The 115343-nt window shown below is 71.4% G+C and carries 106 protein-coding genes and 1 tRNA gene (2 of these 107 cut by a window edge); 34 read left to right on the top strand and 73 right to left on the bottom strand.

What is annotated here, in order from left to right:
* Positions 1-575, bottom strand: the 5' portion of a protein-coding gene (locus tag DEI85_RS04085; RefSeq protein WP_258376333.1) for a hypothetical protein. 694 nt of this gene lie to the left of the window's left edge; 575 of the gene's 1269 nt are visible here — the first part of the coding sequence; the start codon lies at positions 573-575; the stop codon falls past the left edge of the window.
* Between the two features lie 161 nt (positions 576-736).
* On the opposite strand from DEI85_RS04085, the gene DEI85_RS04080 reads away from it, so the two are divergent.
* Positions 737-1513, top strand: coding sequence for an isocitrate lyase/PEP mutase family protein (locus tag DEI85_RS04080; RefSeq protein WP_111123384.1), 777 nt, complete (start codon positions 737-739; stop codon positions 1511-1513).
* A gap of 83 nt (positions 1514-1596) precedes the next feature.
* On the opposite strand, the gene DEI85_RS04075 is transcribed toward DEI85_RS04080, so the two are convergent.
* Both DEI85_RS04075 and DEI85_RS04070 read right to left on the bottom strand, forming a co-directional pair.
* Positions 1597-3483: an amidase family protein gene (locus DEI85_RS04075; RefSeq protein ID WP_258376334.1), complete on the bottom strand. Its 1887-nt coding sequence runs from the start codon at positions 3481-3483 to the stop codon at positions 1597-1599.
* The gene (locus DEI85_RS04070; protein ID WP_111123385.1) at positions 3480-4286 is read right to left on the bottom strand and encodes a hypothetical protein; all 807 of its coding nucleotides are present in this window, start codon (positions 4284-4286) and stop codon (positions 3480-3482) included. Before DEI85_RS04070 ends, DEI85_RS04075 begins: the two co-directional genes overlap by 4 nt.
* A gap of 139 nt (positions 4287-4425) precedes the next feature.
* Between DEI85_RS04070 and DEI85_RS04065 the strand changes: the two genes are divergently transcribed.
* Both DEI85_RS04065 and DEI85_RS04060 read left to right on the top strand, forming a co-directional pair.
* A complete protein-coding gene (locus DEI85_RS04065; protein WP_110860605.1) occupies positions 4426-5037 on the top strand; it encodes an HD domain-containing protein in 612 nt (203 codons plus the stop codon).
* Between the two features lie 272 nt (positions 5038-5309).
* Positions 5310-5597 carry a hypothetical protein gene (locus DEI85_RS04060; protein ID WP_017887091.1) on the top strand — a complete coding sequence of 96 codons (288 nt, stop codon included), beginning with the start codon at positions 5310-5312 and terminating at the stop codon, positions 5595-5597.
* Between the two features lie 82 nt (positions 5598-5679).
* Here DEI85_RS04060 and DEI85_RS04055 read toward each other — a convergent pair whose 3' ends face one another.
* The gene (locus DEI85_RS04055) at positions 5680-6144 is read right to left on the bottom strand and encodes a DUF8821 family protein (RefSeq protein ID WP_111123386.1); all 465 of its coding nucleotides are present in this window, start codon (positions 6142-6144) and stop codon (positions 5680-5682) included.
* Between the two features lie 100 nt (positions 6145-6244).
* Between DEI85_RS04055 and DEI85_RS04050 the strand changes: the two genes are divergently transcribed.
* The gene (locus DEI85_RS04050; protein WP_111123387.1) at positions 6245-6709 is read left to right on the top strand and encodes a helix-turn-helix domain-containing protein; all 465 of its coding nucleotides are present in this window, start codon (positions 6245-6247) and stop codon (positions 6707-6709) included.
* A complete protein-coding gene (locus DEI85_RS04045; protein WP_111123388.1) occupies positions 6709-7089 on the top strand; it encodes a ribonuclease HepT family protein in 381 nt (126 codons plus the stop codon). The genes DEI85_RS04050 and DEI85_RS04045 overlap by 1 nt, the downstream gene beginning before the upstream one ends.
* 36 nt (positions 7090-7125) lie before the next feature.
* Here DEI85_RS04045 and DEI85_RS04040 read toward each other — a convergent pair whose 3' ends face one another.
* The 3 genes from DEI85_RS04040 to DEI85_RS04030 are packed head-to-tail and all read right to left on the bottom strand — an operon-like array spanning position 7126 to position 9254.
* On the bottom strand, positions 7126-7515 hold the full coding sequence (locus DEI85_RS04040) for a DUF2510 domain-containing protein (protein WP_111123389.1): 390 nt from the start codon (positions 7513-7515) through the stop codon (positions 7126-7128).
* 37 nt (positions 7516-7552) lie between these two features.
* Entirely contained in the window at positions 7553-8626 is a 1074-nt protein-coding gene (ychF, locus tag DEI85_RS04035) for a redox-regulated ATPase YchF (protein ID WP_111123390.1), read from the bottom strand.
* A 58-nt stretch (positions 8627-8684) separates the two neighbouring features.
* Positions 8685-9254 (bottom strand): hypothetical protein, encoded by a 570-nt coding sequence (locus DEI85_RS04030; protein ID WP_111123391.1) that lies wholly within the window; start codon positions 9252-9254, stop codon positions 8685-8687.
* A 44-nt stretch (positions 9255-9298) separates the two neighbouring features.
* Between DEI85_RS04030 and DEI85_RS04025 the strand changes: the two genes are divergently transcribed.
* On the top strand, positions 9299-9964 hold the full coding sequence (locus DEI85_RS04025) for an exonuclease domain-containing protein (RefSeq protein ID WP_027464531.1): 666 nt from the start codon (positions 9299-9301) through the stop codon (positions 9962-9964).
* A 139-nt stretch (positions 9965-10103) separates the two neighbouring features.
* The gene (locus tag DEI85_RS04020; RefSeq protein WP_027464530.1) at positions 10104-10862 is read left to right on the top strand and encodes a GntR family transcriptional regulator; all 759 of its coding nucleotides are present in this window, start codon (positions 10104-10106) and stop codon (positions 10860-10862) included.
* A gap of 214 nt (positions 10863-11076) precedes the next feature.
* Here the strand turns inward: DEI85_RS04020 and DEI85_RS04015 are convergent, their stop codons facing one another.
* From DEI85_RS04015 to iolC, 11 genes are all read right to left on the bottom strand, one after another.
* Entirely contained in the window at positions 11077-11484 is a 408-nt protein-coding gene (locus DEI85_RS04015) for a tautomerase family protein (RefSeq protein WP_111090656.1), read from the bottom strand.
* A gap of 61 nt (positions 11485-11545) precedes the next feature.
* Positions 11546-12739: a Gfo/Idh/MocA family protein gene (locus DEI85_RS04010; protein ID WP_111123392.1), complete on the bottom strand. Its 1194-nt coding sequence runs from the start codon at positions 12737-12739 to the stop codon at positions 11546-11548.
* Positions 12740-12945: 206 nt separating this feature from the next.
* Positions 12946-14058, bottom strand: coding sequence for a transaldolase family protein (locus DEI85_RS04005; protein WP_110860667.1), 1113 nt, complete (start codon positions 14056-14058; stop codon positions 12946-12948).
* Complete coding sequence (locus DEI85_RS04000; RefSeq protein WP_110860669.1) at positions 14055-14924, bottom strand: sugar phosphate isomerase/epimerase family protein; 870 nt, start codon at positions 14922-14924, stop codon at positions 14055-14057. Before DEI85_RS04000 ends, DEI85_RS04005 begins: the two co-directional genes overlap by 4 nt.
* Before the next feature lie 3 nt (positions 14925-14927).
* The gene (locus DEI85_RS03995) at positions 14928-15995 is read right to left on the bottom strand and encodes a Gfo/Idh/MocA family protein (protein ID WP_110860671.1); all 1068 of its coding nucleotides are present in this window, start codon (positions 15993-15995) and stop codon (positions 14928-14930) included.
* Positions 15996-16039: 44 nt separating this feature from the next.
* Positions 16040-16993 (bottom strand): sugar phosphate isomerase/epimerase family protein, encoded by a 954-nt coding sequence (locus DEI85_RS03990; protein WP_110860673.1) that lies wholly within the window; start codon positions 16991-16993, stop codon positions 16040-16042.
* A 33-nt stretch (positions 16994-17026) separates the two neighbouring features.
* Positions 17027-18916, bottom strand: coding sequence for a 3D-(3,5/4)-trihydroxycyclohexane-1,2-dione acylhydrolase (decyclizing) (iolD, locus tag DEI85_RS03985; RefSeq protein WP_111123424.1), 1890 nt, complete (start codon positions 18914-18916; stop codon positions 17027-17029).
* A gap of 17 nt (positions 18917-18933) precedes the next feature.
* Positions 18934-19857: a 5-deoxy-glucuronate isomerase gene (iolB, locus tag DEI85_RS03980; protein ID WP_110860675.1), complete on the bottom strand. Its 924-nt coding sequence runs from the start codon at positions 19855-19857 to the stop codon at positions 18934-18936.
* An 8-nt stretch (positions 19858-19865) separates the two neighbouring features.
* A complete protein-coding gene (locus DEI85_RS03975) occupies positions 19866-21377 on the bottom strand; it encodes a CoA-acylating methylmalonate-semialdehyde dehydrogenase (protein WP_111123393.1) in 1512 nt (503 codons plus the stop codon).
* Positions 21374-22363, bottom strand: a complete 990-nt coding sequence (locus tag DEI85_RS03970) for a class I fructose-bisphosphate aldolase (protein WP_035807563.1) — start codon at positions 22361-22363, stop codon at positions 21374-21376. The genes DEI85_RS03975 and DEI85_RS03970 overlap by 4 nt, the downstream gene beginning before the upstream one ends.
* Positions 22356-23381, bottom strand: a complete 1026-nt coding sequence (iolC, locus tag DEI85_RS03965) for a 5-dehydro-2-deoxygluconokinase (RefSeq protein ID WP_111123394.1) — start codon at positions 23379-23381, stop codon at positions 22356-22358. The genes DEI85_RS03970 and iolC overlap by 8 nt, the downstream gene beginning before the upstream one ends.
* Positions 23382-23548: 167 nt before the next feature.
* Here iolC and DEI85_RS03960 point away from each other — a divergent pair, with 167 nt between their 5' ends.
* The gene (locus tag DEI85_RS03960) at positions 23549-24811 is read left to right on the top strand and encodes a DNA recombination protein RmuC (RefSeq protein WP_111056968.1); all 1263 of its coding nucleotides are present in this window, start codon (positions 23549-23551) and stop codon (positions 24809-24811) included.
* Between the two features lie 147 nt (positions 24812-24958).
* Here the strand turns inward: DEI85_RS03960 and glpX are convergent, their stop codons facing one another.
* Complete coding sequence (glpX, locus tag DEI85_RS03955; protein ID WP_017886722.1) at positions 24959-25948, bottom strand: class II fructose-bisphosphatase; 990 nt, start codon at positions 25946-25948, stop codon at positions 24959-24961.
* 159 nt (positions 25949-26107) lie between these two features.
* Here glpX and fbaA point away from each other — a divergent pair, with 159 nt between their 5' ends.
* A complete protein-coding gene (fbaA, locus tag DEI85_RS03950; protein WP_110860683.1) occupies positions 26108-27136 on the top strand; it encodes a class II fructose-bisphosphate aldolase in 1029 nt (342 codons plus the stop codon).
* A 105-nt stretch (positions 27137-27241) separates the two neighbouring features.
* On the top strand, positions 27242-28501 hold the full coding sequence (locus DEI85_RS03945; RefSeq protein WP_111123395.1) for a M18 family aminopeptidase: 1260 nt from the start codon (positions 27242-27244) through the stop codon (positions 28499-28501).
* A 422-nt stretch (positions 28502-28923) separates the two neighbouring features.
* Here DEI85_RS03945 and DEI85_RS03940 read toward each other — a convergent pair whose 3' ends face one another.
* Together DEI85_RS03940 and DEI85_RS03935 are read right to left on the bottom strand one after the other, a co-directional pair.
* A complete protein-coding gene (locus DEI85_RS03940; protein ID WP_111123396.1) occupies positions 28924-29670 on the bottom strand; it encodes a DUF6264 family protein in 747 nt (248 codons plus the stop codon).
* Positions 29667-30731: a 4-hydroxy-3-methylbut-2-enyl diphosphate reductase gene (locus DEI85_RS03935; protein ID WP_081827167.1), complete on the bottom strand. Its 1065-nt coding sequence runs from the start codon at positions 30729-30731 to the stop codon at positions 29667-29669. Before DEI85_RS03935 ends, DEI85_RS03940 begins: the two co-directional genes overlap by 4 nt.
* Positions 30732-30856: 125 nt before the next feature.
* On the opposite strand from DEI85_RS03935, the gene xseA reads away from it, so the two are divergent.
* From xseA to DEI85_RS03910, 5 genes are all read left to right on the top strand, one after another.
* Positions 30857-32092: an exodeoxyribonuclease VII large subunit gene (gene xseA, locus DEI85_RS03930; protein WP_110860689.1), complete on the top strand. Its 1236-nt coding sequence runs from the start codon at positions 30857-30859 to the stop codon at positions 32090-32092.
* A gap of 71 nt (positions 32093-32163) precedes the next feature.
* Positions 32164-32409, top strand: coding sequence for an exodeoxyribonuclease VII small subunit (locus DEI85_RS03925; protein WP_017886728.1), 246 nt, complete (start codon positions 32164-32166; stop codon positions 32407-32409).
* Positions 32406-33041, top strand: coding sequence for a DUF4245 domain-containing protein (locus tag DEI85_RS03920; RefSeq protein ID WP_110895430.1), 636 nt, complete (start codon positions 32406-32408; stop codon positions 33039-33041). The genes DEI85_RS03925 and DEI85_RS03920 overlap by 4 nt, the downstream gene beginning before the upstream one ends.
* Before the next feature lie 97 nt (positions 33042-33138).
* The gene (locus DEI85_RS03915) at positions 33139-33753 is read left to right on the top strand and encodes a carbonic anhydrase (protein WP_027464510.1); all 615 of its coding nucleotides are present in this window, start codon (positions 33139-33141) and stop codon (positions 33751-33753) included.
* Between the two features lie 200 nt (positions 33754-33953).
* Complete coding sequence (locus DEI85_RS03910; RefSeq protein WP_110860695.1) at positions 33954-35357, top strand: class II fumarate hydratase; 1404 nt, start codon at positions 33954-33956, stop codon at positions 35355-35357.
* A gap of 92 nt (positions 35358-35449) precedes the next feature.
* Here the strand turns inward: DEI85_RS03910 and phoH2 are convergent, their stop codons facing one another.
* From phoH2 to DEI85_RS03895, 3 genes are all read right to left on the bottom strand, one after another.
* On the bottom strand, positions 35450-36811 hold the full coding sequence (gene phoH2, locus DEI85_RS03905) for an RNA 5'-3' helicase PhoH2 (RefSeq protein ID WP_181436342.1): 1362 nt from the start codon (positions 36809-36811) through the stop codon (positions 35450-35452).
* Positions 36812-37331: 520 nt separating this feature from the next.
* On the bottom strand, positions 37332-38441 hold the full coding sequence (locus tag DEI85_RS03900; protein ID WP_111123397.1) for an aminotransferase class V-fold PLP-dependent enzyme: 1110 nt from the start codon (positions 38439-38441) through the stop codon (positions 37332-37334).
* An 84-nt stretch (positions 38442-38525) separates the two neighbouring features.
* Positions 38526-39311 (bottom strand): isoprenyl transferase, encoded by a 786-nt coding sequence (locus DEI85_RS03895; RefSeq protein ID WP_027464506.1) that lies wholly within the window; start codon positions 39309-39311, stop codon positions 38526-38528.
* 96 nt (positions 39312-39407) lie between these two features.
* Between DEI85_RS03895 and trhA the strand changes: the two genes are divergently transcribed.
* Positions 39408-40127: a PAQR family membrane homeostasis protein TrhA gene (gene trhA, locus DEI85_RS03890; protein WP_258369886.1), complete on the top strand. Its 720-nt coding sequence runs from the start codon at positions 39408-39410 to the stop codon at positions 40125-40127.
* Between the two features lie 201 nt (positions 40128-40328).
* On the opposite strand, the gene DEI85_RS03885 is transcribed toward trhA, so the two are convergent.
* Positions 40329-40634 (bottom strand): hypothetical protein, encoded by a 306-nt coding sequence (locus DEI85_RS03885; protein ID WP_110860701.1) that lies wholly within the window; start codon positions 40632-40634, stop codon positions 40329-40331.
* Positions 40631-41521: a mycothiol conjugate amidase Mca gene (gene mca, locus DEI85_RS03880; RefSeq protein ID WP_110895435.1), complete on the bottom strand. Its 891-nt coding sequence runs from the start codon at positions 41519-41521 to the stop codon at positions 40631-40633. The genes DEI85_RS03885 and mca overlap by 4 nt, the downstream gene beginning before the upstream one ends.
* Before the next feature lie 19 nt (positions 41522-41540).
* Between mca and DEI85_RS03875 the strand changes: the two genes are divergently transcribed.
* Together DEI85_RS03875 and greA are read left to right on the top strand one after the other, a co-directional pair.
* Positions 41541-42032 (top strand): DUF4307 domain-containing protein, encoded by a 492-nt coding sequence (locus DEI85_RS03875; protein WP_017886738.1) that lies wholly within the window; start codon positions 41541-41543, stop codon positions 42030-42032.
* A gap of 71 nt (positions 42033-42103) precedes the next feature.
* On the top strand, positions 42104-42592 hold the full coding sequence (gene greA / locus DEI85_RS03870; RefSeq protein WP_017886739.1) for a transcription elongation factor GreA: 489 nt from the start codon (positions 42104-42106) through the stop codon (positions 42590-42592).
* Between the two features lie 132 nt (positions 42593-42724).
* Here the strand turns inward: greA and ilvA are convergent, their stop codons facing one another.
* Positions 42725-43984 carry a threonine ammonia-lyase gene (gene ilvA, locus DEI85_RS03865; protein WP_027464502.1) on the bottom strand — a complete coding sequence of 420 codons (1260 nt, stop codon included), beginning with the start codon at positions 43982-43984 and terminating at the stop codon, positions 42725-42727.
* 46 nt (positions 43985-44030) lie between these two features.
* Positions 44031-45290 carry an AI-2E family transporter gene (locus DEI85_RS03860; RefSeq protein WP_258369887.1) on the bottom strand — a complete coding sequence of 420 codons (1260 nt, stop codon included), beginning with the start codon at positions 45288-45290 and terminating at the stop codon, positions 44031-44033.
* A 92-nt stretch (positions 45291-45382) separates the two neighbouring features.
* Here DEI85_RS03860 and DEI85_RS03855 point away from each other — a divergent pair, with 92 nt between their 5' ends.
* Positions 45383-46666 carry a winged helix-turn-helix domain-containing protein gene (locus tag DEI85_RS03855; protein WP_111123398.1) on the top strand — a complete coding sequence of 428 codons (1284 nt, stop codon included), beginning with the start codon at positions 45383-45385 and terminating at the stop codon, positions 46664-46666.
* Between the two features lie 4 nt (positions 46667-46670).
* Here the strand turns inward: DEI85_RS03855 and DEI85_RS03850 are convergent, their stop codons facing one another.
* Complete coding sequence (locus DEI85_RS03850; protein WP_110860711.1) at positions 46671-47573, bottom strand: M48 family metalloprotease; 903 nt, start codon at positions 47571-47573, stop codon at positions 46671-46673.
* A gap of 19 nt (positions 47574-47592) precedes the next feature.
* A complete protein-coding gene (locus DEI85_RS03845) occupies positions 47593-48174 on the bottom strand; it encodes a LemA family protein (RefSeq protein WP_027464499.1) in 582 nt (193 codons plus the stop codon).
* A gap of 218 nt (positions 48175-48392) precedes the next feature.
* Between DEI85_RS03845 and DEI85_RS03840 the strand changes: the two genes are divergently transcribed.
* A complete protein-coding gene (locus DEI85_RS03840) occupies positions 48393-50756 on the top strand; it encodes an Ig-like domain-containing protein (protein WP_146248988.1) in 2364 nt (787 codons plus the stop codon).
* A gap of 223 nt (positions 50757-50979) precedes the next feature.
* Positions 50980-52641: a class I adenylate-forming enzyme family protein gene (locus tag DEI85_RS03835; protein WP_111123426.1), complete on the top strand. Its 1662-nt coding sequence runs from the start codon at positions 50980-50982 to the stop codon at positions 52639-52641.
* Between the two features lie 67 nt (positions 52642-52708).
* Here DEI85_RS03835 and DEI85_RS03830 read toward each other — a convergent pair whose 3' ends face one another.
* From DEI85_RS03830 to DEI85_RS03795, 8 genes are all read right to left on the bottom strand, one after another.
* Positions 52709-54049: a threonine/serine exporter family protein gene (locus DEI85_RS03830; RefSeq protein WP_111123400.1), complete on the bottom strand. Its 1341-nt coding sequence runs from the start codon at positions 54047-54049 to the stop codon at positions 52709-52711.
* Between the two features lie 99 nt (positions 54050-54148).
* Positions 54149-54222, bottom strand: a tRNA-Leu gene (locus DEI85_RS03825).
* 71 nt (positions 54223-54293) lie between these two features.
* Positions 54294-55769 (bottom strand): NAD(P)/FAD-dependent oxidoreductase, encoded by a 1476-nt coding sequence (locus DEI85_RS03820; protein WP_110860717.1) that lies wholly within the window; start codon positions 55767-55769, stop codon positions 54294-54296.
* A 40-nt stretch (positions 55770-55809) separates the two neighbouring features.
* Positions 55810-56358, bottom strand: a complete 549-nt coding sequence (locus DEI85_RS03815; RefSeq protein WP_110860719.1) for a DUF501 domain-containing protein — start codon at positions 56356-56358, stop codon at positions 55810-55812.
* A gap of 76 nt (positions 56359-56434) precedes the next feature.
* Positions 56435-56968: an FtsB family cell division protein gene (locus DEI85_RS03810; protein ID WP_110860721.1), complete on the bottom strand. Its 534-nt coding sequence runs from the start codon at positions 56966-56968 to the stop codon at positions 56435-56437.
* Positions 56969-57436: 468 nt separating this feature from the next.
* A complete protein-coding gene (eno, locus tag DEI85_RS03805; RefSeq protein ID WP_111090670.1) occupies positions 57437-58720 on the bottom strand; it encodes a phosphopyruvate hydratase in 1284 nt (427 codons plus the stop codon).
* 123 nt (positions 58721-58843) lie between these two features.
* Positions 58844-60088 carry a histidine--tRNA ligase gene (hisS, locus tag DEI85_RS03800; protein ID WP_111090671.1) on the bottom strand — a complete coding sequence of 415 codons (1245 nt, stop codon included), beginning with the start codon at positions 60086-60088 and terminating at the stop codon, positions 58844-58846.
* A 285-nt stretch (positions 60089-60373) separates the two neighbouring features.
* Positions 60374-61105, bottom strand: a complete 732-nt coding sequence (locus DEI85_RS03795; RefSeq protein WP_111123401.1) for a MazG family protein — start codon at positions 61103-61105, stop codon at positions 60374-60376.
* A gap of 90 nt (positions 61106-61195) precedes the next feature.
* On the opposite strand from DEI85_RS03795, the gene nhaA reads away from it, so the two are divergent.
* A complete protein-coding gene (gene nhaA, locus DEI85_RS03790; RefSeq protein WP_111123402.1) occupies positions 61196-62374 on the top strand; it encodes a Na+/H+ antiporter NhaA in 1179 nt (392 codons plus the stop codon).
* A 93-nt stretch (positions 62375-62467) separates the two neighbouring features.
* Here nhaA and mfd read toward each other — a convergent pair whose 3' ends face one another.
* From mfd to DEI85_RS03715, 15 genes are all read right to left on the bottom strand, one after another.
* A complete protein-coding gene (mfd, locus tag DEI85_RS03785; RefSeq protein WP_111123403.1) occupies positions 62468-66076 on the bottom strand; it encodes a transcription-repair coupling factor in 3609 nt (1202 codons plus the stop codon).
* Positions 66077-66145: 69 nt separating this feature from the next.
* The gene (gene pth, locus DEI85_RS03780) at positions 66146-66730 is read right to left on the bottom strand and encodes an aminoacyl-tRNA hydrolase (protein ID WP_110860731.1); all 585 of its coding nucleotides are present in this window, start codon (positions 66728-66730) and stop codon (positions 66146-66148) included.
* 29 nt (positions 66731-66759) lie between these two features.
* Complete coding sequence (locus tag DEI85_RS03775; RefSeq protein WP_110860733.1) at positions 66760-67383, bottom strand: 50S ribosomal protein L25/general stress protein Ctc; 624 nt, start codon at positions 67381-67383, stop codon at positions 66760-66762.
* Between the two features lie 328 nt (positions 67384-67711).
* Positions 67712-68686, bottom strand: a complete 975-nt coding sequence (locus tag DEI85_RS03770; protein ID WP_111123404.1) for a hypothetical protein — start codon at positions 68684-68686, stop codon at positions 67712-67714.
* Positions 68687-68694: 8 nt separating this feature from the next.
* On the bottom strand, positions 68695-69351 hold the full coding sequence (locus DEI85_RS03765; RefSeq protein ID WP_110860737.1) for a response regulator transcription factor: 657 nt from the start codon (positions 69349-69351) through the stop codon (positions 68695-68697).
* A complete protein-coding gene (locus DEI85_RS03760) occupies positions 69348-70601 on the bottom strand; it encodes a sensor histidine kinase (protein WP_111123405.1) in 1254 nt (417 codons plus the stop codon). Before DEI85_RS03760 ends, DEI85_RS03765 begins: the two co-directional genes overlap by 4 nt.
* Before the next feature lie 84 nt (positions 70602-70685).
* Complete coding sequence (locus DEI85_RS03755; protein WP_111123406.1) at positions 70686-71588, bottom strand: hypothetical protein; 903 nt, start codon at positions 71586-71588, stop codon at positions 70686-70688.
* An 83-nt stretch (positions 71589-71671) separates the two neighbouring features.
* Entirely contained in the window at positions 71672-73024 is a 1353-nt protein-coding gene (manD, locus tag DEI85_RS03750; RefSeq protein WP_258376335.1) for a D-mannonate dehydratase ManD, read from the bottom strand.
* Positions 73021-74304 carry a mannitol dehydrogenase family protein gene (locus DEI85_RS03745; RefSeq protein ID WP_111123407.1) on the bottom strand — a complete coding sequence of 428 codons (1284 nt, stop codon included), beginning with the start codon at positions 74302-74304 and terminating at the stop codon, positions 73021-73023. The genes manD and DEI85_RS03745 overlap by 4 nt, the downstream gene beginning before the upstream one ends.
* Positions 74301-75188: a sugar phosphate isomerase/epimerase family protein gene (locus tag DEI85_RS03740; protein ID WP_111123408.1), complete on the bottom strand. Its 888-nt coding sequence runs from the start codon at positions 75186-75188 to the stop codon at positions 74301-74303. Before DEI85_RS03740 ends, DEI85_RS03745 begins: the two co-directional genes overlap by 4 nt.
* Entirely contained in the window at positions 75185-76396 is a 1212-nt protein-coding gene (locus tag DEI85_RS03735) for a Gfo/Idh/MocA family oxidoreductase (protein ID WP_110860747.1), read from the bottom strand. Before DEI85_RS03735 ends, DEI85_RS03740 begins: the two co-directional genes overlap by 4 nt.
* A complete protein-coding gene (locus DEI85_RS03730) occupies positions 76393-77232 on the bottom strand; it encodes a sugar phosphate isomerase/epimerase family protein (RefSeq protein ID WP_111090679.1) in 840 nt (279 codons plus the stop codon). Before DEI85_RS03730 ends, DEI85_RS03735 begins: the two co-directional genes overlap by 4 nt.
* A 73-nt stretch (positions 77233-77305) precedes the next feature.
* Entirely contained in the window at positions 77306-78265 is a 960-nt protein-coding gene (locus DEI85_RS03725; RefSeq protein WP_220032947.1) for a carbohydrate ABC transporter permease, read from the bottom strand.
* On the bottom strand, positions 78262-79284 hold the full coding sequence (locus DEI85_RS03720) for a carbohydrate ABC transporter permease (protein WP_111123409.1): 1023 nt from the start codon (positions 79282-79284) through the stop codon (positions 78262-78264). Before DEI85_RS03720 ends, DEI85_RS03725 begins: the two co-directional genes overlap by 4 nt.
* On the bottom strand, positions 79284-80639 hold the full coding sequence (locus DEI85_RS03715) for an ABC transporter substrate-binding protein (RefSeq protein WP_181436343.1): 1356 nt from the start codon (positions 80637-80639) through the stop codon (positions 79284-79286). Before DEI85_RS03715 ends, DEI85_RS03720 begins: the two co-directional genes overlap by 1 nt.
* 120 nt (positions 80640-80759) lie before the next feature.
* On the opposite strand from DEI85_RS03715, the gene DEI85_RS03710 reads away from it, so the two are divergent.
* The 3 genes from DEI85_RS03710 to DEI85_RS03700 all read left to right on the top strand — a co-directional run bounded on the left by DEI85_RS03710 (position 80760) and on the right by DEI85_RS03700 (position 84058).
* Positions 80760-81851, top strand: coding sequence for a LacI family DNA-binding transcriptional regulator (locus DEI85_RS03710; RefSeq protein WP_181430116.1), 1092 nt, complete (start codon positions 80760-80762; stop codon positions 81849-81851).
* Between the two features lie 11 nt (positions 81852-81862).
* Positions 81863-83302, top strand: coding sequence for a glucuronate isomerase (uxaC, locus tag DEI85_RS03705; RefSeq protein WP_111090680.1), 1440 nt, complete (start codon positions 81863-81865; stop codon positions 83300-83302).
* A gap of 156 nt (positions 83303-83458) precedes the next feature.
* Positions 83459-84058, top strand: a complete 600-nt coding sequence (locus tag DEI85_RS03700) for a class I SAM-dependent methyltransferase (RefSeq protein WP_111123410.1) — start codon at positions 83459-83461, stop codon at positions 84056-84058.
* A 12-nt stretch (positions 84059-84070) separates the two neighbouring features.
* Here the strand turns inward: DEI85_RS03700 and DEI85_RS03695 are convergent, their stop codons facing one another.
* On the bottom strand, positions 84071-84742 hold the full coding sequence (locus tag DEI85_RS03695) for a response regulator (protein ID WP_110860757.1): 672 nt from the start codon (positions 84740-84742) through the stop codon (positions 84071-84073).
* Positions 84739-86052, bottom strand: coding sequence for a sensor histidine kinase (locus DEI85_RS03690; RefSeq protein ID WP_110860759.1), 1314 nt, complete (start codon positions 86050-86052; stop codon positions 84739-84741). The genes DEI85_RS03695 and DEI85_RS03690 overlap by 4 nt, the downstream gene beginning before the upstream one ends.
* 214 nt (positions 86053-86266) lie before the next feature.
* On the opposite strand from DEI85_RS03690, the gene DEI85_RS03685 reads away from it, so the two are divergent.
* Complete coding sequence (locus tag DEI85_RS03685) at positions 86267-86530, top strand: SHOCT domain-containing protein (RefSeq protein WP_051596490.1); 264 nt, start codon at positions 86267-86269, stop codon at positions 86528-86530.
* Here DEI85_RS03685 and DEI85_RS03680 read toward each other — a convergent pair.
* Positions 86517-87056, bottom strand: coding sequence for a gluconokinase (locus DEI85_RS03680; protein WP_111123411.1), 540 nt, complete (start codon positions 87054-87056; stop codon positions 86517-86519). The genes DEI85_RS03685 and DEI85_RS03680 overlap by 14 nt on opposite strands.
* Positions 87057-87168: 112 nt before the next feature.
* Between DEI85_RS03680 and gnd the strand changes: the two genes are divergently transcribed.
* Positions 87169-88626 (top strand): NADP-dependent phosphogluconate dehydrogenase, encoded by a 1458-nt coding sequence (gene gnd, locus DEI85_RS03675; protein WP_110860763.1) that lies wholly within the window; start codon positions 87169-87171, stop codon positions 88624-88626.
* An 82-nt stretch (positions 88627-88708) separates the two neighbouring features.
* Here the strand turns inward: gnd and DEI85_RS03670 are convergent, their stop codons facing one another.
* A complete protein-coding gene (locus DEI85_RS03670) occupies positions 88709-89491 on the bottom strand; it encodes a hypothetical protein (RefSeq protein WP_146248989.1) in 783 nt (260 codons plus the stop codon).
* Between the two features lie 109 nt (positions 89492-89600).
* On the opposite strand from DEI85_RS03670, the gene DEI85_RS03665 reads away from it, so the two are divergent.
* Entirely contained in the window at positions 89601-91235 is a 1635-nt protein-coding gene (locus DEI85_RS03665; RefSeq protein ID WP_111123413.1) for a molybdopterin-dependent oxidoreductase, read from the top strand.
* Between the two features lie 539 nt (positions 91236-91774).
* On the opposite strand, the gene DEI85_RS03660 is transcribed toward DEI85_RS03665, so the two are convergent.
* From DEI85_RS03660 to DEI85_RS03615, 10 genes are all read right to left on the bottom strand, one after another.
* Positions 91775-92554, bottom strand: a complete 780-nt coding sequence (locus tag DEI85_RS03660; protein ID WP_110860769.1) for a putative protein N(5)-glutamine methyltransferase — start codon at positions 92552-92554, stop codon at positions 91775-91777.
* On the bottom strand, positions 92551-93528 hold the full coding sequence (locus tag DEI85_RS03655; protein WP_111090688.1) for a ribose-phosphate diphosphokinase: 978 nt from the start codon (positions 93526-93528) through the stop codon (positions 92551-92553). Before DEI85_RS03655 ends, DEI85_RS03660 begins: the two co-directional genes overlap by 4 nt.
* 61 nt (positions 93529-93589) lie before the next feature.
* Positions 93590-95017 (bottom strand): bifunctional UDP-N-acetylglucosamine diphosphorylase/glucosamine-1-phosphate N-acetyltransferase GlmU, encoded by a 1428-nt coding sequence (gene glmU / locus DEI85_RS03650; protein WP_110860774.1) that lies wholly within the window; start codon positions 95015-95017, stop codon positions 93590-93592.
* A 132-nt stretch (positions 95018-95149) separates the two neighbouring features.
* Complete coding sequence (locus DEI85_RS03645) at positions 95150-96532, bottom strand: MFS transporter (RefSeq protein WP_111123414.1); 1383 nt, start codon at positions 96530-96532, stop codon at positions 95150-95152.
* A gap of 234 nt (positions 96533-96766) precedes the next feature.
* Positions 96767-97798, bottom strand: coding sequence for an NAD(P)-dependent alcohol dehydrogenase (locus DEI85_RS03640; protein WP_110860778.1), 1032 nt, complete (start codon positions 97796-97798; stop codon positions 96767-96769).
* On the bottom strand, positions 97795-99063 hold the full coding sequence (locus tag DEI85_RS03635) for an ROK family transcriptional regulator (protein WP_284183469.1): 1269 nt from the start codon (positions 99061-99063) through the stop codon (positions 97795-97797). The genes DEI85_RS03640 and DEI85_RS03635 overlap by 4 nt, the downstream gene beginning before the upstream one ends.
* A gap of 134 nt (positions 99064-99197) precedes the next feature.
* Complete coding sequence (locus tag DEI85_RS03630) at positions 99198-100247, bottom strand: sugar phosphate isomerase/epimerase family protein (RefSeq protein ID WP_110862655.1); 1050 nt, start codon at positions 100245-100247, stop codon at positions 99198-99200.
* A 34-nt stretch (positions 100248-100281) separates the two neighbouring features.
* Positions 100282-101394, bottom strand: a complete 1113-nt coding sequence (locus tag DEI85_RS03625) for a Gfo/Idh/MocA family protein (protein WP_111123867.1) — start codon at positions 101392-101394, stop codon at positions 100282-100284.
* On the bottom strand, positions 101379-102086 hold the full coding sequence (locus tag DEI85_RS03620) for a ThuA domain-containing protein (protein ID WP_111123866.1): 708 nt from the start codon (positions 102084-102086) through the stop codon (positions 101379-101381). The genes DEI85_RS03625 and DEI85_RS03620 overlap by 16 nt, the downstream gene beginning before the upstream one ends.
* Positions 102083-103279, bottom strand: a complete 1197-nt coding sequence (locus DEI85_RS03615; RefSeq protein ID WP_258376368.1) for a Gfo/Idh/MocA family protein — start codon at positions 103277-103279, stop codon at positions 102083-102085. The genes DEI85_RS03620 and DEI85_RS03615 overlap by 4 nt, the downstream gene beginning before the upstream one ends.
* Positions 103280-103376: 97 nt before the next feature.
* On the opposite strand from DEI85_RS03615, the gene xylA reads away from it, so the two are divergent.
* The 3 genes from xylA (at position 103377) to DEI85_RS03600 (ending at position 107130) form a co-directional block, all read left to right on the top strand.
* Positions 103377-104570 carry a xylose isomerase gene (gene xylA, locus DEI85_RS03610; protein WP_111123865.1) on the top strand — a complete coding sequence of 398 codons (1194 nt, stop codon included), beginning with the start codon at positions 103377-103379 and terminating at the stop codon, positions 104568-104570.
* On the top strand, positions 104563-106047 hold the full coding sequence (gene xylB, locus DEI85_RS03605) for a xylulokinase (protein ID WP_111123875.1): 1485 nt from the start codon (positions 104563-104565) through the stop codon (positions 106045-106047). Before xylA ends, xylB begins: the two co-directional genes overlap by 8 nt.
* 81 nt (positions 106048-106128) lie before the next feature.
* Positions 106129-107130: an acetylxylan esterase gene (locus DEI85_RS03600; protein WP_111091414.1), complete on the top strand. Its 1002-nt coding sequence runs from the start codon at positions 106129-106131 to the stop codon at positions 107128-107130.
* Here the strand turns inward: DEI85_RS03600 and DEI85_RS03595 are convergent.
* The 3 genes from DEI85_RS03595 to DEI85_RS03585 are packed head-to-tail and all read right to left on the bottom strand — an operon-like array spanning position 107123 to position 108451.
* Entirely contained in the window at positions 107123-107317 is a 195-nt protein-coding gene (locus DEI85_RS03595) for a hypothetical protein (RefSeq protein ID WP_110862651.1), read from the bottom strand. The two genes, DEI85_RS03600 and DEI85_RS03595, sit on opposite strands and share 8 nt — an antisense overlap.
* Positions 107318-107324: 7 nt before the next feature.
* Positions 107325-108287, bottom strand: coding sequence for a helix-turn-helix transcriptional regulator (locus DEI85_RS03590; RefSeq protein WP_220032972.1), 963 nt, complete (start codon positions 108285-108287; stop codon positions 107325-107327).
* Entirely contained in the window at positions 108284-108451 is a 168-nt protein-coding gene (locus DEI85_RS03585) for a hypothetical protein (protein WP_181420178.1), read from the bottom strand. Before DEI85_RS03585 ends, DEI85_RS03590 begins: the two co-directional genes overlap by 4 nt.
* Positions 108452-108647: 196 nt before the next feature.
* Here DEI85_RS03585 and DEI85_RS03580 point away from each other — a divergent pair, with 196 nt between their 5' ends.
* The 3 genes from DEI85_RS03580 to DEI85_RS03570 all read left to right on the top strand — a co-directional run bounded on the left by DEI85_RS03580 (position 108648) and on the right by DEI85_RS03570 (position 110971).
* The gene (locus tag DEI85_RS03580) at positions 108648-109406 is read left to right on the top strand and encodes a helix-turn-helix domain-containing protein (RefSeq protein WP_181436400.1); all 759 of its coding nucleotides are present in this window, start codon (positions 108648-108650) and stop codon (positions 109404-109406) included.
* 106 nt (positions 109407-109512) lie between these two features.
* Positions 109513-109890 (top strand): DUF7882 family protein, encoded by a 378-nt coding sequence (locus tag DEI85_RS03575; RefSeq protein WP_111123863.1) that lies wholly within the window; start codon positions 109513-109515, stop codon positions 109888-109890.
* A gap of 55 nt (positions 109891-109945) precedes the next feature.
* A complete protein-coding gene (locus tag DEI85_RS03570) occupies positions 109946-110971 on the top strand; it encodes a glycosyl hydrolase family 18 protein (protein ID WP_111123862.1) in 1026 nt (341 codons plus the stop codon).
* A gap of 66 nt (positions 110972-111037) precedes the next feature.
* Here DEI85_RS03570 and DEI85_RS03565 read toward each other — a convergent pair whose 3' ends face one another.
* The 3 genes from DEI85_RS03565 to DEI85_RS03555 all read right to left on the bottom strand — a co-directional run.
* Entirely contained in the window at positions 111038-113434 is a 2397-nt protein-coding gene (locus DEI85_RS03565) for a glycoside hydrolase family 3 N-terminal domain-containing protein (RefSeq protein ID WP_502868688.1), read from the bottom strand.
* 140 nt (positions 113435-113574) lie between these two features.
* Positions 113575-114456, bottom strand: a complete 882-nt coding sequence (locus DEI85_RS03560; protein WP_017886791.1) for a carbohydrate ABC transporter permease — start codon at positions 114454-114456, stop codon at positions 113575-113577.
* Positions 114456-115343 carry the 3' portion of a carbohydrate ABC transporter permease gene (locus DEI85_RS03555; protein WP_027464452.1) on the bottom strand. Its footprint extends 135 nt past the window's final position, so 888 of the gene's 1023 nt are visible here — the last part of the coding sequence; its start codon lies off the right edge, out of view — the gene reads right to left on this strand; it ends in the stop codon at positions 114456-114458. The genes DEI85_RS03560 and DEI85_RS03555 overlap by 1 nt, the downstream gene beginning before the upstream one ends.

The following is a 115343-nucleotide window of genomic DNA, read 5'->3' as shown; positions in this document are numbered from 1 at the left end:
TCAGGCAAGGAGGCACGGAGTGCCTCCCACTCAGCAGACGCGGCCTGGAAACCGGCCCACCACTCTTGCTTCAGCTGATCGTGCTTCTTCTTCTTTCCGAACATCCCCTTCGGGGCCGGCGGTTCCTGCCACACCGGCTGCGGCGGCAGAACAAGGGGAAGCGGACGGGGGCGCGGAATCTCGAGATCTGGGTGCGGGAACGGCGGGTGGTTTGCCGTGCGCTTGAGCTCTTCGAGATCGACGTGGTCGTCAACGTCGAGCGTTGCAGCGAGAAGGTTCGCAATGGCTTCGTTGATCGCTTGGACCTCTGCGTTCAGCTCATCGGCCTCTGCCTTGCGCGCCTCACCGTAGGCAGCCTGCGCCTCGCGTTCGAGGCGCTTTCTTTCCGCGTCAGTGGCGCGAGCGGCAGCAGCATTCGCACGCTCCGCCTGCGCACGAGCGCGCTCCACCGCAGCGACGGCCGCCGCTTGCTGGCGCACTACCGCCGCTTGCTGGCGCTGCGCTCGAGCAGCGTTTGCTTCCGCGACCCGCTGTTGGTGTTGGATCTCCGCGAAGAATCCGCGCTTCCGTGCCACTGGTGGACCTCCCAAGTTGCTGACAACGGAAGCCTATCCATGACTGAAACTTCATCTACGGCATGACGCGAGCTCCTTTCGGCCTCCGCGTTGTCCGGCTGATCGGTCCAGCTTCGCTGACCGCTCGGCACTGCCCGCCCCGTCGGCCTACTGTCGGCAGCATGAGCACGAGCACCGCAGACAAGGCCGTCACCCTCAAGCAGCTGCACGAAGCCCCCGAGATCCTGCGCGTCGTGAACGTGTGGGACGCGATCACCGCCAAGGTCGTCAGCGACCTGCCCGGCACGAAGGCGATCGCCACCGCCGGGCACTCGATCGCCGCGTCGTACGGGTACGAGGACGGCGGCATGCCCCTCGACCTCGCCCTGTCCGGGGCGGCGATCGTCGCGGCCGCCACGGACCTGCCGGTCACCGCGGACCTGGACGACGGCTACGAGGATCCCGCCGAGACGATCCGCCGCGCCATCGGCTCGGGCATCGTGGGCGCCAACGTCGAGGACCGGCTGCGGCCCTTCGACGAGGCGGTCGCCCGCGTCGCCGCGATCACCGCTGCGGCACAGGCCGAGGGCGTCGACTTCCAGCTGAACGCCCGCACCGACGCGATCGTGCGCGGCGGCGAGCGCCCGATCGACGAGAGCATCGAGGACGCGATCGCCCGCGGCAAGGCGTTCCTGGACAACGGCGCCGCCCTGGTCTTCGTGCCCGGGGCGATCGAGCGTTCCGTGGTCGAGCGACTCGTCGCCGGTCTGGGCCGCGGCAAGCTCTCGGTCATCGGCCTGCCCGGCGCACTGGCCGCCGCGGAGTACGAGGCACTCGGCGTCGCCCGCATCTCGTACGGCCCGCTCACGCAGCGGGTCGCGCTGCGCGCGCTCCGTGACCTGGCGACCGACCTGTACGCCGACGGCGTCGTGCCGGAGGACATCCCGGTCCTGAACTGACGGAGCGGACGGACGGGAGGCCCGGTGCCAGCTGGCACCGGGCCTCCCGCGCGTCACGTGGTCGCGATCGCGACCCGCTCAGCTCAACCGAGCGCCGGGTACAGCGCGGGCGCGGTGCGCGCGTGCGTCTCCTGCTCGAAGGCGTAGCCGAGGCCGATGACCGTGCTCTCGTCGAACGAGCGGCCGAGGAACTCCAGGTTCACGCCGGCACCGGTGATCGTGTTGTCGGCAGCGGTCGCCTGACCCATCGGGACGGTGATCGCCGGCATGCCGGTGTTCGGGCTGAGGCGCATGTTCGTCGACTGCGTGCTGTACGGCGTTCCCGACGGGTAGACGAGTGCGTCGAGGTCCTGGTCGTCGAGCATCTGCGTCACGAGCTGCTTGCCGGTGGCGAGCTGCGTCGTGTGCGACCCCGTCGGGCCGGCCCACGCCTGGTACTGCGCGTCGGTGATCAGGTCACGCGACTGGTAGGTGCTCTTGCGGCTCGGCACGTACTCGCCCGAGGCCAGGATGCCCTGCAGCGAGCGTGCGGCGACGTCGGGGTCGAGGTGCTTCGCGACGTACTCGTCCAGGTCGTGCTTGAACTCGTTCGTGCTGCCGCTGCCCTCGGACAGGACCCGGTTGAAGGCCGTCGTCGCGGTGATCGGGACGACGGTGGCACCGGCGGCCTGGAGCTTCGCGACGGAGGCGTCGAACAGGCGCTTCGTCGTGGTGTTCGTGCCGACCATGCTCGTCACGTAGCCGATGCGGGCGCCCTGAAGGGAGTCGGCGTCGAGCGACGATGTGTACGACGTCGGCACCTTGCCGGCCTGCGCACTCGTCGCCGGGTCCGCCGCGTCCACGCCGGTCACGGCGTCGAGCGCGACCGCCGCGTCCGTCACCGAGCGGGTGATGGGGCCACCGGTGTCCTGGGACAGGGCGAGCGGGATGATCCCGTCGCGGCTGGTCAGGCCGACCGTGGGCCGGATGCCGACGAGCTGGTTGTACGTCGACGGCACGCGGATCGAGCCGCCCGTGTCCGTGCCGAAGCCGATCCCGGCGAGGTTCGCGGAGATCGCCGCCCCGGTGCCGCCACTCGAGCCACCGGCCGTCTGCGCCGTGTTGTACGGGCTGGCGACCAGGAGCGACGAGCCGGCGGGCTGGTTCGACGAGAACTCGGAGACGAAGCCGAAGGCGAACTCGTCGAGGCTCGCCTTCGCCAGGATCACGGCGCCGGCGTCGCGCAGGCCGGAGACCATGGCGGCGTCGGTGTCGGTCTGGTTGTCGTCCCAGCAGCCGCAGCCACCGGTGGTCGGCATGTCCTTCGTGTCGTAGTTGTCCTTCACCGCGATCGGCACGCCGAGCAGCATGCTCGTCATCCCGCGCTCGGCGCGCTCGGCGTCCGCGGTCTTCGCGGCGGCCAGGGCGTCGGCGTTCGTGGTGACGATCGAGTTGAGCGCACGCCCGGTCGACGCGGTGTCGACCTTCGTGCGGTCGTACGCGGCGATGCGCTCGAGGTAGTCCTGCGTGATCGCCACCGACGTGGTGACGCCGGCGTTCATCGCGGCCTGCATGTCGATGGTCGACGCCTCGACGAGCTCGAACGGGCCGTCGTCGTAGATCATCCGCTGGGACAACCCGGCCAGGTCGGCGACGGTGATGGTGCCGTCGGCGTCGGTGTCCGCGGCGCTGACCGTCGCCCAGTCGGTGCTCGCGGTCGTCGCACCGAGGTGGTCGGTGAGCACGGCGAGGTCGGCCCGGGTGACCTGGTCGTCGCCGGTCAGGTCGAGGTCCGTGTAGTACGGCGCGAGCATGGCGGCGGGGCTGGCGTCGACGGCCGCGGGTGCTGCAGTGGCCGTGATCGCGGGGGTCGCGGCGAGGACGGTGCCGACGAGGGCGATGAGCGATGCGCCGGCGACGGCGGTGCGCTTCTTACTGGGGGCCTGCATGCGGGAGGCCTGCTTCGTGGCGGCCTGCTTCGTGGCGGTCATGCGGAGGCTCCGGTGCGGTCGCGGCGGGCACGACGGGCCCGCAGGGTGATCAGGGTGCCGCCGGCTGCGAGCAGGGCGATGGACGCGGCGATCCACGGCGCGACGTCGGCGCCGGTCCAGGCGAGGTCGCCTCCGGTCGGACGGTCCCCGCCGGCTCCTGCCACGGCGGTGGCGCCGTCGGTCGGGTCGGCGCCCGGTGCAGTCGGGTCGCCGGGGCCGCCGCCCGTGCCGGTGCCGGGCTGCGTGGTCGCTCCCGGGGTCGGCGTGGCGCTCGGGGCGGGCGTCGGAGTGGCCGTTGCGGCCGCCGCGACCACGACGGTGGTGCTCGCCGGGTCGACAAGGGTCGTCGACGTGCCGTCGGAGCCGACGAGGGTGATGCTCGTGACGTCGAGGTCGACGCTGCCGACGGCCGTCGGGGTCAGCGAGATCGAGGTGGCCAGGTCGCCTTCGAGTGCCGGCGAGGTGCCGAGGCGGGTGTGCACGATCGTCAGGGCGCCGCCGTCCTGCTCGACGCTGTCGAAGCCGCCGTCCGGGCCGGTGACGCTGTCGTCCCGGTACTGCACGGAGTCGGCCTCGAGGGTGATCTCGTACGCGTAGACGTCGGCGGTGTCCGGGATCGTCAGGTCGACGTCGAACACCGTGCCGACGGTCACGGTGGCCGGGGCGTCGATGGTGGCGGTGGTCGCGGTGGGTGCTGCCTGGGCCGGAGCGGCCGTCAGGACGGCGAGGCCGAACGCCCCGGCGGCGACGAGCGTCGAGGAGACGATCGTCGCGCGGGGGCGCAGCCGTGGTCCGTGCTGCATGGGCGCAGTTCCTTCGGGTGGGGTGGAGGGGTGCTGAGCGGGTACTCAGTGAACCGAAAGCTAACGTGGCGCTGTTTCCGGTTCTGGCCCGGCACGTTTCCGCCCCGTTACGGCTCGTTCCTGCCGCTACTGTCGTGCCATGTCGCTCGACGTCGAAGCCCTGCTCACCCCGCCCTCCCCCGTCGCTGCGCGCGCACTGGACGTCGTGCGGGCATGGTCTGAACCCGCCCTCGTGCACCACTGCCTGCGCTCGTGGGCCTGGGCCGTCCTGCTCGCCCCGACGGTCGACCTCGAACCGGACCCCGAGCTGCTCTTCGTCGCGACGATGCTGCACGACCTCGGCGTCACCCCGTCGTTCGACGCCCACCGGGTGCCCTTCGAGGACGCCGGCGGCGCCGTGGGTTCGGTCTTCGCGCTCGGTGCCGGGTGGGACGCCGTGCGAGCCCGCCGTGTCGGGGAGATCATCGAGCGGCACATGTGGCGATCCGTCGACCCCGAGGTCGACGCCGAAGGGCACCTGCTCGAGGTGGCGACCTCGCTCGACGTCTCCGGTGTCGGCTTCGACAAGTGGTCGTCGGACGACCTGCGGGACGTCACGGCCGCGCTGCCCCGCTTGGACTTCTCGGCGTCGTTCGACGGGCTGATCCACGAACAGGCCTCGCGCAAGCCTTCCTCGGCCGCGGCCCGCCTCGACGGCTCCGGGAACGTCGCCGCAGGCGGGGACCGCTGGGCAGCTTTCCTGGCGTCCTGACGCTCGTTCCGGTCGCTTGCTGGACTTCTCGGCGGGGTGGGCGTATAGTCTCTGGTTGGTGCACTGCAGCGAACCCATCTGACTCGCGCACACCAATCTCTCGACACCGACTCACCCGAGTCGCATTCCACTCGAGACACCGCTCGATCCGAACGGACGAGCTGCACGTTGAAACTCGACGTGCGCGCCCCGCACTCGATGCGTCGCGCTGGACTGAGACGTCCGCCGACACCGAGTCGCCCTGGCGCCGAATGACCAGGAAGTACAGCACCATGACCAGCAACGAACGAATCACCGTGTTCGGGACCGCACTCGCGGCCCCGACGATCACCCCCGACCGCATCGCCGAGTTCCCGGTGCGCGACGACCGTTCGCAGCGCGAGTACCTCGTCCGCATCGCGGCCGACGACCTGGGGACCTTCGTCACCCGGGGCACCCGGCTCGACGCCGTGGGCGAGGCCGGTTGGACCGTCCCGGGCCGCTCCTGGGCGGGCGAGGCCAGCCGCACCCTGCTGCAGGCACAGTCCGTGCAGGCGGGCGAGATGGCCCTCGCGGCCTAGGTCCCACCAGCACCACCACGAAGCGCCGCCGAGTCCGCTCGGCGGCGCTTCGTCGTTCCCGGGGCAGCCCGGGTGCGACGCGTCAGTACTCGCCCTTGATCACGAAGAACGAGCCGCGGATCGTGCCCGCGAGCTTCGACCGCTGCCGGGCGAACCTGAACTTGTCGGCGAGCTCCTCCGGCACGTCCATGCCGTCGGAGAGCTTGAACCCGACCGCTCGCTTGCCGCCCGGTTCGAGTGTGTAGAGCACGTTGATCGCCAGGCCGGACTCGTGGAAGACGTAGGTCCAGCGGACGCCGTCGACCACTGCTTCGGTGGCCTCGAGTGGCGGGGACGCGATCACGAGCCCCCGCTCCTCCACGAGTACGCGGGCGACGTACTCGACCAGCTCGGGAGCCTCGGCGGCAGGACGTGTGGTGAGGTCGTGGTCGTACTTGTTCTTGAAGTAACGGGCCTCGTTCGCACGGAGGCCGGCGAGCGCATCCACCACCGGCGATGTCTCGAGCCCCACCGTGGACACGTTCACGAAATCGACGACGTACGGCATGGGGGCCTCCTCGGGCACTGGACGAGCCGAATCTAGTCCCCCATGCCACTTCAGCAGCAAGGGCGCGTCCTCTATAGTCGAGAGCTATAGGGGGGTCGCCATGCGGGTCGAACGTGCTGCGGAGCTGATCCGCGCTGCCCGCGAGGACCTCGGTCTCTCGCAGACCGGTCTCGCTGCCGCCGCCGGCATGCAGCAGCCCACCATCTCGGCGTACGAGAGCGGACGGAAGCGGCCGCGCCCGGAGTCGCTCCGGCGGATCCTCGAAGCGGCCCACACCCGCCCGAGCATCCCGCTCGCCATCTACGCCGACGTGATCCTCGACGAGGCGAAGCGCTTCCACCTCGACGACGTCCGCGTCTTCGGCTCCGCGGTCCGCGGGCAGGACACCGAACGCAGTGACATCGACCTGCTGGTCCACCTGACCCCCGCGGCATCGCTGTTCGATCTCGGTGGATTCGCGCACGAGGTCGAGCGCATCACCGGTTTCGAGGTCGACGTCCTCACCGACGACCTCGAGGACGACGAGCACTTCGCCCACGTCCTCGACGAAGCCGTGCCGCTGTGATGCCGGCTCCCCGGTTCACGCCTCGGCCCCGCAACGACCGTGACCCTGCTGCCTTCGAGGAGCGGTGGCCGTCGCTGCAGGCCAGCTTCCTCGACCTGCTCGCCGAGTGCTCCATGATCGTCGAGCACGGGCGGAGCGAGTTCGACGCGGCCCGCAGCCTCACTTACCGAGCAGCCGAAGCGGTCATCATCCGCTTCGACGACCTGCTCGGTCGCATCCCCCAGGACCGGGAGGCACGACTTCCGTCCGACCTGTCACTCGCGGCGGTCCGGAAGACCCGCAACATCCTGTCCCACGACTGCCGGAAGGCACGGAAGGAGATCGTCTGGGACGCGATCGAGCACCGCATCCCCGCGGTGATCCTGGCGCTCGTCGACTGACCCCACCGGGCGTCCCGCCGACTCGGACCGCTCGCCTCAGTTCAGGCGCTCGAAGACCATCGTGGCCTGCACCCGGTCCCCGCCACCGAAGCCAGTGCTCCCCGAGGAAGCCGTCGTGATCGTGTGCAGCCGGTACCCGAACGCAGCCTGCGCGTTGATCGCCTTCTCGAGCTCGGTGAGGTTGCCCGAACCCGTGCCGAAGAACTTCTCCTTGAGCACCACCTGCAGCACGACGTAGCTCATGCCGTTCTGCGCCGGACGCGGCTGACCACCCGAAGCGGCTTCGGCCTGGATCCGGCCGATCACTCCACCGACACCCGACGCCACGGGCGCCTGCTGCTGCACCTGCTCCGTCCACGCGGAACCGTCCCACCACCGCATGGTGCCGGAGCCGTCGTCGTACCACCCTGCCTGTGCATTCGTCATGCGCTCATCCTGGCGCACGACGAACCACGCCGGCAGATCAGTTGTTGAAGCGGAACTCCACCACGTCGCCGTCCTGCATGACGTAGTCCTTGCCCTCGATGCGGGCCTTGCCGGCGGCGCGGGCCTCGGCGATCGAGCCGGCTTCCATCAGGTCGTCGAACGAGATGACCTCGGCCTTGATGAAGCCCTTCTCGAAGTCGGTGTGGATGACGCCGGCAGCCTGGGGAGCCTTCCACCCCTTGCCGATCGTCCACGCACGGGCTTCCTTCGGACCGGCCGTCAGGTAGGTCTGCAGCCCGAGGGTGTCGAACCCGATTCGGGCGAGCTGGTCGAGGCCCGACTCGGTCTGACCGGTCGACTCGAGCAGTTCGGCGGCGTCGGCCGGGTCGAGGTCGATGAGCTCCGACTCGACCTGGGCGTCGAGGAACACGGCCTGCGCCGGGGCGACGAGCGCGGCCAGTTCGGCCTTGCGCGACTCGTCGGTCAGGATTGCCTCGTCGACGTTGAACACGAAGATGAAGGGCTTGGCGCTGAGCAGGCCGAGCTCGGCGATCGGCGACAGGTCGATCTCGGTGGCGGACAGCAGCGTGCCCTGCTCGAGCGCGGCACGGGCCTCGCGAGCGGTCTCGAGCACGATCGGCTCGGCCTGCTTGAGCTTGAGCATCTTCTCGTACCGCGGGAGCGCCTTGTCGATGGTCTCCATGTCGGCGAGGATCAGCTCGGTGTTGATGACCTCGAGGTCGTCCTTCGGGGAGACCTTGTTCGCGACGTGCACGACGTCGTCGTCGGTGAAGCCGCGGACGACCTGCGCGATGGCGTCGGCCTCGCGGATGTTGGCGAGGAACTTGTTGCCCAGGCCTTCGCCCTCGCTCGCGCCCTTGACGATGCCCGCGATGTCGACGAACGACACCGGCGCCGGCACGGTCTTCTCCGAGTGGAAGAGCTCAGCGAGCTGGTCGAGCCGCGAGTCGGGCAGGTTCACCACCCCGACGTTCGGCTCGATCGTCGCGAACGGGTAGTTCGCGGCGAGGACCTGGTTCTTGGTCAGGGCGTTGAACAGGGTCGACTTGCCGACGTTCGGGAGACCGACGATTCCGATGGTGAGAGCCACGGAAGAAGAGCCTACCGGCGGCGGCCTGTCGGAGCCGACCCGGGCCTCCAGTCCGTCGTCAGTACAGGGGACGCGACCCGCCCGTCCGGGGCCGCAGGGTCGTGACGCGCCGCTCGACGACGTCGAAGACGTCGGCCTGCAGCCGCTGCGAGCGCCGCCAGTCGCCGGCCACCTGGAGCGAGTGGTCGGCACGGTCGACGGTCTGGAGGCACGCAGCAGTCCCCGAGACCCGCTCGGGGCGCCACATCGTGTCGTCGCCACCCCCGATCGCGACGTGCACGTCGGTCGCGGCGGCGAGTGCTGCCGCGACGTCATCGTGGGTGAGGACCGGCGTCAGCCAGACGCCGGGCACCTCGTGGCGGATCGCCCACGGCAGGTCGAAGCAGCCGAACGACTTCGCGACGACGAGGTCGGGCAGCCGGTCCGCCAGCGCCGCGGCGACAGCGGTCTCGACGAACCCGACCGGATCGGCACCGGCAGCGTCGTCGACGTGCCAGCGTGGCGCGACGACCTCGCACCCGGCCGCGGCGGCGATCTCGCTCGTCCACCAGAGCAGCGGCGCCTGCTGCCCGTAGCCGGCACCGGCGAGCACCAGGACGAGCGGACGGCGGTCGGCCTCGTTCCCCATGTGGCGAGGGTAGCCACACGCAACGCCGACGGGAACGGAGGGCGATGTCGGCACCCCGTGCGACGATCGGGACCGTGCCGTTGAACTTCACCGCGATCGACTTCGAGACCGCCAACAGCTCGCCCGCCAGCGCCTGCTCCGTCGGGCTCGTGAAGGTCCGCGCCGGCCGGGTCGTCGATCGGGCGTCGTGGTTCATCCGCCCGCCGTTCGGGCACGACGCGTTCCTGGAGTGGAACACGCGGATCCACGGCATCGTCGCCGAGGACGTCACGCACGCCAAGACGTGGGAGCAGCAGTACCCCGACCTGGTGGCCTTCGCCGAGGGCGACGTCCTGGTGGCGCACAACGCCCGCTTCGACATGGGCGTCATCGCCGGTGGGTGCTCCGCGACGGGGATCGACCTGGCCGAGCACCACTCGCTGTGCTCCCTGGCGGTCGCCCGCAAGACCTACACGCTCGACTCGTACCGCCTGCCGGTCGCCGCGATGGCCGCCGGGTTCGAGGGGTTCCAGCACCACGACGCCGCCGCCGACGCCGAGGCCTGCGCCGCGATCGTCGTGCACGCGGCCGGGCACCACGGGGTCGAGACGGTCGAGGCGCTCGGCGCGGTGACCCGGGTGACGATCGCCCCGGTTCGCGCGCGCGCCGAGAAGCCGAAGGCCGCGAACCAGCCGCGACTGTCGAACCGGCCGATGGTGTTCGCCGACTGACGGTCTGCGCTGACTGACGGTGTTCGCCGACTGACGCAACGCCCGCTGCGCGCGGCCGGGGCGCCACATCCCCGGTGGTATTGTCACGACAATGCCGTCGGCACCGACGCCGGCATCTCCGCACGTGTGAAGGACCGCGATGACCAACGAAGGCCAGCTGCCGTCCGACCTGTTCATGGACCTGGACCGGTCGGGTCCCATGCCCCTCTACTTCCAGGTCGCCTCGCGCATCGAGGAGTCGATCCGCTCCGGCGCGATGCCACCAGGGGCCCGGCTCGAGAACGAGATCGCCCTCGGTGAGCGTCTCGGTCTGTCGCGGCCGACGATCCGTCGCGCGATCCAGGACCTCGTCGACAAGGGTCTGCTGGTGCGCCGCCGCGGCATCGGGACCCAGGTCGTGCACGGGCCGGTGACCCGCAAGGTCGAGTTGACGAGCCTGTACGACGACCTGGCGCAGGGTTCGCAGGCTCCGGCGACGAAGCTCCTGCAGCGCAACGACGTCCCCGCGTCCGACGAGGTCGCCGCGGCACTGAGCATCGAGCCCGGCACGACCGTCGCGCACATCCGGCGGGTGCGGTTCGCCGAGGACGTCCCGATGGCGATCCTCGAGAACTACCTGCCGCCGGAGTTCCTCGACCTGACCGACGAGGACCTGCAGGCGTACGGGCTGTACCAGCTGCTGCGCGGCCGAGGTGTCACGATGCGGGTGGCGAAGCAACGGATCGGGGCCCGTGCGGTCACCGACGAAGAGGCCGGCCTGCTCGAGATCGAGGACGGCGACCCGGTGCTCACGATGAGCCGCACCGCGTACGACGCCTCGGGCCGTGCGGTCGAGTACGGCGTGCACTGCTACCGCCCGGACCGGTACTCGTTCGAGGTCACGCTCGTCGACAAGTAGGCCGACCGGTCACTCGGCCGAGCGGTCACGTTCTGTCGCCCGGGGCTGCTCGGCGAGGGGTCACGACACACTGTCGGCGGTGTGCCGAGTGGTCACGACCTGTCGCCCGGAGGCCCGGCAACCGACAGTTCGTGACCACTCGGCGGAACTGAGCGGGGTGTCGTGACCAACCCCGCACCACCCCGCACCGCACCGCGCCCGCCCCCGCACCACCTCAACCGAGCGCGGGCACCCCGAGCTCACCCGTGACGTATTGGGCACGCCCGAAGCCGAAGGACCAGTCCTGCGGCCCGTTCTCGACGTAGCCGATGAAGACGTCCTCGGACGCGACACCGATCGCCGCGAGGGCGTCGTGGATCGCCCGGTACAGCGCCGCCTTCGCCTCGTCGCTCCGCCCGCGCTGCGTGAACACCTGGATGACGATGACGCCCTCGGTGCGCTCGAACCCCAGCCCGGCGTCCTCGGCGATGATCTGCTGCGCGGGGTGCTCGGTGATCACCTGGAACCGGTCCCGCACCGGGATCCCGTACACGTCGACGATGGCCTGGTGGATGGCGTCGGCGATGCCACGGACGGCCTCCGGCGTGCGGCCGGTGGCGAGGTCGATACGGACGAGCGGCATGGTGCCTCCTGGTTGCTCGGACTTTGTCCTTACATACTAACAAGCAAGGACGGCCAGGTGTCTAGAACCTCGGCGTCGGCGCCCCGTACGTCAGCGGCCCGTCGACACGAGCGACGTCGTGCCACGAGCCGTCGACCAGCGAGGCCTCCGCGGCCTCGACGATCGACGCGGCAGCCAGCCCGTCGGCGACCGAGGGCGCGAGCTGTTCCCCGCGCTGCACGCTCGCGATGAACTGCGCCGCCTCGATCGTCTTCAGGTCGTCGTAGCCCATCGCGGTGCCGGCGCCCGGCTGGAACCGGGCGAACTCGCCGTCCCCGGGAGCGACGTAGTGCGTCGCGTACCCGTCGGCCTCTTGGCCGTCCAGGTACACCTCGAGCTCGTTGAGGCGCTGGAAGTCCCACCGGACCGAACCGCGGGTGCCGTAGATCTCGAGCGTGTACTCGGCGTGCGGCCCACGCATGACGCGACTCGAGTCCATCGTGCCGACCGCACCGTCCTCGAACCGGAACAGCAGCGCGGCGTAGTCCTCGTTCTCGACGGCACCGAGCTCACCGGTCGCAGCGGCACTGCGGTCGACGATGCCGGCAGCCGGGCGGGGCCGCGACTCGATGAACGTCTCGGCGAGCGCACTGACCGAGGCGATCCGCCCGACCACGTACTGCGCCAGGTCGAGTCCGTGCGACAGCAGGTCGCCGAGGACACCCGATCCGGCGCGCTCACGCTCGAAGCGCCAGGTCAGCGGGGCCGCCGGGTCGGACGAGTAGTCGGCGAGCAACGATCCGCGCACGTTCGTGATCCGGCCGAGCCGCCCGTTGCGGACGAGTTCCCGGGCGCGCTCGATGGCCGGGGCGTGCCGGTAGTTGAAGCCGACGCTCGTGATGACGCCGGCGCGCTGCACCGCCTGGTGGATGGAGCGCGAGTCGCTGGCGTACCGCCCCATCGGCTTCTCGATCCAGAACGGCTTGCCCGCCTCAGCCGCGGCGACGGCCATCTCGCGGTGCAGGAAGTTCGGCGAACAGATCGACACGACCTCGACCGCCGGGTCGGCGAGGACCTCGTGGTAGTCGGCGACGGCCCGCTCGTACCCGAGCCGCGTCACCGCCTGGTCGCGTGCCGCCTCGATCGGGTCAGCCGCGACGACGAGCCGCGGCTGGACGCCGAGCTCCGGGAAGTGGTCCGGCAACGCTCGGTAGGCACGCGAGTGCAACCGCCCCATCCAACCGACCGAGATCAGCCCGACGCCGATGCTGTCCATGGAGAACTCCTTCGTTCAGGTGACGCGCGTTGGAGCGCGACAACGAGCGTAGCCGATGCGACGGACTTTGTCAGCACATGAACCAACCACCTGGAGGCCCGGTGCCGGTCTCGGGGACCGGCACCGGGCCTCCAGGCTGGTGCGTCAGCGCGCGGGGCGCGACCCGTCATTCCGACCGCGGATCGCGCCGCGCATCAGATCCCGTCTCAGACAGCGGGGACGATGATGTCGCGGACCAGGGCGTCGAGCTTCGCGTCGGCGTCCAGGAACTGCCGGAGCGTCGTCACGGTCGCACCGAAGCGGTCGAACTCGTCGATCGTCATGCCGTCCACGTCGTAGCCGCGGGCGAACTCCGGCGTCGCGGCCCGGAGCGCCTCGATGACGTGCACGGGGACCTCGTCGTCGATGGCGTGCGGACGGAACGGGAACGCGTTGTCGTTGATGTCCTTCGTCCACTGGAACGGCGGCGACACGACCAGGTCGCCGCCCTGGAACTCCGACCACTGCAGTGCGTTGCGGAACGCGGCGACCAGCACCCGCGAGCGGAACCCACGCTCCTGGAAGACGCGGTAGGCGTTCTTCACCGCGGCGACACCGGCCCACTCGAGGATGCCCGGGTCCACCATCACGTGGTCGCGCTTGACGACGGTCTTCAGCCAGTCGTCGAAGCGGCCGGCCATCAGGGTGACGACGTGGCCGAACTCCTGCTCCGGCAGGCCCTCGGCAGCACGGCGGTCGAGTGCCCGCTCGATGGCCTCGCCCACGGCGACGACCTGCGGCACGGTGAAGGACACCGTGGCGTTGATCGAGACCCCGCGGTAGGCGGCTTCCTCGATCGCGGCGATGCCGACCTTGGTGGCGGGGATCTTCACGATGATGTTCGGCGCGAGCTGCGAGAACCGGACGGCCTGCTCGACGAGCGCGTCGGCGTCGCGGTGGAACCGGGGGTCGGTCTGCATGGAAAGTCGACCGTTCCGTCCGCCGGACGCCTCGAACGCGGGCAGCAGCTGCGCCGCGGCGGCGATGGAGAGCGCCTCGACGGCCTTCCAGCCGATCCAGGACTCCCCCGCCGTCGGGTGCTCCTCGGCGATCTCGCGGATGCGCGGGACCCAGGTCTCCGGGTCCTGCTGGATGCAGGTGTACGCGATCACCGGGTTGCAGGTCGCACCGACGGCACCGTACTCGTGGATGGCGGTCGACAGTTCGCGCGGGTCGGCGGAGTCGTTCCACAGGGCGGTCGGGGTCTGCTCCGCGGCCTGCAGGGTGACGGGACGGGAGTCGGCGTCGGTGGACGCCTGCGTTTCGAGGGTGGTGGTCATCGGTAGAGCCCCTTCGTGATCGTGTCGAGCTGGAACCGCGACACCGCGTCGGCGTTCTCGTCCTCGGCGAAGACGCTCGAGACCGCGACGGTGTCCTCGCGCGCCGAGAAACCGACCCGGTCGAGCGCCGCCCAGAAGGCGTCGAAGTCGACGTCCGCCTGGCCGACCGGCAGGTGCTGGTGCACGCGGACCGGATTGCCGGGCGGGTTCGTGATGTAGCGCAGGCCGTGTGAGCGACGGTGGTCGTACGCGTCGGCGACGTGGACCAGCTGCAGCGAGTCCCCGGCAGCGTCGATGATCTCGTCCATGTTGCCGCCGTAGTGGAACGTGTGGCACGCGACGTAGACGAAGCCCACGTGCTTCGAGTTCAGGCCGCGGATCACCCGGAGCGCCTCGAGCCCGTCCTCGACGAAGTCGTCGGGGTGCGGGTCGATGAGCACGCGGATGCCGGCGTCCTCGATGATCGGCAGCAGTTCCTCCATCGACCGGTAGAACTGGTCCTCGGACTCCTCAGCGCGCTCGGGGCGGCCGGAGAACTCCGTGTTGATGGTGTCCACGCCGAGGCGCTTCGTGATCTCGATGACCCGCTTCCACTTCCGCACCGCAGCCTGTCGGGCGTCCTCGTCCGGGCCCGACCAGCGCAGCACCGGCAGCACGCTCGCCACCTGGACCCCGGCGTCACGGCAGGCCGCGGCGAACGCGTCGACCAGGTCGTCGTCGGCCTTGGGGTGCCGGTAGAAGGGGATGAAGTCCTTGTGCGGCGTGAGCTGCAGGTACTCGTAGCCGAGCTCCGCGACCTTGCGCGGGAACTCGAGCAGCGACAGGTCGTGGTGGAACGGGGTGGGGTCGAGCGCGATCTTCGGCATCGATCAGGCCCCGGCGAGCGCGGCCGGCGCAGTCGCGTCGCTCGTCTCGTCGTAGAACGCCGGCTTCGTGACCGCGTACTCGACCACTTCGTGCGCGCCGGACTGCTGGGCCCGGACGGCGACCTCGGCGACGACCGAGGCCGTGTAGCCGTCCCAGGCACTCGGCCCGTCGATGCCGCCGGTCCGGGCCGCGTCGACCCAGCGCTGCACCTCTTCGTCGTAGGCGGCGGCGAACCGCTCCTTGAACGAGGGCGTGACGCCCTGCGAGGTCGCCCCGGCTGCGGCGAGCGAGAGCGAGGTGTCGCGGCCGATGTAGGCGACACCGGACTCGAACACGGCGTCGGTGGTGACCTGGTAGCCGAACTGGGCGTTCACGTTGATCTCGACGATCGCCATGGTGCCGGACTCGGTGGTGAACAGGACGAACTGCGGCTCGGGCAGGTCGGCCGGCGCGAGGGAGTTCTTGCGCGGCTTCTTCACCTCGACGCTCGTGATCGCTTCGCCGGTCAGGAACGGGATGATGTCGATCTCGTGGATCACCGAGTCGTGGATGAGCATCGACTCGCTGAAGTTCGGCGGCGTCGTCGGGTTGCGGTGCGCGTGGTGCAGGGCGAGCAAAGCGCCGTTCGCCCCCGACTCGCGCAGGGCCTTGAGCTCCTGGTAGCCCGTGTCGAACCGGCGCATGAAGCCGACCTGGATGACGGGTCGGGCGGCGTGCTGCTGTTCGAGCTCCACGATGCGCAGCGAGTCCTCGGCGCTGGTCGTCAGCGGCTTCTCGCACAGGACGGTGAGCCCGCGCTCGAGCGCCGTCACCAGGATCGGCTCGTGCAGGAAGCCCGGCGTCGCGATGATGACGGCGTCGATCTCGGTCTGCTCGAGTGCCTCGTCGAAGGACGCGGCGGTGATCGCGCCGGGTGCCAGGGCCGCTGCCGCGGCGGCACGGGCCTGGTCGGGCTCGACGACGGCGACGACGTCGGCGTTCGAGATCTTGGCGGTGATGCGGCGGACGTGGTCCGCGCCCATCATGCCGGCGCCGACGACGGCGACGCGGAGGTTCTGCGTGGTGGTCATGGTGGTGTTCTCCTGGGGTTTGTTGACGCTGCGTGGACGGCGCGTCAGGAGGCGCGGGCGGCCGAGGTCGAGCCGAAGATGTGCTGGAAGGTGCGCTCGGCGATCGGGCCGGGGGCGTCGACGGAGCAGCCGTACATGTCCTGCTCGACGATGCCGAAGACGTCCGGGTTGATCGCGGCGACGGCCTCGATGATCGGGGCGAGTTCCGGGGTGCCGTGCGGCGGCTCGGTCATGATGCCCTGCGACACGGCGGTCGCGAACGGCACGTCGTTCTTGAGCACGTCGAACAGCAGGTCGGTGTCGACCTGCTTGAGGTGCAGGTAGCCGATGCGCTCCGGGTGGGCGGCGATGAGCTTGAGGTTGTCGCCGCCGTAGTAGGCGAAGTGGCCGGTGTCGAGGCAGAGGTTGGTGTACTCGGGGTTCGTGACCTCGAGGAACCGCACGGTCTCCTTGTAGGTGCCGACGTGGCTGTCCGCGTGGGTGTGGAACTGCTGGTGGACGCCGTACTCCTCGAGCAGCGCCTTGCCGAGCTGGTCGTGGCCCTTGCCGAGACGCTCCCACTGCTCGTCGGTGAGCGTGCGTGGCTCGAGCACCTCTTCGGTGGCGTCCGAGCGCCACAGGTCGGGGATCGTCACCAGGTGCTCGGCGCCGAGCTTCGCTGCCAGGCCCGCGACCGCGACGGCCTGGTCCCACGCACGCTGGAACTGGTCCTCGCCCTTGTGGAACCCGGTGAAGACCGTGCCCGCCGACAGCTTGAGCCCGCGGGACTCGAGCTCGTCGGACAGCTGGGACGGGTCGGTCGGCAGGTACCCGTACGGGCCGAGCTCGATCCACTCGTACCCGGCGGCGGACGCTTCGTCGAGGAAGCGCTGCCACGGCACCTGCTTCGGGTCGTCCGGGAACCAGACGCCCCACGAGTCCGGGGCGGTGCCGATGCGGATCGAGGCGGGCGCCGCGTCGGTCGCGGGGCTGCCGATGGGGGTGGCGGTGTCGGTCATGACGTCGCTGTCGCTTTCTGTCTCGTGAACGGTTCAGCCGAGCAGCGGACGCTGCGTGGCGACCTGCTGCTCGTACTCGGCGCGGGCGGCCTGGGTGCTGGGGAGGGTGGAGGTCTGCGCGACCGGCACGTCCCACCAACCGTCGCCCTCGGGGGCGTAGACCAGCGGGTCGGAGTTGATGTGCACCAGGGTGGTGTGGTCGTTCGCCTTCGCCTGACGCAGCGCGGCCTTCAGGTCCTCGATGCTGTCCGGGCCGGGCTGCACCTCGATGACGTCGACGCCGTACGAGCGGGCGTTGGCGGCGAGGTCGACGGGCAGCGGCTCGCCGTTCTCGAACGACTCGGTCTCGTCGAGGTAGCGGTACTTCGTGCCGAAGCGCTCCGAGCCGACGGTCTCGGACAGGTGCCCGATCGACGCGTACCCGTGGTTCTGGATGAGCACGACGATGATCTTGATGCCCTCGGCCACGGCCGTGACGAGCTCGGTGTGCAGCATGAGGTAACTGCCGTCACCGACCATCACGATGGCGTCGCGGTCCGGAGCTCCGCGGCGGACCCCGATGCCACCGGCGATCTCGTAGCCCATGCACGAGAACGCGTACTCGACGTGGTACCCGAGCTCGTCACGCACCCGCCAGAGCTTGTGCAGGTCGCCGGGCAGCGAACCCGCCGCCTGGATGACGACGTCTCGGGGATCGGAGACCGACTGCACGGCGCCGATGATCTCGGGCTGGCCGGGCAGGTCTGCGCCGGACGGCGCGAAGGCACCGTCGACCGCAGCGTCCCACGCCGCCTTCAGCGAGGCGATCTCGGAGGCGTAGCCGGGCTCGACGACGTACGCCGCGTCCGAGGTGAGCGACTCGGTCAGGGCGACCAGCGCCTCCTTTGCGTCGGCAATCAGCGGCAGCTGCGAACCGTGCTTGTAGGCGTCGAACGCGGCCACGTTGACGTTGACGAACGTGACGTCCGGGTTCTGGAACGCGGTTCGGGACGCCGTGGTGAAGTCGCTGTAGCGGGTGCCGATCCCGATGACGACGTCGGCCTGGGCGGCGATCGCGTTGGCCGCCGCGGTGCCCGTCGCGCCGATCCCGCCGAGGTACTGCGGGTGGTCCCAGACCAGGGATCCGCCGCCGGCCTGCGACGTGCCGACCGGGATCCCGGTGGCCTCGACGAAGGCGCGGAGCTCGTCGGCGGCGTCGGAGTACAGCACCCCGCCGCCGGCCACGATGACCGGACGCCGGCCGGCACGGATCGCGGCCACGGCACGCTCGAGCGGGCCGCGCTCGGGCAGCGGGCGGCGGATGTGCCACTCGCGCGGCTGCAGGAACGCGACGGGCACGTCGAGCTCCTCGGCCTGGACGTCCTCGGGCAGCGCGATCGTCACCGCACCGGTCTCGGCCGGATCGGTCAGCACCCGCATCGCGGCGAGGGCGATCGAGAACAGCTGCTCCGGACGCTCCACACGGTCGAAGTAGCGCGACAGCGGACGGAACGCGTCGGTGACCTGCAACGACGTGTCGTGCGGCAGCTCGATCTGCTGGAGCACCGGGTCCGTGGTGCGCGTGGCGAAGGTGTCCGACGGCAGCAGCAGTGCCGGCAGCCGGTTCGTGGTGGCGAGTGCCGCGGCGGTCAGCATGTTGGCGGCGCCCGGGCCGACCGACGCCGTCGACGCGTAGGTCGCGCGGCGGCGGTGCATGCGGGCGAAGCCGACGGCCTCGTGCACCATCGCCTGCTCGTTGCGGGCCTGGTGGTACGGCAGCAGACCGGGCTGCTCGACGTGGAGCTGCTTGATGGCCTGACCGACCCCGGCGACGTTGCCGTGCCCGAAGATGCCGAAGATCCCCGGGATGGTGCGTTCGCGGACGTCGCCGTCGACGGTCCACTGGTTGGCCAGGAACTCGACGAGTGCCTGGCCGACCGTCATCTTCCGCGTGGTGGTGGTCACGCCTGCTTCCTTTCGTAGGGCAGTCGTGGGTCGATCGATTCCGATGCCCACGCCTGCCGGACCCACCCGTGGGCCGGGTCGTCGGTGATGTTCCAGACGCGCTCCGGGTCGGGCCCGGCCATCACGTTCAGGTAGTACATGTCGTAGCCCGGAGCGGCGACCGCCGGACCGTGCCAGCCGTAAGGCACCAGGGCGACGTCGCCGGTCCGGACCTGCCGGAACTCGTCGATGGCGCGGTCGTCCGAGGCGTACGTGCGGTGCAGGGCGAACGGGTCGGCGGCCTCGGGCGCGATCGATTCGAGCCCACGGGACACCGCGGCCTCGTAGTAGTAGATCTCCTCGAGGTTCGACTCTGAACCGGGCACGTTCGTGTCGTGCTTGTGGGGCGGGTACGACGACCAGTTGCCGGCCGGCGTGATCACTTCGCACACGATGAACTTGACGGCGTCGAGCGCCGCCGGGGTGCCGAAGTTGTGCACCTGACGGCTCGACTGCCCGGCGCCGCGGAGCTCCACCGGCACGTCCGGCCGGGCCACGTAGGTGGTCGGCTTGACGGTGTCGGTGGGCGCCTCGGCGACGGCGAACCGGCCGCTGCCGGTGATGGTGGCCGCGGAGCCCGAGCCCAGGTACAGGACGTCGGTGGGGCCGTCGAAGACGCTCCCCCGACCCTGCAGGGCCTGCTCGCCGTCGCCGGGAGCGCCCGAGTGGGTCACGTGGAACGACCCCGCGAGCGGCACGACGATGCGCTCCACGGCGTCGGCCGGGAGGCGCAGCTCGCCCCCGTCGGTCAGCGCGCCGGTCCGGAGTCCGGTGTGCGCCCACCCCTCGATGCGACCGTCGACCACGTCGGTCCAGCCCGCCTCGGGCCGGGAGCCCGCCGGGATGAACCACTGGTCGTGCTGGTGCTGTTCGTTCGCCATGCTGCGGGTCAGTTGTTCGACGGGAAGCCGAGGTTGATGCCGCCGTGCGACGGGTCGAGCCAGCGGCTCGTGATCGCCTTCTGACGGGTGAAGAAGCTCACGCCGTCGGCACCGTACGCCTTGTGGTCGCCGAACAGCGAGTTCTTCCAGCCGCCGAACGAGTAGTAGGCGACGGGCACCGGGATCGGGACGTTGATGCCGATCATGCCGACCTGCACGTCGCGCTGGAACCGTCGGGCGGCGCCACCGTCATTGGTGAAGATGGCGGTGCCGTTGCCGTACGCGCCGGAGTTGATGAGCTCGAGGCCCTCTTCGTAGGTGGCGACCCGGACGACGCTCAGCACCGGACCGAAGATCTCCTCGGTGTAGACGCGGCTGGTGGTGGGCACCTGGTCGATCAGCGTCGGACCCAGCCAGAAGCCGTTCTCGTCGCCGTCGGGTCGGACGGTGCGGCCGTCCACCACAACCACCGCACCGTCCTGCTCTGCGACCTCGATGTACGAGGCGACCTTGTCACGGTGCTGCTTCGTGACGAGCGGCCCCATGTCGCACCCGCGACGACCGTCGCCGATGCGCAGGGTCGCCGCGCGGTCCTTGATCTTCTGGATGAGCTCGTCCGCCACCGGCTCGACGGCGACGACGACCGAGATCGCCATGCAGCGTTCACCGGCCGAACCGAAGCCGGCGTTGATCGCGTTGTCGGCGACCAGGTCGAGGTCGGCGTCGGGCAGGACCAGCATGTGGTTCTTCGCGCCGCCGAGGGCCTGCACGCGCTTGCCGTGCTTCGTGCCGGTCTCGTAGACGTACTGCGCGATGGGCGTGGAGCCGACGAACGAGATCGACTCGACGTCGTCGCTGGTGAGCAGGCCGTCGACGGACAGCTTGTCGCCGTTGAGCACGTTGAAGACGCCGTCGGGCAGCCCGGCCTCCTTGAACTTCTCGGCGAGCCAGATGGCGGCCGACGGGTCCTTCTCGCTCGGCTTCAGCACGACGGTGTTGCCCGCGGCGATCGCGATCGGCAGGAACCAGAGCGGCACCATCGCCGGGAAGTTGAACGGGCTGATGATGCCCACGACGCCGAGCGGCTGGCGGATCGAGTAGACGTCGATGCCGGTCGAGACCTGGTCGGAGAACTCACCCTTCATCAGGCTCGGGATGTTGGTGGCCAGCTCCACGACCTCTTGACCACGGGCGATCTCACCCAGGGCGTCGTCGATGACCTTGCCGTGCTCGCTCGTGATGATCTCGGCCAGCTCGGCCTTGTCGCGGTTCAGGATCTCGCGGAACGAGAACAGGATCGCCTGGCGCTTGGCCAGCGACAGGTTGCTCCAGCCGGGGAACGCCGCCTTCGCGCTGCCGATGGCCGCCTGGATCTCGGACTCGTCGGCCAGCGCGACCTGCTTGGTCGCGACGCCGAGCGCCGGGTCGTACACGGGGGCGGTGTTGCCCGACGCGGATTCGACGCGCTTGCCGTCGATCCAGTGCCCGACGGTCGTGTTGGTCGTGTCGGTGAGCGTCATGCGTTGCTTCCTTCCGAGATGGACGAGTCCATGGTGGTGGCGCCCGCGAGCCGAGCGGCTGGGTCGTGGGCATCTGTGGAGAACCCGCCCCGGGCCTCCTGGCTGTGGACGAGACCGGCGGCCACGTCCACGGCGGCGGCGACGTCGCCGTCCGAGGGGTAGAGCAGGGTGCGTCCGACGACCAGGCCGCGGACGCCGGGCAGGGCCAGGGCGTCAGCCCACTTGGCGTACGTCTCCAGCGGGCGCGAAGCCGGGTCGCCGCCGAGCAGCAGCGTCGGCAGCGTCGTCGCGGCCATCACGCGCTCCATGTCGTCGACGACGGGGATCTTGAGCCAGCTGTAGGCGCTGGACTCGCCGAGTCCCGCAGCGATCGCCATCGAGGTGATCACGGCGTCGGCCGACAGGTCGTTGACGACCCGGCCGTCCCGCCACTCGGACATGAACGGCTCGAGCATGATCGGCAGCTGGAGCGCAGCGGCCTCGCTGACGGCGCGGGCCGTGGCCTCGAGCGTCGGCGCGGTGCCCGAGTCCTCCAGGGCGATGCGCACCAGCAGCTTGGCGAAGTCGAGCCCGGAGTCCTTGATCGCCTGCGCCGAGTACGCCGTGTACCGGTCGTCCATCTCGAACGTGGCGCCGCGCAGCCCGCCGCGGTTCATCGACCCGACGACGACCTTGCCGTCGAGGGCGCCGAGCAGCGCGAGGTCCTCCAGGATGTCGGGGGTGCCGAGCACCCCGTCGACCCCCGGACGGCCGAGGGCCGTGACGAGCCGCTCGAGCAGGTCGTAGCGGTCCGCCATCGCGGACTCGTCGTCGCGCACGGCCAGCGCACCGCGTGCGGGGTGGTCGGCGGCGACGATGAAGAGCTTGCCGTCGTCGGCGAGCAGGGAGCGCTTGCGGCGGGCGTCGAGCGTGGCACGCACCAGGTCGGGCTGGCCGGCACGGATGTCGCGGAGGCGCTGGAAGTCAGCGGGGCTGAGCTCAGGCATGGGTCTTCTCCTCGGTGTGTGTCTCGCCCGTGTGGTTCGTGCCCTCGGCGGGGTTGTCGGTCAGGAACTGCTCGATCTCGTCGCTCGTCGGCATCGCCGTCGAGCACTCGAACCGCGTCGCGACGATCGCGCCGGCTGCGTTGCAGAACGCCAGGATCCGCTCGAGGCTCCAGCCCTGCAGCAGCCCGTGGGTCAGTGCGCCGCCGAAGCCGTCGCCCGAGCCGAGCCCGTTCACGACGTCGATGTGGTGCGGACGGAACTCGACGAACTCGTCGCGGGTCTTCGCCAGCACGCCCTTCGGTCCCTGCTTGACGATCGCGATCTCGACGCCGCGGTCGAGCAGGGCGTCAGCGGCGCGGACCGGGTCGGTCTCCCCCACCGCCACCTCGCACTCCTCGCGGTTGCCGACGGCGACGGTGGCGTGCTCGAGGGCGATCGCGACCTCGCGGGTCGCGGCCTCGGGGCTCGACCAGAACATGGGCCGGTAGTCCAGGTCGAGCACGGTGTGGGTCTTCGTGCTGTTCTGCGCCGCGGACCGTGCTTCGTAGGCGACGTGGTGCGCCTGTCGGCTCGGCTCCTCGCTGAGGCCGGTCACCGTGGTCCAGAAGATCTTCGCGCGCTCGATCTCGTGCAGCGGCAGGGACTTCGCCGTGATCATCAGGTCCGGCGCCTTCGGGGCCCGGTAGAAGTAGAGCGGGAAGTCGTCCGGCGGGAAGATCTCGCAGAAGGCGACGGGGGTGTTCAGCCCCTCCACCGTCTCGACGAAGGCGTTCGCGACGCCGTACTCGGGCAGCGTGCGGGCGATGTACCGGCCGAAGGGGTCGTTGCCCGTCCGGGTGATGACGGCGGCGTCCGCGCCGTGGCGAGCAGCGGCGATGGCGACGTTCGTGGCGCTGCCGCCGACCGACTTCGAGAAGGTCGAGACGTCCTCGAGCGGGCCGGTCTGCTGCGGGTAGATGTCGACGCTGACGCGTCCCATCGTGATCACGTCGTAGGCGTGGGGAGCTTGGTTCGTCATGCGACGCGGTGGACCTTCCGTGCGGCTTCATCGGCGGACGATCACGACTGTACACCCTGTTTGCCCTAATGTCATGACATGGATTCCGAGGTCCGTCACGCTGGTCCGGCGGGTCGCCTCGGGATGCCGGGAGGCGCGGTGTCGGTGGGTTCTGCCAGGGTCGCGACATGCAGATCCTCGCCCTGGTCATCGGTCTCGTGATCGGCATCGCCGTCGGTGCGGTCGTCGCCTGGTCGCTCGCCCGCTCGCGCGCGGGCGTCGACGCCGCGTCGGCCCGCGCCACGGCCGAGGCTCTGCGCGGCCAGCTCGAGGCGGTGCGGCGCGACGCCGAGGAACGCCTCGACGCCCAGGACACGCAGTACCGCCGCCAGGTCGACTCGCTCGAACGGCGCTCCGCCGAGCTCGAGCACCTGGTGCAGCGCATGCACGGCGTCGACGCTGCGCGCAACCAGAACGAGTCGAAGGTGCTCTCCGCGCTCAGCCCCGTGGCGCAGACGCTCGACGTGATGCGCACGAAGATCGCCGAGCTCGAGCAGTCGCGGAGCGAGCAGTACGGCGCGCTGTCGGCGCAGCTCCGGTCGGCCGCCGAGTCGGAAGAGCGCCTGCGCGCCACCGCCGACACCCTGGCCAGCGCCCTGTCGTCGAACAGCACGCGCGGCGTCTGGGGCGAGACGCAGCTGCGCAACGTGGTCGAGGCCGCCGGGCTGCTCGAACGGGTCGACTTCGACGTGCAGTCCTCCGTCACCACCGCCGTCGGCTCCGCCCGGCCGGACATGGTCGTGCACCTGCCCGGCGGCAAGACCATCGCCGTCGACGCCAAGGTGCCGTTCAGCGCCTACCTGCAGGCCGCCGAGATCCCGGCGACCGCCACCGGCGCCGAGGCAGCCCGACGCGACCAGCTCATCGCGCAGCACGTCAAGGCCCTCCGCGCGCACGTCGACGCCCTCGCCGCACGGGAGTACTGGACCGGCTACGACGCCTCACCCGAGCTCACCGTCGCCTTCATCCCGTCCGAGTCGCTCATCTCGAGCGCCCTCGCCGCCGACCCCGGGCTGCTCGACCACGCCTTCCGCAAACGCATCGCCCTCGCCTCACCCGTGACCCTGTGGTCCGTGCTCAAGACCGTGGCGTTCTCGTGGCAGCAGGACGTCGTCTCGCAAGAGGCGCACGAGCTCTTCAAGGTCTCCCGCGAGCTCTACGGCCGGCTGTCCACGATGGCCGGGCACGTCGACAAGCTCGGCAGGTCGATCCGGGGCTCCGTCGTCGACTACAACCGGTTCGTCGGGTCCCTCGAACGCCAGGTGCTGCCGAGCGCCCGTCGGCTGTCGCTGCTCGACGAGTCGAAGGTCATCGCGGACCCGTCCTCGATCGAGGACGAGCCGCGGCTGCTCACGGCGCCGGAGCTCGTCGGGGCGGTCGACGAGGACTGACGGCGGAGCACCGCTCCGCACCGCACCGCTCCGCACCGCACCGCACCGCACCGCACAACGAAAACCCGTCCGAACCACGGGATCACGTGGTTCGGACGGGTTTCAGTGGTTCAGCGCGGATCTGCGCCGATCAGGACCGCCTGGGGCTCAGAACCACTTCTCCGCACGGTGGTCCGCCTGGATGCGGCGGATGGTGTTCGAGCGCGAGCGGAGCACGAGCGAGTCCGTGTGGATGACGCCGCGCGAACGACGCACGCCGTCGACCAGGACCCCGTCGGTGACGCCGGTGGCGACGAAGAACGTGTTGTCGCCGGTGACCAGGTCGTCCTGGTCGAGGACCTTGTCCAGGTCGTGGCCGGCGGCGATGGCGCGCTCGCGCTCCTCGTCGTCCTTCGGCTGGAGCTTGCCGAGGATCACGCCGCCGAGCGCCTTGATCGCGCACGCCGTGATGATGCCCTCGGGGGTGCCGCCGACACCGACGCACATGTCGATCGTCGAGCCGGGCAGGGCGGCGGCGATGCCACCGGCGACGTCACCGTCGAGCAGCAGTCGCGTGCCGGCACCGGTCGCGCGGATGGCGCGGATCAGCTCGTCGTGGCGCGGACGGTCGAGCACGGCGACGACCATGTCCTCGAGGTCCTTGCCCTTGGCCTTCGCCAGCGCACGGATGTTGTCACCGATCGGCTTCTCGAGGTCCAGGACACCGCGACCCTCGGGGCCGGCGGCGATCTTGTCCATGTAGAACACGGCAGACGGGTCGTACATCGAGCCGCGGTCCGAGACGGCCATGACGGAGATGGCGTTCTGGCGGCCGGCGGCGGTGAGCGAGGTGCCGTCGATCGGGTCGACCGCGATGTCGCAGGCCGGACCGTGACCGTTGCCGACGTGCTCGCCGTTGTAGAGCATCGGGGCGTTGTCCTTCTCGCCCTCACCGATGACGACGACACCGTCGAAGTTCACCGTGCCGAGGAACTTGCGCATCGCGTCGACCGCGGCGCCGTCGGCGAGGTTCTTCTCACCACGCCCGACCCACGGCTGCGCACGGATCGCGGCGGCCTCCGTCGCACGCACGAGCTCGAGCGCGAGGTTGCGGTCGGGCTGGAGGAACAGGGAGCCGGTTTCGGTAGTGGGAGTCACGATCCGAGCCTACCGACCGGCGGCCGACCGACGGTCCGGACGCCGGGCCCGTGCACGCATGTGCACGCCGGACGTGAGCCGACCACGTAACCCGGACCGCCCCTCCAGTCCGGCTGACTACGATCGGCGGGGACATCACCGAAGTCGAAGGAGATCCACGTGCCCATCGCAACGCCGGAACAGTACGCCGAGATGATCGAACGCGCGAAGGCGGGCAAGTTCGCGTACCCCGCGGTCAACGTCTCCTCCTCGCAGACCATCAACGCGGTCCTCCAGGGCCTGCAGGAAGCCGGTTCCGACGGCATCCTCCAGGTCACGACGGGCGGTGCCGACTACTTCGCCGGCCACACCATCAAGAACCGCGCAGCGGGTGCCCTCGCGATGGCGAAGTTCGCCCACGAGGTCGCCAAGAACTACGACATCACGGTCGCGCTGCACACCGACCACTGCCCGAAGGACGCCCTCGACGGCTTCGTCCTGCCGCTCATCGCGGCGAGCGAGGAAGAGGTCCGTCAGGGTCGCAACCCGATCTTCCAGTCGCACATGTGGGACGGTTCGGCCGTGCCGCTCGACGAGAACATCGAGATCGCGAAGACCATGATCGAGAAGACGCGGAACATCAACGCGATCCTCGAGGTCGAGATCGGCGTCGTCGGCGGCGAAGAGGACGGCGTCCAGCACGAGGGCACGAACGACGCGCTCTACACCACCCCGAACGACGTCGAGAAGGTCGTCGACGCCCTCGGGCTCGGCGACAAGGGCCGCTGGATCGCGGCGCTCACCTTCGGCAACGTGCACGGCGTCTACAAGCCGGGCAACGTCAAGCTCCGCCCCGAGCTCCTCGGCGAGATCCAGGCGTCGGTCGCCTCGAAGCACGGCACCGGCGAGAACCCCCTCGACCTCGTGTTCCACGGCGGCTCCGGTTCGACCGACGACGAGATCCACGAGGCCGTCCGCAACGGCGTCATCAAGATGAACATCGACACGGACACGCAGTACGCGTTCACCCGCTCGATCGCGGACTCGATGTTCCGCAACTACGAGGGCGTCCTGAAGATCGACGGCGAGGTCGGCAACAAGAAGCAGTACGACCCCCGCGCCTGGGGCAAGGTCGCCGAGACCGCCATGGCGGCCCGCGTCGTCGAGGCCGCGAAGGTCCTCGGCTCGGCCGGTCACGCCAAGGGCTGAGCAGGTCCGTCCGGTCGGGTCCACCGGCCTGGAGGAACGGGGTGCGTCCGACGGACGCGCCCCGTTCTGCGTCGGGTCGCCTCCACCGCGTGCCACGATGGGCGGGTGACCGTCGACGCCATCGCCTCCGAGTTCGCCCAGTTCGTCACCGAGTCGCCCACCGCGTTCCACGCGGCGGCGGCGACCCGTGACCGTCTCGTCGCTGCCGGGTTCACCGAGCTGTCCGAGCTCGACGCCTGGCCGACCGAAGCCGGTGCGTACGTGGTCGTCCGCGACGGCGCCGTCATCGGGTGGCGCCTGCCCGACGGTGCCGGCCCGACGACGCCGTTCCGGATCCTCGGCGCCCACACCGACTCCCCCGGCTTCCGCGTGAAGCCGAACCCCGGCGTCCGCACCGGCGGCTGGGAGCAGCTGGGCGTCGAGGTCTACGGCGGCGCGCTCCTGTCGACCTGGTTCGACCGCGACCTGCGGATCGCCGGCCGGGTCGTCGACGCCGACGGCAGTGTGCGGCTCGTCAGCACCGACGCCGTCGCGCGGATCCCCAACCTGGCGATCCACCTGGACCGCGGGGTCAACGACGGCAAGGAGATCGACCGCCAGCGCCACACCCTGCCGATCGTCGGGGTCGACGGCGACGCCGGTGGGACCTCCGTCGTGGAGTGGCTGCTCGCCCGGCTCGGCGAGGGTGCGGTGTCGTGGGACCTGTTCCTCGCCGACACCCAGGCACCGGCCCGGATCGGCATCGAGCGGGAGTTCCTGGCGTCCGGCCGGATGGACAACCTGACGAGCGTGCACGCCGGGCTCCGGGGCATCGTCGACGCCCCGACCGACGGTGACCACATCCCGGTGTTCGCGGCGTTCGACCACGAGGAGATCGGGTCGTCGACGCCGTCCGGTGCCGGTGGTCCGTTCCTCGAGGACGTCCTCGGCCGTGTGCAGGAGGGCCTCGGCGCCACCCGCTCCGAGGCCGCCCGGGCGTTCCGTGCGTCGTGGCTGCTGTCGAGCGACGCCGGGCACCTGGTGCACCCGAACCAGCCGGAGAAGCACGACCCGACGAACCGTCCGCGCCCCGGAGCCGGACCGCTGCTGAAGATCAGCGCGAACCAGCGCTACATGACCGAGGCGAAGGGCGAGGCCGTCTGGGCAGCCGCGTGCGAGACCGCCGGTGTGCCGTGGCAGCCGTTCGTCAACGTGAACACGATCCCCGGCGGCTCGACCATCGGCCCGATCGCGGCGACCCGGCTCGGGATCCCGACGATCGACATCGGCGTCGGGCTGCTGTCGATGCACTCGATCCGGGAGCTCGTGCACGTCGACGACCTGGCTGCCCTGCACGGAGCGGTCGCCGCCTTCCTGGCCGGCTGACCTCCGGGCGGCGTCGGCGGGCTGGGGTGGGGTGGTCGTGACTCCCCGCATGCACCGGCCGAGGGGTCACGAACTGTCGCTCGCGGCGGTGCCGGACGACACTTTCTGACCGCTCGACGGGGGACCCATGGCGTGTTGCGACCACACCGCAGTTGGGCTGCGCGCGCCCGCGAGGCTGACGACGATCGCCGGAAGGGCTCCCCACCGCGACTGGCCGACGGAAGGGCTGCCGAGAGGTCACAACTCCCCGTACGCGCAGGGCCGAGAGGTCACGAAGCGTCGGTCACGCCGGTGCCGGACGACACCTCGTGACCACTCGACGGCGGGCCCGCGGCGTGTTGCGACCACTCGGCGCCCGGAGGCCGGCGCCGCGGTCAGGCCGTCAGGCCGTCAGGCCGTCAGGCGGTCAGGCGGTCAGGCGGTCAGGCGCCGGACTGTCGCAGCATGAAGTCGACGAAGGCCTGGTCCTGCATGACCACGACGACGAACGCGATCGTGCTGATCGCCGTGGCGACGACGGCTCCGACCAGCGGCACCCAGAACGTCCGCTTGCGTGCGCGGAGCCGACGGATGGACCACCAGGCGACCAGGGCGAAGACGACCACGTTGGTGATCGCGGCGATGGCGGCCGCCGTGCTCAGGGCACTCGGGTCGTTGAGCGCTGTGTACTGGGTCTCGAGGGTGCGCCGTACGGTCGAGGCGACCTCGCCGACCGACAGGGACTGCACCACGGAGACGAGCCCGAAGGCGAGCAGCCCGACGGTGAGCACGAAGTCGGCGGGCGTGCGCCCGAAGCGGCTGCGGGCCATCGACCGCTGCGCCCCAGCAGGGACTGCACCGGAGCGAACATCGGTACCGGCACGGTCGCCGTGGACGCCGTCGTTCGGAGTAGCGTCGCGCACGCCGCTGGCGGAGGCCTGCTCCTGCCGTTCCCGTGCCTGACGCTCACGCTCCTGGCGTTCCTGCTCGACGAGCACCGGGTTCACCCAGCCCTCCGGCGCGTACTCGCCGTACCCGGGGGCGGGACGGCCCTGGGGCCGGCCGCTCGCGGGGCTGGCGGCCGACGTCGAGGACGCGCCCCGGGCCTCCTGGCCGGCACCGGCACCGGCGTCGACGTGGTTCGCCGGGTCGCGACGCGGGACCGAGGACCAGCCGTCCGCGCCGCTCATGCCCGCCGCCCGCCGAGCGCGCGCGTCGGGTTGCCCGAGGCGTCGGTGCGGAGCTCCTTGGGGAGCGAGAACATCAGGTCTTCGTGTGCGGTGACGACCTCTTCGACGGCGGCGTACCCGGCGTCGGCGAGCTGTTCGAGCACCTCGGCCACGAGTTCTTCCGGCACGGACGCACCGCTGGTCACGCCGACCGTCTCGACACCGTCGAGCCACTCCTGCTGGATCTCTTCCGCGTAGTCGACACGGTGGGCGGCCCGCGCACCGTGCTCGAGCGCGACCTCGACCAGACGGACGCTGTTCGACGAGTTCGCGGAGCCGACCACGATCACCAGGTCGGCACCGGGCGCCACCTTCTTGATCGCGACCTGGCGGTTCTGGGTGGCGTAGCAGATGTCGTCCGACGGGGGGTCCTGGATGGCCGGGAACTTCTCGCGCAGCAGCCGCACGGTCTCCATCGTCTCGTCGACGCTGAGCGTGGTCTGCGACAGCCAGACGAGGTTGTCCGGGTCGGGGACCGACAGGGCGGCGACGTCGTCGGGGCCGTTCACCAGGATCGTGCGGTCCGGGGCGTGCCCCATCGTGCCCTCGACCTCTTCGTGGCCGGCGTGCCCGATCAGGATGATGGTGCGCTCGGCCTTGGCGAACCGGGTGGCTTCGCGGTGGACCTTCGTGACGAGGGGGCAGGTGGCATCGATGGCGTGCAGGTCGCGCTCGGCGGCACCCGCGACGACGGCCGGCGACACACCGTGCGCGCTGAAGACGACGTGCGAACCCCGTGGGACCTCGGCCACGTCGTCGACGAAGACGGCACCGCGCTGCTCGAGCGTCGACACCACGTGCACGTTGTGGACGATCTGCTTTCGGACGTAGACGGGCTCGCCGTACTGCTCCAACGCCTTCTCGACCGCGACGACCGCGCGGTCCACCCCGGCGCAGTAGCCACGGGGGGCCGCGAGCAGCACCTTCTTGGGGCCGGCGACCGGTTCGTCACGCAGTCGGCCCCGTGCCGCGTGCACACGCGGCGGGGCGAGCGGGACCGTGTGGCCGTTGGTGATCGTCACGTCCCCGATGATAGGTGAGCAGCACGCACGCGACCTGGGCGCGCGGGGCGCCTGTGGAGAACACGCGGCCGTCCCCTGTCACCGGTCTCGGGCACGATGGACGTCCCAGCAGGACAAGGAGCGACATGGCGATCGAACAGGGCCCGCCGACGGCCGACAACCCGTGGCCGGTCGCGCTCCTCGGCGCGAAGCTCCGCGACTGGATCGACCGGCTCGGCACCGCGTGGGTCGAGGGCGAGATCACGCAGTGGAACGTGGCCGGCGGCAACGTGTACGGCAAGCTCAAGGACGTCGAGGTCGACGCCACCGTGTCGTTCTCCATCTGGTCGAGTGTGCGCTCCCGGGTGCCGGCGGACATCAAGCAGGGCGACCGTGTCGTCGCCGCGCTCAAGCCGAACTACTGGGTCAAGGGCGGCTCGCTGACCATGCAGGTCGTCGAGATGAAGCACGTCGGCCTCGGTGACCTGCTCGAACGCCTCGAGCGCCTTCGTCGCACCCTCGCCGAGGAAGGACTGTTCGACCCGTCCCGCAAGCTGCGTCTGCCGTTCCTGCCGCACCGCATCGGCCTGATCACCGGCAAGGACTCCGACGCCGAGAAGGACGTCAAGCGGAACGCGCAGCTGCGGTGGCCCCAGGTGGAGTTCCGCACCGTGCACACCGCTGTGCAGGGTGAACGGACCGTGGGCGAGGTCACTGCGGCGATCCTCGAGCTCGACGCCGACCCCGAGGTCGACGTCATCATCATCGCCCGCGGCGGCGGTGACTTCCAGAACCTGCTCGGCTTCAGCGACGAGGGACTCGTCCGTGCCGCGGCCTCGGCGTCGACTCCGATCGTCTCGGCGATCGGGCACGAGGCCGACCGCCCGATCCTCGACGAGGTCGCCGACCTGCGCGCCTCGACCCCCACGGACGCGGCCAAGCGGGTCGTGCCCGACGTCGCCGAGGAACTCGCCAACGTCCGGGCGGCCCGCGCCCGGCTCGGGCTGCGGCTCTCGCACACGCTGTCGGTCGAGGCCGACCGGCTCGCCGCGCTGCGGTCTCGGCCGGCCCTGGCGTCGACCGCGTGGCTCGTCGACACGCGTGCGGAAGAGGTCGCGCGCGACCTGTCCCGTGCCCGCGAACTGCTCGACCGCCGGCTCGAGCGCGGGCACTCCGAGGTCGGCCACCTGACCGCCCGCCTCCGCGCACTCTCGCCCCGCGACACCCTGCGCCGCGGGTACGCCATCGTGCAGCGTGCCGACGGGGGTGTCGTCCGCGGCACGGACGACCTGTCCGGAGCGACGCCGGTGCACGTCACGCTCGGTGCCGGCACGGCCACGGGCACGCTCGAACCGGACGGCCCCGGCCCGGACGGCTCCTGACCGCCACGGGTGTTCTCCACAGCCTGGGTCCGGGCGGCGGATCGTCGGTGGACGCTCGGTAGGATCGTCCCGTGCCATCCCAGCAGGAACCCGAGCAGACCGACGTCCAGTCGCTGAGCTACGAAGCGGCCCGCGACGAACTCGTGCGCGTCGTGAGCGAGCTCGAACAGGGCTCCGCGACCCTCGAGCGTTCACTGGCGCTCTGGGAGCGGGGCGAAGCCCTCGCCGCCCGGTGCGAAGAGTGGCTCGTCGGTGCCCGCGCACGGCTCGACGCGGCCCGTGCCGCCAGCGACGCCCAGGACGGCTCCGGGCGATGACCGACCCCAACGGCCGCCCGATCGTCGCCGAGCTCGGTCGCCCCGAGACGGCAGAGGAGACGTGGGCCCGGAAGGACGCCGCCCGCACCGCCCGCCGGCAGCACCAGACCGCGTTCAACCTGGTCATCGCGCTCATCGCCTCGCTCGGCATCGTCCTGTTCCTGGTGGCGGTCGTCGTCCGGCCCGACACCACCGTTGACCGCACCGTCGACTACCAGCAGATCGCGGCGAAGGCGAACGTCGACGACGTCACCCTGGTGGCGCCGCCGCTGCCCGACGGCTACAGCGCCAACCGCGCGGACTTCGCGAGCAAGACCACGGACGGCGTGGACGTCTGGACCGTCGGCTTCGTGACGCCGGACAAGCAGTACCTCGGCCTGCAGCAGGGGATCGACGCCAACGCCTCGTGGGTGTCGAACCAGCTCGACCAGCGCCCGTCCACCGGTGACCGCACGATCGGTGACACTGAGTGGACCGTCTACGACCGCCGCGCCGAGGGCACCGACGCCGGCAACCACGCGTACTCGCTCGTCTCGACGTTCGGCAAGAACACGATCGTGCTCTCCGGTACCGCCGACGACAAGGCCTTCCGGACCGTCGCGACCGCCGTCTCCCGAGAACTGACCGAGTAGACGACGACTGACCGAGTAGACGACGACTGACCGAGTAGACGACGACGGGCATGGTCCCGCCAGTCACCACCCCGTCCCACCCGAACCGAGGAGCCCCATGCCCGACCGCGCCGCCTCCACCCCGTCCGACGCCCTGCGCCTGCTCGTCGACGGCAACGCCCGTTTCGCCGCCGACAAGCGCCGGATGGGCCGCGTGGACCCGGACCGCCGCACCGAGCTCGAAGGATCGCAGTCGCCGTTCGCGACCGTCCTCGGTTGCTCGGACTCGCGGGTGCCGTTCGAGCACGTCTTCGACGCCGGCATCGGTGACCTGTTCGCGATCCGCAACGCCGGCCAGATCGTCGACGACGTCGTGCTGGGCTCGATCGAGTTCGCGGTCGTCGCCCTGGGCACACCGCTGGTCGTCGTGCTCCGGCACACGCGGTGCGGTGCCGTCGCGGCAGCGCGCTCCGGTGAGCCCGTCCCCGCCCCGCACCTGCAGGCCCTCGTGGACGCGATCGCCCCGAGCGTCGAGAAGGTCCGGCTCACCGACGCCGAGCTCCCGCAGGAAGCCGTCGGCGCCGCACACCTCGAAGCCACCCTCCGCCAGGTGATCGAGCGCTCCGGCGCGGTCTCCGATGCCGTGGCCGAGGGTAGATTGGCCGTCGTCGGGGCGACCTACGACCTCGCCACCGGAGAAGTCACCATCGACACCGTCGTCGGCCAGGTCTGACCGGCCCAGACGAAGATCAAGTCAGACGAAGATCGACCCAGACGAAGATCGAGCCAGACAGATATCGAGCCAGACAGATATCGAGCCAGACAGATATCGAGCCAGACGAAGACCGACCCGACGACGACCGCCCCGGCGACCCCGGGGCACGGGCCGGCGCGACCGCGACCGGCGAGCACCCCAGGAAGGACCACGACGACGTGACCGACACCACCCCGACCGAGTTCCGCATCGAGCACGACACCATGGGCGAGGTGCGGGTGCCGAAGTCGGCGCTCTACCGTGCCCAGACCCAGCGCGCCGTCGAGAACTTCCCCATCTCGGGCACCGGGCTCGAGTCGGCACAGATCGTGGCGCTCGCGCGGATCAAGCGTGCGGCGGCCATCGTGAACGGTGAACTCGGCATCGTCGAGCCTGCCGTCGCCGACGCCATCGCCGGCGCGGCCGACCTGATCATCGGCGGCCAGCACCACGACCAGTTCCCGGTCGACGTATACCAGACCGGCAGCGGCACGTCGTCGAACATGAACATGAACGAGGTGCTCGCGACACTGGCGTCCGACATCGCGGGTTCGGCGGTGCACCCGAACGACCACGTCAACGCCTCGCAGTCGTCGAACGACGTCTTCCCCACCTCCGTGCACGTCGCCGTGACCGAGGCACTCCTCCGCACCCTCGTGCCCGCCCTGGAGCACCTCGCCGAGTCCCTCGAAGCGAAGGCCACGCTCTGGGCCGACGCCGTGAAGTCCGGCCGGACGCACCTGATGGACGCCACGCCCGTCACCCTCGGGCAGGAGTTCGGCGGCTACGCACGCCAGATCCGCCTGGGCATCGAGCGTGTCCAGGCGACGCTCCCCCGCGTCGCCGAGGTCCCGCTCGGCGGCACCGCGGTCGGCACCGGCATCAACACCCCCAAGGGCTTCCCGCAGCGGGTCATCGCCCAGCTCGCGAGCGACACCGACCTGCCGATCACCGAGGCCGTCGACCACTTCGAGGCGCAGGGCGCGCGTGACGCCCTGGTCGAGGCTTCCGGTGCGCTCAAGGTGCTCGCCGTCAGCCTGACGAAGATCAACAACGACCTGCGCTGGATGGGTTCGGGTCCGAACACCGGCCTGGGCGAGCTGCACATCCCCGACCTGCAGCCCGGCTCCTCGATCATGCCCGGCAAGGTGAACCCGGTGATCCCCGAGGCCACCCTGATGGTCGGCGCCCGGGTCATCGGCAACGACGCCACCATCGCCTGGGCGGGTGCCTCGGGTGCGTTCGAGCTCAACGTCGCCATCCCGGTGATGGGCACGGCACTGCTCGAGTCGATCCGCCTGCTGGCGAACAGCTCGCGCGTGCTCGCGGACAAGACCATCGACGGGCTGCAGGCGAACCTCGAGCGCGCCCGCGCCTTCGCGGAGTCCTCGCCGTCGATCGTCACCCCGCTCAACCGGGTCATCGGTTACGAGGCGGCGGCGAAGGTCGCGAAGTACGCCGTCGCCGAAGGCCTCACCGTGCGTGAAGCCGTCGTGGCCCTCGGCCACGTCGAGCGCGGCGAGGTCACCGAGGCGCAGCTCGACGAGGCGCTCGACGTCCTCAGCATGACCCACCCGAACTAGCGGGGCGCGCTCCGGTCGCAACCACGGCCAGGAGGCGCGGTGCGGGTCCGACCCGCACCGCGCCTCCTGGCCGTTGCCCGTTCAGAACGCCGCTACACCAGGTCCGGCGAGTCCAGCAGGTCCGTCACCAGGGCGGCGATCGCGGAGCGCTCGGAGCGCGTCAGCGTGACGTGCGCGAACAGCGGGTGCCCCTTGAGCCGCTCGATGACCGACGCGATCCCGTCGTGCCTGCCGACCCGCAGGTTGTCGCGCTGCGCGACGTCGTGGGTGAGCACGACCCGCGAGTTCTGGCCGATGCGCGAGAGCATCGTGAGCAGCACGTTCCGTTCGAGCGACTGCGCCTCGTCGACGATCACGAAGGCGTCGTGCAGGGAGCGGCCGCGGATGTGGGTCAGGGGCAGCACCTCGATCAGGCCGCGCTCGATCACCTCGTCGAGGACGTTGTCCGACACCACCGAGCCGAGGGTGTCGTAGACGGCCTGGGCCCACGGGTTCATCTTCTCGCCGGCATCACCGGGCAGGAAGCCCAGGTCCTGCCCGCCGACGGCGTACAGCGGCCGGAACACCATGATCTTCTTGTGCTGCTGCCGTTCGAGCACCGCCTCCAGTCCGGCGCACAGGGCAAGCGCCGACTTGCCGGTACCGGCGCTGCCGCCGAGCGAGACGATGCCGATCTCGGAGTCGAGCAGGGCGTCGATGGCGAGCCGCTGCTCGGCCGAGCGTCCGCGGAGTCCGAAGACCTCGCGGTCGCCTCGCACCAGGGCGACGGCTCCGGCGACGCGCACGCGGCCGAGGGCCGATCCGCGCTCGGAGTGGATGACGACCCCGGTGTTCACCGGGACGCCGTCGAGCTTCGCGGAGCGGATCTCCTCTTGCTCGTACAGGTCGGACATCTGCTCGCCGGAGACCTGCAGGTCAGCGATGCCGGTGTAGCCCGAGTCGACCGCGAGCTCGGCGCGGTACTCCTCCGCCGCCATGCCGATCGACGACGCCTTGACCCGGAGCGGCAGGTCCTTCGACACGACGACGACGTCGAGCCCGTCGTTCTTCAGGTTCGACGCGACGGCGAGGATACGGGAGTCGTTGTCGCCGAGCTGCAGGCCCGACGGCAGGACGGACTGGTTGGAGTGGTTCAGTTCGACGCGGAACGAGCCGCCGTCGCCGATCGCGATCGGGAAGTCGAGCCGCTCGTGCTCGATGCGCAGTTCGTCGAGCAGCCGGAGGGCCTGCCGGGCGAAGTACCCGATCTCCGGGTCGTTGCGCTTCGACTCGAGTTCGCTGACGACCACCACGGGCAGGACAACGGCGTGCTCGGCGAAGCGGAACAAGGCCCGTGGATCGCTGAGGAGCACCGATGTGTCGAGCACGTACGTGCGCTGGGCGACCGATGTGGACGAGTCCGCGGTGTGCTGCTGCTGTGCTCCGCGAGAGACGTTCTGAGAGGTCACGACCACTCCATCCCCGGGCCGCGACGGGCCCGGTCCTGTCCTCGAACGCGGCCACGGAGCGGGTCCCGAAGCACCGACTGTGGCCGCTTCGATCGGGCGCGGTGCCCGATGGGGACAACGTACGTCCGGCCCCCGACACCCCGACAGCGACACGCGGTTTCCGGAGTTACGGTCGCGTGAACAACGCGAGCGCGCCTCGCGCCGCTCGCTGCGGTGACGCCGGCTGGTCACGAACTGTCGGCTGCGACCGCTCCGGCCGACAGGTGGTGACCACTCGGCGGACGTGAGCGGGGTGTCGTGACCGCTCGCGAGCTTCGGACGGGAGGCCCGTGGCGGCCTGGCACCGCGCCTCCAGTCCGTCCATTGGTCGCGACTCGTCGCGCGGGCGGCCCCGGCTGGTCACGAACTGTCGGCTGCGGCCGCTCCGACCGACAGTTCGTGACCACCCGGCGGACCTGAGCGGGGTGTCCTGACCACTCACGTGCTGCGGACGGGCTCCGGACGGGGGGCAGCAGGCGCGCCGCTGCTACTGCATGGTGGCGTACGAGACGCAGGCGTCCCGGAACATGTCCAGGGTCTCGTCGGTGGTCGACGGGAACACGGACACGCGCGCGACCCCGAGCCGGGTGGTCGCGGTGACGCCGTGGTTGTGCATCGCGGCGGACAGGGCCGTCACGCGACCCTGCGTCGGCCGGAGCACCACGATGCCGGCACGCTCGGCCGGGTCACGGCTGGACTCGACCTCGAGCCCGAACTCGTCGGCGATGGCGAACACGCGCTCGACGCGATCGGTGACACGCTCCTGCACGGCGGCGACGCCGACCGCGGTGAGGCGCTCGAGCGACACCGCGAGCCGGGCCTGCGCGACCGGGTCGATGCGGGACATCTGGAAGCCGGCGGCCCCCGGACGCACCGCCGGGACCTCGGTGGGCCAGCCGGACGTGCCGTGCGGGCCGGACAATCCCGGACGGATCCGGTTCAGGGCACGGTCGCTGAACGCCACGAACCCGGTGCCCCACCCGGCGTGCAACCACTTCTGCCCGCCGGTGGCGACGACGTCGGCGACCTCGTACGGGGCATCGACGACGCCGAAGCCCTGGATCGCGTCGACGATGAGCAGGCGGTCGCCGATGACCTCGCGGATGGCGGCGAGGTCGGTCAGGTAGCCGGTGCGCCAGTCGACCAGGGACACCGCGACGGCGGTCACCTCGTCGGTCAGGCGCTCACGGATCAGCTCGGGGGTCACCCAGCCGGCACCCGACTCGATGACGACGGGCTGCACCCGTCCGCCGGTGGCCGAGGCGGCGCTGGCCAGTGCGAGCGGCAGCGACGGGTACTCGTCGGCGGACACGAGCACACCGCCGGTCAGGCCGAAGGCGGTGTGCAGCAGGCCCGGGGTCGTCGCGGCCTGCGAGACGACCTGGTCCTCGCGGCGGCCGACCAGGCGGGCGGCGACGGTGCGGACGCGGGCGTCCTGCTCGTCGAGGGTCTCCATGGCACCGAAGCGCATGTGTGCCTGGATGGTGCCGAGCACACGCTGCTCCTCGAGCACGGCGGTCTGCACGGGGCCGAACGCAGCGTGGTCGAGGTAACCGGGGTCTTCGGAGAAGCCGGCGGCGTACTCGTCGATGTTCACAGGTGGTGCACCTTTCACGGGTTGAACCCTGAGAGCCTACTGGGACGCGGCTCCGCCGACGAACCCGGTGCGGGAGGTGGCTGCTCAGCCGCCGAAGCGACGCGACCGGAGCCCGAAGTCGCGGACCGCCCGGAGGAAGTCGACCTCGCGCAGGTCCGGGTAGAACGCCTCGACGAAGTAGAACTCGCTGTGCGCGCTCTGCCACAGCATGAAGTCGGACAGGCGCTGCTCGCCCGAGGTCCGGATCACCAGGTCGGGGTCGGGCTGCCCCTGCGTGTACAGGTGGTCGCCGATCAGCTCCGGCGTCAGCACCTCGGCCAGGGTGTCGATGGTCCCGCCACCCGCGCCGTGCGCCTGCACGATGCTCCGCATGGCGTCCGCGATCTCACGACGGCCGCCGTAGCCGACGGCCAGGTTGACGTGCAACCCGGTGCGGCCGGCGGTGCGCTGCTCGGCCTGTTCGAGCGCGGTCACCAGGTTCTCCGGCAGCCCCTCGTTCGAGCCGACGTGCTGCACGCGCCAGTCACGGTTGTCGGCCAGGACCCCGGCGAGGTCCGCGATGATCCCCACGAGTTCCTCGAGCTCCTCGCCGCCACGACCCGTCAGGTTGTCGGCCGACAGCAGGTACAGGGTCACGACCTCGATGCCGAGGTCGTCGCACCACGTCAGGAACTCCGGGATCTTCGCGGCACCCGCTCGGTGGCCGTGTGCGGCGGACTCGAGCCCGAGCTGCTTCGCCCAGCGGCGGTTGCCGTCCACGATCATGGCGACGTGCTTGGGCTTCGCTGCACCCTCGAGCTGGCGACGGATCCGGCGCTGGTAGGCGCGGTAGAGGATCCCCCGCCCTGTCCATCCCGCCGTCCCGGTCACGCACCGAGCGTAGTGCACCACCGGCACACGCTCCCTGAGGCGCCCGCTCGGCGGACACGTGGCTGTCGTTCGGGGTCAGGCCCTATGGTCGGGATCATGCAGGACGAGCACGAGACCGGAACACTCCCCCACGTCCCGTTCACGGAAGAGGCGTCGGCGAGTCCGACCACGACCGCTGCCGAACCCCGTCCGGCCTGGCGCGGATGGATCCACCTCGGCGCGTTCCCGTTCGCGATCGCGATGGGGATCGTGCTGATCACCCTCGCCGACAGCACCGCAGCGAAGGTCGGCAGCGCGGTGTTCATGGCGACGTCGCTCGCGATGTTCGGTGTCTCCGCGACCTACCACCGGTTCCCGTGGGGGCCGAAGGTGAAGGCCGTGCTGAAGCGCATCGACCACACCAACATCCTGCTGCTCATCGCGGGTACCTACACGCCCGTCGCGATCTGCGCCCTGCCGCACACGCTCATGGTCGTCGTGCTCTGGGTGATGTGGTCGGGCGCCGCGCTCGGGATCGCGTTCCGGGTGCTCTGGATCAACGCGCCCCGCTGGCTGTACGTACCGATCTACCTGGTGCTCGGGTGCGCTGCCCTCGGGCTGCTGCCGCAGTTCTTCGCCGCGAGCGTCCCCATGACCGTGCTCATCCTGTCCGGCGGCGTCGCGTACATCATCGGCGCGCTGGTCTACGGCTTCAAGCGGCCGAACCCGGTGCCGACGCAGTTCGGGTTCCACGAGGTGTTCCACGCCCTGACCGTGGTGGCCTTCGGTGCGCAGTGGGTCGGCGTGCTCATCGTCGCGCTGGACCCGGTGCGCTGACCGTCGCACGTTCCTTCCCAGAACGCGCGCGATGCCTGGTGGTTCCGGGCGTACTCACCAGGAACTTCTGACCAGGTACGCCCGGTTCGACCAGGTACGCCCGGTTCGACCAGGTACGCCCGGTTCCGGTAGGCGCGTACAAGGCGGACTGGAGGCCCGTGGCGGGATCACCACGGGCCTCCAGTCCGCCTCGGAGTCGCGTCAGCCGCGCTCGGTGTCGTCGCCGACGTCGGCCCGGCCGTCCTCCGCCGCCCGCCGCTCCGGCTCGTCCGTCGCGGCGCCGTCACCCGCGGTGCCGTTCTCCTCAGCCTCGAGCCGCTCGCGCACCTCGGCGCGGTAGCGGGTCCGACGGATGCGTCGGGTCATGTCCACCACGAGCAGGATCGTCACGATCGCGACGAGCGCGATCGCGATGAACCCGACGACGCCCGGGGTGACGTCGACGTCGGGGACGACCGAGGGGCTGGGACTGGGGGTGGCGGCGAGTGCCGCCGCGATGGTGCTCACGAGGTCGGTTCCTTGTCGGCTGGGATCCCGGCGAACAGGTCGGTCTCCGGGAGCTCGGTCGGCACGCGTGCCTCCACGAGCTGGTAGTCCTCGGTCGGCCACACCGTCGCGAGGAGGTCGTTCGGCCAGTAGAAGAAGGCGCTGTCCGGCGCGACCTGGCTGGCGTGCGCGCGGAGTGCGGCGTCACGCTGGTCGAAGTACTCGTGCACGTCGACGTGGGTGGTGGCGAGGTCGGGCCGGTCGGCGAACCGCTCGACCCACTCGCGCAGCTGCTCGATCGCGGGGCTGTCCGGGTCGCGCTCCTGCAGGGCTTCGAAGATCGTGCGGAAGCGGCGCGGGTTCATCGTGCGCTCGTAGTAGAGCTTCGCGATCGACCACGGGGCGCCGGCGGACGGGTACGCCGACGGGTCGGCGGCGGCGGACCACGCGGCCATCGACACCTCGTGCGTGCGGATGTGGTCGGGGTGCGGGTAGCCACCGTTCTCGTCGTAGGTGACGAGCACGTGCGGGCGGAACCGGCGGATCACGCGGACGAGGGCCTCGGTGCTGTACTCGAGCGGCACCGTCGAGAACGTGCCCGGCCGGACCGTCTCGCCCTTCTCGGCGTCGGGCAGCCCCGAGTCGTGGTAGCCGAGCCACACGTGGTCGATGCCGAGCGCCTGCTGCGCGGCGGCCATCTCGGTGCGGCGGTACCCGGCCATGTCACGGTGCGCACGGCTCGTCGCCGGCTCGCCGAGCTGGTCGTTCAGGATGTCGCCGGCCTCGCCGCCGGTGCAGGACACGACGAGCACCTGGTGCCCGTCGGCCACGTACTTCGCGGCGGTCGCGGCTCCCTTGCTCGACTCGTCGTCGGGGTGGGCGTGGACGGCCAGCAGACGGTAGGGCACGTGGGGTTCCTCACTGCGGGTGAGCGGCGTCGGACGCGGGCAGCGCACAGCATCGCGTGAACTACCCTGGGATCAGGATATCCACCCCGGGAGCCCCGAACTGTCCGAACAGCACCAGACCGCCACCCTCGACGAGCGCTACGGCCGCACCCCGGCCCGCAAGCGCCGCAGCCGCCTCTTCGCGATCGTCGCGGCCATCGCGGTCGTCGTGGTCTTCGGCGCGTGGGTGATCTGGGCCGGGCTCGACCAGTCCGACCGCGGCCTCGACCAGGACGTCATCGGGTACGAGGTGCTGTCCGAGCACAGCACCGTCGTCCACTCGCAGGTGTCGGTCGACCCGGGCGTCGAGGCGAAGTGCGCCGTGCAGGTCCTCGACAAGAGCTACTCGATCGTGGGCTGGAAGGAGATCACCGTGCCAGCGTCCGAACAGCGCAGCCGGAGCATCTCCACGCAGGTCACCACGACGACGCGGGGCGTGACCGGCTTGATCCACGACTGCTGGATTCCCTAGACTGTCCTGATTCGCCTCTCGAGACCGACCACTCGGCCGGTCTCGTTTTTTCATGGTCGAAGGGACAGAACATGAGCAACGACACGCAGGTCACCTGGCTGACCCAGGAGGCGCACGACCGTCTCAAGGCGGAGCTCGACGAGCTGAGCGGCGAGGGCCGTGCCGAGATCGCGCGCCGCATCGAGGCCGCTCGCGAAGAGGGCGACCTCAAGGAGAACGGCGGCTACCACGCCGCGAAGGACGAGCAGGGCAAGATCGAGGCCCGCATCCGCGTCCTCACCGAGCTCCTCAAGCACGCCACCGTCAGTGAAGCGGAGTTCGACGGGACGGTCGAACCGGGCACCGTCGTCACGGCGGTCATCGCCGGCGACGAGTCCACCTTCCTGGTCGGCAGCCGCGAGATCGTCGCTGAAGGCTCCGACCTGACGGTCTACAGCCCCGTCAGCCCCGTCGGCGCGGCCATCGTCGGCCTCAAGGCCGGCGACAAGGCCACGTACACGGCGCCGAACGGCAAGGAGATCGCCGTCGAGGTCGTCAAGATCGAGCGCTACGAGCCGTAGACCGGCCCGCCGACAGACAGGAGGCCCGTGGCGACACCGCCACGGGCCTCCTGTCTGTCCGCTGGTCGCGCCCAGGGCGGGCACCGCACTTCCGCCAGTTCACGCGTCGAACGACTCGTGGATCGTCGCGGACTAGTGCTCGAGGAGTTCCGGGCGGAAACCGACCTCGTGCAGGCGCTGGATGACCTCCTGCGCGTGCTCGGGGCCGCGCGCCTCGATCGACAGGTCCAGCGCGACCTCGTTGATGACGAGGCCCTGCCCGTGGCGGGTGTGCAACACCTCGACCACGTTCGCGCCGGCGTCCGAGATGACCTGCGCGACGCGGGCGAGCTGGCCCGGGCGGTCCGGCAGCATGATGCGGATGCCGATGTAGCGCGAGGCCGCCACGAGCCCGCGGGTGATCACGCGCTCCATCATGAGCGGGTCGATGTTGCCGCCGCTCAGCAGCACCACGGTGCGGCCGGTGTCGCGGACGGCACCGGACATGATCGCGGCGACGCCGACGGCCCCCGCTGCCTCGACCACGAGCTTGGCGCGCTCGAGCAGGACGAGCAGTGCGCGGGCGGTGTCGTCGTCCGAGACGGTGACGATGTCGTCGACCAGGTCGCGGATGATCGGGAAGTTCAGGTCGCCGGGGCGCGCCACCGCGATGCCGTCGGAGATTGTCGGCTTCGTGGTGATGGTGACGGGCTCGCCGGCGGTGATCGACGACGGGTAGGCCGCAGCGTTCTCAGCCTGCACGCCGATGACCCGGATCTGCCGTCCGAGCCGCTCGGCCATGCCCTTCACGGCGAGTGCGATGCCGGAGATGACGCCGCCGCCACCGATCGGCACCACGACGGTGTCGACGTCCGGCACCTGGTCGATGATCTCGAGGCCGAGCGTGCCCTGCCCGGCGATCACTGCCGGGTGGTCGAACGGCGGGATGAACACGGCGCCGGTGTGGGCGGCGAAGTCCTTCGCGGCGCTCAGCGCTTCTTCCACGGAGTGGCCGCGCAGCACGACGTCGGCTCCGTAGTGGCGGGTGGCCTGCAGCTTGGGCAGAGCGACCCCGACCGGCGTGAAGATCGTCGCGGGGATGCCGAGCTCGCGGGCGGCGAGGGCAACACCCTGCGCGTGGTTGCCGGCGCTCGCGGCGACGACGCCCTTGGCACGCTGCTCGGCGGACAGGGTCGAGAGGCGGTTGTAGGCGCCGCGCACCTTGTAGGCACCCGTGCGCTGCAGGTTCTCGCACTTCAGGTGCACCGGCGACCCGAGCAGCTCGGCGAGGAACTGCGACGTCTCCATCGGGGTGACGCGTGCGACGCCCTTGATGGTCTCGCGCGCCGCCTCGATGTCCGCGAGCGTCGGGATCGCGGTGAGCGTGTGCGGGGAGGCGCTGGTGTCGGTCACTCCCCCATCATCGTCGTTCCCGGCCCCCGCGGCGAACTCGTGACGCTCAGTTGGTGCTGGCGGTGTCTTCTTCGGCCGAGGGACCCGAGTCGACGCCCGGCGCCGGGACGTCGTCGCCGACCTTGTGCCGACGGCGTCGGAGCAACTGGATCTGCCCGTGCTGTCCGCGCTTCGGCGTCGCTTCGAGGACGTGGTCGGAGTCGAGCCGTCGCCAGCGTCCGCTCGCGATGGTGGTGACCATGGCGTTCAGGGTCGCGATCAGCGGCACGGCGAAGAACGCGCCGGCGATGCCGGCGAGACCGGAGGCCGCGGTGACGCCGAGGACGACCGCCAGCGGGTGGACCTTGACCGCGTTGCCCATGACGAGGGGCTGCAGGATGTGCCCCTCGATCTGCTGGACCAGCAGCACGACGCCGAGCACCAGGACCGCGGCGAGGGGGCCGTTGAAGATCAGCGCGACGAACACCGCCAGGAAGCCCGTGACGATGGCGCCGACGACCGGGATGAAGGCGCCGAGGAACACGAAGGCGGCGATCGGGATCACCAGCGGCATGCCGCCGAAGAAGAGCCCGACGATGAAGGACCCCAGACCGATGCCGACCGCGTCGACGAAGGCGACGAAGATCTGCACCCGGATGAAGCTCGTCAGGGTGATCCAACCGGCGACACCGGCGCCGTCCACCGCCGCGCGCGCCTTCTTCGGGAACAACCGGACGGACCAGCGCCAGACGTTCTTGCCGTCGATCAGCAGGAAGATCGTGGTGAACAGGGTGATGAAGAGCGCCGCGAACACGTGCGTCGCGCCCGACCCCGCGCTGGCGACCCCGGACAGGATCGAGGCGGAGTTGTCCTGCAACCATTTCGTGCCGTCGTCGAGCCAGCCGTTCACGTCGGACTGGTTGATGCCGAACCCGGAGTTCAGCACGAAGTCCTTGATGTTGGCGTACTGGTCGATCGTCCGGTCACGCAGCGACGGGTACGACGCGATGATCTGGTCGACGACGAGCCAGATCAGGCCGCCCAGGGCGGCGACGCCGCCGAGCAGGCTGATGACGACCGCCAACCACTTCGGCACGTGGTGTCGCTGCAGCCAGTTCGAGACCGGCACCAGGAGCGCCGAGACCACGATGCCGATGAGGAACGGGATGAGGATCTCGCTGAAGACCGTGACGAGCCAGATGAAGACGGCGATCACGCCCACGACGACGAGTGCACGCCACGACCAGGCACCGGCGATGCGGACGCCGATCGGGACCGATTCCTCGACCACGGGGTCGGGATGTGTCTGCTTGCTTCCCCATGCCATGGCCCGAGTGTATCGACGTGCTCTCGGCCAGGTGCCAGATACGGCATACGTTCGTGGACGCTCATGTCGGCGGGGTTCGGTAGCGTCGCCGCATGCCCAGGTCGACGCTCTCCGCCGCCGAGGCCCGCCGGGTCGCACTCGCGGCGCAGGGCTTCGGACGGCCACCCGCCGAGCCGGTCTCGACCCGTGCGCTGAACGGCGCGATCGGCCGGCTCGGGCTGCTGCAGATCGACTCCGTCAACGTGTTCGAACGCAGCCACTACCTGCCGCTCTTCGCCCGGCTCGGGGCCTACGACCGGTCGACGCTCGACCGGCTGACGCTCGGACGCTCGGGTCCGTACACCGAGTACTGGGCGCACGAGGCGGCGTTCATCCCCCGCGACGACCTGCGGCTGTTCCGGTGGCGGATGGACGCCCTGCGGGAGCGTGACGCCGGCCCGACCAGGGTCGACGGCGTCACCCGGACCGCTGCCGTCCGGCGCGAACTGCACGCGCTGCTCCGGGCCGAGGGGCCGATGCGGGCGAGCGCGGTGGAACACGAGTCCAACGTGCGACGCGGCCCCTGGTGGGGATGGAGCGACGTGAAGCTCGGGCTCGAGCAGATGTTCCGCTGGGGCGAGGCGGTGAGTGCCGGACGAGCCGGTTTCGAGCGCGTGTACGCCCTGCCGGAGCAGGTGTTGCCCGCAGGCTTCCTCGAGACCGCGCCGCCGCGTGCCGACGCCGTGCTCGAGCTCGTCCGTCGGGCCACGCGGGCGCTCGGCGTCGGCACCCGAGCGGACATCGCGGACTACTACCGGCTGCGCTCCGACGACACGGCCACCGCGATCGCCGAGCTCACCGACGCCGGCGAGCTCCTGCCGGTGCGTGTCGAGGGGTGGGGCGAGCGGGCCTGGCTGCACGTGGGCGCTCGGGTCCCCCGGCAGATGACCGCCGACGCGGTGCTGAGCCCCTTCGACCCGGTCGTCTGGTTCCGGCGGCGGGCCGAGCGGATGTACGGCTTCCACTACCGGATCGAGATCTACACGCCGGCCCCGAAGCGGGTGTTCGGCTACTACGTGCTGCCGGTGCTGCAGGACGACCGGCTCGTCGGCCGGATCGACCTGAAGAGCGACCGGCAGCGCGGGGTGCTCCGCGTCCGGACCGCGTGGCAGGAACCCGGCGAGCACCTGGACCCCGAGCGTCTCGCCGACACACTGCGACGGACTGCGAGCTGGCAGGGCCTCGGCGCGATCGAGGTGACCGACCGCGGCACCGCTGCTGCGGCCGTCGCCGGAGCCCTCGGACTGCCCCTGGTGGCACACGAGTCCGCTGACGACGCGGACGCCCCCGAACCGGTCACGTCGGCTGACGACTCGGCCGCGGACGGCGTCGGCTGACCCCTCAGAACCGGTCGGCGTTCGCGCGCAGCCGCGCGATGCGGTCGGGCAGCGGCGGGTGTGTCGAGAACAGCCGGTCCATCACGCCGGGGCGCATCGGGTCAGCGATCCACAGGTGCGCCATCGAGGAGTTCTGCGTCTGCATCGGTCGACCGTACGCACCGAGCTTCTCGAGTGCCCGCGCCAGGCCCTCCGGGTGACGGGTCGTCATCGCGCCCGTCGCGTCGGCCAGGTACTCGCGCTGCCGGGACACCGCCGCCTGCACCCCGGCCGCGGCGATCGGGGCCACGATGACGGCGGCGATCCCGGCGATGAGCAGCACCGGGTTGGCGCTGCCACCGTTGTCGGAGTTGCGGTTCCGCCCGCCGGACAGACCGCTGAAGATCGAGATGCGGAGCAGGACGTCGGCGATGAGGCCGACGGCCACGACGAGACCGAAGACCATCGTGGACACCCGGATGTCGTAGTTCCGGACGTGTCCGAGCTCGTGCGCCATCACACCCTGCAGCTCCTGGTCGTCCATGAGCTCGAGCAACCCCGTCGTCGCCGCCACCACCGCGTGCTCGGGGTCACGCCCGGTGGCGAAGGCGTTCGGCGAGGGGTCGGGGATGACGAACACCCGGGGCATCGGCATGCCGGTCGCGATGGCGAGGTTCTCGACGGTGCGCCACAGCCGCGGTTCTGAGACGCGGTCGATCTCGACCCCGCCGGCGATCGCGGTGGCCTGCCGCGCCGCCAGGAAGTACTGCAGCACCGCGTACCCGAGCGCGACCACGAGGACGATGAAGCCGATCGAGACGTTGCCGGCGAGGTACCCGCCGAGGAACCCGAGCGCACCGATGATCAGCAGGAACACCAGGACGATGACGACGGTGTTGCGCTTGTTCCGCGCGATGGCGCTGTACACGTCGGCTCCGACGCCGGGGTCAGAACTGGACGCGCGGCGGCTCGGCGATGGCCGCCGGCTCGTTCGTCTCGAAGAACGGTGCCTCGGAGAAGCCGCGGTTCTTCGCGAACGTGGAGTTCGGGAACACCCGGATCTTCGTGTTCAGCTCGCGCACGCCACCGTTGTAGAACCGGCGGGCGGCCTGGATCTTGTCCTCGGTGTCGACGAGTTCGGACTGCAACTGCAGGAAGTTCTGGCTCGACTGCAGCTGCGGGTACCCCTCGGCCACCGCGAACACGCTCTTGAGCGCCTTCTGCATGTGCCCCTCGGCGGTGGACGCCGTGTCGGCGTCACCGGCGGACAGGGTCTCGGCGCGGGCCTTCGTCACGTCGTCGAAGACCGCCTTCTCGTGCGTGGCGTACCCCTTGACCGTGTCCACGATGGTGGGGATGAGGTCGGCGCGGCGCTTCAGTTGCACCGAGATGTCGCTCCAGGCCTCGTCGACCCGGACCTTGAGCGTGACGAGGGAGTTGTACGTCACCCAGAGGTAGATCCCGATGATCACCAGGACGACCACCACCACTCCGACGACGATGAGCGTCGTGACGAGTCCGGTGTCCATGCGGGCGTACTCCTTTGCGCGTCGGGATCCGCGGTGCTGCGTTGGCCTGAACGGCCATCGTGAAGTCTATCGACGCGCTGAGCATGCTCCGTTCCGTGAGCAGTGTTCACGGCCGATTCCCGAGTCACGCACACCGGGCTCCCGGACTGCGGCCCGATACCGAACCTCATCCGCGAGGTGTATTGACCGGAGGCCGCCGATCCCGTGGGATGGGTCCGGTGAACACGAGCGGGGAGAACGTGGACGAGGGGGCTGTCGGGGGCGTCAGCCCTCGTCGTCGTGCCCGCTTCGCCCTGCTCGCAGCGGCGACGACGGTCCTCGTCGCCGCCCTGCTCGGCGCCGCGGCAGCCCCGGCCGTCGCGGTCGCCACGGGCGGCCCGTCGCTCGTCGCGGCCGCTGCAGACGCCCCGGCAGCCCCCGCCGCCGCTCCTCCCACCGCCACGCCCGGAACGAGCGAGATCGCCCCGCCGAGCACCGGCCGTCCGGGCGCTCCGACGCCCGCACCCACCCGACCCGCCGTGCGGCCCACCATCGCCGACCCGGGTGACGTCACGACGGGTACGACACGCTTCCACGGCACCGGCACCCCCGGGCACGCGGTCCGGGTGGCGGGGCCGGGCGCGACGGGTTCGTCCGGGTGCACGACCCGGGTCGACCCGAACGGATCGTGGGCCTGTCTCGGCACCGTCCGCTCCGGTCCGCAACAGGTGTTCACGGTGCGCGACCTCACGGCCGCGCTGCCCGTCGCGAGCGCACCGGCATCGGACGTCATCGTCCCGCCGACCCTCGCGTCCGCCGGGCCCACCGGCGGAACGGTCTCCGGTACGGGGTACCCCGGATCGACGGTGACGCTGTCGGTGTCCGGGTCCTCGGCGCAGCAGACCGCCCGGGTCGGTGCGGACGGCCGGTGGGTCGCCGCCCTGGGGACCCGGGCCGACGGCCGGTTCACCGTCACGGCGTCGCAGACGGCCAGCACGGCCGACGGGTACCGGTCCGACCTGCGGAGCGCGGCCTCCGCTCCCGTGACGGTCACGGTCGACCGCACGGCGCCGGCAGCCCCGCGCATCACGACACCGGACGACGGCCAGCGCATCGGCACCCGCGGGACGACGGTGGCCGGGACCGGTGAGCCCGGCGCCCGCGTGACCGTGTACGTCGACCGTGCGCCGGTGTGCGGCGTGGTGGTCGGGTCGGATGCCGCATGGTCGTGCTCCACCACGGGGTCGACGTTGCGCGCCGGCGGGCACCGGCTCACCGCGACGCAGCACGACGTCGCGGGCAACTACTCCCGGTCGTCGGCCGCCGTGCGGGTCACGGTGCGGTCCACCACCACGGCCCCGACCGCAGCACCGACGCCGGGCGCCACGGACACCCCGGGGACACCGGGCACCTCGACGCCGGGGTCCAGCGCGACGGCGGGCACCCCCGGCACGACCGGCCACGGCAACAGCACGCACCCCGACGGCCCCGGGGGCGGCGACGACGACAGCGCCGCAGCCGGCACGGGCAACGGCAACGGCAACGGGTCCAGCAACGGCACCGGTACCGGCAGCGCCCCGGCCGGCGTCGGCAGCACCGGAGGCCACCCCGACTGGTCCGGCCCCGCGGGCGACTGGACCGCGGCGACCACCTACGACCGCACCGTCCCGACCATCCAGGCGGCGTTCTCGTGGCGGACCGTCCTGGTCGCCACCGCCGTCGCCGCCGGGTTCCTCCTGCTGATCGCCGCGCCGCTCGCCCTCGTGGCCGCAGTCACCCGCGGCCGCCTCCGCTCGCCGTTCGCCGGGCTGCTCGGACGCAACCGCTCGCGGTCGGACCGCGCCCGGGGCGACGACGTCCTGCCGACCTGGGCGTCCATCACCATCGCGGTGTCCGTCGCGGCGCTGTGCACCCTGCTCGGGGTCGGCGTCGAGCTCGAGGCCCGGTACGCCCGTCTGGCGATCGCCGTCCTCGCGGGTACCGGTGTCCTGACCGCCGCCGTCGTGTTCGCCACGCGGTGGGCCGCCGGCAGCGATCACCGCACCGTCGGGTTCCGGGTGTCGCCGTGGCTCGTGCTCGCAGCGCTCGTGGCGTGCGGCGTCACCCGTGCGGCCGACCTCTCCCCCGCCCTCATCGTCGGTGTCGTCCTCGTGCCGTCCGGCCGCCCCGGACTGGGGACCGGCCCACTCCGCCTCGGCACCGGAATCGCTGCGAGCGCCCGGGGTGCGACCTGGCGGGTGCTGGCCCTGCTCGGACTCGCCGCGGCCGGCTGGGTGCTGCACAGCCTGCTCGCCGGCGGGGGTTTCTGGGCGTCGCTCGGGTCGGAGTTCGCCATCACGCTGTGCGTCGGTGGCCTCGGTGCCGTGGTCGCGACCCTGCTGCCCGTCGCGGGTTCCGCCGGCAGCGCGATGCTCGCCGCCTCCCGCGGTCGGTACGTCGCACTCGCGGTGGTCGCCGTGACGCTGACCACGGCGGTCTACTCGGGGGCGACCGGCACGCACGCCGCACCGGCCCTGCTCGTCGGGAGCGCCGCGGCCTGTGTTGCGGCCGCGATCGCGGCCCTGGTCTGGCTGCGCACCGACCGGCGCGCGGCGCGCGTCTGAGCCGGGCCGGGCCTCCAGAGCGGCGCTCCGCACCGGCCGTGGGACAGAAGACGCACATCAGAGCCGGTTCGCGGAGCGCGGGCTAGTGTGACGAGCGGTGCACGTCACACCGCACGGACGACGCACGCCGCACCGGACCAGCGGTGCAGCAGGACGCGCGATCGGTGCCCGCGCGCAGCACCGACGGTGCGCGCCGCACCGCACGACCGCGGCAGGAGCGATGATGACCGACACCCGATCCGACTACGACGCGACACGCTTCCGCGAGGTGTTCGAGGGCAGCTTCACCTACGCGAACGGCTTCGCCCGCAACACCCACCGCTTCGCCGGCCGACCCGCGCTGCGCGAGCCGGAGACGGACCGCTCGTGGACCTACGCCGAGCTCGGCGACGCCGTCGACCGGATCGCCGGATGGCTCGTCCGGCACGGCGGCGGACGGGGATCGATCGTGATGGTCGAGCTGTTCAACACACCCGAGTTCGCGATGCTCTACCTGGCATGCCACCGCATGGGCGCGGTGTTCTCGCCGACGAACTTCCGGCTCGCCCCGGACGAGGTCGCGTTCATCATCGAGGACTCCGCACCCGCCGTCCTGGTGCACGACACCGAGCGGACGAGTGCGATCGCCGCCGCGCTCGGGTCGTCGCCGCACCGGCCGGACCAGGTCGTCCCGGTCGGAGGCGACCACGACCGGTTCGCCGAGCTGCTCGCGTCCGAGCCCCTCTCCCCCGAGGAACTCGCGGCGATCGGCCCGCGCAGCACCTACGACGAATCGACCCGGCTCTACACCTCGGGCACCACCGGTCGCCCGAAGCCCGTCCCGCTGCCGAGCCTCGTCGAGGTGCTCAGCGCGCACGACGTGGTCATGCACTTCCCGCTCAGCCCGTTCGACAAGACGCTCAACATGTCGCCGCTGTTCCACCGTGGCGGCTTGTTCTCCGGCGGCCCGAACCCGGTGTTCTACGTCGGCGCCGAGCTCACCACGTTGCGCCACTTCGACGCCGACCGCGTGCTCGACCTGGTCGAGTCCGAGCACCTGACGTTCCTGATCGGAGCACCACCGAACCTGGTGCAGCTCGCCGATGCGCAGGAACGTCGGGCGAGGGACCTGTCGAGCCTCAGCGGCATCGTGACGATGGGAGCGCCGCTCGACCGCGCCGCGGCCCTGCGCTACCAGGAGCTGCTCTCGCCACGCATCTTCAACGGCTACGGCACGACCGAGACCTTCTGGAACACGTTCCTGCGCCCCGAGGACTTCCCGGACGGCGCCGGCTCCACCGGCCGCGCGTCGACCGACGACGACGTCGCTGTCGTCCGCGTCCACGAGGACCGGCTGGCCGACCCGACCGACACGGTGGCGAAGGACGGCACCGACATCGGTGAGTTCGCCGTGCGCACCGTGAAGTCCGGCTACTCGTACCGGAACCCCGGGCTCGAGGCCGAGAAGTTCGCGAACGGTTGGTTCTACCCGGGCGACCTCGCCACGTGGGACGAGCACGAGCGGGTGACGATCGTGGGCCGCAAGGACGACATGATCATCTCCGGTGGCGAGAACGTGCACCCCGTCCAGGTCGAGGCCGTGCTGCAGGAGCACCCCGGGGTCGCCGACTCCGTCGTGGTCGGCGTGCCGGACGCGCAGTGGGGCGAGGTCGTCACGGCGTACGTCGTCCGCGCCGGCGACCGGCTGCCGACCGACGACGCCGAGGCCGCCGCCGTCCTCGAGGAGTGGACCGGCTCCCACCCCGGCCTCGCCCGGTACAAGCGCCCACGGCGGTACCGCTTCGTCGCGGACGTCCCCTACAACGCCACCGGCAAGAAGGTGCACTACCTGGCGAAGGCAACGGCCGCGGCGGACCAGGCAGCAGGCCGGCTGATCGAGCCGTAGCGGGCCCCATACCCGGCCGGTGACGGACTGGAGGCCCGTGGCGGCGCCGCCACGGGCCTCCGGGCCGTCAGCTGGTCGCGTCCACCGCGCGCCGGGGCGCGTTGCGGGCGAAGAGGCCGGGCAGGAGCCCGCCGATCTTCGTCCCGATGCACAGGCTGACGAAGGTCGCGAGCGGGGTCGCGAGCGCCTCCGGATCGAAGGTGGCGACCGCCACCAGCCCGACCGTCCCCGGCACGAGCAGCAGGAACGCCGGGAAGAACGAGACCGTCGCCGGGATCGCCGGCACGAGCCGCTCCAGCAAACGGGTCGCGACGAACAGCAGCGCCGCTGCGGCACCGGTCGCGACCACGCTGCCCCAGAGCGGCGTCGTCGTGCTCACCACCGCGTACGCGGTGACCATGACCGCCACCGACACGAGCGTCAGGCGCCATCCGGACCGGAACACCAGGCCGAGGCCGACCGCCAACACGACGACGGCGACCCACGACACCCAGTACACGGGGACGGACTCCCAGCCGGCGAGGTCCGTGCCGACCCCCGCGACCTCGCCGACGAGCGCGGCCGACGACGGATCGACGTGCAATCCGGTCAGGGCGCTGCCGGACGCGATGCCGGCGGCCATGAAGCCGAGCATGATGAGCCCCTGCACCAGCCGCGACGACCCGGTGACGATGTCCGCGGCGGTGAGTTCGAGCAACGCGTTGGTGATGAGGGCGCCGGGGACGAACACCGCCACCGGGGCGCAGACCGCGAAGAGCGGGACCTGCTCGAACCCGGTGCCCGCGGCGACCAGGCCGACGATCGCCGTCGACACGAACGCGGCCAGGAACGGGATGATCGCCACGGCTTCGCGGAAGCGCCGGAGGACCAGTCCGATCACGCCCACCAGTCCACCGACGACGAGCGCCAGCACGATCGCCCACCAGGGGCAGCGGAAGACGACGGCCAGGCCGGCGGAGGTCAAGGCGTTGCCGAGGATCCACGGCAGGGCGGGCGGCGGGACGGTCCCGGCGCGGATGGCCCGGACGCGGGCGGGGATCTCGGCGAGGGCGATGGAGCCGCTCTCGAGCCCGAGCACGACGCGGTTGGCGCGGGCGGCCTGGCGGGAGGACAGTTCGACGCCCTCGGCGTTGACGATGGTGGCGGCGCCCGTCGAGACCTCGCTCACCATCACCAGGGCGGGCAGGACCCCGATCGCGAGCGTCGGTCCGACCCCGGCGGCGTCCCGGGCCTTCTCGAGCGCCGACCGGACGTCGGTGACGGAGCTGCCCGCGTCCAGGAGCAGGGCTCCGAGGGTGCCGAGGAGCATGCCGACCGGGACGCTCTCGCCGTCGACGACCTCGACGTGGGCCTCCGGTCGGCGGATGGCGTTCTGCAGGTTGGCGAGTGCGCTTCCGAGTCCGACCACGATCGTCGATGCTACTGGGCGTGCGGCGTTCGGTACCCCCGGTGGGACTCGAACCCACAACTCGGCGATTGTAAGTCGCGTGTCGGTTCACGAAGTCGGTACCCCCGGTGGGACTCGAACCCACAACTCGGCGATTTTAAGTCGCATGCCTCTACCGATTGGGCCACGGGGGCGGGCCGCAACAGCCTACCGATGCACGAAGGCGGCCACCCTTCGCAGGTGACCGCCTTCGTGACGAGTGTTGCTACTTGGCGTCGGCCTCGGCCTTCACCGGCTCGGCGGCGTTGGAGACGTCCTTCGCGGGCTCGCCGTAGACGGGGCCGGCGGCACCGGCGACCTTGCCCTCTTCCGGAGCCGGGGCTGCGGCGGGCGCGGCCGGGGCCTCGGCAGCGGGCTTCGGACGGGACGCGAACGCCTCGAACGCGGCACGCGGGGTCTCGCGGTCGTCGAGCGACACGATGTCGCGGCCCAGGAAGAAGCCACCGACCCAGTCACCGATGACGCGCCACTTGCGCTCCCACGACGGCATGGCCAGGCCGTGGTAGCCGCGGTGCGCGCCCCAGGCCAGGAAGCCCTTCATGGCGAACTTGCCGGACTGGAACACACCGGTGCCCAGGCCGAGGCCCGCGACGGCACCGAGGTTCTCGTGCTTGTAGTCGGTCGTCGCCTCGCCACGGATGGTCGCGACGACGTTCTTCGCCAGCTGCTTGGCCTGGCGCACGGCGTGCTGTGCGTTCGGCACGCAGAACCCGCCGACACCGCCACCGGTCAGGTCCGGCACGGCTGCGACGTCGCCGCAGGCCCATGCGTCGGCGATCACGCCGTTGTCGTCGACCACGCGCAGGTCGGGCTGCACGCGGATGCGGCCACGCTGCTCGAGCGGGAAGTCGGTGCCCTTGACCATCGGGTTCGCCATGACACCGGCGGTCCAGATGATGAGGTCGGACGGGATGGTCTCGATCGCGCCGTCGCTCGTCTTGAGCTCGCAGACGCCACCCACGGCCGAGGCCAGCTGGGTCTCGAGGTGCACGGTCGCGCCCCGCTCGGCGAGGTTCTTGAGCACCCAGTGCGACGTCTCGAGCGAGACCTCGGGCATGATGCGGCCCATCGCCTCGACCAGGTGGAAGTGCGTGTCGTCGAAGGACAGCTGCGGGTGGCTCTTCAGCAGGTCGGTGACGAAGGAGCGGAGCTCGGCGAACACCTCGATGCCGGCGAAGCCGCCACCGACGACGACGACGGTGAGCAGGCGGTCGCGCTCGGGACCGGCCGGCAGGTTCGCCGCCTTGTGGAAGTTGCTGAGGATGCGGTCACGGATCGACGCGGCTTCCTCGATGGTCTTCAGACCGATGGCCTCGTCCGCGACGCCCGGGATCGGGAACGTGCGGGACACCGCGCCGGCGGTCATCACGATCTGGTCGTAGGACTCCTCCCACGCCTCGCCCTCGGTCGGGGTGATCGTCGCCGTCTTGGTGGCGTGGTCGACCTTGGTGACCTTCGCCGTGACGACGCGGGTCTTCTTGAGGTGACGACGGTGCGCGACGACCGCGTGACGCGGCTCGATGGAACCGGCGGCGACCTCGGGCAGGAACGGCTGGTACGTCATGTACGGCAGCGGGTCCACCATGACGACCTCGGCTTCGCCCTGGCGAAGGTGCTTCTCGAGCTTCCATGCGGTGTAGAAACCGGCGTAACCGCCGCCGACGACGAGGATCTTGGGCACGGGGGATGATCTCCTTGGATGGGGGTGTGCGGGAGTCGAGTCAGACTTCGCCGCCACCCGCCCCGACTCCAGCGTCTGCACCGTCATCATACGCCCGGCACTCACACCGGGAGGGCGACCAGTCCGCGCGCTCGAGCGCGAGGTCGCCGATGGGGTTGACGCCGGGTCCGGCGGCGAGGGCGTGGCCGACGAGGGCGTGCAGGCACTTCACGCGGGTGGGCATGCCACCGGCGCTGATGCCGTCGATCTCGTCGACGTGTTCGATCGACTCGCGATCGGCCAGGTAGGACTCGTGGGCCGTGCGGTACTGCGCGGCGACTTCGGGGTCCTCGAGCAGGGCTGCCAGCTCGGGCATCACCTGGTTGGCCTCGAGGGTGCTGACCGCAGCGGTGGCCGCGGGGTGGCACAGGTAGTAGAACGTCGGGAACGGGGTGCCGTTCGACAGCCGGGGCTTCGTGGAGACGACGGTGGGGTTGCCACAGACGCAGCGTGCCGCGATCCCGATGACGTCACGTGCCGGTCGGCCGAGCTGCGCCGACACGACCTGGACGTCGCGGTCGGAGGGCGGGTCGAAGGGAGGGGTCGTCACGGGAACGTGAGCCTACCGGAGAAGCGGAACCCCTCGCACCGTCGGGCCGGACGGCTCCGCGCCCTGCGGTCCGGGACTACTTGCTCTCGCCCGTCCCGGAGACGTCGGGCGCGACGAGGTCGGCTGCCCGCTCGTCGGTGAGCCCGGACTGCAGCACCGACGAGAGCATCGCCTGCACCCAGTCGACCTTGGGCGTCTGCACCTTCGCGCTCACGGGGGTGCCGGAGTCGGTGGTGGGGGTCGTGTCGGCGGCCCCGCCCTCGGTGCCCATCACGAGGTAGCTCTCCTCGCCGGGGTACACGTAGAGCAGTCGGTCGCGGGCCTGTGCCTCGATGTACGCCGGGTCGTCCCAGCGCGCGACGTCCTGCTTCTTCTGCGCGACGTCGGCCTTCTGGCTCGCGACCTCCTGCTGCTGCTGGGCGATCTGCTCCTGCTGCTGGATGAGCGTCCGGAGCGACGGCGCGAGCACCACCACGAAGAGCACGATGATCGCGAGCATGAGCAGGCTGAACCCGGAGAAGTGGATCGAGCGGTACCAGGGCTGCGCGGGCGTGCTGCCGTCGGGCATCGCCACGGGGACGCGGCGGACGCGGGGCTTCTGGCTGGGCACGGTCCGACGATAACCCGGCACGGTCGGTCCGGCCGCCCGGCACGCGGCCGTTCGGCGCCCTCCCAGCGTCTCGCGTCGTCACGTCTCTGCCCAGCCGAAGACGCCGTCGTCTCGTCGAGACGCCTCCGGATTCGGCGGCGTCTCACGGACTTCGCGGCGTCAGCCTGACACGACGGCGTCTTGCAGACGGCGGACGGGTCCGGGTCCGATCGAGGCAGCCGGGAGGCACGGCTTCGGCCCGCCCCTGAAGTCCCGCACCTGGAGTGGTCACCACACACCGCCCGACGCACGTCCGGTGGTCACGTCCTGTCGGTCAGGCCCGGGCCAGCCGACGACTCGTGACCACTGGACGCAGCGCGCGCGGCACGTCCTGACCGCTCGACTCTTCGGGGCCGCACACACGACGAGACGCCGTCCTCGCGGAGGAGGACGGCGTCTCGGTGGTGCGGGTACTGCTGGCCGGGCCGGCTACAGCGACGCGGCGCGCGGGAAGGCCGAGCGCCCGGCGTACACCGCGGCGTCGCCGAGCTCTTCCTCGATGCGGAGCAGCTGGTTGTACTTCGCGACGCGGTCCGAGCGGGCCGGGGCGCCGGTCTTGATCTGGCCACCGTCGACCGCGACCGCGATGTCCGCGATCGTGGTGTCCTCGGTCTCGCCGGAGCGGTGCGACAGGATCGAGGTCAGGCCGTGACGGTGCGCGAGCGCGACCGCGTCGAGCGTCTCGGTGAGCGTGCCGATCTGGTTGACCTTGACGAGGATCGAGTTCGCGGCCTTCTCGTCGATGCCCCGCTGCAGACGCTTCGGGTTGGTGACGAACAGGTCGTCGCCGACGATTTGGACCTTGTCGCCGAGCTCGGCGGTCAGGTGCGACCAGCCTTCCCAGTCGTCCTCGGCCAGCGGGTCCTCGATGGTGACGAGGGGGTAGTTCGCGACGAGCTCGGCGAAGTAGGAGGTGAACTCCTGGCTCGAGAGCTGCTTGCCCTCGAACTGGTACTTGCCGTCCGAGAAGAACTCGGTGGACGCGACGTCGAGGCCGACGGCGATGTCCTTACCGGGCGTGTAGCCGGCCTTCTCGATCGCGGTGAGCAGGAAGTCGAGCGCCGCGCGGTTCGACGCGAGCTCCGGCGCGAAGCCGCCCTCGTCGCCGAGGCCGGTGGCCAGGCCCTGCTTCTTCAGCTCGCCCTTGAGGGCGTGGTAGGTCTCGACGCCCCAGCGGAGTGCCTCGGAGAAGGACTCGGCGCCGTAGGGAACCAGGAAGAATTCCTGGATGTCGACGTTGGTGTCCGCGTGGGCACCACCGTTGACGACGTTCATCAGCGGGACGGGCAGCGTGTGCGCGTTCGGGCCGCCCAGGTAGCGGAAGAGCGGCAGGTCGACCGAGTCGGCTGCGGCACGGGCGACGGCGAGCGAGGCACCGAGGATCGCGTTCGCGCCGAGGCGGGACTTGTTCTCGGTGCCGTCGAGCTCGATGAGCGCGGCGTCGACGAGGCGCTGGTCGGTGGCGTCGAAGCCCTCGAGCGCCGGGCCGATCTCGTCGAGGACGGCGTCGACGGCCTTGAGCACGCCCTTGCCGCCGTAGCGCGAGGCGTCGCCGTCGCGCAGCTCGTACGCCTCGAACGCGCCGGTGGATGCACCGGACGGGACGAGCGCGCGGGACACGACGCCGTCGTCGAGGAGGACCTCGACCTCGACCGTCGGGTTGCCTCGGGAATCGAGGACTTCGCGTGCGCCTACGGCATCGATCAGGGCCACGGGGTACTCCCTACACATTGGTTGTGGTGATTGCGGTGTCGATCCTAGCGAGCGAAGGTGAACACGACGTCGGCCGTGACGCCGGGCTGTGGACGAGTCCGTGCTGGAACGAGGACTGGGTGCTCAGTCGAGCGGGCGGAACTCGACGCCCTCGAGCGACGCGGTGTCCGCCGAGACGGTCGCGAACGCCGTGAAGCCCTGGGCGGCGAGGCCGGCGAGCAGGTTCTTCGTGTTCTTCGTGCGGCGCTCGAGCCGGACGCGTCGGTGGGACGCCAGCGCCTCGGTCTTCAGCGCGGCGAGCCGGACCGGGTCGACGTCCTTGTCGTACACGAGCACGACGGCGTCGGCTTCGGCGGAGTCCGGGAGGGTCACGAGGTCGACGAGCCGCTCGAACCCGAGCGAGAACCCGACCGCGGGGACGTCCTGCCCGAGGAACCGGCCGATCATCCCGTCGTACCGGCCGCCGCCACCGAGGCTGTAGCCGAAGTCGGGGTGCGCGACCTCGAAGATCGTGCCCGTGTAGTAGCCCATGCCGCGTACGAGCGTCGGGTCGAAGCGCAGGTCGACCCCGGGCAGCGCCTCGCGCAGGCGGAGCAGGTCGGCGAAGGCCTCGGCGTCGAGCCACGGCGCCCCCTCGACCGACGCCCAGTCGGCGGCCTCGAGCGCGCGGATGGTGTCCTCGAGCCCGGGCAGGTCGGCGCCCACGGTGCTGCGGAGTTCCGCCGCGACGCCGTCCGCACCGATCTTGTCGAGCTTGTCGATCGTGATGAGCGCGCGGTCGGCGGCGGCGGGCTCGGTGATCCCCCAAGACGCGAGGAGCGCCAGCAGGATCCGGCGGTCGTTGATCCGGATCGTCGTGCCGCTGACCCCGAGGGCGTCGAGGGCCGCGGTCGTCGCGCGGATGAGCTCGATCTCGGCGAGCTGCCCGGGCTCTCCCAGGATGTCGATGTCGCACTGCACGAACTGGCGGTAGCGGCCCTTCTGCGGGCGCTCGGCACGCCAGACCGGCGCGATCTGCACGGATCGGAACACCGACGGCAGCTCCGCACGGTGCGAGGCGTAGAACCGGGCCAGCGGGACCGTCAGGTCGAACCGGAGACCGAGGTCGGCGAGGTCCAGCGGTGCTTCGGCTGCCCGCAGGTCCTCCGTGGTGAGCCCGCGCTTCATCACCGCGAACGCCAGCTTCTCGTTGTCGCCGCCGAGCCCGGAGTGCAGCCGCGCAGCGTCCTCCACCACCGGGGTCTCGATCTCGTCGAAACCGTGCCGCGAGTAGACGTCCCGCACGACACCGAGCACGTGCTCGCGCCGGGCCTTGTCCGCCGGGAGGAAGTCACGCATGCCACGGGGTGCCGTCACGGTCGTTGCCATGCGGTCAATTCTGGCAGACGGGCGCTTTCGACTTGCGCGCCTGCCGACCTACTGGCATACTGCATGCAGAACCTCGGTCCAGAGCGTGCCTGATCCACGCTCCGGACCGTTCGCGGGGCGACGTGCTGCAGTGCGTCCCGCGGTTCGAGCGGGCTTCCCTGTCGGCCCCTCTCCCTGGTGGAGCCGACGCCCGCTCACGGGCGCCCTCTCTTTTTCGGGTTGGGAGGGCGCCCGTTCTCCCCTGCCCGGATTCTCCGAGCCCGGACCGACGTCGCGCACCAGGGATCACTCCACGGCCCGACCGGCCTCCTCCAGCGCCGACACGGCGGCCCGCAGACTCGCGACCGGGTCCACCCCGCGTCGCGCCGCAGCCGCGACCTCCCCGAGCACCACTCGCCCCCACTCAGCGTCGACCGTCCCCACGCCGTCGTCCGCCGCCGGCGCGGCGGACGCACCACGGGCCTCCAGGCCGACGCCGGAACCGACGCCGGAGCCGGACCCGGCCCCGGCCCCGGCCCCGGCCCCGACGACGGACGCGACGACCGCGTCGGCGTCCCCACGTTCCTCCAGGCGTTCCAGCAGCTTCACCGCGCGCTCCAGCGGCGGCATCGCCCGCGGCACCCCGTCGAACGCACTCCGTCGGCTCGCCTTCTCGGCCGCCTTGGCCGCACGCCAGACCCGCACGACGTCCTCGACGGTGTCCGCCGTCTCGTCACCGAACACGTGCGGGTGCCGCCTGGTCATCTTGTCCCGCACCCCGGCGGCGACGTCCTCGAGGGTGAACTCCCCCGCGCGGGCGGCGATCCCCGCGTGCAGGACCACCTGGTAGAGCAGGTCGCCGAGTTCCTCGCGGACGTCGTCCGGGTCGCCGTCGTCGATGGCGTCGACGAGTTCGTACGACTCCTCGACGGCGTAGCGCGCGAGCGAGGCGTGGGTCTGCGCCCGGTTCCAGACGCACCCGCCGTCCTCGGCGAGCAGGCGGTCGACGACGGTCACGAGGTCCGGTACGGCGGTCATCTGGTCATCGTGCCACCCGCGTAGACTGGCCGTGGTGTGTCGGGAAGTCTGGTCGACGGACACTCACCCGACCCCTCGAGACGGAGATCCATGTCGTCCCTCGTCCGCTCCCCCCGCTTCAGCGCCATCGCGCTCCTCGCCGCCGCCGTGCTCGGCCTGGTCGTGGCGAACTCGCCGGTCGGCCCCGGCCTCGAACGGCTGCTCGACGCGCACCTGCCGCTCGGTGCCCTCGGCCTCGACCTGTCGATCGCGCACTGGATCAGCGACGGTCTGCTCGCGGTCTTCTTCCTGCTCGTCGCGATCGAGCTGAAGCAGGAACTCGTCGACGGCGAGCTGTCGAACCCCAAGACCGCGATCATCCCCGCCATCGCGGCAGTCGGCGGCGTGCTCGTCCCGGCCGGCATCTTCCTGCTCGTCACCGCGGGCACGCAGTACACGCACGGTTGGCCGATCCCGACGGCGACCGACATCGCGTTCGCGCTCGGGGTGCTCGCCATGTTCGGTCGCGGGCTGCCGAGCGGCATCCGGGTGTTCCTGCTCGCGCTGGCCGTGCTCGACGACCTCATCGCGATCATCATCATCGCCGTGGTGTTCGCCCACGACACCGACTTCCTGGCCCTCGCGGGCGCTGTCGTCACCCTCGCGGCGTTCTGGCTGCTCGGCCGGATGCTCCGTCCGGGGCGCAGCGGGCAGACGCTCATCATCGTGGCGATGGTCGTGGTCGGGCTCCTGACCTGGTGGCTCGTCTACCACTCCGGTGTGCACGCCACGATCGCCGGCGTCGCCCTCGGGCTCGTGCTGCCCCGCCGCCCGGGCCACACCCTGCACGAGAACGTCGAGCCGTGGTCGAACGCCATCGTGCTGCCGGTGTTCGCGTTCGCGTCGGCCGCCGTCATCATCCCCTCGGTCGGCATCAGCGAGCTCTCCCCCACGTTCTGGGCGGTCGTCCTCGCACTGCCGGTCGGCAAGGTGATCGGCATCACGCTGTTCGGCACGATCGCCACGCGGATCTTCCGCTCGCCCGGCCGCTCGTCGCTGTCGTTCTTCTCGATCATCACCGTCGGCGTGCTCGGCGGCATCGGGTTCACGGTGTCGCTGCTCATGAACGAGCTGGCGTTCGCCCGCAACGAGGAGATCCTCGACGAGGGCGTCCTCGCCGTGCTCGTCGGCTCGGGCATCGCCATCGTCGCGTCGGCGGTCGTCGTCACCCTGCGGGCGCGGGCGTACCGGGCGCGCCGCGAGCTGTCCGAGGCCGAGGACACCGAGTAGCGACTCGCGGGCCGGGGTTCGCACTCGTTCCGCGACAGAGCGCGCGTCGTTCGACGCGTGGATCGTCGCGAACGGCGTGCGCGCCGTGGACGGCTACGCGGCCGGCGCCTCGGCCGGGGTCGTCGCCCCGTACACGGCGGTGAGGATGCTCTCCACCCACTGGATGAGGGCGTCGTCCGGCAGCGCCTGGTCGTGCGGACGCGGCATCGGGATGCTCGTCGCGTTCTGCTGCGGGAACCAGCGCGCCCCCGGGAACATGCGCTTGAGCCGCACCTGCGACGAGTCGGCGAGCTCCTTGCCGGCGACCCGCAGGTTCGAGCCCATCACCACGACGTCGGACAGTCCGACCTGCTGCGCCATGCGACGGAGGCGGGAGACCTCGACCAGGGTCTGCACGGCCTGCGGCGGCTGCCCGTAGCGGTCGGTGAGCTCGTCGAGCACCATGTCGATCGCGTTCGGCTGCGCCGTCGGGGCCGAGGCCGCCGAGAGCTTCTGGTACGCCTCGAGCCGGAGTCGCTCGGACTCGACGTAGTCCTCGGGGATGTGCGCGTCGACGGGGATCTCGAGCCGGAGCTCGGTCTGCCCCTCGGCGACGTCGCCACGGAACTGCGACACCGCCTCGCCGATCATCCGCAGGTACAGGTCGAACCCGACCCCCGCGATGTGGCCGGACTGCTCCCCGCCGAGCAGGTTGCCGGCCCCGCGGATCTCGAGGTCCTTCATGGCGACCTGCATGCCCGCGCCGAGCTCGTTGTTCGCGGCGATGGTCTCGAGGCGGTCCTGGGCGGTCTCGGACAGCGGCTTGTCGGAGTCGTAGAGGAAGTACGCGTACCCGCGCTCCCGCCCACGGCCGACTCGACCGCGCAGCTGGTGCAGCTGCGACAGGCCGTACTTGTCCGCCTTGTCGATGATGAGCGTGTTCGCGTTCGCGATGTCCAGGCCCGTCTCGATGATCGTCGTCGAGACGAGGACGTCGAAGCGGCGCTCCCAGAAGTCGACCATGACCTGCTCGAGGGTGGTCTCCGACATCTGCCCGTGGGCCACGGCGATGCGGGCGTCCGGAACGATCTCGGCCAGGTGCGCGGCCACCGACTGGATGTCCTTCACGCGGTTGTGCACGTAGAACACCTGGCCCTCGCGCAGCAGCTCACGGCGGATCGCTGCCGCCACCTGCAGGTCGGACTGCGGCCCGACGAAGGTCAGGATCGGGTGGCGGTCCTCGGGCGGGGTGGCCAGGGTCGACATCTCGCGGATGCCCGTGACCGCCATCTCGAGCGAGCGCGGGATCGGGGTCGCCGACATCGCCAGGACGTCGACGTTCGTCTTGAACTTCTTGAGCTGGTCCTTGTGCTCGACGCCGAACCGCTGTTCCTCGTCGATGATGACGAGTCCGACGTCCTTGAAGGTGATGCCCTGCGACAGGATCCGGTGGGTCGCGATGACGATGTCGACCGTGCCGTCGGCGAGCCCGGCGATGGTCTCCTTCGACTCCTTCTCGGTCTGGAACCGGCTCAGGGCGCGCAGGTGCACGGGGAACCCGGCGAAGCGCTCCTGGAACGTCTCCATGTGCTGGCGGACGAGCAGGGTCGTCGGGACGAGCATGACGACCTGCTTGCCGTCCTGCACGGCCTTGAACGCGGCACGGATCGCGACCTCGGTCTTGCCGTAGCCGACGTCGCCGGAGAGCAGGCGGTCCATCGGGATCGGGCGTTCCATGTCGCGCTTGATCTCGTCGATCGTGGTGAGCTGGTCGGCGGTCTCGGCGAACGGGAACGCCTCTTCCAGCTCGCGCTGCCACGGGGTGTCCGGACCGAACGCGTGCCCCTTCGACGCCATGCGCGCCGAGTACAGCTTGACCAGGTCGACGGCGATGTCGCGGACGGCCTTGCGAGCCTTCGACTTGGCGGCGGACCAGTCCGAGCCGCCCATCTTCGACAGCGTCGGGGACTCGCCGCCGACGTACCGCGACAGCTGGTCGAGCTGGTCGGTCGGCACGAAGAGCTTGTCACCCGGGTAGTTGCGCTTCGACGGCGCGTACTCGAGCACGAGGTACTCACGCTGCGTCTTGACGGCATTGCGGCCGCCGCTGGAGACCTCGCGGCTGACGAGCTCGACGAACTTGCCGATGCCGTGGGTCGCGTGCACGACGACGTCGCCCGGCTTGAGCTGCAGCGGGTCGACGACGTTCTTGCGCCGGCTCGCGAGCTTCTTGACGGTGCGGGCACCCTGCTGGACGCTGCGGCCGTAGAACTCCGCCTCGCTCAGGACCGCGATGCGGGGGTCGGGGATCGCGAAGCCGTGCTCGACGGTCGCGGTCGTCACGACGGCGACGCCGGGCTCGGGCGGCGCGGTCACGGCATCGGCACGGGCGGCGACCCCGGCGTCGGCGAGCACCTGCACCGCACGCTCGACGAGGCCCTGGCCCTGCGCGGTCACCACGACGGCCCACCCGTCGTCGGTCAGCGACTTGACGTGCGCGATCGCCCCGTCGGCGCTGCCGGCGAAGCTCGGGACGGCCTCGGCCCGGACGCGGATGTACTCGCCGGCCTCGGCAGCGGCCTCGGCGTCGGTGAGGACGCGCTCGGTGTCCCCTTCGTCGAGGCCGGAGTCGAACGGCGACACCGTCCACCAGGTGCGCTGCCCGCGGGTGTTCTTGAGCTGCTGCACGGTCAGGAAGTTGCCGGCGTCCAGGTCGATCGGGGCCTGGGCACCGGCGACCGCTGCGCTCCAGGCCGCCTGCAGGAACTCGGTGTTCGTCTCGGCGAGGCTGTTCGCGCGGCCGTTCACCCGCTCGGGGGAGAACACCGCGATGGTGGCGTCGTCCGGCAGGTAGGAGGTCATCGGCACGAGGTCCTGCACGAGCGCCGGAGCGAGGGACTCCATGCCCTCGACCGGGATGCCCTCGGCGATCTTCGCGAGCATCTGCGACAGGTTCGGGAACTCGTGCAGCATCTCGCGCGCCCGTTGCCGGACGTCGTCGCTGAGCAGGAGTTCGCGCGAGGCGGTGAGCTCGACCGACCCGAGGTCGTCCTCGGTGGTGCGCTGGTCGGCGACGGAGAACGCCTTGATCGCCTCGATCTCGTCGCCGAAGAAGTCGACGCGTGCCGGGTGGTCGGCCGTCGGTGGGAAGACGTCGAGGATGCCACCGCGGACCGCGAACTCACCACGGCGGGTGACGAGGTCGACGCGCGAGTAGGCGAGGTCCACCAGCTGGGACGCGATCGCCGCCAGGTCGTTGCCCCGCGAGTCGGTCCGCAGCACCACGGGCGCCAGGGACGTCAGGTTGCTCGCGATCGGCTGCAGCGCGGCGCGGACGCTCGCGACGACGATGGTCTGGCGCCGCTCGGCCGGGTCCGCCGCCTGCCACGCAGCGAGCTTCCGGAGCGTCGCGATGCGCGTGCCGACGGTCTGGGCACTCGGGCTGAGGCGTTCGTGCGGCAGGGTCTCCCACGCCGGGAACTCGAGCACGTCGGCGTCGGGGACGTAGCTGCCGAACGCTTCGCGGACCGCCTCGGCCTCACGCCCGGTCGCCGTGATGACGAGGACGCACTGCGGACCGTTGCGCTCGGCGAGCAGCGCGCCGAGCAGCGGCACGCGCAGGCCTTCCACGACGGAGAAGTCGGCGTCGCGCGGTGCGGCGCGCAGCACGCGATCGAAGGCGGAGGCGCGCGAGAGCGCAGGGATGATGCCCGAGATCGTCACTCAGGAGATGGTACCGGCCGCCACCGACACCGGCAGCGGCGTGCGCGACGGGCGAACAGCGCCGAGTGCTCAGGACGGAGCGTGCACGCGCTGCTGTGCGGCGAGCAGCCCGACCTCGGCGATCGCCTGTACCGCGTCGGCGGCGTCGGCCAGCAGGATCGGCAGCGTCTTCTTCTCGGCTGCGGAGAAGTCACGCAGCACGTAGTCGGCCGGGTCCTGCCGACCGGGCGGACGTCCGATGCCGACCCGGACGCGCATGAACTCGTTCGTGCCGGTGGCCTTGATGATGTCGCGCAGCCCGTTGTGCCCGCCGTGGCCGCCGTTGCCCTTCAGGCGGACGGTGTCGAACGGCAGGTCGAGCTCGTCGTGCACGACGACGAGGTCGGCCGGGGTGGCGCTGTAGAACCCGAGCACCGAGGAGACCGGTCCGCCCGAGGTGTTCATGAACGACCCGGGCTTCGCCAGCACGAGTCGTGTGCCGCCGGGCACCAGGCGCCCCTCGGCGACCTGGTTCGGCGTCTTGTGCTTCTTGAACGTCGCTCCCATGCGGGAGGCGAGTTCGTCGAGGACCATCTGGCCGACGTTGTGGCGGTTGCCGGCGTAGTCGGGCCCGGGGTTCCCGAGCCCGACCACGACGAGGATGTGATCCGTCACAGCGTCGACCAGATGTCTTCGAAGGGGTGTTACTCGGAGTCCGCGGAGCCCTCGGCACCCGACTCGGCGCCGGCCTCGGCCGAGGCCTCGTCCGCGGCGTCGTCGTCAGCGGTGCCACGCGGGGTGACGATCGCGACGACCAGCGCCTCGGGGTCGGTCTCGAGCTCGGCGCCCTCGGGGAGCTCGAGCTGCGAAGCGTGGATCTGCACGCCGTCCTCGAGGCCCTCGACGTTCACGGAGACGTGCTCCGGGATGTCGGTGGCGAGCACGAGCAGCGAGATCGTGTTGAGGTCCTGCACGTGGATGGTGCCGGAGAAGGACTCGCCCTCGATGACGACGGGCACGTCGACCGTGACCTTCTCGCCGCGGCGGAGGACCACGAGGTCGATGTGCTCGATGATCTGGCGCACCGGGTCACGCTGGACGTCCTTGACGAGGGCGAGCTGCGCAGCACCCTCGATGTCGAGGTCGACGACCGCGTTGGCGGTACGGACGAGCAGCATGGTCTCGTGACCGGGCAGCGAGATGTGCATCGGCTCGGTGCCGTGACCGTAGACGACCGCGGGGATCTTGTCGGCCGCGCGGAGCTTGCGAGCAGCGCCCTTGCCGAACTTGGTGCGGACTTCCGCTGCGAGCTTGGTGTAGTCGGCCATGGTGCCTCCTGGTGTCGTGGACGACGCCGGGGTGCCGGCATCGTGGGGGTCTGTGGTGTTGCAACTCGAACGCGTGCACGCGTGAGGAACGATCCCAGGGTCTTGCCGGGTATCCCACCGCGTCGATCACGGCCGCGCGTGCGCAGCCCTCGCCGAAGTCAGTCACCGAGTCTAGCAGCACCGTCCGGGCGTGTCGCACGTCACGATCCGGACGTGCGCCGGGACGGACGGGAGGCCCGTGGCGGTCCCGCCACGGGCCTCCCGTCCGTCGTCCCCACGCGGCGGGCGCGGGGCGCTCCCGCCAGGACCGCTCCCCGCGAACGCCGCGTCAGTCGACGTCCGTCGGTACCGCCGGGGCGAGCCGCGCGATCACACGGTCGAGGCGGGCGTCCACCTGCGGCTGCCGCGTCGAGCCCTTCCGGAGCGCGGCCGCGTCGGTCGCGGTGACGTGCAGCAGCCGTTCCCACTCCGCCGCGTACAGCGCGCCGCGGTAGCCGGACGACTCCTGGCACGCGACGTCCCGTTCGGCGACGGCGACCTCGGCCTTCCCCGGATCGTCCGAGAACAGGACGACCCGGTCGCCGTCACGGGCGCTGACGTGCATCGAGGGGGTCGGCATGCCCTCCGGACCCGCCGGCAGGTCCGGCACACCGGACGGCGCCATGCAGGTGCGCCACCCGGCCGCGGCCGTGCGGACAGGGTCGTCCTGGCGTGCGTCCAGCGCCGCCAGGTACGTCAGGCGCTGGGCCAGTTCGGACGCGGTCTGCTCGGTGCCACGGAGCGTGGTGCCGAGGGTCCTCCGGGCTGCGTTCCAGCAGCGGGCGGCCACGTCGTCCGGGAGCGCGGCGAACGCGGCCTGGCGGTCCGGGTCGTACCCCCACTGCCGCATGCCCTCGTGGTTCGCACCGGCGGCGGACGGCCCGTGGTAACCGCGGGTCTCGGCGAGCGCCGCGGTGAGGGGCCGGGTGGTCGCGAGTGCGGGTGAGGGGTTCGCCCGAGTGGCGGTGTCGGCCGCGTCGTCGTCGGCCTGCAGCCCGGTCGCGGTCGCCCAGGGAGCCGGGTCGTCGATGCCGGCCTTCCGCAGGCAGGGCTGGGCCACGAGGTCCTCCGCGTACGCGGTCTTCGACGAGGCCGGTGCGACGAAGGCGTCGAGCGGCATCGCCCACGCCGTGCTGTCCTGTTCGACGGTGGGTGCGACCGCGACGTCGGCGCGTTCGGGCAGGCCGTGGATGACGGCGGCGGCCAGCCCGGCGAGGACGACGACGAGGGTGCCGGTCTTCGCGACGCGGTTCGTGATCTGCATGGTTCCCCCTAGGCGCGGACGAGGCCGCGTTCGTGTGCGGTGATGACGACCTGGATCCGGTTCCGGAGTCCGAGCTTCGTCAGGACGGCGCGGACGTGGGTCTTCACGGTGGCGTCGCTCAGGAAGACCGATTCGGCGATCTCCGCGTTGCTCAGCCCCTTCGCGACGAGCAGGAATACCTCGCGCTCGCGGGCCGTCAGCGCGTCGAGGACCTCGTCGCGTCGGTCGGTCACGGCCGGGGTGCCCTGCGCGCGCAGCAGGTCGAGCGCCTCGGCTTCGGTCGGAGCCGGTCGGCCGGCGTGCACGTCGCGGATGGTCGCGATGACGACCTCGGGCAGGGCGTCCTTCGTCAGGAACGCGGCGGCGCCGGCGCGGAGTGCGGCGAGCACGGCATCGTCGCGGCGGATGGTCGTGAGCGCGACGACCCGTGGGCGGTCCTGGGTCGAGGCGACGAGACGCGTCAGGGTCTCGATGCCGTTCATGACCGGCATCCGCAGGTCGAGCAGCAGTACGTCGGGGTGTTCGGCGGCGCAGAGCTCAAGGGCGGCGGCACCGTCGCCGGCGGCCCCGACACAGGTCATGTCGTCCTGGGCATCGACGAGCATCTGCATCCCGGTGGCGAACAGTCGCTGATCGTCGACGACGGCGACGCGGACGGCGCTCATCGGACGTGCTCCGGCAGGACGGTGTCGTTGTCGGTGTCGGCCGTCGCCGTGGTCGGCACGGCGACGGTCGTCGGCAGCCACGCGGTGACGACCCACTCGTCCGGGGTGTCGCCGACACCGGCACGCAGCCAGCCGCCGGACAGTCGGGCACGCTCCTGCATCCCGGCGACACCGGACCCGACACCGTCGAGCTCGACGAGGGGTTCACTCCCCCGCGACGTCACGACGACGCCCAGCCCCGGACCGCGCCAGTCGAGCGCCACCCGGGCCGTCGCTGTCCGCCCCTGGTGCTTCAGCACGTTCGTCAGGCTCTCCTGCACGATCCGGTGCAGCGCACTGGCACTGCCCGCGGGCAGGAGCCCGGCGCCGTACTCCTCGAACGTCGCGGTCATCCCGAGCTCCCGCATGTCCTCGACCAGGTCGGGGACGTCGGGCAGCCCGTGGCGGTCGGCGTCGTCACTCGCCTGGATGCGTTCCACCAGCGCCCGGACGTCACCCAGTGCCGAGCGGCTCACGTCGGCGATGTCCTGCAGCGCCCGGGCGGCGTGTTCGTCCCGCACGGCGATGGCCGCGGCACCCTGGGCCTGGGACACGACGACCGCCAGTGAGTGGGCGAGCGAGTCGTGCACGTCGCGGGCGATCCGTGCGCGTTCCTGCTCGGCCCGGAGCTCGGTCGTGGTCACCTCGGTGCGGCGTTGCGCCTCGATCACCCGGACCCGGGCGAGGCCGATCCGCCACGCGGCACCGATGGCCACACCGACCGCCCAGGTGACACCGCTGACCCCGACGAACGCGAAGGTGATCGTGACGAGGTCGGACCGGGTCCCGCCGGAGTTCCCCACCCAGCTGCCCCAGACGTCCTGGTCGGCAGCGGTCGGGACCGCCATCGCCCAGGCGGCCGCCGCACTCGCGAGCAGGAGCACGGGGACCGCCAGGTAGCGAAGCAGGTCGGACCGACCGGCGCCGACGACGCCGACGACGATCGCGATCGCCAGGTACTCCGGCCAGGTCGTGTCGGTCGGCCGGGTCAGCAGCCGGGCCGCCTGCAGGAGCGGGATGCCGACGACCAGTCCGAGCGCGGTCGCGGGCATCCACGCGGAGAGGCCGATGGCGACGGCGAGGGCCGACACCACCACGACGTGGTCGGCGAGCCCCGCACGTCCGGCCTCGGCGACGATCCAGAGCACGAGGTACACGGCGCCGGCGGCGGGGGCCAGCAGGTGCCGGTACCGGCGGAGGAGGGAGGTCATGACGCGAGCGTATGGGCCGCGCCGGACGGGGACCGAGCCGTGCGGCAGCTTTTCATCCGAGGTGATGAGGTCCGACCGGACGGCTCAGCGACCGACCTTCCGACGGTGCTCCTGCGCGGCGCGGAGGACGTCTCGCGCCCGGTCGCTCGCCGCCTCGGCCTCGTCGCGGGCTGCCTCGAGCCGGGTGATCTCGGCCTCGGCCTGCTCGAGGGCACGCTGGAGCTCCGCGCGGCGCTCCTCCGCCTGTTCGAGATCGGCCTCGGCGGTGTCGAGTGCTGCGTCGGCATCGCGGGACTCCGTGCGCGCTGCGGTCTCGGCCTGGCGCGCGGCCTTCCGGTCGGCGGCCGGGTCGCGCTTCGGTTCGGGTTCGGCGTCCGGTTCCGGAGCGTCGCGCTGCGCGGGCCTGGAGGCACGGCTCGCCCTCCGCGCACCCCTCGCCTGGGAGATGGGGATGGGCGGGGCATCGCTGCCGGACCAGGCATCGGGGACCGCGTCCGGATCCGCGAGCGCCCCGTCGAGGTCGACCGCGTCGAACCCCACGCTCTCGAGCGCCGTCACGAGCAGCCCCGACCGGACGGCCGCGCCGGCGTGCGGGTCCGCCATCGCCGCCTCGATCGTCGACCGGACCTGCTCGAGCACCGCCGGGGTGACGGGGTGTCCGGCGTCGGACGCCAGGTCCGCACCGGCCTGGGCGAGGGCGTCGACGACCTCGGCGCGCTGCCGACGGAGGGTCCGGATCGCGTCGGGGTCGGCGTCGGCCTGGGCCTTGCGGAGCGCCGGTCCGAGGTCGACGGCGTCGTCGAGGGCGCCGTCGCGGGCGAGCAGGTCGATCACCCAGGCCGCCGGGGCGGGCTTCCGGAGCTTCCCGATCGCCGTGGCGAGGGCACGGTCGTCCTTCCGCACCGCGCGCGCTCGTGCGGTGCGCTCGGCGACGAAGTCCTGCGGCGCGACGAGCAGCAGCTCCCTGGCGACGTCCGCGAACTCCATGTCACCACTGTGCCCGCTCAGCACCCTGCCCGCCGGATGGCCTGCCCGCCGGATGGCCTGCCCGCCGGATGGCCTGCCCGCCGCTACCAGTCGTGGACGGTGCCGTCGGCCAGGCGGTTGAACGGCAGGTACGCCTGCTCGTAGGGGTACTTGCCGGCTTCGTCGACGTCGAGGCTGACCCCGAGGCCCGGCTCGTCACCCGGGTGCAGGTAGCCGTCGGTGAACGTGAACGTCTGGTGGAACACCTGGTTGGTCTGCGGGCCGTGCTGCATGTACTCCTGGATGCCGAAGTTGTGGATCGCGAGCCCGAGGTGCATCTGCGCGGCGAGGCCCACCGGGGAGATGTCGGTCGGTCCGTGGAACCCGGACTTGACCTGGTAGAGCGCCGCGTACTCCATCGTCTTCTTGAGCGGGGTGACGCCGCCCATGTGTGTCACGGCCCCGCGGACGTAGTCGATGAGCTGGTCGCGGATGATGTCCTTGAAGTCCCAGATGGTGTTGAAGACCTCGCCGATCGCCAGCGGCGTCGTGGTGTGCTGCCGCACGAGCTTCAGGGCCTCCTGGTTCTCGGCGGGGGTGCAGTCCTCGAGCCAGAACAGGTCGTAGGGCTCGAGGGACTTGCCGAGCTTGGCGGCCTGCAGCGGGGTCATCCGGTGGTGGCCGTCGTGCAGCAGCGGCAGTTCGGGGCCGAACTCGTTGCGGACGGCCTCGAACACGGTGGGCACGTGGCGCAGGTAGGCGCGGGTGTCCCAGTCCTCCATCGCCGGGTACGCACCGCGCTGGGCGGGCTCGAAGTCGTAGCGGACGCCGGCGTTGCCCTCGGTGGTCCTGTTCGACGCGATGCCGTAGATGGACTCGAGGCCGGGGACACCGGTCTGCACCCGGATCGAGCGGTAGCCCTCTTCCTGGTGTTCGCGGATGGAGTCGAACAGCTCGGGCAGCTCCTTGCCCGAGGCGTGGCCGTACGCCATGAGTCCGGTGCGCGATGCCCCGCCGAGCAGCTGGTACAGCGGCATGCCGGCGACCTTCGCCTTGATGTCCCAGAGGGCCATGTCGACGGCGGCGATCGCGGCCATGGTGACCGGACCACGGCGCCAGTACGACGACCGGTACAGGAACTGCCAGGCGTCCTCGATGCGGCTGGCGTCACGGTTGACGAGCAGCGGGACGACGTGCTCGGACAGGTAGGCGGAGACCGCGAGCTCACGGCCGTTCATGGTGGCGTCACCGAGCCCGGTGACGCCGTCGGCCGTGGTGAGCTTGAGTGTCACGAAGTTCCGGTTCGGACTGGTCACGATGACCTCGGCCCGCTCGATCAGCTGCCCGCGGTCCGCCGAGGCCCAGGTGTCCGGACGGCCGGCGGTGGTCTCGGCCGGCCCGCTGTCGGCGGCGCCGGGGACCGGAGCCGCGGGGTTCGTGGTGTTCGTGTCGGTCATGCGTGGACTCCTCCGTTGGAGTGTTCGCGGGCGCGTGCCGCGGCGGTGCGGATGGCGTCGGCCGCCGCTGTCACGGCGGCGACCACGGGGGTGGTGTCGAGTTCGGGCGCGACGACGGCCAGGACGTCGTGCACATCCGAGTCTGGCCCGGGGGCACCGGGGTCGTCCACCAGGTCGGACTGCTGGGTGACGTGCAACCACCACGCGGCGAGGGCGGTGGCCGCTCCGGTGCCGATGCCGGCCGAGGGGTCGCGGGCGAGCCGGTGCCGCACGACGTCGACGACACGGACGGGCAGCTTCTGCGAGCCGCCGGACGCGATCTGCCGCAGGGTGTGCCGGATGCGCGGGTTGGCGAACCGCTCGACCAGCGCCGCGCGGGCGTCGGTGACCTCGGCCTCGGGCAGCGGGAGCTCGAGCGCGGCTTCGTCCCACAGGTGCTCGACGGCGGTGCGGCAGACCTGGTCGTCCATCGCCGAGGCCACGGTGTCGTGGCCGAGCTGCAACCCCAGGTAGGCGAGGAGCGAGTGCGAGCCGTTCAGCAGCCAGAGCTTCCGCTGCTCGTGCGGGGTGACGTCGTCGACGATCCGGACGCCGGCCGTCTGCCACGCGGGTCGGTCGATCCCCGCGAAGGCGTCCTCGAGTACCCACTCGGCGAACGGCTCGGTGACGACGGGGACCCGGTCTCCGGCGAGCGCACCCGGCAGTTCCGACAGGTGCGCGACGTCGGTGTCGGTGGTCGCGGGGGTGATCCGGTCGACCATCGAGCTCGGGAACGCGACGTTCGCCTCGATCCAGTCGCGCAGGTCGTCGTCGGCGACGGCGTCGAGCACGGCACCGCGCAGGACCTCCCCGTTGTGCGTCAGGTTGTCGAGACTGACCAGCGCGATGCGCCCGGAGCCGGCGGCACGGCGGGCGTCGAGCCCCGCCACCAACCGCGCCGGCACGTCGGAAGCGGGCCGGTAGCCCTGCTCGGTGACCGTCAGCGTGACGATGGTCGTCTCGGGGGACGCGACCAGGTGCCTCCAGGCCGTGTCGTCGCTGCCCGGGTGGGCGGCGACGATCGTGTCGACCACCTCGGCTCCGTCGCCGGACGCGGCTCGGGTGACCAGCGTGTACCGGCAGTCCTGCGCGGCCAACGCGTCCGCCGCCGCGGGCGAGCGGCCGGTGAAGGCGGTGATGCCCCACGGCTCCCCCGTGGTGTGGGCGGTGTACCAGGCGAGGTGGGCGCGCGCGAAGGCCCCGACCCCGACGTGCACGATGCCCGGTCGGCGCTCCGTCATGCGGTCACCGGCACGAGGGAGCGGAGGTACGCGAGGTTGTCGGCGGTGCGGGCCTCGAGCGGCAGGTCGGTGGAGAAGTCCTCGATCGTGACCCACCCGTCGTAGCCCACCTGGCGGAGCGCGTCGAGGTACTCGGAGACCGATGCCCGGCCGGTGCGCAGGGGTGCCCACTCGTGCTGCCAGATCGAACTGCCGTCGGCACGGGTGTCGCCGGTGTCGACCCAGCGGGCGTTCTTCACGTGGGCGTGTGCCAGGTACGGCCCGAGCAGTTCGAACGCGGCGAGGTGGTCCTCGTCACCCTCGATCACGAGGTTGCCGAGGTCGTGGATCACCCCGACGTGTGCGGGGTCGAGACCGTCGATCAACCGCAGTGCCGCCGAGGCCGACGGTGTGATGGTCATGTGGTGGAGCTCGACCAACACCTTGACGCCGAGTTCGGCCGCGCGGTCCGCCGCCCACTCGAGGTCGGTGCGGGTGCGGTCGAAGAGCCGGGGGTAGGTCTCGCCGGTGCGTTCCTTCTCGGCCCGGTAGTTCGGCATCGTGACGCGGACCTGCCGGGCACCCAGTTCGCTGGTCACCCGCAGCATCGTCTCGACGCCGTCGTGGTCGGCGGCCGGCTGGTAGCCACCGATGCCCGAGTACTCGAGCCCTGCGGCGTCGGTGATCCGGGCGATCTCGCCGACCCGGTCGCGGATGCCGGTGTACTGCCACGTCGAGTCGTTGCCCGCCCAGAACGACCGCTCGGCGGGGACCTCGGCGCCGTCGGCCGGGCGGTCGTCGACGATCCGCCACTCGATGCCGTCCCAGCCCTGCGCGGCCAGGGTCTCGGCGGCCACGGACGGGGTCCAGTCGGGGGTGGAGGCGGTGAACACGGAGAACTTCATCGGACTGCTCCTTCGGTCGCGGTGGCGGTTGCGGGTGTGCCGACGACCGGCACCACGTCGTCGTACTTCCCCTCGATCACGTCGTCGATGCGCACGGGCTGCCCGAGCGTCGCGCTGACGTAGAGCCCGCGGACGGTGGCGAGCGAGACCAGGGCCGCGTCGACGGTGACACCCGGTTCGCGTCCCTGCCGGATCGCGTCGACGATGTCCGTGTACTGCCGAGCGTGCCCCGCGGCGAAGTGGTCGGGTTCAGCCGGGCCGCCGACGACGTGCTCGGGTGGGACGACCTGGTCCTTCTGATCGACCGCACCGGCGACCGCGGTGGCGTTCGACGTCGTCGCGGCGGACTCGAGCGTGGCGGTGTCGGGGGCGATGTGGAAGTACGCGAGCCGGTCGTCGTCGACGATGGCGGAGCCGTGCGTGCCGTACACGGCGTACCGGGCGGAGAGCCCCGGGTACGCCGCGGTCGTGCAGTGGACGACCCCGAGCGCCCCGCCGGCGAAGCGGACGGTGGCGACGGCGGTGTCCTCGACCTCGATGCGGTCGTGCGCGAGCAGGCCGGTCTGGGCCGAGATCTCGACCGGACGGCCGAGCGCCCAGACGAGCAGGTCGACGGTGTGCACGCCCTGGTTCATCACCGCGCCGCCGCCGTCGAGCGCCCAGGTGCCGCGCCAGTCACCGGAGTCGTAGTACCCCTGCGACCGGTACCACGCGACACTCGCGAGCCCCGAGGTCACGGTGCCGAACCCGCCGTCGTGCGCGGCCCGGGCGACGGCTGCCGACGCCGGGTCGAAGCGGTGCTGACTGATGACGCTCGTGACGAGCCCGCGGTCGCGAGCGGCTGCGGCGAGCGCCGCGATCTGCCGGGCCCGGGGCATCGTGGTGTCGAGCGGCTTCTCGATGACGACGTGCTTGCCGGCGGCCAGGGCGGCCTCGGCCAGCTGCACGTGCATGCCCGAGGGCGAGCAGATCGCGACGACGTCGATGTCGGTCTGTTCGATCGCCTCCTCGATGGTGGACGTCGTGATCGGGCGGGCGGCACCCAGCTCCTGTACCGCGTCCGCCGCGCTCGTGGCGGCTTCGGGCACGGCGTCGACGAGGGCGACGACCTGCAGGTCGGGGTGGTGCACGGCGACGGTGGCGTGGTGGCGTCCGATGACACCGGCGCCGACGACGGCCAGGCGGAGCGGGTTGGTGGGTTCGGTCATCGCAGGGTGACTCCGATCTGGTCGGTGAGGGTGCGGAAGGCCCGTCCGGCACGACCGAAGGCCGCGGGGCCGGAGAACCCGCCGAGGGAGGTGAAGTCGCTGAGGTGCGGCTCGAGCGAGGCGTACCCGGAGTAGCCGGCGTCGCGGAGCGCGGTGAGGGTCTGGAGCAGTTCGCCGTCGCCCTCGCCCGCCGGCACCACCGACGAGTCGGCGGCGAGGGCGTCCTTGACCTGCAGGTAGTCGACGTAGGGGGCGAGTTGCTCCCAGCCGTCGGTGAAGGGCCGGACGCCGCACTGCACGTAGTTCGCGTTGTCCCAGGCCAGGCGGAGCGCGGACGAACCGACGCTCTCGACGATGTCGAGCACCCGCGCGGGGACGTCGCCGTAGATGTCCTTCTCGTTCTCGTGCAGCAGGGTCACCCCTTCGCGCTCGGCGAGGTCGGCCAGTGCCCGCATCCGGACGAGGACGTCGTCGCGGACGTCGTCGGGTGTGCGGCCCTCGAAGTAGAACGAGAAGATCCGGATGTTCGTCGTGCCGAGGGCGTGCGCGGCGCGGATCGCACGGGCGAGTCGTGACACCTCGTGCTCGACGGGTTCGTCGACGGGCACCTTGCCGATCGGCGAGGCGATCGCGGACACGGTCTGCCCGCGCTCGTCGAGCAGCCGGTGGAGTCCGGCGAGCTGGTCCTCGTCGAGGTCGACGACGTTGACGCCCCAGGCGCTGCGGACCTCGATGGCGCTCGCACCGAGCGCCTGGAGGACCGCGACCTGGACGACCGGGTCGGCGTCGATCTCGTCGCCGAAACCGGAGAGTTCCCAACTGAGCTGGTCGGTCATGGTGTCCTTTCGTTCGGACGGGAGGCGCGTGGCGGGGCCGCCACGGGCCTCCAGTCCGGTTCTGGGTTGCGGCCTACTTGACGGAGCCGGCGGTGAGCCCGCCGACCAGGTAGCGCTGGAAGATCAGGTAAAGGGCGACGACGGGGACGGCGCAGACGATCGAGGCGGCCATCATCTGGCCGTAGATCGGGACCGCGCCGCCCTCTTGGGTGGTGCCGAGCACCTGCAGGACCACGGCGACCGTCCGGGTGTTCGGGGTCGTCATGATCGTTGAGAACAGGACGTCGTTCCAGCCGAGCAGGAAGGCGAAGATCGCGGACACGACGATGCCGGGCCACGACAGCGGGAGCACGATCTTCGTCAGGATCTTCGTCGAGCTGGCGCCGTCGATGCGTGCCGCTTCCTCGAGTTCCTTCGGCAGACCGCGCAGGTAGGTGACCATCACCCACGTCGAGAACGGCAGGGCGAAGGTCAGGTAGGTGACGAACAGGCCCCAGCGGGTGCCGATGATCTGCACGCCGGTGGCGCTGGCGATGTTCGAGAACACCACGAAGACCGGCAGGAGCAGGAGCGTGCCGGGGATCGACTGCAGGGCGAGGAGCCCACGCAGGATGGTCAGCCGCCCGAGGAACCGGAACCGAACGAGCACGTAGGCCGTCGACACGGCGAGTGCGGCACTCGCGACGGCGACGGCACCGGCGGTGAGCATCGAGTTCACCAGTCCCTCGCCGAGGGCGACGGTGGACCAGATCTCGACGTAGTTCGACAGCGTGAACTCCGACGGGAAGTACTCGCCACGGGCGACGGCGACGTCGGAGTTGACCGAGCCGAACAGGATGTAGAGCACCGGGACGGCGATGAACGCGATGATCACCGCGATGACGGTGACGAGCAGCCAGCGCGGCAGCAGCCGGGTGACGTCGGTGTCGTAGGGGCGTTTGCTCCGTCGCCCGCCGTTGCCGGTCGTGATGCTCTCGGTGAGCGTCGCGGTGGGGCGGGTGCGGGTGCTGAAGGACGTGCTCGGGGTGGTCATGCGCGTGCTCCGTCGATGTCGGCGGCGGTCGGGGCGGCTGCGAGCGTGGCGCGGTCGGCGCGACGCTGCTTGCGGTTGGGGCCGGCGTCGTCGCCGGTGTCGAGCTTGACCGCCCGCAGGTAGACGAACAGCGGGATCGCGACGATCACGAGCGAGCAGATCGCCATCGCCGCGGACAGGCCGAAGCGGAACGACTGGAAGCTCGCGATGTACGTCAGGACGGGCATCACCTCGACGCTGGACGGCAGCGGGATGCCGAACAGCACGAACGGCAGCGTGAAGTTGTTGATGTTGTGCAGGATCGAGATGATCACCGCGAGGCTGAGGGGTCCGCGCAGGTACGGGAAGATGATGTACCGCAGCTTCGCCCACCAGGTCACCCCGTCGAGCGCGGCGGCCTCGTGCACCTCGTTGTCCACGGCCTGCAGCCCCGCCAGGGACAGCAGGTAGACGAAGGGCCAGCTCGTCCAGATCATCATGCCGGCGAGCGCCCAGTACGACGCGGAGCCGTTCAGCCACAGCACGTCGGTGTGCAGGATCGAGTTCACGACCCCCTGCGGCTGGAGCATCGTGCGGAAGAACGTGCCGACGACGAACGCGGGGAGCACGTACGGGATCAGGTAGATCGAACGGACGAGCCCGCGACCGGGGAACCGGTTCTGCGTCGAGATCGCGGCGGCGACCCCGATCGGTACGGTCACGGCCGTGACGAGCACCGACAGCGACACCGAGATCCAGATGGAGTGCAGCAGCGGCGAGTTCGTGAACGCCTCGGTGAAGTTGGCGAAACCGACGAACGGGGCGCTGAACCACTGGCGGAGCGTGTACTGGTCGAGGTCGAGCATCGCGATCCAGAAGCCCACCAGGAGCGGCACCACGATGACGGCGAGCATGAGGACGCCGCCGGGCAGGAGCATCCACAGTGGACGCTCCCGTTTGTAGAGGGGCGTCTTGCCGGCGGGACGGACCGGTCGAGGGGGCGCCGCGTCGGTGCGGGGCCTGGTCTGTGTGCTGGTCATCACAGACCTCCGTTCTTCTGACGGTCGAGGGTGGCCTGGGCGTCCTTCTGGGCGTCCTGCAGTCGTTTGCGGAGCTGGTCGTCGGTGACCTCGCCGGACTTCAGCGACGGGATCGACTGCACGACCACGTCGACCAGGGCGAGCTGGATGTCCGACCAGGCGCCGGTGAACGCGGTCGGCTTGGACAGGCGGCCGGCGTCGATGATCGGCTTGAGCTGCGGGTTGTCGGCCGCCAGGTCGGCGGCGGCGGACGCGTTGGTCGGCAGGTTGCCGAACAGGTCGTAGTACTCGAGCTGGGCCTTCGGCGCGCTGAGCTGCTTGACGAACGCGAACGACAGCTCCTGTTTGGTGCCGTAGTCGGCGACGACCCAGTTGTCGCCGGACAGGATGCTGGCGGCCTCGATGCCGTCGGACGGCCGTTCCGTCGCACCCGGCGGGACGGTCGGCAGCAGGGCGAACTCGTACTTCCCGTCGACCTTGGTGTCCTGGAACGAGTTGATGGCGGTGGTGGTCGTCATCGGGAAGAACGCCGCCTTGCCCTCGGTGAACTGCGCGAGGGCCTGGGCGTTGTTCCAGCCGATCGCGGCCGGGTCGACGACACCGTCCTTCGTCACCCAGTCGAAGTAGGTGCGGTAGGCGTTCTCGACGGCTTCGCTGTCGATCTCGGCCTTCGAGCCGTCGACGATCGTGTTGCCGGCGTTCTGGGCCATCCCCCACACGAACTTCCAGGGGTCGAAGCCGTCGGCGTAGGCGATCGCCAAGCCGTGGAGTCCGTCACCCGTGGTGGCCTTCGCGTCGGCGGTCAGCTCGTCCCACGTCGTGGGCATGTCGGTGATGCCGGCCTTCGCGAGCAGGTCCTTGTTCACCGCCATCACGAACGGACGGCTGGCGAACGGGATCCCGATCTGCTTCGACGCACTCGGACCGGAGATGCCGAACGACGCGGGGTCGAACTGGTCCTTGCCGCCGATCGCGTCCCACTCCTTCGTGCCCAACTCGACGAACGCACCGGTGGCGTACGCGGTCGGGGTGAAGGTGGTGCCGATCGCGTAGACGTCGGGGCCCTGCCCGGAGATGACGCTCGTCTGGATCGCGGTCAACTCCTCCTGCGCGGACGAGTAGGTCTCCCACTGGATGTCGGCACCGGTCGTGCGCTTGAACTCGGCGGCGGTGTCCCGCTGCCACTGCTTGCGTTCCTTGGGGTAGGTGGTGTCCGCGCCCATCATCACGCGGAGGGTGTTCGGGTCGTCGCCGCTGCCGTTCACCACGGCACATCCCTGCAGGGACAGTGCGGCGAGGGCGACCACGGCGACGGCACCGACGAGGGTGCGGACTTGCAGTCTTCGCGTCTTCACGGGGGTTTCCTCCTCGAGACCTCCTCCGAGCGGCGCTGCTCGGTGGCACCACTGTTCCGCCGTTGGCAACATGCGGCAACCGGTTGCCACTTGTTGCCAGACGCGAATACGTTCGGCCTCGTGAAGGACCTCTCGACGGACGGCAGCGGGCGCACGGGCGGTGCTGCCGGCACCGCCGCTGGTGCCGCGCATCGCGTCACCATCCGCGACATCGCCGACGCCACCGGGGTCGCCGCGTCCACCGTCTCCCGCGCCCTGTCCCTGCCCGACCGGGTCAACCCCGTCACCCAGGAGCGCATCCAGCGGGCAGCCCGCGAGCTCGGCTACGTCGCCAACTCGACGGCGCGGGCGCTGACCTCGGGCCGTACCCGCGCCGTCGCCGTGCTCGTGTCCGACATCACGAACCCGTTCTACTTCGACGTCATCCGCGGCACCCAGCACCAGCTCGCCGGGGCCGGCTGGACGCAGCTGCTCGTCGACACCGAGGAGTCCGCCGACGCCGAGATGGCCGCACTCACCGCCGTGGGGGCGAAGGCCGACGGGGTCGTGCTCACGGCGTCACGCCTGTCCGATGCGCAGATCGCACGGTTCGCCGAACGGATCCCCCTGGTCGTCGTGAACCGCCGGCCCACCGGCGTGCCCTCGGTGCTCATCGACACCCCCGGCGGGGTGGAGCAGGCGGTGCAGCACCTGGTGTCGCTGGGACACCGGGAGATCCTGTACGTCGCCGGGCCGGACAGCTCGTGGTCCAACGAGCGTCGGTGGCGCGCCCTCGTGCAGGTCGCCAAGCGCCTGGGGATCCGCGTCGCCAGGGTCGGGCCGCACGCACCCTTCGTCGACTCCGGCGCCGCGGCCGCCGACGCCGCCGTGCACGCCGGTGCGACCGCGTGCATCGCCTTCAACGACCTGATCGCCATCGGGATGCTCGCCCGGCTGCGCGAGCGCGGGGTCCGCGTCCCCGAGGACATGAGCATCGTGGGCTGCGACGACATCTTCGGCGCCGACTTCTGCAACCCGCCGCTCACCACGATGACCTCGCCGATCGAACGCGCCGGCCGGGTCGCGATCCGGATGCTGCTCGGACGGCTCGGCGCGCTGCCCGCCGACGAACTGCCCGGGGAGCACATGTCCGGCGCCGTCGCCCTGCCCACCCACCTGACCGTGCGCGAGTCGACCGGGCCCGCGCCCGCCTCGGCACACCGTCCGTCCTGAAGGAGTCGATGATGACCCAGACCAGCAGCACCACCCGGCTCGCACCGCACCCCGACCGGCTGTTCCCCGCCGACCCCGGGGCGCGAGCCGTGGCACGCACCGTGTACGAAGCGGTCAAGGACGCCCCGATCATCTCGCCGCACGGGCACGTCGACGCGGCGCTGATCGCCTCGGACCAGCCGTTCAGCGACCCCGCGTCGCTGCTCATCACCCCCGACCACTACGTGCTCCGCCTGCTGCACGCGAACGGGGTGGACCTGGCCGCGCTGGGACGCGCGGACCTGTCGGGAACGCATGGCGTGCCTCCAGGCCGAACCATCTGGCGGCAGCTGGCGGAGCACTGGGACGACTTCCTCGGGACCCCCGTGCGCTACTGGTTCGAGACGGAGCTGCACGACGTGTTCGGGCTCGACCAGGCACCGTCCGCCGCGAACGCGGATGACCAGTACGACCACATCGCCGGCCTGCTGGCGTCCCCCGCCTTCCGGCCACGCGCGCTCTTCGACGCCTTCGGCATCGAGGTCCTCGCCACCACGGACGGCCCGGCGGACGACCTCGCTGCGCATGCGCAGCTCGCGGCGGACCCCGGCTTCACCGGCCGGGTGCTCCCCACGTTCCGCGCGGACGCCGTGTTCGACCCGGCGCGGTCGGACTGGAGGCCCGTGGTCGCGTCGATCGGCGAGGCCGCCGGCATCGACACGGGCACCCACGCAGGGCTGTTGGCGGCTCTCCGCGCACGTCGCCGGTACTTCATCGAGCACGGCGCGACCGCCACGGACACCGGGGTGCTCGACGCGGGCTCCGCTCCCCTGCCGTCCAGCGAGCGGGAACGCATCCACGCGGCGGCGCTGCACGATGCGTCGTCGATCACCGAGGCCGAGGCGACGGCGTACCGGCACGACATGCTCTACCGCTGGGCGGAGATGAGCGTCGAGGACGGCCTCGTCATGCAGCTGCACCCCGGGGTGATCCGAAACCACCACACCCCGACGCTCGAGCGCTTCGGGCCGGACACCGGGCACGACCTGCCGGCCGTCGGGTCCTTCACCGAGCCCCTCCGGCCGCTGCTCGAGTCCTTCGGCACCGCTCCCGGGTTCCACCTGGTGCTCTTCACCGTCGACGAGACCGTCTTCTCGCGCGAGATCGGGCCGCTCGCGGGCTTCTACCCCGCCGTGTACGCGGGCGCGCCGTGGTGGTTCATCGACACCCCGGCGGCCATCGGGCGCTACCGGTCGGCTGTCACCGACTCCGCGTCGTTCACCAAGACCTCCGGGTTCATCGACGACACCCGCGCGTACTGCTCCATCCCCGCGCGGCACGACATGGCGCGGCGGGCGGACGCCGCGTACCTGGCGTCGCTCGTGGTCACGCACCAGGTCTCCGAGGAGGACGCCGTCCGAACCGCCCGGCGCATCGTGTCCGACATCCCGCGGGCGACGTTCAAGCTCTGACGCGGGCGGGCGCGGCGGGGGTGCTGCCGCGTGGTGCGAGGTTCCGTGCTTGGTGCTGCTGGGTGGTGCGAGGTTCCGTGCTTGGTGCGGGGGTTGCCGGGTCGCACGGAACACGGAACCTCGCACGGTCCGGAGCTGCGCCGGTACGGTCGGCGCATGACGGAGCGAGTGTCGGCGGCGTACAGCGCTCGAGCTGACGAGTACGCGGCGCTGCTCGGGTCGATGAACGCCGTCCACCCCGACGACCGAGCCCTCGTCGACGCCTGGGCAACCGGTCGCAGCGGTCCCCTGGTCGACGCCGGGTGCGGGCCCGGTCACTGGACGGCGCACCTCGCACGGCAGGGGCACCGTGTCAGCGGCATCGACGCGGTGCCGGAGTTCGTCGAGCACGCTCGACGGACGCACAGCGCCTCGGTCGACTTCCGGCTCGGGTCGCTCGACGCGCTCCCGCTCGCGGACGGCAGCGTCGACGGGATCCTGGCCTGGTACTCGGTGATCCACCACGAGCCGTCGCGGATCGGTGGGGCACTCGCCGAGTTCCGTCGGGTGCTCACCCCCGGCGGTGGGCTGCTGCTCGGGTTCTTCGAGGGCGCCGCGGTCGAAGCCTTCGACCACGCGGTCGTCACCGCGTACCGCTGGCCGGTCGCGTCCCTGGCGGCGCTGCTGGACGAAGCGGGCTTCGACGTCGTTGACGCCCACACCCGCACGGACCCGGGGCACCGGCCGCACGGGGCGATCAGTGCGGTGCGCCGCTGATCGGCCGCGGTGTCAGGGTTGCCAGCCCGGAGTGACGAGTCCGGTCTCGTAGGCGAACACGACGAGCTGCGCGCGGTCGCGGGCACCGAGCTTGATCATCGCTCGGGAGACGTGGGTCTTCGTGGTGAGCGGACTGACGAACAGCCGCGCGGCGATCTCGGCGTTGGTGAGTCCGACCGCCACGAGCTGCATGACCTCGCGCTCGCGATCGGTGAGCACCGAGAGGCCCGGCGCGAGGGACGACGGCTTCGCGTGGGTGGCGTACGCCTCGACCAGGGAACGGGTCGCACCGGGTGAGAGCAACGAGTCGCCGGCCACCACGGTGCGGACGGCGCGGAGGAGCTCGGCGGGTTCCGTGTCCTTCACCAGGAACCCGGCCGCCCCGGACCGGATCGCCTCGAAGACGTAATCGTCCTGCTCGAAGGTCGTGAGGATGACGACGTGCACGCCGTCGAGGTCCGGGTCGTCGCTGATGCTGCGGGTGGCGGCGAGCCCGTCGGTGCCGGGCATGCGGATGTCCATGAGCACCACGTCGGGTCGCAGCGCCCGGGCAGCGTCGACCGCAGCGTCCCCGTCGCCGGCCTCGCCGACGACCGCCATGCCGGGTTCGGCGTCGAGGAGCGCTCGGAGGCCGGCACGGATGAGGACCTGGTCGTCGACGAGCAGGACGGTGATCGGGGTCATGATCCGGCTCCGTCCGCGACGTCGATCGAACCGGCGTCGTCGGTCGAACCGCCGGTACTGATCGGCAGGCGTGCCACGACGCGCCAACCGCCGTCCGTCGTCGGACCCACGGACAGCTCTCCGCCGACCGCGGCGGCGCGCTCCCGCATGCCGATGATGCCGTTGCCGGTCGCGCCGAGGCCGACTCGTCGCGCGAAGCGGTCCGGGACGGCCGACGGGTGGTCCTCGACGATCAGGTCGACGACGTCGGCCCTGACGGTGACCACGACCGACGTGTCGTGACCGGGGGCGTGCTTCATGACGTTGGTGACGGATTCCTGCACGATGCGGAAAGCGCTCCGGCTGCTGGTCCCGGTGACGCTCGACGGGTCGCCGTGGATCCGGAGATCGACCGCGACGCCGGCGGCACGGGCACGATCGACGAGCTCCGCGACCCGATCGAGGCCGGGAACGGGACTCCGATCGGGTCCACCGGTGCTCGCGGGGCCGCCGTCCACCGAGCGCAGCACGCCGAGGATCGTCCGGAGCTCGACGAGCGCATCGCGGCTCGAGTCACGGATGTTCAGCAGGGCGTCGTGGGTCTGCGCGGGGAGTCCGTCACCGAGGTGCAGAGCCACGCCCGCCTGCAGGTTGATGAGGGACATGCTGTGCGCCACCGAGTCGTGCAGTTCGCGGGCGATGCGCACACGCTCCTCGCCCGCCCGCACCCGTTCGGCTTCGGCACGCTGTCGACGGCGTTCGGCGACCCGCTCGACCTGCACCCGGACGAGTTCGGACACGGCGATCGTCACCGTCAGCCACGCCGCGCACAGCAGCACAGCACCGAGGTCGAGCCCCGGAGCCCGGCCGAGCAGCACGTCGGCCGACGGGAGCACCAGGACGGCGACGACAGCGGCCACCGCCACGGTCCGTCGATGGCCCCGCAGCCACGCGTTCGCGATGGCCATCGTGAGCGCCGCCACGAAGGGCCCGCGGGGGCTCACGACCAGGGCGTACCCGACGGTTGTCGCCAGCGTGACGAGCAGCACCGATCGTGGCCACCTCCACCGCCACGGCAGGACGACGACGCCGGCCACGAGGAGCGCGCCGGCGAGTGGGCCGAGCACGACGGGATCGACGCCGCCGATCGCACCGTGTCGTGCCCACGGCGGACCGCCCGGCCCTGCGACCGTGATGCGGGACGCGAGGATCGTGCCGACGATCTGCACGACGGCCACCGGCAGGACCCGACCGGACCGGGCGAACCGCTGACGCCCCGGCCAGCGGTCGCCAGCCAGGTCGCGGTCGTCTTCGCGTGGCCCTGTCGTCATGGGTCGAGCCTAGGGACGTCGGTCCGCCCCGGCATCGACCGCAGGGGTGCCTGTGGACTACTCCCCGGGGAGTAGGTCCCTGGTGAGGAACGACCGCAGTACGACCGCGGGAGCAGACGGAAGTGGGGCTGCGCGGCGGACGCGTGGCGGGCCTCCAGGCCGGAGAGTCGACGTGTCGCGACAGCGGCCCCGAAACCGACCACAGGAGATCACCGTGTTCACGTCCATCACCGCATCCGCACTCACGACGGCAGCAGCCCACGGCCCGTACTGGCAGGGCGGCGGGTTCCCGTTCTTCCTGTTCCCCGCGTTCTTCTTCTTCGCGTTCCTCGTCGTGTTCCTGGTGTTCGGGGTGCTCCGACGAGGGAGCTGGCGCGCCCGCTCCGACGCCCGCGGTGTGCTGGCCGACCGGTTCGCTCGCGGCGACATCGACGCCGAGGAGTACCGCGCCCGGCTGTCCGAGCTCAGCCGGAAGTGACCGCGAGCGCGGCGAGGATCTCCCGCACGGTGTCGTCGACCGATCCGTCGATCGACACCGCGACGGCGGCCTCGTCGGGCTGCGGCCGCTCGAGGGTCGCGAACTGCGAGTCGAGCAGCGTCGTCGGCATGTACTCGTGCTGGCGGTGGGACTGCCGTTCGGCGATCAGGTCGCGCGACCCGTCGAGGAAGGCGATGACGAGACCCGGCGCGGACTCACGCAGACGGTCCCGGTAGGCGCGCTTGAGCGCCGAGTTCGCCATCACGCACCGGGAGCCGTCCGATTCGACCGCGGCGATCCGCTCGGCGCAGGCGTCGAGCCACGGCCAACGGTCCTCGTCGGTGAGCGGGGTGCCCTGCCGCATCTTCTCCTTGTTGGCGACCGGGTGCAGGTCGTCGGCGTCGACGAAGACGCACGGTTCGCCCTGCGCGACCAGGGCGTCGGTGAGCGCCTGGCCGATGGTGGACTTGCCGGAGCCGGAGACCCCCATCACGAGGACGGGCGGGTGGACAGCGAGCTCGCTCATCCCTCCACAGTATTGATCCGGTGAACTCCGGTCCCCAGTTCCCGGAACACCTGTGCGATCCCAGACCACCGGTCGTAGGTTGGGCGCCAACGTCAGGACAAAGGAGACCCTCGTGGCAGACAACAACGGTCAGGCGAACATCGGAGTCGTCGGACTCGCAGTGATGGGCTCGAACCTCGCCCGCAACCTCGCATCGCGCGAAGGCAACACGGTGGCGGTCTACAACCGCACGTACGCCCGCACCGAGGAACTGCTCCAGGAGCACGGCGACGCCGGGTTCATCGCGTCCGAGGACATCGACGGGTTCGTCGCCTCGCTGTCGAGGCCCCGCACAGCCATCATCATGGTGCAGGCCGGCAAGGGCACGGACGCCGTGATCGGGCAGCTCGCCGAACGGTTCGAACCGGGCGACATCATCGTCGACGGCGGCAACGCGAACTTCCACGACACCATCCGACGTGAGCACGACCTGCGCGAGAAGGGCCTGAACTTCGTCGGTACCGGCATCTCCGGTGGTGAAGAGGGTGCGCTCAAGGGCCCGTCGATCATGCCCGGTGGCTCGAAGGAGGCCTGGGAGACGCTCGGGCCGATCCTGAAGTCGATCGCCGCGGTGGCCGAAGGTGAACCGTGCGTGACCCACATCGGCACCGACGGCGCCGGGCACTTCGTCAAGATGGTGCACAACGGCATCGAGTACGCCGACATGCAGCTCATCGCCGAGTCGTACGACCTGCTCCGTCGCGTCGGCGGGCTCTCGGTGGAGGACCTGGTGCAGGTGTTCGACGAGTGGAACAAGGGCGACCTCGAGTCCTACCTGATCGAGATCACCGGCGAGGTGCTCAAGCAGCGCGACGCCGACACCGGCAAGCCGCTCGTCGACGTCATCCGTGACGCGGCCGGCTCGAAGGGCACCGGCGTCTGGACCGTGCAGAACGCCGTGGGCCTGGGCATCCCCGTCTCGGGCATCGGCGAAGCCGTGTTCGCCCGCGCGGTGTCGTCGAAGCCGACGCAGCGTGCCGCCGTGCAGCAGTCGATCAAGAACCGTCCGCAGATCGCCGAGGTGCCGGACACCTTCGCCGACGACGTCCGTGCGGCGCTCTACGCCTCGAAGGTCGTCGCGTACGCGCAGGGCTTCGACCTCATCATCGCCGGGGCGAAGGAGTACGGCTGGGACATCGACCTCGGCAACGTCGCGAAGATCTGGCGGGGCGGCTGCATCATCCGGGCCCAGTTCCTGAACCGCATCGTCGAGGCGTACGCCGAGAACCCGAAGCTCGAGTCACTGCTCGTCGACCCGTACTTCGCGAACGCCGTCGCCGAGGGCGAAGCCGCCTGGCGCCGCATCGTCGGCATCGCGGCCGCGTCGGGCGTCCCTGCGCCGGGCTTCTCGTCCGCGCTGTCGTACTTCGACTCGCTCGCGTCCGACCGGCTGCCGGCGTCGCTGATTCAGGGCCAGCGCGACTTCTTCGGCGCACACACCTACCAGCGCATCGACAAGGACGGCACCTTCCACACGCTGTGGTCCGACGACGACCGCCGCGAGGTCGAGCAGGAGCCGTCCACGCACTGACGACCGCGCCCGCTGCCGACGACCGAGGTCGGTGCGGGTCATCGCAAGGAGGGCCTCGCCGACCCCGGGGCCCTCCGTCGCGTCAGGCGACGATGCGTTCCCGCGCCAGGTCGGCGACGAGTCGGTCCAGCCGCGGACCGCGCCCGAGCAGCCGACGCGAACCCGGGGCGGTCCGGACGAAGAAGGTCGCCACGGCGGGGGTGTCGTCAGGTCGTACGTGGTGGATCGCCACCGCACACGCGCGGCGAGCACCACCGGAACCGCCGGGTCGCGGCGAGCCGCCGGGTTGCCCCGCGTCGCCGGCCTCTGCTGGACCGTCGAGTCGTTCCGACCCGTCGAAGCCTTCCGCCACGTCTTCGAGCCCCACGTGCACGACGCGACTCCACCGGATCACGAGCAGCCGGGTCGCCCGCCGTTCGTCGAGTTCCCACAGGGAGGCCTCGGTGGCGCCGAAGGCCCACGTCACGCGCGAACCGAGGTGGGTGTCCGGACGGATCTCGTCGACGACGCCGCGGAGTTCCGGTGTCGGCGCCGCCGGCACGAGCCACACCGTCGGGTCGATCCGCCGGATGGCGAGCGCGAGGGCCTCGTCCGCCTGCCGCCGCCGTGCCGTGGCGGTCCGCACGACGGCGACCACGATGACCACGACGCCGAGGGCGATCGCGCCGAACTCGACGATGCCGTACCAGGAGAGGTCGACGCCCGGCGCCGTGGAGACGACGACGATCCGGGTGATCAGGAGGGCCAGCCAGACGGCGACGATGACCCAGCGCAGGGTGGCGAGTCGACGTGCCGGCGACATCGGTGTCCGCCGTGCACCGCGGGCACGACCGGACCGCGGGACACCATCCGGACGCTGCAGCACGGTCCGATCCTCCCACGAGCCGCGCGCCACCTGCTGGCCGAACCCGATGAACGCGCGGGGAAGCGCGCGCACACAGCCCACGAGCGGCCGGGCGACCTACGCTCGGGCGGTGACCACCGAGACGACGGACGAACCGATCGGTCGACCGACGGCGGGTCCGTCGCAGGGCCCGAGCGGGCCCGACGGCCCTGTGACCCGACGTTGGACGCTGATCGCCGCGATCGTCGGCGTCGTGGCGGCCGCCGCGTTCCTCGGTGTCGCCGAGTTCGGCGCGCTGCTGCTCGGCGGAGCGGGCAGCCCCCTGGTCGCCGTCGGGTCCGCCGTCATCGACCTCGCTCCCCCGGGTGCGAAGGACTTCATGGTCGCCGTGTTCGGCACCGGGGACAAGGTCGCCCTGTTCGTGCTCATGACGGTGATCGTCATCGCGATCAGTGCCGGCGCCGGTGTCCTCGAACGTGTGCGCCCACCCTTCGGTGCCCTCGTGTTCGCCGCCGGTGGTGTGCTGGCGCTGCTGGCCGTCAGCACCCGCTCGGGCAGCGGGACGCTCGACGGCGCCCCGACGGTGCTCGGCATCGCGGCGGCAGTGGTCGTCCTGCGCCTGCTGCTCCAGCGACTGCGCCGGGGGGAGGCCGCGGCGAGCGTGCCGACGGCGGCACCGCGACCCGCCTCGGCGGAGCGTCGGACGTTCCTGGTCTGGGGCGTCACGACGGCGACCCTCGCGGTCGTGGTGGGCACCGCCTCCCGGCTGGGGTCGTCCGCGATGCAGGCGGCCGCTGCTGCCCGGCGGGCCATCCGGCTGCCCGTGGCGGCGACCGCTGCACCGGCGGTCCCCGCGGGTGCATCGCTCGACGTCGACGGCATCACCCCCTACATCACGCCGAACGCCGACTTCTACCGGATCGACACGGCCCTGCGGGTGCCGCAGGTCGATCCCGCCGACTGGTCGCTCCGCATCCACGGTGCGGTCGAGCAGGAGGTCACGCTGACGTGGGACGAGCTGCTCGCTCTGCCGCTCGAGGAGCACGTGGCCACCCTGAGCTGTGTGTCGAACGAGGTCGGCGGTGACCTCATCGGCACGGCCCGCTGGCTGGGCTACCCCATCCGGAAGCTCCTCGCCCGGGCACGTCCGACGGGCGACGCCGACATGGTGCTCTCACGGAGCATCGACGGGTTCTCCGCGGGCACCCCGCTCGACGTGCTGCAGGACGACGGGACGGCGGCGCTCCTCGCGGTCGGGATGAACGGCGAGCCCCTGCCGACCGAGCACGGGTTCCCGGTGCGGATGGTCGTGCCGGGCCTGTTCGGGTACGTCTCGGCGACGAAGTGGGTCTCCGAGCTCGAGGTCACCCGGTTCGCCGACGCGCAGGGCTACTGGACACCGCGTGGTTGGTCGGAGCGTGGCCCGGTCAAGCTCGAGTCCCGCATCGACACCCCGCGGAACGGATCGACGGTGACCGCGGGCAAGCCGGTGGCGATCGCCGGGGTCGCGTGGCAGCCGCACAAGGGCGTGAAGGCCGTCGAGGTCCGCGTCGGAGGCGGCGACTGGCAGCGCGCCGAACTCGCCGACTCGGTCTCCGCGGACACGTGGCGACAGTGGGTGGTGCGGTGGACGCCGACCGCAGGATCCCACCGCATCGAGGTGCGCGCGACCAGTGCGGACGGCGAGGTGCAGACGAGCGTGGACCGGCCGCCGGCGCCCAACGGCGCGACGGGCTGGCACACGGTGACGGTCGACGCGCGCTGACGGTCCCGCAACGGGCCTGCGACACGCCCACTGACGGCCGTCGAGTGGGCAGAATGCGTCGGTTCGCGGACGCGCGGGCGACACTGCGTGCCGCCTCGGCGAACCCGAGCGGCATGTCGTGACCGCTCGACGTCGGCGCGCTCCGGTCACCCGACGGCCTGGAGGCCCGGTGCCGGCCCGCCACGCCCCTCGCCGTGCTCGCGCGACACGCCACGTGCGTCGCGCCGGGGGTGCAGAAAGCGTCGGTTCGCAGACGCGCAGGCGACACTTCGTGCCGCCTCGGCGAACCTGAGCGGTGTGTCGTGACCGCTCGCCGCCGGCGCGCTCTGGTCACCCGACGGCCTGGAGGCCCGGTGCCGGCCCGCCACGCCCCTCCCCGTGCTCGCGCGACACGCCACGTGCGTCGCGCCCGGGGTGCAGAAAGCGTCGGTTCGCAGACGCGCAGGCGACACTTCGTGCCGCCTCGGCGAACCTGAGCGGCATGTCGTGACCGCTCGACCCCGGGTTCGGCGGGCCAGCGGGCAGGGGCAGGGTCAGGGTCAGGCGGGCAGGGTCGCGACGACGCAGGTGCCGTCTACCTCGGCCTCCCGCTCGACCACGGCGGAGAACCCGGCGGCAGTGAACGCAGCGGCGGACGCCTCGGCCTGGGCCTCGGACACCTCGATGACGACGGCGCCACCGGGGCGGAGCCACTCCCCCGCACCCGCGGCGATCCGCCGGTGCAGGTCGAGGCCGTCCGCACCACCGTCGAGGGCGACGCGGTGTTCGTGCTCGCGGGCCTCGGTCGGCATGAGTTCGATCGAGGCCGTCGGCACGTAGGGGGCGTTCACCGCGATGACCGCCACGGCTCCGCGGAACCGATCGGGCAGCGGCGCGAACAGGTCACCGGCGACGACGATGCCGCGGTCCCCGATGTTCTCGGCCGCGACGTCGACGGCGTCCGGGTCGATGTCGGTGGCGACGAGGTCGAGCGCCCCGACGCGACCGAACAGGGCGACCGAGATCGCGCCGGCGCCGCAGCACAGGTCGACCACGCGGTCGTAGCGCTGCAGCCGGCGCGCAGCCTGCTCGACGACGACGGTGGTGCGGGCTCGCGGCACGAAGACGCCGGGGGTCACCCGGATGCGGTGCCCGTCGAAGGCGGCCCAGCCGAGCACGTACTCGAGCGGCTCACCGGCCAGCCGACGCTGCACGAGGGTGCGGAGTCGCACCGGCTCACCGTCACCGGCCTCGAGCAACAGGTCGGCTTCGTCCTCGGCGAAGACGCTCCCCGCGGCCCGGAGCCGGGCCGCGAGGGCGTCACGCGCAGGGTGGGTCAAGCGGCGCCGTCGAACATCGAGGTCACCGAGCCGTCGTCGAAGACCTCGTGGATGGCACGGGCGATGAGCGGGGCGATCGGCAGGACCTCGAGGCGGTCCCAGCGCTTCTCCATCGGCAGGGGCAGGGTGTCCGTCACGACCACGCGGTCGATGAACTCGCTCTGCAGCAGCTCGGTGGCGGGGTCGGAGAAGACGGCGTGGGTCGCGGCGACGACGACACCGGTGGCGCCGGCGTTCTTGAGCGCCTCGGCAGCCTTGGCGATCGTGCGGCCGGTGTCGATGAGGTCGTCGACGAGCAGGCACACGCGGCCGCTGACGTCACCGACGATCTCGTGCACCGAGACCTGGTTCGGCACGAGCGGATCGCGGCGCTTGTGGATGATGGCGAGCGGGGCGCCGAGCTTCTCGGACCAGATGTCGGCGACACGGACGCGGCCCATGTCGGGCGACACGACGGTGAGCGTCTTCGGGTCGAGGATCTGGCGGAAACGCTCGAGCAGCACCGGCATGGCGAACAGGTGGTCGACCGGGCCGTCGAAGAAGCCCTGGATCTGCGCGGCGTGCAGGTCGACGCTCATGATGCGGTGCGCGCCGGCGGCCTTGAACAGGTCGGCGACGAGGCGGGCCGAGATCGGCTCGCGGCCGCGGCCCTTCTTGTCCTGGCGGGCGTACGGGTAGAACGGCGCCACGACCGTGATGCGCTTCGCCGAGGCACGCTTCAGCGCGTCGACCATGATGAGCTGCTCCATGAGCCACTCGTTGATCGGCGCGGTGTGCGACTGGATGACGAAGGCGTCGCAGCCACGGACCGACTCGTCGAAGCGGGCGTAGAGCTCACCGTTCGCGAAGGTCCGGGCATCGGTCGGTACGAGGTCGACCCCGAGCTCCTCCGCGATCTCGGCAGAGAGCGCCGGGTGTGCTCGCCCCGAGACGAGGACGAGTCGTTTCTGGCCGGTTGTCTTGATTCCGGACAAGTGCGGTGCTCACTCCCTGACCCACGAGGGGTCGATGTCGGCGACGGGTGGTCGCCGGGATCTATTCGCCGTTCGCGAGCCGAGCAGCCTCGGCCGCCGGTGTGCCGGGTCGGTGTTCCTCGACCCATCCGTCGGTGTTGCGCTGTGGGGCGTAGCTGATCGCGAGCGATCCTGCCGGAACGTCCTTGCGGACGGTGGTCCCGGCGCCGGTGTACGCACCGTCACCAATCCTAACGGGGGCGACGAACACGTTGTGCGAGCCTGTGCGGACGTTCGAGCCGACCTCGGTGCGGTGCTTGTGCACGCCGTCGTAGTTCGCGGTGATGGTGTTCGCGCCGATGTTCGAGTCCTCGCCCACCTCGGCGTCGCCGATGTAGGACAGGTGCGGGACCTTGCTGCCGCGGCCGATCCGGGCGTTCTTCGTCTCGACGAAGGTGCCGATCTTGCCGTCGTCACCGAGGATCGTGCCCGGCCGCAGGTAGGCGAACGGGCCGACCGAGGCGCCGTCCCCGATCACGGCGAGGGTGGCGTCGACGCGGTTCACGGTGGCGCGGGCCCCGACCTCGGTGTCGCGGAGTGTGGTGTCCGGCCCGACGACGGCGCCGGCGGCGATGGCGGTGGCGCCGACGAGCTGGGTGCCCGGCAGGACCTCGGCGTCGGGCTCGATGGTGACGTCGAGGTCGATCCAGGTGGTCGCCGGGTCCTGCACGGTGACGCCGGCGAGCTGGTGGCGGCGGACGATGCGGGCGTTGAGTTCACGCGCGGCGTCGGAGAGCTGCGCTCGGTCGTTGATGCCGGCGACGAGCCACGGATCGGTCAGGGTGACCACGTCGATGCGCCCGCCACGCTCGCTGATCAGCGCGGGGGCGTCGGTGATGTACTTCTCGCCCTGGGCGTTCGCCGTGGTGAGCGACGGCAAGGCGGCGCGCAGGTGCGCCACGTCGAACGCGTAGATGCCCGCGTTCGCCTCGGTGATGGTCAGCTGTTCGGCCGTCGCGTCCTTGTGCTCGACGACGCTGACGAAGGCGCCCGAAGCATCCCGCACGATCCGTCCGAGGCCGGTCGGGTCCGGGGCGATCGCACTCACGAAGGTCGCCCCGTTGCCGCCGCCGACGTGGGCGTCGACCAGGAGCCGGAGCGACGCGGCGTCGAGCAGCGGGACGTCGCCGGACAGCACCACGACGGCGCCGTCGAAGTCGGCGGGTAGTGCTTCGACCGCCACCTCGACCGCGCGGCCGGTGCCGGGGACGTCGTCCTGGTCGACGACGATCGCGTCGGGGGCGCGCTCGACGACCTCGGCCGCGACGAGGTCACGCTCGTGCCGCACGACGACGGCGACGTGCTCGGGGCTGAGCGACGACGCCGTGCGCAGGACGTGCCCGATGAGCGGCAGTCCGGCGAGCCGGTGCAGCACCTTGGGCGTGGACGACTTCATGCGCGTGCCCTGCCCGGCGGCGAGGACGACGACGGCGATGCGCTGGTCGGTCATGCACCCATCCTGGCGCACCGCGGCCCGGGCCGCCCGACGCGACCACGGCCCTGTGCCCAACCGTGCGCAGAACCGCAGCCTGTGGACGGACCGGCACCGCGCCTCCAGGCCGCGCCGACGGCACGCCGTGGATCAGGCCCGCGCGCCCTGCGGTTCCCGCTTGACGAACGCCATCAGCACCAGCCCGGCGATGAGCACGACGACCACGCCGAGGATCCCGAACCGGGTCGACCCACCGACGGTCACCGCCACGCCGAACAGCGCCGGCGCGAGGAACGACGCGGCCCGGCCGGTGGTGGCGTAGAGGCCGAAGAGCTCCCCCTCGCGGCCGGGGGTCGCCAGCCGCGCCAGGTACGCGCGGGACGACGACTGCACCGGACCGACGAACACGGCGAGGGTCAGCCCGAGCACCCAGAACCACTGCGTCTCGTTGCCGGCGGCGAAGACCCCGACCCCGCACACGGCGAGGCCGACGAGCGAGACCATGATGAGCGCACGCGACCCGAACCGGTCGTCGAGGCGTCCGGAGACGAACGTCGCGATGCCGGCCACGACGTTCGCGGCGATGGCGAACAGGATGACCTGCGACGGCGTGAACCCGAACACCTGCGCGGCGACGATCCCGCCGAACGTGAAGACGGCCCCGACGCCGTCGCGGAACACCGCGCTGGCGAGCAGGAACGCGAGGACGTTGCGGCGCTCGCGCCACAGCCGTGCGATGTCCCGGCCGAGGTCCGCGTAGGCACTGAACACGCCGCCACCGCGGGTGCGGTCGGGCGCCGCCTCGGGCACGGTGAGGAACAGCGGGATCGAGCTGACCGCCAGCCAGACGGCGGCGATGCCGATCGCGACGCGGACGTCCCACTGCCCCGTGGCGACGGTGGCCGGCAGCTGCAGGAGCCCGCCGACGACCCCGTCGCCCCGGAAGTCCTGGATGCAGAGCACGAGCAGCAGGACGAGCAGCACGATCCCGCCGAAGTACCCGGCGGCCCACCCGATGGCGGAGACGCGGCCGGTGCGTTCCCCGGAGGCGACCTGCCCGATCATGGCGTTGTAGCCGACGCTCGCGATCTCGTAGGCGACGGTGCCGATGCCGAGCAGGGCTGCGCCGAGCAGCAGGTACGGCTGGCTCGGCGCCACGAAGACCATGCCGCCGATCGACAGCGCGACGCCGATCGTGGCGATGAGGACCGACCGGCGGCGGTGCCCGGACGAGTCCGCGAGCCGCCCCATGGCCGGTGCCACCAGGGCCACGACGATCCCTGCGATGGTCAGTGCGGTGGACACGACGGCCGCGTTGTGCGCGAGTTCCCGCTCCACGATCGCCTTGCCCGCCGCGGACGTGTCGCCGACGAGCGCCGGGTCCACGAACGCCCGGCTGGCCAGGTACGTGCTGAACACGAAGGTGGTGACGACCGCGTTGAACGCGGCGGAACCCCAGTCCCAGAGCGCCCAGGAGACGAGCGCGCGCCGGTCGGTGCGCTGCGGCGCGACGGCGGCCGGTGAAGCGGTCATGCGCGAACCGTAGCGCGTCCCGGTGACGCGGCGGTGGCCCCGTTCCGGGTCACGTGCCGGACGGGAGGCGCGGGGCGGCCTGGCCCCGCGCCTCCCGTCCGCCCTGTGCGCGCGTCCGCAACCCGCGTGCGCTTCCGCCGGGTCGCTCGCTCTGGTGCGAGGTCCCGCACTCCGTGCGAGGTCTGCGCGCCGTCACGGAGTACGGAACCTCGCACCGGACGACGCGCAGCCCACTCAGGCCGGGACGCCGCCGGGGTAGACGACGGACTTGAGCGACTCCGGGTCGGTGTCGCTCTCGAGGGCCTCGCGGACGTCGTCGAGCCCGAAGCGACCGGTGACGAGCGAGTCGAGGTCGACCTGCCCGGACGCGACCAGCTCGATGGCGACCGGCCACGTGTTCGTGTACCGGAAGATCCCGGTGACCGTGACCTCGAGGTTCTGGATGTGCTCGACCGGCAGCGTCATCTCGGAGTTGCCGAGCCCGACCAGCACCGCGGCACCCGCCGGACCGACCGCCCTGATGCCGTCCGACACCGCTCGGGGTGCACCGCTCGCGTCGATGAACGCGTCGACGGGGACGATGTCGGACGCGACGGACACGGCGGTGGGGTCGACGACCTCGGTGGCGCCGTACTCCAGCGCCCGCGCACGGCGCTCCGGCACCAGGTCGCTGACGACGATGCGCGAGGCACCGAAGGCCTTCGCGACCTGGGCGCAGATGATGCCGATCGGACCGGCGCCGGCGATGAGCACCGACGAACCGGGCACGATGGCCGCCTTGCGGACGGCGGCGATGCCGACGGACAGGGGTTCCAGGAGCGCGCCGGCCTCGAACGAGACGGCGTCGGGCAGGACGTGGGCGAACTCGGCCTCGATGGTGACGAACTCGGTGAAGGCGCCGTCGACCGGCGGCGTCGCGTAGAAGCGCATGTGCGGGCAGAGGTTGTAGCGGCCGGCCAGGCACTGCGCGCAGCGATGGCAGGGGCGCTGCGGCTCGATGGCCACGCGCTCCCCCACGCGGGACGGGTCGACGCCCTCGCCGACGGCCTCGATCGTGCCGGACAGCTCGTGCCCGAGGACGAGGGGCTCCTCGACGACGAAGTCGCCGATGCGGCCGTGGCGGTAGTAGTGCACGTCGGAGCCGCAGACACCCACGGCGGCGACCCGGACGAGCACGTCGCCGGGGTCGACGGCGGGGACGGGGCGGTCCTCGACGGTGAGGTCCTGGGTGCCGAGCAGGACGCTGGTGCGCTGGGTGGAGGTCATGCGGTTCTCGCTTCCTCGGCCGCGTCGTCGCGGCCGGACGTGTGGGTGGTGGAGGGGGCGGCGGCGGGCGCCGCGGACGTTGTCGCTGGCGCTGGCGCTGGCGCCGCGGGCATGGTGGCGTCGCGCAGCAGCTCCGCGAAGCCGATCTCGGCGGCGCCACGGACCAGGACGTCGCGGCCGAGTGCCGCCGGGACGATGCGGAGCCGGTCGGTCATGGCGGCCATCGTCTGCGCCCGGACGTCGGTTTCGATCCGGTCGCCGACGTGTCCGAGCAGCGCACCGAGGAACCCGCCGAGCACGACGACCTCGGGGTCGACGGTGTGGATGGCGTTCCGCAGTGCGGTCGCGAGAGCGGCGACCTGTCGGTCGACGACCCGCTCCAGCTCGGGCCGGCCCTCGGCGAGCGCCGCGGCGAGCGCGTCGAGGTCGTCCGGCGGGGTCCTGGTGACCGCGGTGAGCGCGGAGCGCGAGGCCTCGGTCTCCAGACAGCCGACCGCACCGCAGTGGCAGCGGATGCCGTTCGCCGCGACGAAGGTGTGCCCCAGCTCGCCCGCGTACCCGTCGGCGCCGCTGAAGGGCCGGCCGGCGCTGACGATCCCGCCGCCGATGCCGCTCGCGCCGCCGTTCAGGTACACGAGGTCGTCGACGCCGCGGGCGCTGCCGTACAGCCGTTCCGCCCAGGCGCCGAGGTTGGCGTCGTTCGCGGCCCGGACCGGCAGCCCCAGGCGTTCCGCGAGCGGTGCGGCGAGGGGTTCGTCACGCCATCCGAGGTGCGGGGCGTCGCGGACGGTGCCGTCCTCGACCCGGACGATGCCGGGCACGGCGACACCGACCCCGACGATCCGGGCCGCCGGTCCGGTGCGGGCGAGGAGTGCTGCGAGGACCCGGGCGACGGCGTCGATCGCCTGCGCCGCGGTGGGCACGGTGGTCTGCGGCTCGACCAGCCGGTCGCGGACGGTGCCGTCGAGGCCGACGAGGGCGACCCCGACGGCGTCGATCTCGACCGTGACCGCGGCGGCGAGGACGTCGCCGGACGCCCGGACGACCCCGCTCGGTCGTCCGACACCGGTACCGGGGGTCCCCGCGGCGGGAGTCTCCTCGTGCACGAGACCGGCGTCGACGAGTTCCCCGACGAGCGCGAGGATGGTCGAGCGGTTCAGGCCGGTGCGCCGGGTGAGTTCGGCGCGGGTGACGGGGCCGTCCTCGTGGACGAGCCGGAGGACGCGCGCGGCGTTGCCCGGCGTCGCCGTGGGCTGCCGTGCCATGGGTCCTCCTCGTTGGTGGGTGAGGTCGTGGGTGGGGTTTCGGGCTGAGCGACGAGTTTCGCACCGGCGGGCCCCGTGGACTGTCGCGCCGTGCGAAACCTCGGCGACCGCACGGCCCCGCAGCGTGGTGCCGGTCAGCGCGACCGCGAGAACGCGGCGTCGAACGCGGCGTCCGGCGGCGCGATGGTACCGAGCTGCCGGACGAACGCCAGCGCCTCGGGCCCGCCGACGAGCCGGTCCATGCCGGCGTCCTCCCACTCGACGCTGGTCGGGCCGGCGTACCCGATGTGGTTCAGGACGCGGAACACCCGCTCCCACGGCACGTCCCCGTGACCGGCGGTGACGAAGTCCCACCCGCGCCGGGGGTCGCCCCACGGCAGGTGCGAGGACAACCGCCCGTTGCGCCCGTCGAGCTGCTTCACCGACTCCTTGCAGTGCACGTGGTACACCCGGTCGGCGAAGTCGAGCAGGAACGCGGCGGGGTCGAGGTCCTGCCAGACGAAGTGCGACGGGTCGAAGTTGAACCCGAACGCCGGCCGGTCCTGGAACACCTCGAGCGTGCGCTTGGCGGTCCAGTAGTCGTAGGCGATCTCGGACGGGTGCACCTCGAGTGCGAACCGGACGCCGACCTCCTCGAAGACGTCGAGGATCGGTGACCAGCGGTCGTGGAAGTCCTGGTACCCGGCGTCGATCATCCCCGGGGGCACGGGCGGGAACCCGGCGACGGTCTTCCAGATCGACGAGCCGGAGAAGCCGGTGACGGTGTCGACACCGAGCGCTGCGGCGGCACGGGCAGTCCACTGCAGTTCCTCGGCCGCACGCTGCCGCACGCCCTCGGGGTCGCCGTCGCCCCACACGCGCGGCGGGACGATGTCCTCGTGCCGCTGGTCGATGGGGTCGTCGCACACGGCCTGGCCGACCAGGTGGTTCGCGATCGTCCAGACCCGCAGGCCGTGGCGTTCCAGGATCGCCAGCCGGTCCGCCACGTACTCCGGGTCCGTCGCGGCGCGCCGGACGTCCAGGTGGTCACCCCAGCAGGCGATCTCCAGCCCGTCGTAGCCCCACTCGCCGGCGAGCCGGGCCACCTCTTCGAAGGGCAGGTCGGCCCACTGTCCGGTGAACAGGGTGACCGGCCGGGAGGCCCGGGTCGTCTCCGTCGTGTCGCTCGCGTCCGTCGTCGTCATCGTCGTCGTCCTTCTTCGCGGTGGTCGGGTTCCGTCACCAGGATCCGGGTGCGGACCCGGCGGGGACGGTGGCGGGTCGCTCGACGCGCGAGTGCACGTCGACGACCGAGTGGTCTCGGGCGGCGGCCGAGACCGCCTCCATGACCTCGAGCACGTGGAACGCGAGGTCGCCGGAGGCACGGTGCGGCCGGTCCGTCGCGATCGCGTGCGCCATGTCGGCGAGGCCGTAACCGCGGCCGGCGTCGGCGTACCCGGCGGCGACCGGCAGGTCGCGCCACGAGCGGTCGTCGGCGGTGGCGATCGACACGGTGTCCGAGAACCGGTTCGGGTCCGGTACCCCCAGGGTGCCGGCGGTGCCGTACACCTCGAACAGCGGGGCGCGGGTGGCCCAGACCTCGAACGAGACGCTCACGGTGGAGACCACGCCGCCCTCGTGCTCGAGGATCGCGACGACGTGCGTGTCGATGTCGACCGGGATCGAGGTGCCGGCGTTCGGTCCGGTCGCGATCGTCCGTTCACGGGTGGAGCGGGTGGCGCTGCCGCTGACCCGGACGACCGGCCCGAAGAACGTGACGAGGCTGGTCAGGTAGTACGGCCCCATGTCGAGGAGCGGTCCGCCGCCCGGCTGGTAGTAGAACGCCGGCGCGGGGTGCCAGAGCTCGTGCCCGGGTGCGCTCCAGGCGACTGCAGCGCCGACCGGGGTGCCGATCGCGCCGTCGTCGAGGGCGGCCCGTGCGGTCTGGATACCCGTGCCGAGGACGGTGTCCGGGGCACTGCCGACGCGCAGGCCGGCGGCGCGGGCGGCTTCGAGCACCGGTGCGGCCTCGGCGGTGGACATCGCGAGCGGCTTCTCGCCGTAGACGTGCTTGCCTGCTGCGAGTGCCCGGGTGGCGATGTCGGCGTGCGCGGCCGGGATCGTCAGGTTGAGCACCGCGTCGACGTCGTCGGCGGCGAGCAGGTCGTCCACGGTGGTCCCGCGCACGCCCTGAGCCGCACCGACCTGCTCGGCACGGGCGACGTCGAGGTCGGCGACCGCGGCGAGCTCGAGGCCGGGCAGGGCCGGGAAGTGCTCGAAGTACTGCTGGCTGATGACCCCGACCCCGACGACTCCGACGCGGAGCACCCCTTCGTTCACCGTGCTGCCCACAGGAGTCCCCGTTCGATGATGGTGCGGACCGGCTGCGACTCGACGATCTCGATCCGGTGTCCGGGGGCCGAGACGAAGATCCGTCCCTTCCCCCACTGCCGGGTCCAGATCGCCGGTGCGGTGACCGGGCGGTTCCAGGGGTCCCACGAGCGGGCCTCCTGCGTGGTGGTGGCGAGGACGTCGTCGTACTCGTCGCTCAGCACCCAGTACTGCTCGGTGACGAGGTCGAAGTCATCGATGCCCTGCGTGATCGGGTGCTCGTGCCCGAGGTCGGTGATGTGCACCGTGTAGGGGATGTAGTTGTCCGACTGCTCCCCGACCCGTTCGTCGGGGTGCTTGCCCGCGTGGTGCGCGAACTGCCCGCCGATCATGTGCAGGTAGTCGGCGTTGTCGCGGTACGAGTCCGCGATGCCGCCGTGCCAGCCGGCCAGGCCGGTGCCGTTCAGGACGGCCCGCTGCAGACCGGCGAACTCGTCGGCGGCGATGGTCGTCATGGTGTTCACCTGGACGATCAGGTCGACCGTGTCCATGTACTCCTGGTCGGCGTACACGGCGGGCGATCCCTCGATCCGGACCGCGAAGCCGTGGTCCTGCAGGAACGGGATGAACAGGTCGGTGGTCTCGACGGGCTGGTGGCCGTCCCACCCGCCGCGGACGACGAGCGCCTGGCGGGTCTGCTCGGCGGCGCTCACGAGGTCGCCGTCCAGGTGCTGCCGGCGGCGGCGCTGCGTTCGACCGCGTCGAGGACCCGCTGCACGTGCAGGCCGTCGGCGAACGACGGCGACGGGTCGGTGCCGGCGACGATGGCGTCGACGAAGTCCTTCACCTGGTGGCTGAAGGTGTGCTCGTACCCGATGAGGTGCCCGGTCGGCCACCACGCGGCCATGTAGGGGTGCTCGGGCTCGGTGACGAGGATGCGGCGGAACCCCTGCTCCCCCGCCGGTGCGTTCGACTCGTACAGCCGGAGCTCGTTCATCGACTCGAGGTCGAACTGGATCGCGCCCTCGGAACCGCTGATCTCGAGCGTCAGACCGTTCTTCCGCCCGGTCGCGTAGCGCGTGGCCTCGAACGTGCCGATCGCACCGTCGGCCGCGCCGCCGTCGAGCCGTGCGGTGAAGAACGCGGCGTCGTCGACGGTGACCTGCCCGCGCTCGCTCGACGCGGTGCCGGAGAGCCCCACCCCCTCGGCCATCAGCGGACGCTCGGTCACGAAGGTCTCGAGGGTGCCGGACACGGTGGCGAGCGACGCGCCCGTGACGTGCTCGACCAGGTCGATCGCGTGTGCGCCGATGTCCCCGAGCGCCCCCGAGCCCGCGAGCGACTTGTCGAGGCGCCAGGTCATCGGGCCGTCGGCGTCGGCGAGCCAGTCCTGCAGGTAGAGCGCACGGACCTGGCGCACGGTGCCGATCCGGCCGTCCTGCACCAGCTGCCGGGCGAACGCGATGGCCGGCACCCGGCGGTAGCTGAACCCGACCATCGCCCGGACACCCTGTGCACGGGCGGCGTCGGCGGCGGCGGTCATCGCCTCGGCCTCGGCGACGGTGTTCGCGAGCGGCTTCTCGCACAGGACGTGCTTGCCGGCCTGGAGCGCGGCGATCGCGATCTCGACGTGCGAGGACCCCGGCGAAACGACGTCGACCACGTCGATGTCCGGATCGGCGACGACGGCACGCCAGTCGGTGGACGACGCCTGCCAGCCGTACTGCTGCCGAGCGGCCTCGGTGCGTCCGGGATCACGCCCGACGATCACCGCCATCTCCGGCTCGGCGCCGAGGTCGAAGAACCTGGGGGCGGTCCGCCACGCCTGTGAGTGCGCGGCTCCCATGAAGCCGTGCCCCACCATCGCGACCCGCAGTCGTTGCTGCACCGTCGACTCACTTGCCATCCGCTCGCTCCTTTGCGATCACGTGCTTGCCACAGCCAACACTACCGCTTATGTTGGGCGCGGCAACATTTTGTTTCGACGACGAACGGTGACCACCATGGCAACGACGCCCACCCGTGCAGACAAGTTCTCCTTCGGTCTCTGGACCATCGGCTACAACGGCTCCGACCCCTTCGGCGGGCCGACCCGACCCGCCCTCGACGTGGTCGAGGCGGTCGAGAAGCTCGACGAGCTCGGCGCCTACGGCCTGACCTTCCACGACGACGACCTGTTCGCGTTCGGCTCGACCGACGCCGAACGCCAGACCCAGATCGACCGCCTCAAGGGTGCGCTCGAGTCGACCGGGATCGTCGTGCCGATGGTCACGACGAACCTGTTCTCCGCCCCGGTCTTCAAGGACGGCGGCTTCACCTCGAACGACCGGCAGGTCCGCCGCTTCGCGCTCCGCAAGGTGCTCCGCAACATCGACCTCGCCGCCGAGCTCGGCGCGTCGACGTTCGTGATGTGGGGTGGCCGCGAAGGCTCCGAGTACGACAGCGCCAAGGACGTGCAGGCCGCGCTCGAGCGGTACCGCGAAGCCGTCAACCTGCTCGCCCAGTACGTCACCGACAAGGGCTACGGCATCCGGTTCGCCATCGAGCCAAAGCCGAACGAGCCCCGCGGCGACATCCTCCTGCCGACCCTCGGCCACGCGATCGCCTTCACCGAGACGCTCGAGCGTCCGGAGCTGTTCGGCATCAACCCCGAGGTCGGCCACGAGCAGATGGCTGGCCTGAACTTCACGGCCGGCATCGCCCAGGCGCTCTACCAGGGCAAGCTCTTCCACATCGACCTCAACGGTCAGCGCGGCATCAAGTACGACCAGGACCTGGTGTTCGGTCACGGCGACCTGCAGAACGCGTTCTCGCTCGTCGACCTGCTCGAGCACGGCGCCCCGCAGGGCGGCCCGTCGTACGACGGCCCGCGCCACTTCGACTACAAGCCGAGCCGCACCGAGGACATCACCGGCGTCTGGGACTCCGCGTCGGCCAACATGCGCATGTACCTGCTCCTCAAGGAGCGTGCGCAGGCGTTCCGCGCGGACCCCGAGGTGCAGGCGGCGCTCGAGGCCTCCAAGGTCGGCGAGCTGTCGACGCCGACGCTGGACGACGGCGAGTCGTACGACGCGTTCCTCGCCGACCGCTCCGCCTACGAGGACTTCGACGCCGATGCCTACTTCGGCGGCAAGGGCTTCGGCTTCGTCCGCCTGCAGCAGCTCGCGATGGAGCACTTGATGGGTGCTCGTGGCTGAGAACACGGACGAGCGCCAGCTCGTCGCCGGCGTCGACTCGTCGACCCAGTCCTGCAAGGTCACCATCCGTGACGCCGCGACCGGTGCGGTCGTCCGCGAGGGACGCGCGTCCCACCCGGACGGCACCTCCGTCGACCCCCGCCACTGGTGGGACGCCCTCGGTGCCGCCGTCGCGGACGCCGGCGGCCTCGACGACGTCGGTGCCGTCGCCATCGCCGGGCAGCAGCACGGCATGGTCGCGCTCGACGCCGACGGCCGCGTGGTCCGCGACGCCCTGCTCTGGAACGACGTGCGGAGTGCGGACGCGGCCGCGCAGATGGTCGACGAACTCGGCCGGGAGGCCTGGGTCGCCCGGACGGGGCTCGTGCCGGTCGCGTCGTTCACCGGCACCAAGCTGCGGTGGCTCCGCGACGCGGAGCCCGAGAACGCAGCCCGCGTCGCGGCCGTGGCGCTCCCCCACGACTGGCTGTCGTGGCGGCTCCGCGGCTACGGCCCGGCGGACGAGAGCCCGCTCGGCCCCGACCTCGACGCCCTGGCGACGGACGCGTCCGACGCCAGCGGCACGGCGTACTGGGACCCGGTGCGCCGCGAGTACGACCCGGAGCTGTTCGAGCTCGCGCTCGGGCGACCGATGCGTCCGGCGTCGATGGGTGACGACGACGCCGTGGTCGTTCCCCGCGTGGTCGCTCCCGACGAGGCGATGGGCACCCTGTCCACCGACGTCGAGCTGCCCGGCGGCGCGGTCGCCCGGTCCGGCCTCGTCGTCGGCGCCGGACTCGGCGACAACGCCGGGGCAGCGCTCGGCCTGGGTCTCGGCCCTGGTGACGTCGCGGTGTCCCTCGGCACCAGCGGCACGGTCTTCGGGGTCAGCGACGCCGAGGTGCGTGACCCGAGCGGGACCGTGGCGGGCTTCGCCGACGGGACCGGGTCGCGCCTCCCGATCGTCACGACGCTCAACGCGGCCCGCGTGCTCGAGGTGATCGGCGGCCTGCTCGGCGTCGACCACGACGCACTCGGCGAACTGGCGCTGCAGGCGCCGGCCGGGGCCGACGGCCTCGTCCTGGTGCCGTACTTCGTCGGCGAGCGCACGCCCAACCGGCCGGATGCGACCGCATCGCTGCTCGGCATGACGCCGGCGACCACCGACCGGGCGCACCTGGCCCGGGCGGCCGTCGAGGGGATGCTCTGCGCCCTCGCCGACGGACTGGCCGCGGTGCAGGGCACCGGGGTGACCGTCGAGCGGCTGCTGCTCATCGGTGGCGCTGCGCGGAACCCGGCGGTCCGCACCGTCGCCGCACAGGTGTTCGGCCGTGACGTCCTGGTGCCCGAGCCCGGCGAGTACGTCGCCGCGGGTGCTGCGAAGCAGGCCGCGTGGGCGCTCACCGGCGCACTGCCGACGTGGGACACCGCGACGACCACCGTGCCGTCCGACCCGCACCCCGCGGTGCTCGAGCAGTACCGCGCCGCGGCGCGCTGACCGACGCACCGGATCCGACACTCCCCGCCCCCGGCGCCCTCCACCAGGGCGCCGGGGGCATCATCGTCCCCGGAGGACCCCATGCCACTGACCGACCTGCCCCTCGACGCGCTCCGCGCCCACCGCTCGGACGTCCGTCGTCCCGCTGACTTCGACGCCTTCTGGGCGGACACGATCGCCGCCGCCCGGACCGCGGGCGAGGGGGTCGAGTCGACCCTCGTGCCGGCCGAGACCCCGGTGACCGGTCTCGTCGTCGAGGACCTGACGTTCCCCGGGTTCGCCGGCGACCCCGTGCGCGCGTGGGTCAACCGCCCGGTGTCCGACGACCCCGGCGCACTGCCGGTCGTCGTCGAGTTCCTCGGCTACGGCGGTGGCCGTGGTCGCCCCGGCGAGCGCGTGCACTGGGCCCTCGCCGGCTACGTGCACGTCGTGATGGACACGCGCGGCCAGGGCTCCGGGTGGGCCGGCGGCGACACCCCGGACCCGCACGGCTCCGCACCGCACGCCAGCGGCTGGATGACGAGCGGCATCGGCTCACCGGCCGAGCACTACTACCGCCGCGTCTACACCGACGCCGTGCGGCTCGTCGAGGCGGTGCGGACGCTTCCCGGGATCGACCCCGAGCGCATCGCCCTGACCGGGGGCAGCCAGGGCGGCGGCATCACGATCGCCGCGGCGGCCCTGGTCGAGGCACACGTCGGACCGGTCGCCGCGGTGCTGCCCGACGTGGCGTTCCTCGCCGACTGGCGGAACGGCACCGACGTCGCGGTCGGCGGTCCGTACCTGGAGCTCGCGCAGTACCTCTCCGTCCACCGCGACGCGGCCGACAGCGTGTGGGAGACCGCCGCGTACCTGGACGGGGTGAACCACGCCGCCGGCATCACCGCCCCGGCGCTGTTCTCGGTCGCGCTGATGGACGACGTCGTTCCGCCGCGCACGACCTTCGCCGCGTTCAACGCCCTCGGCTCCACCGACCGCGAGATCGTCGTGTACCCGTACAACGGGCACGAGGGTGGCGGCTTCCGGCACTGGGAGCGTCAGGCTGCGTTCCTGGCGGACCGGCTGCAGAGCCCGGTCAGATGAAGTAGTGGTGCCGGTGGTGGGGGCCGGGGCTCCCTCCACCGACGTCGTAGTGCACGGTGAGGGTCTGCTCCCAGTCGCGTCCGCGGTGGTCGCCCCACTCGAACAGGATGCTGTCCGGCACCACGTCCGGCTGGTGGAGCAGGACCCGCTCCGCCAGCCCGATCAGCCGCTGTTGTCGCGTGCGCACGGGCGGGTCAGGTGCTCGTCTGGAGCGTCTTCTTCGGGTACTCGTCGAAGCGCTGGTGGTACGTGCTCGAGAACCGCCCCATGTGGCGGAAGCCCCACCGGTGCGCGACCTCGGCCACCGTCGTCTGCGCGCAGTCGGCGAGCTGGAGCGCGATCCGCACCCGGTCGAGGCGGACCTGCAGCAGGTACGTCATGGGGCTCACCCCGACGTGCTGCACGAAGTTCTCCTGGAGTGTGCGGGAGCTGACCCCGACGGCCCCGCAGACGTCCGCGAGCTGGAGCGGCCGGTCGCAGTGCTCCGCGAGCCAGGCCTGCGCGAGCTGCACGGTGTTCACCGTCCGGCGCACCGGCGGTGCGTCGCCTTCGGCGCCCGTCCCGCCGAAGGCCCGCAGGACGGACTCGGCCAGCAGCACCTGTGCGGACAGATGGCCGCCCGGGTTGCGGTCGGGGTGCAGCGCGTTGACCGCCACCGCGTCGATGCGGGCGAGCAGGTGGGAGACCTCGGCCTCGGCCGGGCGGGATCGCAGTCGCCCGGCGAAGCGGTGGTCGAACACGACCCCGTTCACGGCGTCGAGGAAGCCGCGGTCGACCCGCAGCACCTGGACGGTCCCCGCCGGCACGATCAGGGTGAACGGTCGGTCCGTCGGCAGGAGCACCGGCACACCGGGACGGGTGGGCGCGTCGTCGTCGACCCGGAGGCACCCCACGGTCGACCACGCCAGCACCGGCGTGCCGTCCGGCGTGAACGAGGCGGCGGCGGCCGTCGACACCGCCGACGACAGCAGCGCGACGTTGTGGTGGCGCACCGTCCGGTGGCGGAACGCGAACCGGTCGGTGGGTGCGAACCGAACGTCGCGACCGTCGTACACGGCACGGACCGTCCGGACGGCGTCGGAGGGGGTCCGGCCGCACCGCTCGGCGGCCCGGGGTGCGTGGCCGACCACGGCCCGCGGGACGGTGTCGCTGCTCACGGGTTCCGCCCCCGCTGTGCGCGGAGGTCCGCGAAGGTGAAGCGCTCGCGATCGACGTCGTCCTCGGACTGCACGATCCACCCGCGTCGGGCAGCCCGTGCCCGCGCCCGGTAGGAGGTGATGTGGACCGGGGCGACCCCCGGTGCACGTTCGTAAACACTCATGAGACCCTCCGATCTGCCCCCGCACCTCCGACCCTGTTCGGAGGGGGACAGTTTGAGTACCTTCTGGACGATAAGCGCCTCCGTCGAGGTCCACAATGGCCCCCGAACGGGTGCGATCCACATCCGCGCACCCCGGATAACGGCGGCGTCGTGGCGTCGGGGGCCGATCCGCCCGACCGACTCGTACCCTCCACGTATGGACCAGGCACCGACCACGGCGAGTGGTCCCGAGCACGGCGGAGCACGGCTGTCCCGCAGCGTGCACGAGGCGCTGCGGTTCGTGCACGCCCACGCCCGTGAAGCGATCTCCGTACCGGACATCGCCGCCGCCGCACACCTGTCGACCCGCGGCCTGCAGAGCGCGTTCCGGCGGGAGCTGCAGACCTCACCCGCGTCGTACCTGCGCGGGGTGCGGCTCGAGGGCGTCCGCCGCGACCTGCTGTCGATGACACCGGCCGACCGACGCACCATCGCAGACGTCGCGAAGCACTGGCACTTCAGCAACGCCGGGCGGATGGCTGCCGAGTACCGTGCCGCGTTCGGCACCGCACCGTCGGCGGCGCTCCGGTCGTTCGACCCGGAGGACCCGGAGCCCCTCGCCACGCCGGACCTCGCCGGCCCCCCGGGCGAGGGATCACGCTTCCGGATCGTGCTCGATTGCGAGGTGGAGGTCGACGACGCCGACGCGACGTTCGCCAGTGCCCTGCGACGCGCCCAGGGCGACGACCGCCCCTGGCACGGCTACGACCCCGACGGCAGCACGGCCGACGTCGTCGCGTTCCTGCTGGCGAGCGCCGTCCGCGGGGTCACCGGGGACAGCTCCGGCATCCGGCTGCGCGCGGTCAACCCGATGCTGCGGGCGCCGGATGAGCACGGCGGGTACCCGTCGGCCGAGCTCCCACCGTGGTCGGCACCGACCGTCCCGCCGTCGGCCGCCGGCACGGAACGGGACTGATCACGCCGTCGATGGACGAAAAGCGCCAGGGGTCGAGGAATCGGGGGAGGATGGACCCCGCGGGCCCGGCACGTGCGGCGGGTCCCACCCGACGGAAGGCAGCGCCATGGGCCAGCTCATCTACGACTCGCAACCCCTCGAGCTCCGCCTCGACGACCGTGCGCTCACGCACCTGCAGATCGTCATCGTGAACCTCATCCGCCGCGGAGAGAGCTTCGTGTTCTCGTGGAAGGACGACCCCGCCGTCGGTGGCGGCCGCAGCAGCATCTGGATCCACCCCTACTGCGGACTGCACTTCAAGTTCGCCGGCGGCAAGTCACCGAGCGTGAACCGCTCGTGGCTCGACGAGCTCTACGCCAGCGCGGCGAGCGGTTCCGGCCTCGTCCTGAGCCCGGAACCGACGGACGCCGAGGGCCCGGTCTCCGCCGACGACGTCTCCGGGGCCCCGCCGGCACGCCCCACCACGACCATCAGCGCCTCCTGACCGGAGCGCCGACGACACGCCCCGACCGGGTACCAACGACAGGACGCCCCTCCCCGTGACCACCACCCCGCGTCGACGCCGCTCCGCGCTGCTCGCAGCCGTCCTCTCCACGGGACTCGCACTCGCCGGCTGCACGACCCCGACCGCTGCCCGGGCCGACGGGTTCGACGTGACCGGCTTCCAGCCCGAGAACGCCGACACCGCCCTGGTGGATGCGAACGCCGCCGCGATGGACGTGGTCGGCGTCGACGGCCTGCTGCTGAACCGGACGGGCACGAAGGTCACGGTCCCCTCGCGTGCCGCGAAGGCCCAGCGCGACCGGGCGCACGCGAACGGGCTCACCGCACAGCTGCTCGTGAGCAACTACTCCGAGGCCGACGGGGACTTCAGCGAGCCGATCGCGCGGAAGCTGCTCACCTCGCCCGCGAACCGCGCCCGGGTCGTCCGGTCGCTCGCCGCCGACGTCACCACGGGCGGCTGGGACTCGATCATGATCGACCTCGAGGCGTTGACCCCGGCCGAGAAGCCCGGCCTCACCGCCTTCGCCCGGGAGCTCCGAGCCGCCGTCGGCGACGACGTCCGGCTCGACATCGCCCTGTCCGCGTCGACCACAGCCGCCGGGTACGCCCGCCTGGGCTACGACGTGCGCGCCCTCCGTGCCCCGCTCGACCACCTGACGCTCATGGCCTACGACCAGCACGGCCCCTGGGAACCGGACGCGCCCGGCCCGGTCGGGTCGCTCGCGTGGTCGTCGAAGGCCGCCCGTGCACTCGCGACCCTCGCCCCCGCCGACCAGATCGTGCTCGGTGTCGCCGGGTACGGCTACCACTGGATGGGGACGCGTCCGGCCGGTCAGCTCTCCGACGCCCAGGCCCGGCTCCGGGTCCGGAAGGCGGGCGCGACCGCCCGGTGGGACGCGACGGCGGGCGAGTGGACCGCGACCCTGCCGAGCGGTGAGGTGCTCTGGTGGTCGGACGCACGCTCGCTGCGCGAGCGGATCGCGCTGGCGGAGCGGCTCGGCCTGACGGGCGTCGCCGTCTGGTCCCTGGACCTGTCCGACCGGATCGAACCGGTCGGGTGACCGCGACCCGCTGACGGACAGGAGGCCCGGTGCACGCTGGCACCGGGCCTCCTCTCCGTCTCCCGGTCAGACGAGCGACCACTCCACCAGGCGGGGGTCGTCGAGGGTGACCTCGTGGACCGCACCGGTGACCGCGACGGTGGCGCGCTCCGTGGCGGTGCCGGGGACGGGGTGTCGGACCGGCCCGTCGCCCGAGGCGACGATCCCACCGGCTGCCACCGGGCCTCCCGGCCGTGACGCCGCCGCGTGCGACGCGACCCAGACCTGCACGTCGCCGGGCTCGACCACCCTGCGCATGCGGCGGTCGGTGAACGCGAAGCGCTGCACCGGGACGCGGAAGCGGACCCGCGCGGACTCCCCCGCGGCGAGCGCGACCCGCGCGTACCCGAGGAGCTGCACCTCGGGCCTGGTGACGCTGCCGTGCACGTCGTGCCCGTAGAGCTGCACGACGTCCTCGCCGTCACGGGACCCGGTGTTCCGGACCGTCACCGACGCGGTGAAGACGCCGTCGGAGCGGACGTCCTGGTCGACGACGAGTTCGTCGTAGGCGAAGTCGGTGTAGCCGAGGCCGAAGCCGAACGGTCGCACCGGCGTCGAGTCGGCGGCGGTGACGTCGGACGGACCGCCGAGCCGCGGGTGCAGGTACGTGAACGGCTGCGCACCGGCGGACCGGGGCAGGGACAGCGGCAGGCGGCCCGAGGGCGAGGCGACACCGGTGAGCAGGTCGGCGATCGCCAGCCCGCCGCCCTCGCCCGGGAAGAACGCCTGCACGACCGCGGCCGGACGCGGCTGGTCGCCGTCGAGCGCCCAGCCGATCGCGTACGGCCGGCCGGTGAGCAGCACCATCACGGTGGGGGTACCGGTCGCGACGACGGCCTCGACCAGCTCGCGCTGCACGCCGGGCAGGTCGAGCGACTCGGTGTCGTTGCCCTCGCCGACCGTGCCGCGGCCGAAGAGTCCGGCCTGGTCACCGACGACGACCACAGCGACGTCCGAGGCGGACGCCACGGCGACCGCGTCGGCGAAGCCGGCCCGGTCGTCGCCCGTGACGGCGCAGCCCGCTGCGAAGCGCACCGCTGCCGGGCCGAGGGCCTGGGCGACGGCTTCGCGGACGGTCGGGATCGCGAAGCCGAGCGGCAGGTCGGGGTGCGAGGCGAGCACGTGGTTGGCGAACGAGTAGCAGCCCTGCAGAGCCTCGGCGCGGTCGGCGTTCGGGCCGATGACCGCGACCGAGGCCCCTGGCGCGAGCGGGAGGACGGGGGTGGCGTCGGTGGCGCCGTCGGCGCTGCCGCTGTCGGTGGCGCCGCTGTCGTTGGAGCCGCTGTCGGTGGCGCCGCTGTCGTTCGACAGCAGCACGAGCGACTTCGCCGCCAGCCGGCGTGCGAGTGCCTGGTGCAGCGGGGTGTCGAGGTCGATCCCGGTGGGGGCGTCCTCGGCGAAGGCGTCCGGTTCGAGCAGGCCGAGCCGTTCCTTCTGCCGGAGCACCCGGAGCACGGCGCGGTCGACGAGTGCCTCGTCCACCTGCCCGCTGCGGACCCGCTCGACGAGCGGCGCGAGGTACGCGTCACCGGTCGGGAGCTCGACGTCGACGCCGGCCTCGAGCGCCAGCGCCGCGGCCTCGCCACGGTCGGCGGCGATGCCGTGCATGACCTCGAGGAACGCCACCGAGAAGTAGTCCGCGACGACCGTGCCGTCGAAGCCGAGCCGGTCGCGGAGCAGGTCGGTGAGCAGCTCGCCGTTCGCCGCGACGGGCACGCCGTCGATCTCGGCGTACGAGTTCATGACGCTCCGGGCGCCGCCGTCCCGCAGCGCCATCTCGAACGGCGGCAGGTACACGTCGGCGAGTTCGCGCGCTCCGGCGTGCACGGGGGCGTGGTTCCGTCCCGCCTGCGACGCCGAGTACCCGAGGAAGTGCTTCAGGGTCGCGTCGACCCCGGCGGACTGCAACCCGCGCACGTACGCGGTTCCGACCGTGCCGACCAGGTACGGGTCCTCGGCGATGCACTCGTCGACCCGGCCCCAGCGGGGGTCACGGATCACGTCGAGCACCGGTGCGAGCCCCTGGTGGACGCCGAGCTGCCGCATCGACGCACCGATCACGGCGCCGACCTGCTCGACGAGCTCCGGGTCGAACGACGCGCCCCACGCCAGCGGGGTCGGGAACGTCGCGGCCTTCCACGCGGCGAGGCCGGTCAGGCATTCCTCGTGGACGAGCGCCGGGATCCCGAGCCGGGTCTCGCGCTGCAGGCGGCGCTGTTCGGCCCAGAGCCAGGCGGCACGCTCGTCGGGTTCGACGGGACGGGTGCCGTAGACGCGGGTGAACTGCCCGATGCCGTCGCGGGTGATGTCCGCCAGCGTGCTGCCCAGCTGCACGGCCGCCATCTCGCCCTGCATGGGGGCGACGACGCCGTTCTGGTCGAGCCAGTAGCCGACGAGCTGGGCGACCTTCTCGTCGAGGGTCATCACGGCGAGCAGGGCGTCGGCGCGGGCTCCGGCGGTGGTCGCGGTCGCGGCCGTCGCGTCCGTCGCGTCCGTCGCGTCCGTCACGCTGTCGGCCTGGAGGCGCGAGTCGTGTCCGGCGGTCTGCGTCGCGTCGGTCGCGGTCACCCCTTCACCGCCCCGGTCAGGCCACCGACGATGCGGCGCTGGAAGATCGTGAAGAACACGAGGGCCGGGATCATCGACATCGAGGTGAACGCGAGCACCTTGGCGGTGTCGACGGAGTACTGCGACGAGAACGACTGGACCCCGAGCGGCAGCGTGTACGCGGCCTCGTTGTTCAGGATGAACAGCGGCAGGATGTAGCTGTTCCAGCTGGCGATGAACGCCAGGATGCCGACCGTGACGACGCCGGGCAGCGACAGCGGCACGACCATCCGGAAGAAGAACCCGAGACGGCTCGCTCCGTCGATCGACGCGGCCTCCTCGAGCTCGTCGGGGATCGCCCGCAGGAACGGCACCAGGATGATGACGGTGGTCGGCAGCGCGAACGCGATCTGCGGCAGGATCACGCCGGCCAGGCTGTTCGTCAGACCGAGGTCCTTGACGAGCAGGTACAGCGGGGTGATCGCGACCGTGATCGGGAACATCAGGCCCGCTGCGAACAGGGCGTAGAGCGCCCCGCGGCCGGCGAACCGGTAGCGGGCGAGCACGAAGCTCACCATCAGCCCGAGCACGACGACCCCGAGGGTGGTCGTGACGGCGCTGATCGTGGAGTTGCCGAGCTGCTGCCAGAAGATGCCGCTCGACAGCACGGACCCGTAGTTGCCGAACTCGAACGGTGCCGGCAGCCCGGCGGGGCTCGTGGTGATCTGCGAGTTGGTCCGGAAGCCGCCCAGCACGATGTAGAGCACGGGTGCTAGGTTGGCGGCGACGAACAGGATCGCGACGACGTAGGTCAGCGGGTTCGCGCGTCCGATCGCGGCACTGGACCGGCGCTCCCGCACGGCCCGGCGCCCGGGGGCGACGATGCTCGTGGTGGCCATCAGTTCTTCCTCTCGGTGAGTGCACCCGCGGTGTCGCGGCGGAGCACGAAGCGCTGGTAGATCAGGGCGACCACGAGCGAGATCACGAACATCACGACCGCGACGGCGCTGCCGAAGCCGAAGTTGCCCGAGGTCCGGCCGTTGGCGACCATGTACGTCGCCATCGTCGAGGTGCCCGCGGTCGACGCGATGTACTGCCCCCAGATGATGTAGACGAGGTCGAACAGCTGCAGCGAGCCGATGATCGACAGGAACGCCCAGATGCGGATGGTCGGACCGAGCAGCGGCAGCGTGATGCGCCGCTGGATCTGCCAGTAGCCGGCACCGTCGATGGCGGCGGCCTCGAACAGTTCCTCGGGGATGCTCTGCAGGCCGGCGAGGAACAGGATCACCGCGAAGCCGATGTACTTCCACGAGATGATCACGAGCAGCGTCCAGATGGCGATGTCGGGGTTCGACAGCCAGTCCGCACGGAGGCCGCCCAGGCCGATGCTCTGGAACAGGTCGTTCACGGCGCCGTTCGACTGGAGCATCAGGCTCCACCCGGTGCCGACGATCACCTCGGAGATGACGTACGGCACGAAGACGAGCACGCGGACGAGTCCTCGGCCGTGCATCTTCTGGTTGAGCAGCAGTGCGAGCACGATCGCGATCGGCCCCTGCAGCACCAGGGAGAGCACGACGATGAAGCCGTTGTGCATCAGGACCGCGTGGAACGCCTTGTCCTGGAAGATGATCAGGTAGTTCTGCAGCCCGACGAAGTCGGTGGGCGGGCCGTAGCCCTGCCACTTGAAGAACCCGTAGTACGCGGCGAGCGCCACGGGCAGGATCACGAACGTGACGAAGACGATGACCGCTGGTCCGGCGAGGACCGCGATCTCGACGCG

The organism is Curtobacterium sp. MCBD17_026 (assembly GCF_003234895.2).
GTDB lineage: Bacteria > Actinomycetota > Actinomycetes > Actinomycetales > Microbacteriaceae > Curtobacterium > Curtobacterium flaccumfaciens.
This window is presented reverse-complemented; position numbering and strand designations above follow the sequence as displayed.

Coding starts and splice junctions, on each gene's coding strand:
- DEI85_RS04080 (WP_111123384.1), top strand. CDS start 737: ATGAGCACGAGCACCGCAGACAAGGCCGTCACCCTCAAGCAGCTGCAC.
- DEI85_RS04075 (WP_258376334.1), bottom strand. CDS start 3,483: ATGACCGCCACGAAGCAGGCCGCCACGAAGCAGGCCTCCCGCATGCAG.
- DEI85_RS04070 (WP_111123385.1), bottom strand. CDS start 4,286: ATGCAGCACGGACCACGGCTGCGCCCCCGCGCGACGATCGTCTCCTCG.
- DEI85_RS04065 (WP_110860605.1), top strand. CDS start 4,426: ATGTCGCTCGACGTCGAAGCCCTGCTCACCCCGCCCTCCCCCGTCGCT.
- DEI85_RS04060 (WP_017887091.1), top strand. CDS start 5,310: ATGACCAGCAACGAACGAATCACCGTGTTCGGGACCGCACTCGCGGCC.
- DEI85_RS04055 (WP_111123386.1), bottom strand. CDS start 6,144: ATGCCGTACGTCGTCGATTTCGTGAACGTGTCCACGGTGGGGCTCGAG.
- DEI85_RS04050 (WP_111123387.1), top strand. CDS start 6,245: ATGCGGGTCGAACGTGCTGCGGAGCTGATCCGCGCTGCCCGCGAGGAC.
- DEI85_RS04045 (WP_111123388.1), top strand. CDS start 6,709: ATGCCGGCTCCCCGGTTCACGCCTCGGCCCCGCAACGACCGTGACCCT.
- DEI85_RS04040 (WP_111123389.1), bottom strand. CDS start 7,515: ATGACGAATGCACAGGCAGGGTGGTACGACGACGGCTCCGGCACCATG.
- DEI85_RS04030 (WP_111123391.1), bottom strand. CDS start 9,254: ATGGGGAACGAGGCCGACCGCCGTCCGCTCGTCCTGGTGCTCGCCGGT.
- DEI85_RS04025 (WP_027464531.1), top strand. CDS start 9,299: ATGTCGGCACCCCGTGCGACGATCGGGACCGTGCCGTTGAACTTCACC.
- DEI85_RS04020 (WP_027464530.1), top strand. CDS start 10,104: ATGACCAACGAAGGCCAGCTGCCGTCCGACCTGTTCATGGACCTGGAC.
- DEI85_RS04015 (WP_111090656.1), bottom strand. CDS start 11,484: ATGCCGCTCGTCCGTATCGACCTCGCCACCGGCCGCACGCCGGAGGCC.
- DEI85_RS04010 (WP_111123392.1), bottom strand. CDS start 12,739: ATGGACAGCATCGGCGTCGGGCTGATCTCGGTCGGTTGGATGGGGCGG.
- DEI85_RS04005 (WP_110860667.1), bottom strand. CDS start 14,058: ATGACCACCACCCTCGAAACGCAGGCGTCCACCGACGCCGACTCCCGT.
- DEI85_RS04000 (WP_110860669.1), bottom strand. CDS start 14,924: ATGCCGAAGATCGCGCTCGACCCCACCCCGTTCCACCACGACCTGTCG.
- DEI85_RS03995 (WP_110860671.1), bottom strand. CDS start 15,995: ATGACCACCACGCAGAACCTCCGCGTCGCCGTCGTCGGCGCCGGCATG.
- DEI85_RS03990 (WP_110860673.1), bottom strand. CDS start 16,993: ATGACCGACACCGCCACCCCCATCGGCAGCCCCGCGACCGACGCGGCG.
- iolD (WP_111123424.1), bottom strand. CDS start 18,916: ATGACGGTCGGCCAGGCACTCGTCGAGTTCCTGGCCAACCAGTGGACC.
- iolB (WP_110860675.1), bottom strand. CDS start 19,857: ATGGCGAACGAACAGCACCAGCACGACCAGTGGTTCATCCCGGCGGGC.
- DEI85_RS03975 (WP_111123393.1), bottom strand. CDS start 21,377: ATGACGCTCACCGACACGACCAACACGACCGTCGGGCACTGGATCGAC.
- DEI85_RS03970 (WP_035807563.1), bottom strand. CDS start 22,363: ATGCCTGAGCTCAGCCCCGCTGACTTCCAGCGCCTCCGCGACATCCGT.
- iolC (WP_111123394.1), bottom strand. CDS start 23,381: ATGACGAACCAAGCTCCCCACGCCTACGACGTGATCACGATGGGACGC.
- DEI85_RS03960 (WP_111056968.1), top strand. CDS start 23,549: ATGCAGATCCTCGCCCTGGTCATCGGTCTCGTGATCGGCATCGCCGTC.
- DEI85_RS03940 (WP_111123396.1), bottom strand. CDS start 29,670: ATGAGCGGCGCGGACGGCTGGTCCTCGGTCCCGCGTCGCGACCCGGCG.
- xseA (WP_110860689.1), top strand. CDS start 30,857: ATGGCGATCGAACAGGGCCCGCCGACGGCCGACAACCCGTGGCCGGTC.
- DEI85_RS03920 (WP_110895430.1), top strand. CDS start 32,406: ATGACCGACCCCAACGGCCGCCCGATCGTCGCCGAGCTCGGTCGCCCC.
- DEI85_RS03915 (WP_027464510.1), top strand. CDS start 33,139: ATGCCCGACCGCGCCGCCTCCACCCCGTCCGACGCCCTGCGCCTGCTC.
- trhA (WP_258369886.1), top strand. CDS start 39,408: ATGCAGGACGAGCACGAGACCGGAACACTCCCCCACGTCCCGTTCACG.
- greA (WP_017886739.1), top strand. CDS start 42,104: ATGAGCAACGACACGCAGGTCACCTGGCTGACCCAGGAGGCGCACGAC.
- DEI85_RS03860 (WP_258369887.1), bottom strand. CDS start 45,290: ATGGCATGGGGAAGCAAGCAGACACATCCCGACCCCGTGGTCGAGGAA.
- DEI85_RS03855 (WP_111123398.1), top strand. CDS start 45,383: ATGCCCAGGTCGACGCTCTCCGCCGCCGAGGCCCGCCGGGTCGCACTC.
- DEI85_RS03845 (WP_027464499.1), bottom strand. CDS start 48,174: ATGGACACCGGACTCGTCACGACGCTCATCGTCGTCGGAGTGGTGGTG.
- DEI85_RS03835 (WP_111123426.1), top strand. CDS start 50,980: ATGACCGACACCCGATCCGACTACGACGCGACACGCTTCCGCGAGGTG.
- hisS (WP_111090671.1), bottom strand. CDS start 60,088: ATGGCAACGACCGTGACGGCACCCCGTGGCATGCGTGACTTCCTCCCG.
- DEI85_RS03795 (WP_111123401.1), bottom strand. CDS start 61,105: ATGACCGCCGTACCGGACCTCGTGACCGTCGTCGACCGCCTGCTCGCC.
- nhaA (WP_111123402.1), top strand. CDS start 61,196: ATGTCGTCCCTCGTCCGCTCCCCCCGCTTCAGCGCCATCGCGCTCCTC.
- DEI85_RS03775 (WP_110860733.1), bottom strand. CDS start 67,383: ATGGCCGACTACACCAAGCTCGCAGCGGAAGTCCGCACCAAGTTCGGC.
- DEI85_RS03770 (WP_111123404.1), bottom strand. CDS start 68,686: ATGCAGATCACGAACCGCGTCGCGAAGACCGGCACCCTCGTCGTCGTC.
- DEI85_RS03765 (WP_110860737.1), bottom strand. CDS start 69,351: ATGAGCGCCGTCCGCGTCGCCGTCGTCGACGATCAGCGACTGTTCGCC.
- DEI85_RS03760 (WP_111123405.1), bottom strand. CDS start 70,601: ATGACCTCCCTCCTCCGCCGGTACCGGCACCTGCTGGCCCCCGCCGCC.
- DEI85_RS03755 (WP_111123406.1), bottom strand. CDS start 71,588: ATGGAGTTCGCGGACGTCGCCAGGGAGCTGCTGCTCGTCGCGCCGCAG.
- manD (WP_258376335.1), bottom strand. CDS start 73,024: ATGACCGACACGAACACCACGAACCCCGCGGCTCCGGTCCCCGGCGCC.
- DEI85_RS03745 (WP_111123407.1), bottom strand. CDS start 74,304: ATGACGGAGCGCCGACCGGGCATCGTGCACGTCGGGGTCGGGGCCTTC.
- DEI85_RS03740 (WP_111123408.1), bottom strand. CDS start 75,188: ATGAAGTTCTCCGTGTTCACCGCCTCCACCCCCGACTGGACCCCGTCC.
- DEI85_RS03735 (WP_110860747.1), bottom strand. CDS start 76,396: ATGACCGAACCCACCAACCCGCTCCGCCTGGCCGTCGTCGGCGCCGGT.
- DEI85_RS03730 (WP_111090679.1), bottom strand. CDS start 77,232: ATGACCGACCAGCTCAGTTGGGAACTCTCCGGTTTCGGCGACGAGATC.
- DEI85_RS03725 (WP_220032947.1), bottom strand. CDS start 78,265: ATGACCACCCCGAGCACGTCCTTCAGCACCCGCACCCGCCCCACCGCG.
- DEI85_RS03720 (WP_111123409.1), bottom strand. CDS start 79,284: ATGACCAGCACACAGACCAGGCCCCGCACCGACGCGGCGCCCCCTCGA.
- uxaC (WP_111090680.1), top strand. CDS start 81,863: ATGACCCAGACCAGCAGCACCACCCGGCTCGCACCGCACCCCGACCGG.
- DEI85_RS03700 (WP_111123410.1), top strand. CDS start 83,459: ATGACGGAGCGAGTGTCGGCGGCGTACAGCGCTCGAGCTGACGAGTAC.
- DEI85_RS03695 (WP_110860757.1), bottom strand. CDS start 84,742: ATGACCCCGATCACCGTCCTGCTCGTCGACGACCAGGTCCTCATCCGT.
- DEI85_RS03690 (WP_110860759.1), bottom strand. CDS start 86,052: ATGACGACAGGGCCACGCGAAGACGACCGCGACCTGGCTGGCGACCGC.
- DEI85_RS03680 (WP_111123411.1), bottom strand. CDS start 87,056: ATGAGCGAGCTCGCTGTCCACCCGCCCGTCCTCGTGATGGGGGTCTCC.
- glmU (WP_110860774.1), bottom strand. CDS start 95,017: ATGACCGACCAGCGCATCGCCGTCGTCGTCCTCGCCGCCGGGCAGGGC.
- DEI85_RS03645 (WP_111123414.1), bottom strand. CDS start 96,532: ATGACCGCTTCACCGGCCGCCGTCGCGCCGCAGCGCACCGACCGGCGC.
- DEI85_RS03640 (WP_110860778.1), bottom strand. CDS start 97,798: ATGACCTCCACCCAGCGCACCAGCGTCCTGCTCGGCACCCAGGACCTC.
- DEI85_RS03635 (WP_284183469.1), bottom strand. CDS start 99,063: ATGGCACGGCAGCCCACGGCGACGCCGGGCAACGCCGCGCGCGTCCTC.
- DEI85_RS03630 (WP_110862655.1), bottom strand. CDS start 100,247: ATGACGACGACGGACGCGAGCGACACGACGGAGACGACCCGGGCCTCC.
- DEI85_RS03615 (WP_258376368.1), bottom strand. CDS start 103,279: ATGGCAAGTGAGTCGACGGTGCAGCAACGACTGCGGGTCGCGATGGTG.
- xylA (WP_111123865.1), top strand. CDS start 103,377: ATGGCAACGACGCCCACCCGTGCAGACAAGTTCTCCTTCGGTCTCTGG.
- DEI85_RS03600 (WP_111091414.1), top strand. CDS start 106,129: ATGCCACTGACCGACCTGCCCCTCGACGCGCTCCGCGCCCACCGCTCG.
- DEI85_RS03585 (WP_181420178.1), bottom strand. CDS start 108,451: ATGAGTGTTTACGAACGTGCACCGGGGGTCGCCCCGGTCCACATCACC.
- DEI85_RS03580 (WP_181436400.1), top strand. CDS start 108,648: ATGGACCAGGCACCGACCACGGCGAGTGGTCCCGAGCACGGCGGAGCA.
- DEI85_RS03575 (WP_111123863.1), top strand. CDS start 109,513: ATGGGCCAGCTCATCTACGACTCGCAACCCCTCGAGCTCCGCCTCGAC.
- DEI85_RS03565 (WP_502868688.1), bottom strand. CDS start 113,434: ATGACCCTCGACGAGAAGGTCGCCCAGCTCGTCGGCTACTGGCTCGAC.
- DEI85_RS03560 (WP_017886791.1), bottom strand. CDS start 114,456: ATGGCCACCACGAGCATCGTCGCCCCCGGGCGCCGGGCCGTGCGGGAG.